Origin of the sequence: Citrobacter sp. Cb023, assembly GCF_030336805.1 — a bacterium.
In the GTDB taxonomy this organism is placed as follows: domain Bacteria; phylum Pseudomonadota; class Gammaproteobacteria; order Enterobacterales; family Enterobacteriaceae; genus Citrobacter; species Citrobacter braakii.
Genome location: NZ_JAOWCV010000038.1, coordinates 679,226 through 794,568, shown reverse-complemented (window position 1 = coordinate 794,568; position 115,343 = coordinate 679,226). Strand labels below are relative to the sequence as shown.

Annotated in this window: 102 protein-coding genes, 7 tRNA genes and 1 pseudogene (1 of these 110 cut by a window edge); 32 read left to right on the top strand and 78 right to left on the bottom strand. The window is 52.9% G+C overall.

The window, feature by feature from the left end; genetic code table 11:
- Window positions 1-46 precede the first annotated feature (46 nt).
- The 8 genes from ybeD to OGW44_RS17595 form a co-directional block, all read right to left on the bottom strand.
- Window positions 47-310 (bottom strand): DUF493 family protein YbeD, encoded by a 264-nt coding sequence (gene ybeD / locus OGW44_RS17630; RefSeq protein ID WP_003022706.1) that lies wholly within the window; start codon window positions 308-310, stop codon window positions 47-49.
- 106 nt (window positions 311-416) lie between these two features.
- A complete protein-coding gene (gene dacA, locus OGW44_RS17625) occupies window positions 417-1,628 on the bottom strand; it encodes a D-alanyl-D-alanine carboxypeptidase DacA (protein WP_003022711.1) in 1,212 nt (403 codons plus the stop codon).
- Between the two features lie 142 nt (window positions 1,629-1,770).
- Window positions 1,771-2,874: an endolytic peptidoglycan transglycosylase RlpA gene (gene rlpA / locus OGW44_RS17620; RefSeq protein ID WP_181598462.1), complete on the bottom strand. Its 1,104-nt coding sequence runs from the start codon at window positions 2,872-2,874 to the stop codon at window positions 1,771-1,773.
- Window positions 2,875-2,884: 10 nt separating this feature from the next.
- Window positions 2,885-3,997: a peptidoglycan glycosyltransferase MrdB gene (mrdB, locus tag OGW44_RS17615; RefSeq protein ID WP_006685529.1), complete on the bottom strand. Its 1,113-nt coding sequence runs from the start codon at window positions 3,995-3,997 to the stop codon at window positions 2,885-2,887.
- 2 nt (window positions 3,998-3,999) lie between these two features.
- Complete coding sequence (mrdA, locus tag OGW44_RS17610) at window positions 4,000-5,901, bottom strand: peptidoglycan DD-transpeptidase MrdA (RefSeq protein WP_016152233.1); 1,902 nt, start codon at window positions 5,899-5,901, stop codon at window positions 4,000-4,002.
- Window positions 5,902-5,931: 30 nt separating this feature from the next.
- Window positions 5,932-6,399 carry a 23S rRNA (pseudouridine(1915)-N(3))-methyltransferase RlmH gene (gene rlmH, locus OGW44_RS17605; protein WP_003022725.1) on the bottom strand — a complete coding sequence of 156 codons (468 nt, stop codon included), beginning with the start codon at window positions 6,397-6,399 and terminating at the stop codon, window positions 5,932-5,934.
- A gap of 3 nt (window positions 6,400-6,402) precedes the next feature.
- Window positions 6,403-6,720 (bottom strand): ribosome silencing factor, encoded by a 318-nt coding sequence (gene rsfS / locus OGW44_RS17600; protein WP_003022728.1) that lies wholly within the window; start codon window positions 6,718-6,720, stop codon window positions 6,403-6,405.
- A 254-nt stretch (window positions 6,721-6,974) separates the two neighbouring features.
- Window positions 6,975-7,586 (bottom strand): adenosylcobalamin/alpha-ribazole phosphatase, encoded by a 612-nt coding sequence (locus tag OGW44_RS17595; protein WP_131380904.1) that lies wholly within the window; start codon window positions 7,584-7,586, stop codon window positions 6,975-6,977.
- A 96-nt stretch (window positions 7,587-7,682) separates the two neighbouring features.
- Between OGW44_RS17595 and cobD the strand changes: the two genes are divergently transcribed.
- On the top strand, window positions 7,683-8,777 hold the full coding sequence (gene cobD, locus OGW44_RS17590; protein WP_286454241.1) for a threonine-phosphate decarboxylase CobD: 1,095 nt from the start codon (window positions 7,683-7,685) through the stop codon (window positions 8,775-8,777).
- Here cobD and nadD read toward each other — a convergent pair.
- The 4 genes from nadD to leuS are packed head-to-tail and all read right to left on the bottom strand — an operon-like array spanning window position 8,752 to window position 13,616.
- A complete protein-coding gene (gene nadD / locus OGW44_RS17585) occupies window positions 8,752-9,393 on the bottom strand; it encodes a nicotinate-nucleotide adenylyltransferase (protein ID WP_049259746.1) in 642 nt (213 codons plus the stop codon). The genes cobD and nadD overlap by 26 nt on opposite strands.
- Before the next feature lies 1 nt (window position 9,394).
- Entirely contained in the window at window positions 9,395-10,426 is a 1,032-nt protein-coding gene (gene holA / locus OGW44_RS17580; protein ID WP_046274591.1) for a DNA polymerase III subunit delta, read from the bottom strand.
- Window positions 10,426-11,019, bottom strand: a complete 594-nt coding sequence (gene lptE, locus OGW44_RS17575; protein ID WP_016152238.1) for an LPS assembly lipoprotein LptE — start codon at window positions 11,017-11,019, stop codon at window positions 10,426-10,428. The genes holA and lptE overlap by 1 nt, the downstream gene beginning before the upstream one ends.
- A gap of 14 nt (window positions 11,020-11,033) precedes the next feature.
- On the bottom strand, window positions 11,034-13,616 hold the full coding sequence (gene leuS, locus OGW44_RS17570; RefSeq protein ID WP_049040670.1) for a leucine--tRNA ligase: 2,583 nt from the start codon (window positions 13,614-13,616) through the stop codon (window positions 11,034-11,036).
- Window positions 13,617-13,851: 235 nt separating this feature from the next.
- On the opposite strand from leuS, the gene OGW44_RS17565 reads away from it, so the two are divergent.
- Window positions 13,852-14,334 (top strand): zinc ribbon-containing protein, encoded by a 483-nt coding sequence (locus OGW44_RS17565; protein WP_003022748.1) that lies wholly within the window; start codon window positions 13,852-13,854, stop codon window positions 14,332-14,334.
- 49 nt (window positions 14,335-14,383) lie between these two features.
- Here the strand turns inward: OGW44_RS17565 and OGW44_RS17560 are convergent, their stop codons facing one another.
- The 12 genes from OGW44_RS17560 to miaB all read right to left on the bottom strand — a co-directional run bounded on the left by OGW44_RS17560 (window position 14,384) and on the right by miaB (window position 26,454).
- Entirely contained in the window at window positions 14,384-14,863 is a 480-nt protein-coding gene (locus tag OGW44_RS17560; RefSeq protein ID WP_019076262.1) for an Hcp family type VI secretion system effector, read from the bottom strand.
- A gap of 318 nt (window positions 14,864-15,181) precedes the next feature.
- On the bottom strand, window positions 15,182-15,799 hold the full coding sequence (locus tag OGW44_RS17555; RefSeq protein ID WP_260490169.1) for a hypothetical protein: 618 nt from the start codon (window positions 15,797-15,799) through the stop codon (window positions 15,182-15,184).
- Between the two features lie 172 nt (window positions 15,800-15,971).
- Entirely contained in the window at window positions 15,972-16,907 is a 936-nt protein-coding gene (rihA, locus tag OGW44_RS17550; protein WP_185654270.1) for a pyrimidine-specific ribonucleoside hydrolase RihA, read from the bottom strand.
- A 116-nt stretch (window positions 16,908-17,023) separates the two neighbouring features.
- Window positions 17,024-17,749 (bottom strand): glutamate/aspartate ABC transporter ATP-binding protein GltL, encoded by a 726-nt coding sequence (gltL, locus tag OGW44_RS17545; protein WP_003022754.1) that lies wholly within the window; start codon window positions 17,747-17,749, stop codon window positions 17,024-17,026.
- On the bottom strand, window positions 17,749-18,423 hold the full coding sequence (gene gltK / locus OGW44_RS17540; RefSeq protein WP_185654271.1) for a glutamate/aspartate ABC transporter permease GltK: 675 nt from the start codon (window positions 18,421-18,423) through the stop codon (window positions 17,749-17,751). The genes gltL and gltK overlap by 1 nt, the downstream gene beginning before the upstream one ends.
- The gene (gene gltJ, locus OGW44_RS17535; protein WP_016152241.1) at window positions 18,423-19,163 is read right to left on the bottom strand and encodes a glutamate/aspartate ABC transporter permease GltJ; all 741 of its coding nucleotides are present in this window, start codon (window positions 19,161-19,163) and stop codon (window positions 18,423-18,425) included. The genes gltK and gltJ overlap by 1 nt, the downstream gene beginning before the upstream one ends.
- A gap of 288 nt (window positions 19,164-19,451) precedes the next feature.
- On the bottom strand, window positions 19,452-20,360 hold the full coding sequence (gene gltI, locus OGW44_RS17530) for a glutamate/aspartate ABC transporter substrate-binding protein GltI (RefSeq protein ID WP_185654272.1): 909 nt from the start codon (window positions 20,358-20,360) through the stop codon (window positions 19,452-19,454).
- A gap of 357 nt (window positions 20,361-20,717) precedes the next feature.
- Window positions 20,718-22,256 (bottom strand): apolipoprotein N-acyltransferase, encoded by a 1,539-nt coding sequence (lnt, locus tag OGW44_RS17525; protein WP_185654273.1) that lies wholly within the window; start codon window positions 22,254-22,256, stop codon window positions 20,718-20,720.
- A 24-nt stretch (window positions 22,257-22,280) separates the two neighbouring features.
- Window positions 22,281-23,159, bottom strand: coding sequence for a CNNM family magnesium/cobalt transport protein CorC (gene corC / locus OGW44_RS17520; protein WP_005121418.1), 879 nt, complete (start codon window positions 23,157-23,159; stop codon window positions 22,281-22,283).
- 162 nt (window positions 23,160-23,321) lie between these two features.
- The gene (ybeY, locus tag OGW44_RS17515; RefSeq protein ID WP_003835559.1) at window positions 23,322-23,789 is read right to left on the bottom strand and encodes an rRNA maturation RNase YbeY; all 468 of its coding nucleotides are present in this window, start codon (window positions 23,787-23,789) and stop codon (window positions 23,322-23,324) included.
- Complete coding sequence (locus OGW44_RS17510; RefSeq protein ID WP_019076268.1) at window positions 23,786-24,832, bottom strand: PhoH family protein; 1,047 nt, start codon at window positions 24,830-24,832, stop codon at window positions 23,786-23,788. Before OGW44_RS17510 ends, ybeY begins: the two co-directional genes overlap by 4 nt.
- 191 nt (window positions 24,833-25,023) lie before the next feature.
- Window positions 25,024-26,454 carry a tRNA (N6-isopentenyl adenosine(37)-C2)-methylthiotransferase MiaB gene (gene miaB / locus OGW44_RS17505; protein ID WP_185654274.1) on the bottom strand — a complete coding sequence of 477 codons (1,431 nt, stop codon included), beginning with the start codon at window positions 26,452-26,454 and terminating at the stop codon, window positions 25,024-25,026.
- Between the two features lie 145 nt (window positions 26,455-26,599).
- On the opposite strand from miaB, the gene ubiF reads away from it, so the two are divergent.
- Entirely contained in the window at window positions 26,600-27,775 is a 1,176-nt protein-coding gene (gene ubiF, locus OGW44_RS17500) for a 3-demethoxyubiquinol 3-hydroxylase (protein WP_053388592.1), read from the top strand.
- 103 nt (window positions 27,776-27,878) lie between these two features.
- Here ubiF and OGW44_RS17495 read toward each other — a convergent pair.
- The 12 genes from OGW44_RS17495 to nagB form a co-directional block, all read right to left on the bottom strand.
- A tRNA-Gln gene (locus OGW44_RS17495) sits at window positions 27,879-27,953 on the bottom strand.
- A gap of 36 nt (window positions 27,954-27,989) precedes the next feature.
- Window positions 27,990-28,064: transfer RNA gene (locus tag OGW44_RS17490), tRNA-Gln, on the bottom strand.
- Between the two features lie 43 nt (window positions 28,065-28,107).
- Window positions 28,108-28,184 (bottom strand) — tRNA-Met (locus OGW44_RS17485).
- A 21-nt stretch (window positions 28,185-28,205) separates the two neighbouring features.
- Window positions 28,206-28,280 (bottom strand) — tRNA-Gln (locus OGW44_RS17480).
- A 37-nt stretch (window positions 28,281-28,317) separates the two neighbouring features.
- Window positions 28,318-28,392, bottom strand: a tRNA-Gln gene (locus tag OGW44_RS17475).
- A gap of 23 nt (window positions 28,393-28,415) precedes the next feature.
- A tRNA-Leu gene (locus tag OGW44_RS17470) sits at window positions 28,416-28,500 on the bottom strand.
- Window positions 28,501-28,508: 8 nt separating this feature from the next.
- A tRNA-Met gene (locus OGW44_RS17465) sits at window positions 28,509-28,585 on the bottom strand.
- 222 nt (window positions 28,586-28,807) lie between these two features.
- Window positions 28,808-30,472, bottom strand: a complete 1,665-nt coding sequence (gene asnB / locus OGW44_RS17460; RefSeq protein ID WP_003835552.1) for an asparagine synthase B — start codon at window positions 30,470-30,472, stop codon at window positions 28,808-28,810.
- Between the two features lie 252 nt (window positions 30,473-30,724).
- Window positions 30,725-31,477 (bottom strand): ribonucleotide monophosphatase NagD, encoded by a 753-nt coding sequence (gene nagD, locus OGW44_RS17455; RefSeq protein ID WP_005121413.1) that lies wholly within the window; start codon window positions 31,475-31,477, stop codon window positions 30,725-30,727.
- Between the two features lie 157 nt (window positions 31,478-31,634).
- A complete protein-coding gene (gene nagC, locus OGW44_RS17450; protein ID WP_016152247.1) occupies window positions 31,635-32,855 on the bottom strand; it encodes a DNA-binding transcriptional regulator NagC in 1,221 nt (406 codons plus the stop codon).
- Between the two features lie 8 nt (window positions 32,856-32,863).
- Entirely contained in the window at window positions 32,864-34,012 is a 1,149-nt protein-coding gene (nagA, locus tag OGW44_RS17445) for an N-acetylglucosamine-6-phosphate deacetylase (RefSeq protein WP_032931096.1), read from the bottom strand.
- Between the two features lie 60 nt (window positions 34,013-34,072).
- Window positions 34,073-34,873, bottom strand: a complete 801-nt coding sequence (nagB, locus tag OGW44_RS17440) for a glucosamine-6-phosphate deaminase (protein ID WP_003022803.1) — start codon at window positions 34,871-34,873, stop codon at window positions 34,073-34,075.
- 342 nt (window positions 34,874-35,215) lie between these two features.
- Between nagB and nagE the strand changes: the two genes are divergently transcribed.
- Together nagE and glnS are read left to right on the top strand one after the other, a co-directional pair.
- A complete protein-coding gene (nagE, locus tag OGW44_RS17435) occupies window positions 35,216-37,165 on the top strand; it encodes a PTS N-acetyl glucosamine transporter subunit IIABC (RefSeq protein ID WP_016152249.1) in 1,950 nt (649 codons plus the stop codon).
- Between the two features lie 187 nt (window positions 37,166-37,352).
- Window positions 37,353-39,020, top strand: coding sequence for a glutamine--tRNA ligase (gene glnS / locus OGW44_RS17430; RefSeq protein ID WP_016152250.1), 1,668 nt, complete (start codon window positions 37,353-37,355; stop codon window positions 39,018-39,020).
- Window positions 39,021-39,078: 58 nt separating this feature from the next.
- Here the strand turns inward: glnS and OGW44_RS17425 are convergent, their stop codons facing one another.
- Genes OGW44_RS17425 through OGW44_RS17415 form a run of 3 tightly spaced genes read right to left on the bottom strand, consistent with a single transcriptional unit; the run spans window position 39,079 to window position 43,540 of the window.
- On the bottom strand, window positions 39,079-40,362 hold the full coding sequence (locus OGW44_RS17425) for an ABC transporter substrate-binding protein (protein WP_185654275.1): 1,284 nt from the start codon (window positions 40,360-40,362) through the stop codon (window positions 39,079-39,081).
- Between the two features lie 33 nt (window positions 40,363-40,395).
- A complete protein-coding gene (locus OGW44_RS17420; RefSeq protein WP_185654276.1) occupies window positions 40,396-42,504 on the bottom strand; it encodes an ADP-ribosylglycohydrolase family protein in 2,109 nt (702 codons plus the stop codon).
- A 34-nt stretch (window positions 42,505-42,538) separates the two neighbouring features.
- Window positions 42,539-43,540: a LacI family DNA-binding transcriptional regulator gene (locus OGW44_RS17415; RefSeq protein WP_185654277.1), complete on the bottom strand. Its 1,002-nt coding sequence runs from the start codon at window positions 43,538-43,540 to the stop codon at window positions 42,539-42,541.
- 636 nt (window positions 43,541-44,176) lie between these two features.
- Here OGW44_RS17415 and chiP point away from each other — a divergent pair.
- Window positions 44,177-45,583 carry a chitoporin ChiP gene (gene chiP / locus OGW44_RS17410; protein WP_101699817.1) on the top strand — a complete coding sequence of 469 codons (1,407 nt, stop codon included), beginning with the start codon at window positions 44,177-44,179 and terminating at the stop codon, window positions 45,581-45,583.
- A gap of 49 nt (window positions 45,584-45,632) precedes the next feature.
- Window positions 45,633-45,965, top strand: coding sequence for a ChiQ/YbfN family lipoprotein (locus OGW44_RS17405; RefSeq protein ID WP_185654278.1), 333 nt, complete (start codon window positions 45,633-45,635; stop codon window positions 45,963-45,965).
- 51 nt (window positions 45,966-46,016) lie between these two features.
- Here the strand turns inward: OGW44_RS17405 and OGW44_RS17400 are convergent, their stop codons facing one another.
- The 9 genes from OGW44_RS17400 to ybfF form a co-directional block, all read right to left on the bottom strand.
- The gene (locus tag OGW44_RS17400; RefSeq protein WP_016152256.1) at window positions 46,017-47,312 is read right to left on the bottom strand and encodes an MFS transporter; all 1,296 of its coding nucleotides are present in this window, start codon (window positions 47,310-47,312) and stop codon (window positions 46,017-46,019) included.
- 53 nt (window positions 47,313-47,365) lie between these two features.
- Window positions 47,366-48,505 carry a tricarballylate utilization 4Fe-4S protein TcuB gene (gene tcuB / locus OGW44_RS17395; protein ID WP_016155982.1) on the bottom strand — a complete coding sequence of 380 codons (1,140 nt, stop codon included), beginning with the start codon at window positions 48,503-48,505 and terminating at the stop codon, window positions 47,366-47,368.
- A complete protein-coding gene (gene tcuA / locus OGW44_RS17390; RefSeq protein ID WP_049269237.1) occupies window positions 48,492-49,895 on the bottom strand; it encodes an FAD-dependent tricarballylate dehydrogenase TcuA in 1,404 nt (467 codons plus the stop codon). Before tcuA ends, tcuB begins: the two co-directional genes overlap by 14 nt.
- Before the next feature lie 97 nt (window positions 49,896-49,992).
- Window positions 49,993-50,919, bottom strand: coding sequence for a tricarballylate utilization LysR family transcriptional regulator TcuR (gene tcuR, locus OGW44_RS17385; RefSeq protein ID WP_185654279.1), 927 nt, complete (start codon window positions 50,917-50,919; stop codon window positions 49,993-49,995).
- Window positions 50,920-51,048: 129 nt separating this feature from the next.
- On the bottom strand, window positions 51,049-51,495 hold the full coding sequence (fur, locus tag OGW44_RS17380; protein WP_003022836.1) for a ferric iron uptake transcriptional regulator: 447 nt from the start codon (window positions 51,493-51,495) through the stop codon (window positions 51,049-51,051).
- Entirely contained in the window at window positions 51,488-51,574 is an 87-nt protein-coding gene (locus OGW44_RS17375) for a ryhB-regulated fur leader peptide (RefSeq protein ID WP_049259739.1), read from the bottom strand. The genes fur and OGW44_RS17375 overlap by 8 nt, the downstream gene beginning before the upstream one ends.
- A gap of 210 nt (window positions 51,575-51,784) precedes the next feature.
- Window positions 51,785-52,315, bottom strand: a complete 531-nt coding sequence (gene fldA / locus OGW44_RS17370) for a flavodoxin FldA (RefSeq protein WP_003022839.1) — start codon at window positions 52,313-52,315, stop codon at window positions 51,785-51,787.
- A 155-nt stretch (window positions 52,316-52,470) separates the two neighbouring features.
- Window positions 52,471-52,758, bottom strand: a complete 288-nt coding sequence (gene ybfE / locus OGW44_RS17365) for a LexA regulated protein (protein ID WP_003022842.1) — start codon at window positions 52,756-52,758, stop codon at window positions 52,471-52,473.
- Between the two features lie 128 nt (window positions 52,759-52,886).
- Window positions 52,887-53,660, bottom strand: coding sequence for an esterase (gene ybfF / locus OGW44_RS17360; RefSeq protein ID WP_185654280.1), 774 nt, complete (start codon window positions 53,658-53,660; stop codon window positions 52,887-52,889).
- Window positions 53,661-53,854: 194 nt separating this feature from the next.
- Here ybfF and seqA point away from each other — a divergent pair, with 194 nt between their 5' ends.
- Both seqA and pgm read left to right on the top strand, forming a co-directional pair.
- Entirely contained in the window at window positions 53,855-54,397 is a 543-nt protein-coding gene (seqA, locus tag OGW44_RS17355) for a replication initiation negative regulator SeqA (protein WP_016152261.1), read from the top strand.
- Window positions 54,398-54,421: 24 nt separating this feature from the next.
- The gene (gene pgm, locus OGW44_RS17350) at window positions 54,422-56,062 is read left to right on the top strand and encodes a phosphoglucomutase (alpha-D-glucose-1,6-bisphosphate-dependent) (protein ID WP_016152262.1); all 1,641 of its coding nucleotides are present in this window, start codon (window positions 54,422-54,424) and stop codon (window positions 56,060-56,062) included.
- A gap of 71 nt (window positions 56,063-56,133) precedes the next feature.
- Here the strand turns inward: pgm and potE are convergent, their stop codons facing one another.
- From potE to kdpF, 9 genes are all read right to left on the bottom strand, one after another.
- On the bottom strand, window positions 56,134-57,453 hold the full coding sequence (gene potE / locus OGW44_RS17345; RefSeq protein ID WP_016155987.1) for a putrescine-ornithine antiporter: 1,320 nt from the start codon (window positions 57,451-57,453) through the stop codon (window positions 56,134-56,136).
- Window positions 57,450-59,648: an ornithine decarboxylase SpeF gene (gene speF, locus OGW44_RS17340; protein WP_185654281.1), complete on the bottom strand. Its 2,199-nt coding sequence runs from the start codon at window positions 59,646-59,648 to the stop codon at window positions 57,450-57,452. Before speF ends, potE begins: the two co-directional genes overlap by 4 nt.
- A 255-nt stretch (window positions 59,649-59,903) precedes the next feature.
- A complete protein-coding gene (gene speFL / locus OGW44_RS17335) occupies window positions 59,904-60,008 on the bottom strand; it encodes a leader peptide SpeFL (RefSeq protein WP_114149115.1) in 105 nt (34 codons plus the stop codon).
- Window positions 60,009-60,286: 278 nt separating this feature from the next.
- Entirely contained in the window at window positions 60,287-60,964 is a 678-nt protein-coding gene (kdpE, locus tag OGW44_RS17330; protein WP_049269245.1) for a two-component system response regulator KdpE, read from the bottom strand.
- Window positions 60,961-63,645: a two-component system sensor histidine kinase KdpD gene (gene kdpD / locus OGW44_RS17325; protein WP_185654282.1), complete on the bottom strand. Its 2,685-nt coding sequence runs from the start codon at window positions 63,643-63,645 to the stop codon at window positions 60,961-60,963. The genes kdpE and kdpD overlap by 4 nt, the downstream gene beginning before the upstream one ends.
- A gap of 10 nt (window positions 63,646-63,655) precedes the next feature.
- Complete coding sequence (gene kdpC / locus OGW44_RS17320; RefSeq protein WP_047497716.1) at window positions 63,656-64,222, bottom strand: potassium-transporting ATPase subunit KdpC; 567 nt, start codon at window positions 64,220-64,222, stop codon at window positions 63,656-63,658.
- 8 nt (window positions 64,223-64,230) lie between these two features.
- Entirely contained in the window at window positions 64,231-66,279 is a 2,049-nt protein-coding gene (gene kdpB / locus OGW44_RS17315) for a potassium-transporting ATPase subunit KdpB (protein WP_101699821.1), read from the bottom strand.
- Window positions 66,280-66,299: 20 nt separating this feature from the next.
- Window positions 66,300-67,979, bottom strand: a complete 1,680-nt coding sequence (gene kdpA, locus OGW44_RS17310; RefSeq protein WP_185654283.1) for a potassium-transporting ATPase subunit KdpA — start codon at window positions 67,977-67,979, stop codon at window positions 66,300-66,302.
- Window positions 67,979-68,068, bottom strand: a complete 90-nt coding sequence (kdpF, locus tag OGW44_RS17305) for a K(+)-transporting ATPase subunit F (protein WP_001670793.1) — start codon at window positions 68,066-68,068, stop codon at window positions 67,979-67,981. Before kdpF ends, kdpA begins: the two co-directional genes overlap by 1 nt.
- A gap of 307 nt (window positions 68,069-68,375) precedes the next feature.
- On the opposite strand from kdpF, the gene OGW44_RS17300 reads away from it, so the two are divergent.
- The 3 genes from OGW44_RS17300 to OGW44_RS17290 all read left to right on the top strand — a co-directional run bounded on the left by OGW44_RS17300 (window position 68,376) and on the right by OGW44_RS17290 (window position 71,217).
- Window positions 68,376-68,582 carry a YbfA family protein gene (locus tag OGW44_RS17300; RefSeq protein ID WP_003022870.1) on the top strand — a complete coding sequence of 69 codons (207 nt, stop codon included), beginning with the start codon at window positions 68,376-68,378 and terminating at the stop codon, window positions 68,580-68,582.
- 124 nt (window positions 68,583-68,706) lie between these two features.
- Window positions 68,707-70,125: a deoxyribodipyrimidine photo-lyase gene (gene phrB / locus OGW44_RS17295; protein WP_185654284.1), complete on the top strand. Its 1,419-nt coding sequence runs from the start codon at window positions 68,707-68,709 to the stop codon at window positions 70,123-70,125.
- A 159-nt stretch (window positions 70,126-70,284) separates the two neighbouring features.
- Window positions 70,285-71,217: an Rpn family recombination-promoting nuclease/putative transposase gene (locus OGW44_RS17290; protein ID WP_185654285.1), complete on the top strand. Its 933-nt coding sequence runs from the start codon at window positions 70,285-70,287 to the stop codon at window positions 71,215-71,217.
- 49 nt (window positions 71,218-71,266) lie between these two features.
- Here the strand turns inward: OGW44_RS17290 and dtpD are convergent, their stop codons facing one another.
- Complete coding sequence (gene dtpD / locus OGW44_RS17285) at window positions 71,267-72,748, bottom strand: dipeptide permease DtpD (RefSeq protein WP_016152272.1); 1,482 nt, start codon at window positions 72,746-72,748, stop codon at window positions 71,267-71,269.
- A gap of 289 nt (window positions 72,749-73,037) precedes the next feature.
- Between dtpD and ybgI the strand changes: the two genes are divergently transcribed.
- Genes ybgI through nei form a run of 8 tightly spaced genes read left to right on the top strand, consistent with a single transcriptional unit; the run spans window position 73,038 to window position 79,333 of the window.
- Entirely contained in the window at window positions 73,038-73,781 is a 744-nt protein-coding gene (gene ybgI, locus OGW44_RS17280; protein WP_016152273.1) for a radiation resistance protein YbgI, read from the top strand.
- 15 nt (window positions 73,782-73,796) lie between these two features.
- Complete coding sequence (gene pxpB / locus OGW44_RS17275; RefSeq protein WP_046274709.1) at window positions 73,797-74,453, top strand: 5-oxoprolinase subunit PxpB; 657 nt, start codon at window positions 73,797-73,799, stop codon at window positions 74,451-74,453.
- Window positions 74,447-75,379: a 5-oxoprolinase subunit PxpC gene (pxpC, locus tag OGW44_RS17270; RefSeq protein ID WP_131348055.1), complete on the top strand. Its 933-nt coding sequence runs from the start codon at window positions 74,447-74,449 to the stop codon at window positions 75,377-75,379. Before pxpB ends, pxpC begins: the two co-directional genes overlap by 7 nt.
- Window positions 75,369-76,103 (top strand): 5-oxoprolinase subunit PxpA, encoded by a 735-nt coding sequence (gene pxpA / locus OGW44_RS17265; protein ID WP_185654286.1) that lies wholly within the window; start codon window positions 75,369-75,371, stop codon window positions 76,101-76,103. Before pxpC ends, pxpA begins: the two co-directional genes overlap by 11 nt.
- Window positions 76,104-76,158: 55 nt before the next feature.
- Window positions 76,159-76,881, top strand: a complete 723-nt coding sequence (locus tag OGW44_RS17260; protein ID WP_019076288.1) for a DUF969 domain-containing protein — start codon at window positions 76,159-76,161, stop codon at window positions 76,879-76,881.
- The gene (locus tag OGW44_RS17255) at window positions 76,878-77,873 is read left to right on the top strand and encodes a DUF979 domain-containing protein (protein WP_016152277.1); all 996 of its coding nucleotides are present in this window, start codon (window positions 76,878-76,880) and stop codon (window positions 77,871-77,873) included. The genes OGW44_RS17260 and OGW44_RS17255 overlap by 4 nt, the downstream gene beginning before the upstream one ends.
- Window positions 77,874-77,882: 9 nt before the next feature.
- Window positions 77,883-78,527 carry a pyroglutamyl-peptidase I gene (pcp, locus tag OGW44_RS17250; RefSeq protein WP_185654287.1) on the top strand — a complete coding sequence of 215 codons (645 nt, stop codon included), beginning with the start codon at window positions 77,883-77,885 and terminating at the stop codon, window positions 78,525-78,527.
- 14 nt (window positions 78,528-78,541) lie between these two features.
- Window positions 78,542-79,333, top strand: coding sequence for an endonuclease VIII (gene nei, locus OGW44_RS17245; RefSeq protein ID WP_185654288.1), 792 nt, complete (start codon window positions 78,542-78,544; stop codon window positions 79,331-79,333).
- Here the strand turns inward: nei and OGW44_RS17240 are convergent.
- The 3 genes from OGW44_RS17240 to OGW44_RS25830 form a co-directional block, all read right to left on the bottom strand.
- The gene (locus tag OGW44_RS17240; RefSeq protein WP_185654289.1) at window positions 79,330-80,376 is read right to left on the bottom strand and encodes an AbrB family transcriptional regulator; all 1,047 of its coding nucleotides are present in this window, start codon (window positions 80,374-80,376) and stop codon (window positions 79,330-79,332) included. The two genes, nei and OGW44_RS17240, sit on opposite strands and share 4 nt — an antisense overlap.
- 174 nt (window positions 80,377-80,550) lie before the next feature.
- A complete protein-coding gene (locus tag OGW44_RS17235) occupies window positions 80,551-81,834 on the bottom strand; it encodes a citrate synthase (RefSeq protein ID WP_016152281.1) in 1,284 nt (427 codons plus the stop codon).
- Between the two features lie 206 nt (window positions 81,835-82,040).
- Window positions 82,041-82,094 carry a hypothetical protein gene (locus OGW44_RS25830; protein ID WP_418135082.1) on the bottom strand — a complete coding sequence of 18 codons (54 nt, stop codon included), beginning with the start codon at window positions 82,092-82,094 and terminating at the stop codon, window positions 82,041-82,043.
- A 437-nt stretch (window positions 82,095-82,531) separates the two neighbouring features.
- Here OGW44_RS25830 and sdhC point away from each other — a divergent pair, with 437 nt between their 5' ends.
- From sdhC to sucD, 8 genes are all read left to right on the top strand, one after another.
- The gene (gene sdhC / locus OGW44_RS17230) at window positions 82,532-82,936 is read left to right on the top strand and encodes a succinate dehydrogenase cytochrome b556 subunit (RefSeq protein ID WP_016152282.1); all 405 of its coding nucleotides are present in this window, start codon (window positions 82,532-82,534) and stop codon (window positions 82,934-82,936) included.
- A complete protein-coding gene (gene sdhD, locus OGW44_RS17225; protein ID WP_005122550.1) occupies window positions 82,930-83,277 on the top strand; it encodes a succinate dehydrogenase membrane anchor subunit in 348 nt (115 codons plus the stop codon). Before sdhC ends, sdhD begins: the two co-directional genes overlap by 7 nt.
- Window positions 83,277-85,043 carry a succinate dehydrogenase flavoprotein subunit gene (gene sdhA, locus OGW44_RS17220; protein WP_003022919.1) on the top strand — a complete coding sequence of 589 codons (1,767 nt, stop codon included), beginning with the start codon at window positions 83,277-83,279 and terminating at the stop codon, window positions 85,041-85,043. Before sdhD ends, sdhA begins: the two co-directional genes overlap by 1 nt.
- A 15-nt stretch (window positions 85,044-85,058) precedes the next feature.
- Window positions 85,059-85,775, top strand: a complete 717-nt coding sequence (sdhB, locus tag OGW44_RS17215) for a succinate dehydrogenase iron-sulfur subunit SdhB (RefSeq protein ID WP_003022921.1) — start codon at window positions 85,059-85,061, stop codon at window positions 85,773-85,775.
- A 235-nt stretch (window positions 85,776-86,010) separates the two neighbouring features.
- Entirely contained in the window at window positions 86,011-88,812 is a 2,802-nt protein-coding gene (gene sucA / locus OGW44_RS17210; protein ID WP_185654290.1) for a 2-oxoglutarate dehydrogenase E1 component, read from the top strand.
- A 14-nt stretch (window positions 88,813-88,826) separates the two neighbouring features.
- Window positions 88,827-90,050 (top strand): 2-oxoglutarate dehydrogenase complex dihydrolipoyllysine-residue succinyltransferase, encoded by a 1,224-nt coding sequence (gene odhB, locus OGW44_RS17205; protein ID WP_016156001.1) that lies wholly within the window; start codon window positions 88,827-88,829, stop codon window positions 90,048-90,050.
- 90 nt (window positions 90,051-90,140) lie between these two features.
- A complete protein-coding gene (sucC, locus tag OGW44_RS17200; protein WP_003022927.1) occupies window positions 90,141-91,307 on the top strand; it encodes an ADP-forming succinate--CoA ligase subunit beta in 1,167 nt (388 codons plus the stop codon).
- Window positions 91,307-92,176 carry a succinate--CoA ligase subunit alpha gene (gene sucD / locus OGW44_RS17195; RefSeq protein ID WP_003022929.1) on the top strand — a complete coding sequence of 290 codons (870 nt, stop codon included), beginning with the start codon at window positions 91,307-91,309 and terminating at the stop codon, window positions 92,174-92,176. Before sucC ends, sucD begins: the two co-directional genes overlap by 1 nt.
- Window positions 92,177-92,257: 81 nt before the next feature.
- Here sucD and OGW44_RS17190 read toward each other — a convergent pair whose 3' ends face one another.
- On the bottom strand, window positions 92,258-92,974 hold the full coding sequence (locus tag OGW44_RS17190) for a GntR family transcriptional regulator (protein ID WP_185654291.1): 717 nt from the start codon (window positions 92,972-92,974) through the stop codon (window positions 92,258-92,260).
- Between the two features lie 184 nt (window positions 92,975-93,158).
- Between OGW44_RS17190 and mngA the strand changes: the two genes are divergently transcribed.
- Together mngA and mngB are read left to right on the top strand one after the other, a co-directional pair.
- Window positions 93,159-95,075 carry a PTS 2-O-a-mannosyl-D-glycerate transporter subunit IIABC gene (mngA, locus tag OGW44_RS17185; RefSeq protein ID WP_047497748.1) on the top strand — a complete coding sequence of 639 codons (1,917 nt, stop codon included), beginning with the start codon at window positions 93,159-93,161 and terminating at the stop codon, window positions 95,073-95,075.
- A 24-nt stretch (window positions 95,076-95,099) separates the two neighbouring features.
- The gene (mngB, locus tag OGW44_RS17180; RefSeq protein ID WP_185654292.1) at window positions 95,100-97,733 is read left to right on the top strand and encodes a mannosylglycerate hydrolase; all 2,634 of its coding nucleotides are present in this window, start codon (window positions 95,100-95,102) and stop codon (window positions 97,731-97,733) included.
- A 53-nt stretch (window positions 97,734-97,786) separates the two neighbouring features.
- Here mngB and OGW44_RS17175 read toward each other — a convergent pair whose 3' ends face one another.
- From OGW44_RS17175 to otnK, 8 genes are read right to left on the bottom strand one after another with little or no spacing between them, the layout of a single operon-like run.
- On the bottom strand, window positions 97,787-98,440 hold the full coding sequence (locus OGW44_RS17175) for an aspartate/glutamate racemase family protein (protein ID WP_016152288.1): 654 nt from the start codon (window positions 98,438-98,440) through the stop codon (window positions 97,787-97,789).
- Window positions 98,437-98,856, bottom strand: a complete 420-nt coding sequence (locus tag OGW44_RS17170; protein WP_016152289.1) for a GlcG/HbpS family heme-binding protein — start codon at window positions 98,854-98,856, stop codon at window positions 98,437-98,439. The genes OGW44_RS17175 and OGW44_RS17170 overlap by 4 nt, the downstream gene beginning before the upstream one ends.
- A 5-nt stretch (window positions 98,857-98,861) precedes the next feature.
- On the bottom strand, window positions 98,862-100,208 hold the full coding sequence (locus OGW44_RS17165) for a bile acid:sodium symporter family protein (RefSeq protein WP_185654293.1): 1,347 nt from the start codon (window positions 100,206-100,208) through the stop codon (window positions 98,862-98,864).
- Window positions 100,209-100,229: 21 nt separating this feature from the next.
- Window positions 100,230-101,042, bottom strand: coding sequence for a beta-keto acid cleavage family enzyme (locus OGW44_RS17160; protein ID WP_185654294.1), 813 nt, complete (start codon window positions 101,040-101,042; stop codon window positions 100,230-100,232).
- A gap of 28 nt (window positions 101,043-101,070) precedes the next feature.
- The gene (locus tag OGW44_RS17155) at window positions 101,071-101,847 is read right to left on the bottom strand and encodes a hydroxypyruvate isomerase family protein (protein WP_142417705.1); all 777 of its coding nucleotides are present in this window, start codon (window positions 101,845-101,847) and stop codon (window positions 101,071-101,073) included.
- Window positions 101,828-102,634, bottom strand: coding sequence for a DeoR/GlpR family DNA-binding transcription regulator (locus OGW44_RS17150; protein WP_046274719.1), 807 nt, complete (start codon window positions 102,632-102,634; stop codon window positions 101,828-101,830). Before OGW44_RS17150 ends, OGW44_RS17155 begins: the two co-directional genes overlap by 20 nt.
- Before the next feature lie 9 nt (window positions 102,635-102,643).
- On the bottom strand, window positions 102,644-103,288 hold the full coding sequence (gene otnC, locus OGW44_RS17145; protein WP_185654295.1) for a 3-oxo-tetronate 4-phosphate decarboxylase: 645 nt from the start codon (window positions 103,286-103,288) through the stop codon (window positions 102,644-102,646).
- Window positions 103,285-104,541: a 3-oxo-tetronate kinase gene (gene otnK, locus OGW44_RS17140; protein ID WP_131405734.1), complete on the bottom strand. Its 1,257-nt coding sequence runs from the start codon at window positions 104,539-104,541 to the stop codon at window positions 103,285-103,287. The genes otnC and otnK overlap by 4 nt, the downstream gene beginning before the upstream one ends.
- A 371-nt stretch (window positions 104,542-104,912) precedes the next feature.
- Between otnK and OGW44_RS17135 the strand changes: the two genes are divergently transcribed.
- A complete protein-coding gene (locus OGW44_RS17135) occupies window positions 104,913-105,806 on the top strand; it encodes a PocR ligand-binding domain-containing protein (RefSeq protein ID WP_185654296.1) in 894 nt (297 codons plus the stop codon).
- Here OGW44_RS17135 and cobA read toward each other — a convergent pair.
- On the bottom strand, window positions 105,785-106,573 hold the full coding sequence (gene cobA, locus OGW44_RS17130; RefSeq protein ID WP_185654297.1) for a uroporphyrinogen-III C-methyltransferase: 789 nt from the start codon (window positions 106,571-106,573) through the stop codon (window positions 105,785-105,787). The two genes, OGW44_RS17135 and cobA, sit on opposite strands and share 22 nt — an antisense overlap.
- A 405-nt stretch (window positions 106,574-106,978) precedes the next feature.
- On the opposite strand from cobA, the gene OGW44_RS17125 reads away from it, so the two are divergent.
- A complete protein-coding gene (locus OGW44_RS17125; RefSeq protein ID WP_016152298.1) occupies window positions 106,979-107,881 on the top strand; it encodes a LysR substrate-binding domain-containing protein in 903 nt (300 codons plus the stop codon).
- A gap of 82 nt (window positions 107,882-107,963) precedes the next feature.
- Here OGW44_RS17125 and cobO read toward each other — a convergent pair whose 3' ends face one another.
- The 7 genes and pseudogenes from cobO to OGW44_RS17090 all read right to left on the bottom strand — a co-directional run.
- Window positions 107,964-108,566 (bottom strand): cob(I)yrinic acid a,c-diamide adenosyltransferase, encoded by a 603-nt coding sequence (gene cobO, locus OGW44_RS17120; RefSeq protein WP_016156012.1) that lies wholly within the window; start codon window positions 108,564-108,566, stop codon window positions 107,964-107,966.
- 9 nt (window positions 108,567-108,575) lie between these two features.
- Complete coding sequence (locus OGW44_RS17115; RefSeq protein ID WP_016152300.1) at window positions 108,576-110,228, bottom strand: class I fumarate hydratase; 1,653 nt, start codon at window positions 110,226-110,228, stop codon at window positions 108,576-108,578.
- A gap of 58 nt (window positions 110,229-110,286) precedes the next feature.
- A complete protein-coding gene (gene glsA / locus OGW44_RS17110; RefSeq protein WP_047359470.1) occupies window positions 110,287-111,288 on the bottom strand; it encodes a glutaminase A in 1,002 nt (333 codons plus the stop codon).
- Between the two features lie 148 nt (window positions 111,289-111,436).
- Window positions 111,437-112,718 (bottom strand): annotated as a pseudogene (locus tag OGW44_RS17105) (dicarboxylate/amino acid:cation symporter); the annotation flags it as partial.
- A gap of 168 nt (window positions 112,719-112,886) precedes the next feature.
- Complete coding sequence (locus OGW44_RS17100; protein ID WP_016152303.1) at window positions 112,887-113,204, bottom strand: DUF4387 domain-containing protein; 318 nt, start codon at window positions 113,202-113,204, stop codon at window positions 112,887-112,889.
- The gene (locus OGW44_RS17095) at window positions 113,201-114,571 is read right to left on the bottom strand and encodes an acyclic terpene utilization AtuA family protein (RefSeq protein WP_016156013.1); all 1,371 of its coding nucleotides are present in this window, start codon (window positions 114,569-114,571) and stop codon (window positions 113,201-113,203) included. The genes OGW44_RS17100 and OGW44_RS17095 overlap by 4 nt, the downstream gene beginning before the upstream one ends.
- A gap of 3 nt (window positions 114,572-114,574) precedes the next feature.
- On the bottom strand, window positions 114,575-115,343 hold the 3' portion of the coding sequence (locus OGW44_RS17090) for a methylaspartate ammonia-lyase (RefSeq protein ID WP_016152305.1). The gene runs 473 nt beyond the window's last position; the window shows 769 of its 1,242 coding nt (coding positions 474-1,242); its start codon lies off the right edge, out of view; it ends in the stop codon at window positions 114,575-114,577.

The window sequence follows — 115,343 nt, the reverse complement described above, 5'->3', positions numbered from 1 at the left end:
GGGAGGGGTTACCCGAGCGGGGATGCAGCGGGTAACCGACAGGTTTTTACAGCACCATGCGTACGATATCGATATTGCCTAATTCTTCGTACAGCGTTTCAACCTGCTCAATGTGTGTAGCAGTGATGGTGATTGAGACCGAGTGGTAGTTGCCTTTGCTGCTCGGTTTTACCGTCGGAGAGTAATCACCTGGCGCATGGCGCTGTACCACTTCAACCACCTGATCAACCAGCTCAGGCAACGCCTGCCCCATTACTTTGTAAGTAAATGGAGTAGGGAATTCAAGCAGTTCGTTAAGTTTGGTTTTCATGTCAGCTCCGGCGTTACATCAAAAAATAATAACTCCCACTGCGCGTGGGAGTTATCTGGATACCTAGTATATGGGGACGTAAATCACACTTTCAAGTGTTCGATTTTTAGCCAAACCAGTGATGGAACATTAATTTAATGTAATCAATGATTTTCCCAAAGAAGTTGCCTTCAGGGATTTCCTGCAGCACCACCAGCGGGCGCTGTTCAATGGTTTTGCCATCCAACTGGAAGTTGATAGTGCCGACAACCTGGTTTTTCTGCAGCGGGGCGTGCAGTTCAGTGGTGTTCAACACATAGCTGGCTTTCAGGTCTTTCATGCGGCCGCGCGGAATGGTCAGGTAGACGTCTTTATCAACGCCTAACGACGCACGATCGGTGTTACCAAACCAGGCGGGTTCTGAGGCAAATTCTTTACCCACTTTCAACGGGTTCACGGTTTCGAAGAAACGGAAGCCCCAGGTCAGCAGTTTTTTACTTTCGGTTTCTCGGCCTTTATAGGTGCGACCACCCATAACGGCGGAGATCAGACGCATCTGGCCTTCGGTTGCGGATGCAACGAGGTTATAGCCAGCCTTATCGGTGTGACCGGTTTTGATACCGTCGACATTCAGGCTGTTATCCCACAGCAGGCCGTTGCGGTTTAACTGACGAATGCCGTTAAAGGTGAACTCTTTTTCTTTATAGATAGAGTATTCGTTAGGCACGTCGCGAATCAGAGCCTGACCAATCATCGCCATGTCGCGAGCCGAGCTGTACTGACCGTCAGCATCGAGACCATGAACGGTCTGGAAGTGGGTGTTTTTCAGGCCCAGCGCATTCACATAGCTGTTCATCAGGCCGACGAAAGCATCCTGGCTACCGGCTGCGAAGTCTGCCATCGCCACGCACGCGTCGTTTCCGGATTGCAGGTTAATACCACGGATCAGCTGAGAAACAGGAACCTGCATGCCTGGCTTGAGGAACATCAGCGATGAACCTTTGAAGACCGGGTTGCCCGTAGCCCATGCGTCATTGCCGACGGTGACCAGATCGGTTTCTTTGAATTTCCCGGCTTTCATCGCCTGGCCGATGACGTAGCTGGTCATCATTTTGGTCAGACTGGCGGGGTCGCGGCGAGTGTCTGCGTTCTGTTCTGCCAGAACTTTACCTGAATTGTAATCAATCAGGATATACGACTCCGCATCGATCTGCGGAACACCCGGGATCATGGTTTTAATATTCAGGTCATCGGCATGGGCAGCAGAGAGAGAGGCTGCGCAGAGAGCCGCGGTGAGCGCCATACGCTGCACGAAACGAGCGGAAAAAGTGGTCTTCATGGTCTGAACTACGACGTCCGTGATGAAATTTAAAAAAGTGCCCTACTATAGCAAATGCATAACTGGCAGGCATCTGACTTTCCGCGTGACTTTGTTAATGTCATTTACAGAAACTGACAGTTCAGATACCTGATTTACGTTATTACACGCCGGTGATGAAGGACTGTAATTGCGCCTCGGATTGAAGACGCTGCTGCAATGTGGAGGCTTCAGCTTTGCTGGCAAACGGCCCCATCTGGATACGCCAGACTGCGCCGTTTTGTACCACCCGGCCAGGAACGCCAAACTGCTGGCTTAAACGCTTTTGATACTGCTGCGCGCGCGACTGCTCGCTGACTGCGCCAACCTGAACCACATAGCGTCCGTTGGCAGTTGCCGCGGGCGCTGTGACGGCTGCTGGGGTTGCTGCCGGCGCGGTTGACGTGACCGGTGCGGTGGTTGTCGATTGCGGCGCCGGAGTCGGCTCGCTGCTTTCCAGCACGCCTGATGCGAGCGTGGTTGGCGCACCGAGGAATCCACTGCTGTTTACTGGCGCACCGGTTGGGTCATCGCTTTTCAGCGTGGAATTACTGATCGGACGAATATCGCCTTGCGGCTGACCTGCATCTGATGGCGAAGGCATGCTTCCCATATTGCCGCCACCGCTTAAATCAGGACGCGCAGGCAAGGCATAAGTTTGTTTCGCGACCGTGGTACAAGCCATACCCGGTCCGGACAATGAACCATCCTGGGCGACGATGATTGGGTCGATACGCACTTTAGTGTTGTTGGAGGTGTTCAGACGATCGGCTGCGGCGCGCGAAAGTGAAATCACGCGATCGTTACCATAAGGCCCGCGATCGTTAATGCGCACGACGATCATCCTGCCGTTCGCCAGATTGGTAATTCTGGCATAGCTGGGGACTGGCAGCGTCGGATGCGCAGCGGTCAGCTGCATCGGATCGAACGCTTCGCCAGACGCGGTTAAGTTGCTTCCTGGTTCCGCATCATAGATAGCGGCAAGTCCGGCCTGGCTAAAGCGGGAGGGATCCTGCACGATTTTGTAGCTTTTACCATCACGCTGGTAGTCCTGATTCGCCGTTGGGTTCAGGGGTTCAAAGCGCGGATCGGCCCCGCTGATTTCAACAATCGGACCATTACACACCGCAGGCTGCGGCGCGACAGCAACCTGTTGCTGACCATCATCACTCGAACACGCCGCGAGCATTCCTGCTGCGATGCAGATACCAAGCCACTGCTTACGCATTGCGTACCCCTTACACGCTTTTCGACAACATTTTTCTATGGGTGTGGATCGACATAACAATCCCGAACCCGGCCATCAGCACGATAAGTGCCGAGCCTCCGTAACTGACCAGTGGGAGTGGAACCCCAACCACGGGCAGAATACCGCTCACCATACCAATATTTACGAAGACATAAACGAATAATATCAACATTAAGCCACCCGCCATGACGCGACCAAAGGTGGTTTGCGCGCGGGCAGCGATCCATAATCCGCGCATAATCAGCAAAATGTAGAGCGTCAACAGAATCAAGATCCCCACCAGACCCAGCTCTTCCGCTAAGACAGCAAAGATAAAGTCGGTGTGGCGTTCGGGTAAAAACTCAAGCTGCGACTGCGTACCATGCAGCCAGCCTTTACCGCGTAACCCACCGGAGCCAATAGCTATTTTAGACTGAATTATGTGATAACCCGCGCCCAGCGGATCGGTTTCCGGGTCGAGCAGCATCATGACGCGCTGACGCTGGTAATCATGCATCAAGAAGAACCACAGTATCGGGATAAACGCCGCGACCAGAACCACCGCAACGCCGATTAAGCGCCAGCTCAAACCAGAAAGGAACAAGACAAACAGACCGGAAAGTGCGACCAGAATTGAAGTGCCGAGGTCAGGTTGGGCGGCGACCAGCAGCGTGGGCATAAAAATCAGCACCAGCGCAATGGCGGTATTTTTTAGCGATGGTGGGCAAACGTCACGGTTAATAAAGCGCGCAACCATCAGCGGCACGGCGATTTTGGCAATTTCAGAAGGCTGAAAACGCACGATACCCAAATCCAGCCAGCGCTGCGCACCTTTGGAAATGGCGCCGAAGGCGTCTACCGCCACCAACAGAATGATGCAAAAGATATAGAGATAGGGCGCCCAGCCCTCATACACCCGGGGGGGAATTTGCGCCATCACTACCATGATGACCAGGCCCATTGCGATCTGGCCGACTTTGCGCTCCATCATGCCAATATCCTGGCCGCTGGCGCTCCAGATGACCAGTGAGCTGTAAACCAGCAGAGCCAGCAAAATAAGCAACATTGTGGGATCGATGTGGATTTTGTCCCAGAATGTTTTTTTGTTCGGATTATCCGTCACGATTATTGGTCCTCCGCTGCTGCAACCGCTGGGTTTTCCGCAGGCAGATTGGTGTTGTTGTCGCCCAACATAATATGGTCAAGGATCTGGCGCATAATGGTACCCACCGCCGGACCCGCACCGCCGTTTTCAAGGATCATGGCGACAGCGACCTGGGGTTTATCATAGGGGGCGAAGGCCGTCATCAGCTTGTGGTCACGTAAACGCTCGGCGATCTTATGTGCGTTATAGGTTTCATTAGCTTTCAGGCCAAAGACCTGCGCGGTACCGGATTTCGCCGCAATTTTGTAAGGCGCGCCAGCAAAATACTTATGCGCAGTTCCGTTAGGGCGGTTCGCAACACCGTACATACCGTCTTTCGCGATTTCCCAGTAACCAGAATGAATATCGCCAACGGGCGGTTCGTGCGGCTGTACCCACGGCACCTGCTTGCCGTTTTCTGCCGTGCTCATCAACAGATGCGGGACTTTTATCAAACCGTCGTTGATAAGGATCATCAGCGCTTTACTCATCTGGATTGGGGTTGCTGTCCAATAACCCTGGCCGATGCCGACGGGAATGGTATCACCCTGATACCATGGCTTTTTAAACCGTTTTTGCTTCCACTCGCGGGTTGGCATATTGCCGGAGCGCTCTTCGGCAAGATCGATGCCCGTATATTTGCCGTAGCCAAATTTGCTCATCCACTCTGAAAGCCGGTCAATCCCCATATCATAGGCGATTTGATAGAAAAACGTATCCGCGGACTCTTCCAGAGAGCGGGTGATATTCAGATGACCATGCCCCCACTTTTTCCAGTCGCGGTAACGTTTTTCAGAGCCCGGTAGCTGCCACCAGCCCGGATCGAACAGGCCGGTATTGCGGGTGATGACGCCTGCGCTTAACGCAGAAACCGCAACGTAAGGTTTAACCGTCGAAGCAGGGGGGTAAACACCCTGTGTGGCGCGGTTAACCAAGGGGGTGTTCGGGTCATTGAGCAACCCGGAGTAATCTTTACTGGAGATACCATCCACGAACAGATTCGGGTCATAGCTCGGCATAGATACCAGCGCCAGAACGCCACCGGTACGCGGGTCGGTAACCACCACGGCGGCACGACTGCCCGCCAGCAGCGTTTCAATATACTGCTGGAGTTTCAAATCAAGGGTGAGATAGATATCGTGCCCGGCCTGCGGCGCTACTTCTTTCAGCTGGCGAATGACGCGGCCGCGGTTGTTCACTTCAACTTCTTCATACCCGGTTTGGCCGTGAAGCACGTCCTCATAATAACGTTCAATACCCAGCTTGCCGATGTCATGCGTTGCCGCGTAGTTAGCCAGTTTGCCGTCTTTGTCCAGGCGGTCTACGTCTTTATCGTTGATCTTCGATACGTAGCCAATTACGTGGGTCAGCGCAGAGCCGTATGGGTAATAGCGGCGTTTATAGCCTTTAACTTCGACCCCAGGAAAGCGATATTGATTCACGGCAAAGCGTGCGACCTGAACTTCAGTCAGGTTGGTTTTTACCGGAATTGAGGTGAAACGGTGTGAACGGGCGCGCTCTTTTTTAAAGGCAGCAATATCGTCGTCCGTCAGGTCTACGACGTTACGCAGCGCGTCGAGGGTATCCTGAATGTTGTCTACCTTTTCCGGCATCATTTCTATCTGATAAATGGTGCGGTTAAGGGCGAGAGGAATTCCGTTGCGGTCATAAATGATGCCGCGACTCGGCGCGATAGGCACCAGTTTGATGCGGTTTTCGTTCGAACGGGTCTGATAATCAGTGAAGCGAACGATTTGCAGATTATAAAGGTTGGCGATCAGCACGCCGGTTAGCAGCAAAATCCCCAAAAAAGCGACCAGCGCCCGGCGCACAAACAGCGCGGACTCAGCCGAATAGTCGCGAAAAGAATTCTGTAGTTTCATCCGCTGCTTAATCTACTCAAGAATCAATGATCACTCACGGTGATAAGGATGGTTGGTGGTAATGCTCCACGCCCTGTACAGACTCTCCGCAACCAGAACCCGAACAAGAGGGTGTGGAAGGGTTAATGCAGAGAGTGACCAGCTTTGTTCCGCTGCGGCTTTACAGGCAGGAGAGAGACCTTCCGGCCCGCCAATTAACAGACTGACGTCACGACCGTCCAGTTTCCAGCGCTCCAGTTCGGTCGCCAGCTGCGGCGTGTCCCAGGGTTTACCCGGGATATCAAGGGTGACTATGCGGTTTTTGCCTGCGGCAGCCAGCATCTGCTCACCCTCTTTGTCGAGAATGCGTTTAATGTCCGCGTTCTTGCCGCGCTTTCCTGCCGGGATTTCGATCAGCTCAAAGGGCATATCTTTCGGAAACCGACGGAGATACTCGGTAAATCCGGTTTGTACCCAGTCAGGCATTTTCGTACCCACAGCGACAAGTTGCAGCTTCACGCATTAACTCCAGAGTTTTTCCAGTTCATACAGGCGACGACTCTCTTCCTGCATCACGTGGACAATCACATCGCCGAGGTCAACGACGATCCAGTCAGCGACATTCTCGCCTTCCACGCCGAGCGGCAGCAGGCCAGCAGTGCGGGACTCCTGAACCACGTGGTCTGCAATAGACATAACGTGACGGCTGGATGTACCGGTGCAGATAATCATGCAATCAGTGATGCTGGATTTGCCCTGAACGTCTAAGGCGATGATGTCTTGACCTTTCAGGTCATCAATTTTGTCGATTACAAAATCCTGGAGTGCTTTACCCTGCAAGTGTTCCCCCTGGGTGAAAAGAGTTAAAAACGTCTGTTAGTATACCTGAACCAGAGGCGATATCGGGACAAATGTCTCCGAATGCGCTTGTGAAGTGCGCTATCATCCCACCCCACGCCACAGAATGCATCGCCATTTTTGTAAAACAATTTCTGCAAAGCTCTGAAGGGCGGGAAAAGTCAGGCTGCGGAGAATAACAGCCTGTCATGGGGTGTCAATGGGAGAGAGGCCCTTCGGCATAAAAAACAGCGCTTTCACTCCCCGTCGCGCCACACGGCCCGGCTGTTAAGCACTTTCAGAACCGCAAAATCGTCACAAAAATCAATTGCGCTCCAGCAGCCTTGTTCGACGCGGAAATGCCACATTGCCGCAGCGGGCATGGACAGCAGACGGGCGATCAACACGCTCAGCACGCCTTGATGACTCACCACCAGCAGGTTTTGGCACGCTTTATAATCAGCAAGCTGGGCAATGAAACGTTCCACTCGCCGGGAAAACGCCTGAAAACCTTCGCCATTGGTGGGCGTCGCATTCTGCCAGTCGTTACACCACACGGCGTAATTTTCGGCGTCTTCGCGCGCCAGATCGCGATGGTGACGCATTTCCCAGTCACCAAAAAACATCTCATTAAGCTCAGGCATGTTGCGCACAGGAACTTCACGTTCTGCCAGAATCAACTGCGTTGTATGGCGGGCGCGTTCCAGTTCGCTGCACAGAACGTTGTCGACAGGGACATTGCGTAACAGCGTACCCAGCGTTTGTGCCTGAGCGATCCCCCGTTCCGTTAGCGGTGTGGGGGCGTGGCCGCTATATAAACCAGCGACATTGGCTTCGGTTTCGCCATGACGTACTAACCAGAGTCTCATGTTTTCCTCGTGAGGCTATTCGCACAAAATATGATGTTTGCCCTGATTGCGCAGTGATTTTTCACTAAAATACCCTTTTTTACGTGGAGCGGCACGATGTCTTTATTGAAGAGCGCACATGGCGGTAACACCCGAGAAGCCGCCGAATTGTTGGGCATCTTGCCTGAACAGTTGCTGGATTTTAGCGCGAATATTAACCCGCTGGGTATGCCGGTAAGTTTAAAACGGGCGATTATCGACAATCTGGACTGCACGGAGCGTTACCCGGATGTCGATTACGCGCAACTGCATGCCGCGCTGGCGGAGCATCATCAAATTCCGTCCTCGTGGATCCTGGCCGGGAACGGTGAAACCGAATCCATTTTTACCCTGGTGCATGGCCTGAAGCCACGCCACGCGATGATCGTGACGCCTGGGTTTGCGGAATATCGTCGGGCGCTGCAATGGGAAGACTGTACGATCCATGAGTTTGCGCTGTGCGAAGACGATGGCTGGCAGCTTACCGATGCGATCCTCGATGCGTTAACGCCTGAGCTGGACTGCCTGTTTCTCTGTACGCCCAATAATCCCACCGGGTTGTTGCCCGAAACCCGCCTGCTGCGTGAAATTGCCACGCGTTGTGAGTCGCTGGGGATCGCCCTGATCCTTGATGAAGCGTTTATCGATTTTATTGCCGGGGAGTCGGGGTTTATCCCGTTACTGCACGAGAACCCGCATATTTGGGTGCTGCGTTCGCTCACCAAGTTCTATGCGATCCCGGGACTGCGCCTGGGGTATCTGGTCAACAGTAACGAACAGGCGGTTGCACAGATGCGCAACCAACAAATGCCGTGGTCAATTAATGCGTTTGCTGCCCTGGCAGGCGAGATTATCTTACGCGATAGCGCATATCAGCGGGCGACGTGGAAATGGCTGGAACAAGAGGGGGAGCGGTTTGATCAACAACTGCAAGATCTGCCCGGCCTGACGGCGTATCCCGGCCGGGCAAATTATCGTTTATTACGCTGCGATCGTGCGGATATTGATCTGCAACTTGCGTTGCTGAAACAGCATGTCTTGATTCGCAGTTGCGCCAATTATCCGGGGCTGGATGCGCGCTATTATCGGGTAGCCGTTCGCAGCCAGGAAGAGAATAACCGCCTGCTGACGGCCTTACGCAAGGCGCTTAGCGGTACAGTCCCTGTTGATTGATATAGTCAAGCACCGCGTCTGGCATCAGGTCGTCGCACGGCTCGCCCTTTTCCAGGCGCTCACGGATGAGCGTGGCAGAGATGTTAAACCACGGCGTTTCGGCCAGGTAAATTTTCCCGCAAGGCAGGTTGTGCAGGTCATCTGCTGAATGGGTCAGATGATCCTCCAGCCATTGCTGGTGTTTTTCCTGTGCCATTTCGAGTGGATAGCCCGGACGTCGGCACACGATGAGGTGGGTATTACCCAGAATCGTGTGGTAGTCATGCCAGGAAGGGAAGGTAAGCAGCGAATCCTGACCAATGATAAACGCTAATGGCACGTTCGGGCCTTGCTCCTCGCGCCACTCTTTTAGCGTTTGCGCGGTGTAGGAGGCGGTATCGCGTTTCAGCTCGCGTTCATCCAGGGAAAACAGCGGCTTATCAGCAATGGCCAGTTCAACCATACGCTTACGTTGCTCAGCGGACGCTTCGGGCTGCGCACGATGTGGCGGCACGTTATTGGGCATGATGATGACCCGGGAAAGGCCAATCAGATTCGCCAGAATTTCAACCGGTTTAAGATGACCGTAATGCACCGGATCAAAGGTGCCACCGAACAGAGCCTGCAATGATTTCATATCAACCATCAATAAAAACATCGGCCAGCGATTTATGACAGAGCAAAAGGGAAAGCCCCTCAAGTTCCGCCCACACTGACTGACCATAGTCTTGTTTAAGCGTAATTTCCGTACGCGTTAAAAGCGTAACAGCCTGACGCAGTTGCGCCGGGTTCAGCCGGTTTAACGCATCTCCCATCATGCCCCGGCGATTTTGCCACACCCGGTGTTTATCAAACAACGTGCGCAAAGGCGTATGGGCCGACTGCCGTTTTAAGTTAACCAGCAACAGCAACTCACGCTGGATCGTACGCAGCAAAATAACCGGCTCGCTACCTTCCAGGCGTAGCTGCTGCAGAATGTGCAGCGCGCGTTTGCTTTTGCCCATCAGCAGCGCGTCTACCCAGTGGAATGGGGTAAAGTGCGCGGCATCGTTAACCGCTTTCTCTACGCGAGGCAGCGTTAGTTTGCCGTCAGGCCAAAGCAACGCTAATCGTTCCAGCGCTTGCGCCAGTGCTAACAAATTACCTTCATAGCAATAGCACAAAAGCTGATTGGCCGCGTCATCCAGTTGCAGGTTGTTAAGTTTCGCCCTGGCGGCAACCCAGCGAGGAAGCTGTGCTTGTTCCGGTGTCTGACAGCTTACCTGCACCGCGTTATTCGCAAGCCCCGTATACCATGCGGCGTTTTCCTGTGCCCTGGTGAGTTTGTTGCCGCGAACCATCAGCAGCAGATCGTCATGTAACAGAGTGACGAGTGACGCGAGCTGTTCATTAATGGCGGCATTAGGGCCATTTTCAGGCAATTGCAGAAGCAGGGTTTGACGGCTGGCAAACAGGCTCATCGCCTGGCAGAGTGAAAATATCTCTCCCCAGTCGGTGCTGTTGTCCAGAGTGAAGGCGTGGTGTTCTTCGAATCCTTGCGTTGCGGCAGCCTGACGGATGGCATCCTGGCTTTCCTGCAATAAGAGGGGATCGTTGCCCAAGAGTAAATACGCCGCGCGCAGCCCTTCATTGAGCTGTGCGCGGAGTTGTTCAGGGTACAACTTGAGCATCAGTTACCCAGCGTGGTGGAGACACGCGCCGGAGATGACGCAGGCGCTGCGGTTTTATTCACCGCAGGCTCAGCATCAGCATTGGATGACTGAGTATCGGCCAGATGTACGCTTGGCAGCTTACGAATCAACTGTTCAGCCGCTTTGTCATACATCTCTTTTATGATCATGTCCTGCTCGTTATCCTTCGCCAGTGCAGCCTGTGGGTTGTCAAAGAACGAACGATAAACTTTGGCGCTGATTGGGTAAATATCATGACCTGGAATCAGCACAGTAGCACTTACGGACATCACCATCTGGTATTCAGCCGTTTGACCGTTCTGGAATACCGATGCCGTATCTTGCGAAAGGCTGACCGCACCCAGACGTAAGGACGTCACATCTTTACGCATGGTACCGTCTTCAAGCAGCGTAACGCCGTTCAGACGCAGCTGATTACGCACCGCGCGGCTTAACGGGCCGTTCGGATCGCCAGAGTTCAGGATCATGGTTTTCATTGAGGGTGGAACCTGCGTAGTACTACGCAGATGCCAGCCACACCCGGCGGTGACAAGCACCGCCAGCGATAACAACAATGTTGTCAGAAGTCGCACGCTTCCTCCCGCGCTTAGCCAACGACCAGATTGAGGAGTTTACCCGGTACATAAATCACTTTACGTACGGTAACGCCATCAAGATATTTTGCCACCAGATGCTCCTGGCCAGCACGTTCACGAACCTGCTCTTCAGTGGCGTTTACCGGAACGGTGATTTTGCCACGTACTTTGCCGTTTACCTGAACCACAACCAGCGTTGAGTCTTCAACCATTGCTGCTTCGTCCGCCACCGGCCACGGCGCGTTGTCGATATCGCCTTCGCCTTTCAGCGCCTGCCACAGGGTGAAGCAAACGTGTGGGGTGAACGGGTTGAGCATGCGTACAACAGCCAGCAATGCTTCCTGCATCAGGGCTCTGTCCTGCTCGTCTGCCTGCGGTGCTTTCGCCAGCTTGTTCATCAGCTCCATAATCGCCGCAATCGCGGTGTTAAAAGTCTGACGACGACCGATATCATCGGTGACTTTAGCAATGGTTTTATGCACGTCGCGACGCAGCGCTTTTTGATCTTCGCTCAACACATCAACGTTCAGGGCAGCAACATCTCCCTGGGACGTATGTTCGTAAACCAGTTTCCAGACACGTTTCAGGAAGCGGTTCGCCCCTTCAACGCCGGACTCCTGCCATTCCAGCGTCATATCAGCCGGAGAAGCGAACATCATGAACAGACGTACGGTGTCGGCGCCGTAGCGTTCAACCATGACCTGCGGGTCGATACCGTTATTTTTCGACTTGGACATCTTGCTCATGCCGGTATACACCAGTTCATGGCCTTCTGCGTCCTTAGCCTTGACGATACGACCTTTTTCGTCACGCTCAACGATGGCATCAACCGGAGAAACCCAGTTACGTTCGCCGTTGGCGCCAACGTAGTAGAACGCATCGGCCAGAACCATCCCCTGACACAGTAGCTGTTTAGCTGGTTCATCAGAGTTGACCATGCCTGCGTCGCGCATCAGTTTGTGGAAGAAGCGGAAGTAGAGCAGGTGCATGATGGCGTGTTCAATACCGCCAATGTAGATATCAACCGGCAGCCAGTAGTTCGCCGCGTCGGAATCCAGCATACCTTCCTGATACTGCGGGCAGGTGTAGCGCGCGTAGTACCAGGACGACTCCATAAAGGTATCGAAGGTATCAGTTTCACGCAGCGCAGGCATACCGTTAACGGTGGTTTTCGCCCACTCCGGATCGGCTTTGATTGGGCTGGTAATGCCGTCCATGACTACGTCTTCCGGCAGAATAACCGGCAGTTGGTCTTCTGGCGTTGGCAGGACGGTACCGTCTTCCAGCGTCACCATCGGAATCGGCGCGCCCCAGTAACGCTGACGGGAAACACCCCAGTCACGCAGACGATAGTTAACTTTACGCTCACCCACGCCTTTAGCTACCAGCTTGTCAGCAATAGCGTTGAAGGCCGCTTCGAAGTCGAGGCCGTCAAACTCACCGGAGTTAAACAGCACGCCTTTTTCAGTCAGCGCTTGTTCAGACAGATCCGGCTCTGCGCCTTCAGCGGTCAGAATTACCGGCTTGATGGTCAGGCCATATTTAGTCGCAAATTCGTAATCGCGCTGATCGTGACCCGGAACGGCCATAACTGCGCCTGTACCGTATTCCATCAGCACGAAGTTTGCCGCCCAAACCGGGATCTCTTCGCCAGTCAGCGGGTGAACGGCTTTGAAACCAGTGTCGACGCCTTTCTTCTCCATGGTCGCCATTTCGGCTTCAGCAACCTTGGTGTTGCGGCATTCGTCAATGAAGGCAGCCAGTTCTGGGTTATTTTCAGCGGCTTTCTGCGCCAGCGGATGACCTGCAGCAACGGCCAGGTAGGTCGCACCCATAAAGGTGTCCGGGCGTGTGGTGTAGACGGTCAGCGTGTTGTCGTAATCGTTCACATCGAAGGTGATTTCCACGCCTTCAGAACGGCCAATCCAGTTGCGCTGCATCGTTTTCACGGTGTCAGGCCAGTGATCCAGATTATCCAGATCGCGCAACAGTTCGTCAGCGTAAGCGGTGATTTTGATGAACCACTGCGGGATCTCTTTACGCTCAACTTTGGTGTCGCAACGCCAGCAGCAGCCGTCGATAACCTGTTCGTTCGCCAGTACGGTCTGGTCGTTCGGGCACCAGTTAACGGCAGACGTTTTCTTGTACACCAGCCCTTTTTTGTACAGCTCGGTGAAGAACTTCTGTTCCCAGCGGTAGTATTCCGGGGTGCAGGTCGCCAGCTCGCGGCTCCAGTCGTAACCGAAACCCAGCATTTTGAGCTGGTTTTTCATGTATGCAATGTTGTCATACGTCCACGGTGCCGGGGCGGTGTTGTTTTTAACCGCAGCGCCTTCGGCAGGCAGGCCGAACGCATCCCAGCCAATTGGCTGAAGTACGTTTTTGCCCAGCATACGCTGATAGCGAGCGATCACGTCACCGATGGTGTAGTTACGTACGTGGCCCATGTGTAGTCGACCAGAAGGATAGGGAAGCATAGACAGGCAGTAATACTTCTCTTTGCTCTCGTCTTCGGTAACTTCAAATGTGCGCTTCTCATCCCAGTGAAGCTGTACTTTGGATTCTATCTCTTCCGGGCGGTATTGCTCTTGCATGGCAGCCAGTGGTCCTGTTTTCAATACAGCTACAAACGTAGCTCTAGATGTGGTGTTTTAGATCCGCATAGCATAGCCCAAACGCCCGCGCCAAAACAGCCTTTCGCGCATTCAACGTTGAATTCCCGTAAGGATAATTCTTGCACGAATTTACACACTCTGTGGACAGTCTTGCAAAGCGTAGCGTAAATAACGTCTATTATTATAGACAGTTAACGACCCAGGAGGCGAAGCGATGAACAAGGTTGCTCAATATTACCGTGAACTGGTGGCTTCACTGAGTGAACGCCTGCGTAATGGCGAACGCGATATTGATGCGTTGGTGGAACAGGCGCGTCAGCGCGTTATGCAGACCGGGGAGTTAACGCGCACCGAGGTGGAAGAGCTCACCCGGGCCGTCAGACGCGATCTGGAAGAGTTTGCTCTGAGCTATGAAGAAAGCCTCGATGAGGAGACCGACAGCGTCTTTATGCGGGTTATCAAAGAGAGTATCTGGCAGGAACTGGCCGATATTACCGATAAAACGCAGCTCGAATGGCGCGAAGTGTTCCAGGACCTCAGCCATCACGGGGTTTATCACAGCGGCGAGGTGGTCGGGTTGGGCAATCTGGTCTGCGAGAAGTGCCACTTCCATTTAGCGGTGTACACTCCTGATGTGCTGCCGCTATGCCCGAAATGCGGACACGATCAGTTCCAGCGTCGACCGTTTGAGCCGTGATTTTCACCTGAGAGCCGCTAACGCGGCTCTGTGAGGGATTGCGAATGTGTTACGCCACAACGCGTTGATTCCAGGCATCCGTATAGATGATATTTCCATCGCAATGCTTCCATGTGATGCTTTCATAGCGTAGTAGAATGGTTTCAAGATGTGTCCCGGTTGAAGCTCCAGGATAAAGATCTGCGGTAATGGATGTGATTTTCACATTGTTTAGAATGATATTAAAATACTCCTTTTCCATTCCAGCTTCGGTGAGCGTGTACATTTTTATCGTTGCGCATTTAAGTGTCGCTCCTTCGCTTTGAGCCTTATATAGCAGGGGAGTTACACGATCAAATTCTTTCTGAAATTGGATTGGAGCATGAATGCGCGTACCTGTTAGCCGCCCTGTATTACCATCTGTTGGAATATTTACATTATGGGTAAGGGATTTTATTTCTATAGCACCTACTCGATCAGAGACCAGAGACGAACCTACAAGCGGGGAACCATTAGTATCAACTAACCAAAGGTAAGCTGGATTAGACATTATAAATTCCTTTTATGTATTGGCTTAATAAATATATAATATTGGGTTATTTGAATTTTTCGAATTTTTCTGTAATGAACGGATAAAACCAAAAAATAACAATAATACTGATTAGCATTAGCTCCCACCAGTATTCAGGAAATAAATATAACCAGAGTACGGCAAAAAAAATCAAGATTGCTGGGAGTACAAGATTATAGAGTACAACTGATATTAGACTCTTAAACATCGAATCTTTCCATGATTTCGTCGGCAAGCTGATCGAGGTTAGAATAGATACCAGCATGAACTTTCTGTATTATTTCTGAAAGAGCTGGCTCAACGAAGTAATAGAGCATCTCCAGCTTTGCTTGGTAAAGAATCCAATAATAACTTGGATCTATTGCTTTCAGTGCCCGGGCTGCCATAGCTGCTTTTTTGCTGAAACCCATAGACCTGCAGAAGATAAACGCCAACTGGCATTTTACCAGCCAGTTTTTGCGCAACGGCTTTTGACAGAAACTCTGACTGTGCAATAGCTTCCGCCATAGCTGAGGCTACAGCAAACCGCGTACCACTTGCCACTGTTATACGAGCAGCAAGGTTTGCTGCGTTGCGAACCATCTTTTGGGCAGATCCTTCTTTGTTACCTTCTTTAACATCTTTGCTCACGGTCAGGAAATATAAATACAGCATATATGTAATAACATCACGGTATCTGAATATAGACATGATGGAATAAACAGTCCTTATCTCTTCAGATTTCAATTCCTGACATACATCATTATATCTGGGGATTAAACAGCTCGAATACCAGCTAGCTCTTTCTATTCCTGAATAAATATCAGAGGCGATACCTTTTGCGGCCTGTATCGTATTTGTGAATCCATTCTCAATATATATAGATAACTGCCTGTCATTCTGAAACCTTACCCTGAGATAATCTGAAGCATTCATTCAGTGTTCCTCTGATTTGTTGTGCCGGATGTTGCATGATACATTAATCTGCTGGGGGGATTTATTCGGTATTACCTGACAAATTAATGAAGTAACGCAGTATTCACGTTCGCTATTAGCTAACAGTAAGATCGCTATGATTCAACATAGCGATCTTACTCAATGATAAATTTCAGGCGTAAAATTTCAAACGCTCCGCTAGCAGATCGACAAAACCTTCGCGATCCACGTCCACCATTACGGTGGCGTTTGGCTTATTGCCGCTCAGGAAGTAGTAGTCAACCACGGTCATTCCCTGGGTGTATTTGCCCTGAGTTTCCACACCAACCCAGCGTTCAACGGTGGTAAACAGTTCAGGTTTCAGCAGCCAGGCAATGGTGCATGGATCGTGCAGCGGCGCGCCAATAAATCCCCATTTTTCATCTTTGTGATATTCAAAGAAGAAGTCGAGTAGCTCTGCAACGATTGTCGAAATGGGATTGCCGATAGCGCGGAACCGTTCGGTATCTTCACGATGTATTTGCGCTTTATGCGTGACATCCAGTCCAGCCATCACCACCGGAATGCCCGACTGGAACACGATCTCAGCGGCTTCTGGATCCACGAAGATGTTGAACTCAGCGGCGGGCGTCCAGTTTCCGAGGCCCATTGTCCCACCCATGATCACGATACGGGCGATTTTGGGGTGCAGTTCAGGATGGCTATTCAGTAGCAATGCCACGTTAGTTTGCGGCCCGGTGGAGACAATCGTCACCGGTTCCTGACTGTTACGCAGGGTTTTCGCCATCAATTCCACGGCGGTACAGTCCTGTGGAACAAAAGCGGGTTCAGGCAGCGCCGGGCCATCAAGCCCGCTCTCACCGTGGACGTTATCGGCAATTATCAGGTCGCGCATCAGCGGTTTGACTGCGCCACCGGCCACTGGGATATCCGTGCGGTTGAGCAACGTTAACATACGCAATACGTTACGCAGTGTTTTGTCGGGGGTCTGGTTACCGGCAGAGGAGGTTATCGCTTTCACATCCAGTTCAGGTGAAGCGAGGGCGAGAACAATTGCGATAGCGTCGTCATGACCTGGATCGCAATCAAACAGGATAGGAAGTGCCATTGTTGCTCCTTGTAAGTGGGACTTTGTGACAAGGTTAACGCTGGGCTGTGCCTGTTTCGAGAAGTGAAGAGATAAATCGTGAGGTGGCGCGCACATGGAGGTGCGCGCCAGCAAGATTAGTGCAGGATTTTCGCGAGGAAGTCTTTGGCACGGTCTGATTTTGGATTAGCGAAGAACTCTTCTTTCGGTGAGTCTTCAACAATCTTCCCTTCATCCATGAAGATCACCCGGTTCGCCACTTTACGCGCAAATCCCATTTCGTGGGTAACTACCATCATGGTCATCCCTTCATTGGCCAGTTCAACCATGACGTCCAGTACTTCGTTGATCATTTCTGGGTCGAGTGCTGACGTCGGTTCGTCAAACAGCATAGCGATAGGATCCATGCACAGCGCCCGGGCGATGGCGACACGCTGTTGCTGGCCCCCGGAGAGCTGAGCTGGAAACTTCTCGGCATGCGCTGACAGACCAACGCGTTCCAGTAACTTTTGCGCTTTATCGCGGGCCGGCTTTTTATCGCGTTTAAGCACTTTTACCTGCGCCAGAGTCAGGTTCTCAATAATCGACAGATGCGGGAACAGTTCAAAGTGCTGGAACACCATGCCAACGCGAGAGCGCAGTTTGGCCAGATCGGTCTTTTTATCATTCACCACGGTACCATCAACGGTGATGACGCCCTGTTGTACCGGCTCCAGCCCGTTCACCGTTTTGATAAGCGTTGATTTACCTGAACCTGACGGGCCGCAGACCACCACCACTTCACCTTTTTTCACTTCCGTGGAGCAGTCGGTCAGCACCTGAAAGTGACCATACCATTTAGAAACATTTTTCAGGGTAATCATTAAACTGTCCTTTTCTTCAAATAGCTGACCAACAACGATGCGCTCAGACTGAATACAAAATAAACGGCGCCAGCAAACAGGATCATTTCAACCTGCGTGCCGTCACGCTCGCCAATGGTGGAGGCGGTACGGAAGAAGTCTGCCAGACTCAATACATAGACCAGCGAGGTATCCTGGAAGAGTACGATGCCCTGGGTAAGCAGCAGCGGCACCATCGCGCGAAATGCCTGCGGCAGAATGATGAGCTTCATCGACTGCCAATGGGTCATCCCCAGCGCCAGCGCGGCACTAGACTGCCCGCGAGAAATACTCTGGATACCGGCGCGGATAATCTCGGAATAGTACGCGGCTTCAAACATCGAAAATGCGACCATCGCTGAGATCAGGCGAATATCGGTTTTTGGCGACAGACCCAGCACGTTTTGCAGGAAGCCGGGCACAATCAGGTAGAACCACAGCAGCACCATCACCAGCGGAATGGAGCGGAATACGTTGACGTAGCCCTTCGCAAACCAGGCAATCGGCGTGAAGCTGGACAGACGCATTACTGCAAGGATGGTCCCCCAGACGATACCAATGACGACTGCCGTGACGGTGATTTTCAACGTGATGATCAGCCCATCCAGCAGATACGGCAGGGAAGGGACGATAGAACTCCAGTCAAATTCGTACATTATTTGCCTCCCAAATTGCCAGGCAGGCGGATTTTGCGTTCGACGAGATTCATCACCAGCATGATGACGGCGTTAATCAGTACGTAGGCCAGAGTGATGGCCGTAAACGATTCCCATGCGTGGGCGGAGTAATCCAGTAGTTTACCCGCTTGCGCAGCCATATCGACCAGGCCGATAGTGGAGGCGATCGCGGAGTTCTTTACCAGGTTCATCATCTCTGAGGTCATTGGCGGAACAATCACGCGGTAAGCGTTTGGCAGCAGAACATAGCGGTAGGCCTGCGGCAACGTCAGTCCCATCGCCAGCGCGGCATTTTTCTGTCCGCGAGGCAAAGACTGAATAGCGGCACGAACCTGTTCGCAGACGCGCGCAGCGGTAAACAGCCCCAGACAAAGCATGGATGAGAGGAAGAACTGAATGTTGGGATCCAGTTCTGACTTAAACCACATCCCGATGTTTTCCGGCAGCAGTTCAGGAATGACCAGATACCAGGTAAAAAACTGGACGATGAGCGGAACGTTACGAAACAGCTCGACGTACAGCGTGCCGATCCCGGAAAGGAAACGATTTGGTACGGTACGTAAGATGCCGAATAAAGAGCCGATGAGGAAAGCGATAACCCAGGCGGTGATAGATAACGCGACAGTGACCTGGAAACCACTCCAGAGCCAGCCGAGATAGGTGGTGTTGCCGAACGGGGCTTGTTGTAAAAAAATACCCCAGTTCCAGTCTATAGACATAAATCTACTCCAGAAAAAAAAGGGTAGCAGCGCTACCCCCGAAGATTGTTATTCAGCGTTTTGCGGTTTTCAGGCCTGATGGGGAACGACCATCAGGCTTATAGTCTGTCCGTGCTGAGTAGCAATCGAGAGGGAGGGGAAGCCTCCCTGATTACACTTCATCCTTCAAGATATCTCGTTGTTGGCTGCCTTTATTCATCCCGGTTACTTACTCATGTAAGCGCCCGGGAATTCGCTCAGTTGCCGCCTCGATATAACTTGAAAGGTTTTGTGTACTCTTCTAATTAATTAGTTAAGCGCTTTATCATTCGGTTCTTTGAACAGGGCTTTCATCTCGTCTGACAGTTCGAAATTCATGTTCAGGTTCTTCGGTGGAATTGGATTTTTAAACCACTTATCAAACCATTTCTCAGCTTCGCCTGAGGTCTGCGCCTTGGCGATAGTGTCATCCATCAGCTTTTTGAACTGAGGGTCATCTTTACGCAGCATGCAGCCGTAAGCTTCCTGAGACTGTGGCTTGCCGACGATCTCCCAGTTGTCTGGTTTCTTCGCCTTCGCGCGCTCGCCAGCCAGCAGGGCGTCATCCATCATAAAGGCAACGGCGCGGCCGCTTTCCAGAGTACGGAAAGAGTCACCGTGGTCTTTCGCGCTGATGATGCGCATATCCATTTTTTGCTCTTCATTCAGCTTGTGCAGCAGCACCTCTGAGGTGGTACCCGAAGTCACGACTACGGCTTTACCTTTCAGATCGGTGAAATCTTTGACGTCGCCGCCTTTTTTCGCCAGCAGACGAGTACCAACAACGAAAATGGTGTCAGAGAAAGCCGCTTGTTTTTGGCGCTCGACGTTGTTGGTGGTGGAGCCACATTCAAAGTCGAAGGTGCCGTTTTGCAGCAGCGGGATACGGTTTTGTGAAGTAATCGGGATCAGTTTCACCTGCAGGTCAGGCTTGTTCAGCTTTTTCTTCACGGCTTCAACGATCGCGTTGGAGTAATCCTGTGAATAACCGACCACTTTTTGCTGGTTATCGTAGTAAGAAAACGGTACCGATGATTCACGGTGGCCGACCACAATCACGCCGTTTTTGGCGATCTTGTCCAGCGTGCTGCCTGCCGCTGGTGCTGCGTCTTCTGCGTGCGCCAGACCGGCGGACATTCCCATGACCAGCATGGCAGTGGCGAGCTTACGTAATTGCATATCCAACTCCTTTATCGTCTGCGCCAGGGACGCATTGATACCCATTGTGATGTTGTTATTGTTTGCTACTAAAACGTGCAGTCTTGTATATGTTTGTTAACATTTAGTTTGGATGAATGTAAAGAATTTGCTGTTTTATTGTTTATTTTTGCGAGGTGCGCCGCACCATTTGGGGGCAAAAATATCTTGTTGCACTTTTCAGGTGCTACCGGCGCTCAACGTTGGTGCGACCAGGTTGCACATTCAGCCAAAACTGCATTTGTCTTGTAGAACAAAGCAATAGACGTGCCAGAATGGGGAGCGGGAAATGTTTTGTGGGCCGGATAAGCGAAACGTTATCCGGCCGGGAATGGAAGGTTACTTACGACGTTGGCGCAGGCTCATTACCACCGCACCAAAGCCAAACAGCGCGGTAAGCAGCCAGAGCGGCCAGTTACCGGTACGGGCATAAGGGGTTAAGCCCGTCGTTGGCGTCACGCTGGTGGTCAGGACCTGGCGGGTAAACTGCGGGATCATCGCCTGAATCTCACCCTGTGGACCAATCACCGCCGTAATACCGTTGTTGGTGCTACGCAGCAGAGGGCGCGCCAGCTCGAGGGAACGCATACGCGCCATCTGGAAGTGCTGCCACGGGCCGATGGATTTACCAAACCATGCATCGTTGGAAATCGTCAGCAGGTAGTCCGTATCCGGGCGGAAATTATCCCGTACCTGTTCGCCAAGAATGATTTCATAGCAGATGGCAGCCGTCAGCTTAAAGCCGTGCGCATGCAGCTGTGGCTGCACATAAGGCCCACGGCTGAAAGACGACATTGGCAGGTCAAAGAACGGCGCTAACGGGCGCAGGATCGATTCCAGCGGGACGAACTCGCCAAACGGTACCAGATGGTTTTTGTTGTAGCGGTTGCTGGAGTCGTAACTGTACGGGCTGTCTTTACCCAGCGTGATGATGGTGTTGTAGGTGTCGTAACGATTCTGCTTGTTCAGACGTGCGTCAACGATACCGGTAATCAGCGTGCTGTTTTTCGATCTCAGCAGGTCATCCATCATGCCCAGAAAACGCTGCTGATTAATTTCCAGGTCCGGGATAGCGGATTCTGGCCAGATGATCAGCTGTGATTTGCCCATCTCAGGCTGGGTGGCGTCGAGATAAATCTTCAGGGTGTTGAGTAACTGACCTTCATCCCATTTGAGCGACTGCGCAATGTCACCTTGCACCATCGAGACCTGAGTGGTTTTTTCCGGCTCAAGCGTGTACCACTGGATATAGCGCAGCGGAAAGGGCAGAGCAAAGAGCACTAGCGCGGCAATCAGCGGCTTCCAGTTACGCGTCACCAGCGACAGCGCCAGCAGGCCGCTAACCACCATCAGCAGGAAGTTAATCGCCTCAACGCCCATTACCGGAGCCAGCCCTTTTAACGGACCGTCGATCTGGCTGTAGCCGAACTGTAGCCACGGGAAGCCGGTCAGTACCCAGCCGCGCAGGAATTCGGTTATTTGCCAGACGACCGGCGCGGCAATCGCCACGCGTATCCAGGTGGTTTTCGGCCACAGACGCGCCAACACGCCGGCAAACAGGCCGTTGTAGAGGGAAAGGTATGCGGCAAGCAGAACCACGAGGAACACATTAATGGGGCCCGGCATACCGCCAAACTGCGCGATGCTGACGTAAACCCAGTTGATGCCGGAGCCAAACAGCCCCAATCCCCAGAAGTAGCCGATTGCGGCAGACTGGAGCGGACGGCGATTGAAGGTAAGAGCCTGCAGGCCCATCAGCGAAACGATCGCAGCGGGCCAGATGTCATACGGAGAGAAAGCCAGCGTCCCGCAGGCACCGAATAATAACGCCAGCAGCAGGCGAATGCGCTGGCGTTCAATTAATGGGGCAAATGCCATGTAGTCTTAGATCCAGTTTCGGGTTTATTCGTCCAGTTTGGGCTGGGGTGAGTCGTCCGGAATTCTGACATGAACCTGAATAATACGACGGCTGTCGGCCATTGCCACTTTGAACTGGTAACCATCAATGTCGATAGTCTCCCCGCGCGCGGGCAGATGACCAAAGGCCTGCATGACCAGCCCGCCGATGGTATCTACTTCTTCGTCGCTAAAATGGGTACCGAAAGCGTCGTTGAAGTCTTCAATCGGCGCCAGAGCGCGAATGGTCCAGGTGTGGCGACTGAGCTGACGGAAATCGATATCGTCTTCTTCGTCGTACTCATCTTCAATTTCACCCACGATCAGTTCAAGGATGTCCTCAATGGTCACCAGACCTGAGACACCGCCGAATTCGTCGATGACGATAGCCATATGATAACGCTGGGAGCGGAACTCTTTCAGCATGCGGTCAACTCGCTTGCTTTCAGGTACGACAACCGCCTGGCGCAACACTTTCTCCATGCTGAAGGCTTCGGCATCGCTGCGCATAAACGGCAGCAGATCTTTGGCCATCAGAATCCCTTCAATGTGATCTTTGTCTTCGCTGATCACCGGGAAACGCGAGTGGGCAGACTCGATAATGACATCGAGACATTCGTCCAGGGTCTGGTTGCGTTTCAGGGTAATCATCTGAGAGCGAGGGATCATGATGTCGCGCACGCGTTGGTCCGCAATATCCATCACCCCTTCGAGCATATCGCGCGTATCTTCATCGATAAGGTCGTTTTGCCCGGAATCACGGATCAGCTCCAACAGTTCGTCGCGGTTTTTTGGTTCACCGTGGAAAAGTTGGCTCAGTAACAGGGAGAAAAATCCCTTTTTGCTGTTTAAGGTGTCACTACTGTGTGAGTTGTCGTCGCTCATGGCGTCGTATGGGTTCTCATGTTAGTTAATACAAAGCTCGTCATGCGTATATTCAGCTGTTGACGGCATGTCTCTTCATCGTACTTCAAACCAGGTAAGCCGGATAAGGCGCAATACCTGATGGCGGCTGCGCCTTATCAGGCTTACAAGATTTCGAAATGCTTATTCTTTCTCGGCAATGTACGGATCCTCATAGCCCAGAGCAAGCATAATCTCTGTTTCGAGGGATTCCATCTCTTCCGCTTCATCGTCTTCGATGTGGTCGTAACCGAGTAAATGCAGGCTACCGTGCACCACCATGTGCGCCCAGTGGGCCTCAAGCGGTTTGCCTTGTTCCTGCGCTTCTTTCTCGACTACCTGACGGCAGATGATCAAATCGCCCAGCAGCGGCATTTCAATGCCCGGCGGGGCTTCAAACGGGAAAGAGAGTACGTTGGTTGATTTATCTTTCCCGCGATAGGTCAGGTTCAGCTCGTGGCTTTCCGCGTCATCGACCAGACGAATGGTAACTTCAGACTCTTCCTGAAACTGTGGGATCACCGCATCCAGCCAACCCTGAAACTGACTTTCTGTTGGTAAACCGGATTCGTCTTCACATGCCAGCTGTAAATCGAGAATAACCTGACTCATTTTTGTTCCTGCTCCTGAGCTTCGCGCTTGCGTTCTGCAGCCAGCTCGGCTTTGCGTTTCTGTTCTGCTTCTTCCCAGGCTTCATACGCCGTGACGATACGGGCGACCACCGGGTGGCGAACCACGTCTTCGCTATGGAAGAAATTAAAACTAATTTCGTCGACTTCAGCCAGTACTTCAATGGCATGACGCAGACCGGATTTGGTGCTTCGCGGCAGGTCAATCTGGGTGATATCGCCGGTGATAACCGCTTTGGAGTTAAAGCCGATACGGGTCAGGAACATTTTCATCTGTTCGATGGTGGTGTTCTGGCTCTCATCAAGAATGATGAACGCATCGTTTAATGTACGACCACGCATGTAGGCCAGCGGCGCAACTTCAATGACGTTACGCTCAATCAGCTTTTCGACCTTCTCAAACCCGAGCATTTCGAACAGTGCGTCATACAGCGGTCGTAAGTAGGGATCGACTTTCTGGCTGAGGTCACCCGGCAGGAACCCGAGTTTTTCGCCCGCTTCCACTGCCGGGCGGGTCAGCAGAATTCGACGGATCTCCTGACGCTCAAGCGCATCAACCGCAGCGGCAACCGCAAGATATGTTTTACCCGTACCCGCAGGGCCAACGCCAAAGGTGATGTCGTGGTCGAGGATATTCGCAATGTATTGTGCCTGGTTCGGCGTACGCGGCTTAATTACCCCGCGCTTGGTTTTGATGTTCACCGCTTTGCCAAATTCCGGCACGCTGTCTGCGCTTTGCTCAAGCACTCGCGCTTCTTTAATTGCCAGATGAATTTGTTCAGGCTCAATGTCCTGCGTCTGACCACGCATTGGGGCAGTATCGACGTACAGGCTACGTAAAATATCTGCCGCCGCGGTGACGCAAATTGGGCGACCGGTCAGCTTAAAGTGGTTATCACGGCGGTTAATTTCGATGCCGAGGCGACGTTCCAGCTGCTTGATGTTGTCATCAAATGGGCCGCAAAGGCTCAACAGGCGGGCATTGTCTGCGGGTTCAAGGGTGATTTCACGAGTGTCTATGTTCAAACTGTTCCTCTTTTGCATGTCTTGCCGGACGCTGAACATTTACCGGCATCTAAGGAAATTATTCACGCCATGGGGGAAAGGCGCAAGCATTGCGATAAATATGGGGATGATGAGGTAGATTACAAGGCCCGCCGGGGCAGCGAGCCCAGAAGAGTAAGCCCGATAAGCGTAGCGCCATCGGGCATTGAAGATTAAGGCTGATAAATACCGACGCCCAGATCGTTTTCTTTGCGGGTACGCGCAATAACCGACTCAGGGGATTCAGCGATGCGCAGGCCCATTTCGTCTTCGGTGCGCACCACTTTACCGCGCAGGGAGTTCGTCCAGACATCGGTAATTTCTACATCCACGAACTTACCGACCATCTCCGGGTTGCCTTCAAAGTTCACCACTCGGTTATTTTCGGTACGGCCAGACAGTTCCATGATGCTTTTACGCGATGTGCCTTCAACCAGAATGCGCTGGATCGTGCCGACCATGCGACGGCTCCAGGCCATAGCTTGCTGGTTAATACGCTCTTGCAGAATATACAGGCGCTGTTTTTTCTCTTCTTCCGGCACGTCGTCAACCATATCGGCGGCAGGGGTGCCTGGACGCGCAGAGAAGATAAAGCTGTAGCTCATGTCAAAATTGACGTCTGCAATCAACTTCATGGTCTGCTCGAAATCCTGCGTGGTTTCGCCTGGGAAGCCAACGATGAAGTCGGAGCTAATCTGGATATCCGGACGCGCTGCGCGCAGTTTGCGGATGATCGCTTTATATTCCAGCGCGGTATGGGTGCGTCCCATCAGGTTCAGTACGCGATCTGAACCGCTCTGTACCGGCAGGTGCAGGAAGCTCACCAGTTCTGGCGTGTCACGATACACTTCAATGATATCATCGGTGAATTCGATCGGATGGCTGGTGGTGAAGCGGATACGGTCAATGCCATCGATCGCCGCGACCAGCCGCAGCAGATCGGCAAAAGATCCGATCGTGCCGTCGTAGTTCTCACCGCGCCAGGCGTTCACGTTTTGTCCCAGCAGGTTCACTTCACGCACGCCTTGCGCCGCAAGCTGGGCGATTTCAAACAGGATATCGTCCGCCGGACGGCTCACTTCCTCACCGCGGGTGTATGGCACCACGCAGTAAGTACAATATTTATTACAACCTTCCATGATTGACACGAAAGCGCTTGGACCTTCAGCACGCGGTTCCGGTAGGCGGTCGAATTTTTCGATCTCCGGGAAACTGATATCAACCACCGGGCTACGGGTGGTACTTCCACGCACTTTGTTAATCATTTCCGGCAGACGATGCAGGGTTTGCGGCCCAAAAATAATATCGACATAGTGCGCGCGTTGGCGAATATGGTCGCCTTCCTGAGACGCAACACAGCCACCGACACCGATGATCAGCTTGGGGTTTTTCTCTTTTAACAGCTTCCAGCGGCCCAACTGATGGAAGACTTTTTCCTGAGCCTTCTCACGGATAGAGCAGGTATTCAGCAGCAGCACATCCGCCTCTTCGGCCACGTCGGTCAGTTGATACCCATGGGTGGCATCCAGCAGATCGGCCATCTTCGATGAATCGTATTCGTTCATCTGACAGCCCCAGGTTTTAATATGGAGTTTTTTGGTCATCGACTTGCTCTTGCGAAATTGTGGCTGAAATGCAGGGCGCATAGTGTACTGCTTTGGCGCGGTTGTGACCAGTATGACGGATGTCAGCCTCAAGGGGTAAAAAATCCTGTAAACTTACACAATACATGTAACAGGATAATTGACCATGACAAATCAACCAACGGAAATTGCCATTGTCGGTGGGGGGATGGTCGGCGGTGCGCTGGCGCTAGGACTGGCGCAGCATGGATTTACGGTAACGGTCATTGAGCATGCCGTTCCCGCGCCGTTTGTGGCTGACGGACAGCCAGATGTCAGAATTTCGGCCATCAGCTCCGCCTCCGTGTCGTTGCTGAAAGGGCTGGGCGTCTGGGATACGGTTCAGGGGATGCGCAGCCATCCTTACCGTCGTCTGGAAACGTGGGAATGGGAAAATGCCCATGTGATGTTTGATGCCGCCGAGCTTAAGCTGCCCTTGCTGGGCTATATGGTGGAAAACACGGTCCTGCAACAGGCGCTCTGGCAGGCTCTGGACGTTCACCCCAAAGTCACGCTGCGCGTGCCTGCGTCGCTGATCTCTCTGCATCAACATAACGATCGGCATGAGCTTGAGCTGGCTGGTGGCGAAAAAATCAGCGCGAAGCTGGTCATCGGCGCCGATGGCGCAAATTCTCAGGTGCGGAAAATGGCCGGGATTGGTATCCATGCCTGGCAATATGCGCAGTCCTGTATGTTGATAACCGTACAATGCGAGAATTCGCCGGGAGACAGCACCTGGCAGCAATTCACCCCTGACGGTCCGCGCGCATTTTTACCGCTGTTTGATAACTGGGCCTCGCTGGTGTGGTACGACTCACCGGCGCGTATCCGTCAGTTGCAAGGTTTGAATATGTCGCAACTGCAGGCGGAGATCGCCAAACATTTCCCATCGCGACTCGGTAAGGTTACGCCTGTGGCAGCGGGGGCATTCCCGCTAACGCGCCGTCACGCGCTGCAATATGTGCAGCCAGGACTGGCGCTGGTGGGTGACGCCGCGCATACCATTCATCCGCTGGCGGGGCAGGGCGTTAATTTGGGGTTCCGTGATGTGGATGCGCTGATTGACGTGTTGGTGAATGCGCGCAGCTACGGTGAGTCCTGGGCAAGTCAGCCGGTGCTGAAGCGCTATCAGAACCGTCGCATGGCTGACAATTTCATCATGCAAAGCGGCATGGATCTTTTCTACGCAGGATTTAGCAACAACCTGCAGCCGCTGCGTATCATGCGTAATCTTGGGCTAATGGCCGCAGAGCGCGCCGGTATGTTGAAACGCCAGGCACTCAAGTACGCGTTAGGATTGTAATTCAGACAGGCCTACAGAGAACGTTGTAGGCCTGGTAAGCGTAGTGCCATCAGATAATAAATGCAGAAAAGCAAAAAGCTCGCCGAAGCGAGCTTTTTTAATATGGCTGGGGTACGAGGATTCGAACCTCGGAATGCTGGTATCAGAAACCAGAGCCTTACCGCTTGGCGATACCCCAACGGGTGCATCCACAGAATGGACGGCTTTTTGAAATTGGCTGGGGTACGAGGATTCGAACCTCGGAATGCTGGTATCAGAAACCAGAGCCTTACCGCTTGGCGATACCCCAACAATTTTTTGGATTTACCGAACGAGTCGATACGTCCTTAATATGGTGGCTACGACGGGATTCGAACCTGTGACCCCATCATTATGAGTGATGTGCTCTAACCAGCTGAGCTACGTAGCCAGATATTATCATATTCTTCGATGGCTGGGGTACCTGGATTCGAACCAGGGAATGCCGGTATCAAAAACCGGTGCCTTACCGCTTGGCGATACCCCAATGACCGTTGCGGTGAACCGCTACATCGAAGAAAAAATGGCTGGGGTACCTGGATTCGAACCAGGGAATGCCGGTATCAAAAACCGGTGCCTTACCGCTTGGCGATACCCCATCCGTGCAACGCTTACGGGTGAATGGTGCGGGAGGCGAGACTTGAACTCGCACACCTTGCGGCGCCAGAACCTAAATCTGGTGCGTCTACCAATTTCGCCACTCCCGCAAAAAAGATGGTGGCTACGACGGGATTCGAACCTGTGACCCCATCATTATGAGTGATGTGCTCTAACCAGCTGAGCTACGTAGCCATCTTTTTTTCGCGTAACCTTATCGGCGTTGCGGGGCGCATTATGCGTATTGAGCCTTGAAGCGTCAACCCCTTTTTCATTGAAAATAGCTGGAATGTGACTGTTTGGTTAGGTTGCGAACAGCATGACGCAATATTCGGCAATTATTAGTTATTAATTGTTTTTTTGCACAGAAAATAGACATAAAAAAGAGCCCCGCAGGGCCCTTTTCTAAGGATTAACTTATTTATAAGCGGACTGATGTACGCCAACCGCACGACCAGAAGGATCGTTCATGGTTTTAAACGCCTCATCCCATTCGATTGCTTTGGCAGAAGAACAGGCAACAGACGGCCCGCCAGGTACACATTCCGCAGCGCTCGCAACCGGGAACAGCTCTTCGAAAATCTCACGGTACAAATACGCTTCTTTAGAAGATGGCGTGTTGTAAGGGAAACGGAAGCTGGCGGTTTCCAGTTGTTGGTCAGAAACTTGCTCAGCGGCCACCTCTTTCAGGGTATCAATCCAGCTGTAACCGACACCATCGGAGAACTGCTCTTTCTGGCGCCATGCAACGCTTGCTGGCAGGTAGGACTCAAAACATTCACGCAGAACATGTTTTTCCATTTTGCCGTTGCCGCACATTTTGTCCTGCGGGTTGATGCGCATCGCCACATCAAGGAATTTCTTATCCAGGAAGGGCACGCGAGCTTCCACTCCCCAGGCCGACATAGCTTTGTTGGCACGGGCACAGTCGAACATATGCAGCGCCTGCAGCTTACGCACGGTCTCTTCGTGCAGCTCTTTTGCATCTGGTGCTTTGTGGAAATAGAGATAGCCGCCAAATACTTCGTCAGAACCTTCGCCCGACAGCACCATTTTAATGCCCATAGCTTTAATTTTACGCGACATTAAGTACATCGGGGTCGAGGCGCGAATCGTCGTAACATCGTAAGTTTCGATGTGATAAATCACGTCGCGGATAGCATCCAAACCTTCCTGCACGGTGAAGTGGATCTCATGGTGTACAGTACCCAGATGGTTCGCCACCTCTTGCGCGGCTTTCAGGTCCGGAGCGCCTTCCAGGCCTACGGCGAAGGAGTGCAACTGCGGCCACCAGGCTTCGCTACGCTCCTGATCTTCAACACGACGCGCGGCGTATTTTTTGGTGATTGCGGAAATGACGGATGAATCCAGACCGCCGGACAGCAATACACCATAAGGAACATCTGACATCAGGTGGCTTTTCACTGCATCTTCCAGTGCCTGACGCAACTCGTTTTTATCGGTAACGTTGTCTTTTACCGCATCGTATTCAAACCAGTCGCGCTGGTAGTACTGACGAATTTCGCCGTCTTTACTCCATAAATAGCTACCGGCTGGGAATTCTTTGATCGTGCGACACACGGGAACCAGAGCTTTCATTTCAGACGCAACGTAGAAGTTACCGTGCTCGTCGTAACCCATATACAGCGGGATGATCCCGATATGATCGCGACCGATCAGATAAGCGTCCTGCTCGCTGTCGTACAGAGCAAAAGCAAACATGCCTTGCAGGTCATCCAGAAACTCTGGGCCTTTTTCCTGATACAGAGCAAGGATAACTTCGCAGTCGGAACCGGTCTGGAACTGATAGCGATCGCCATATTCAGCGCGCAGTGCCTGATGGTTATAAATTTCACCGTTAACCGCCAGGATATGCGTTTTCTTCACGTTGTACAGCGGCTGAGCACCGGCGTTGACGTCGACGATGGACAGACGTTCGTGCGCCAGAATGGCGTTATCACTGGCGTAAATACCCGACCAGTCCGGGCCGCGATGGCGCATCAGACGAGACAATTCCAGGGCTTTTTTACGCAGTTCAACTGCGTCAGTTTTAATATCGAATACGCCAAAAATAGAACACATAACCTTCTCCGTTAACCTGTTGCGTGATGCTTTTTATGTTTGCTTGATAAAGAAAATGCCGCAAACCTGGAGAGGGCGCAAGTGAATTACGGGTCAGAAAATAAAAAACGCAATGGTCATTGTGGATTGGTGAAAAAAGATTACGGAATAGACGGGTTTATTAATGAATCGATAATTTTATGGCGGTTTTATTAAATGGAAGGATTTCTTCTGGCCGGATATGACGCGGGGGCGTCTTATCCGGCTTACGCATCAAATCACATCAATTTCCGCAACGGACGGGTAAATCCAGCTTGGTCTGAACGGCATGCTGTCAATGTCGTCGAGCGTCGAAACGCCAGACAATACCAGGATAGTTTCGAGACCCGCCTGGAAGCCCGCCAGAATATCGGTACGCAGGTTGTCGCCAACGATAACGGTCTCTTCCGAATGCGCCTGCATTTTGTTGAGCGCCGCGCGAATAATCCACGGGCTGGGTTTGCCCACATAAAACGGCTTGCGGCCAGAGATTTTTTCGATACCGGCGCACAGCGCACCACAGGCGGGATAAAAGCCGCGTCCGTGAGTATCCGGGTTTGTGGCGATGAAACGCGCGCCGTTGGCCACAAAATATGCTGCTTTATGCATCATGTCCCAGTTATAGGATCGCGTCTCGCCAACAATCACAAAATCGGGGTTCACGTCAGTAATAGTAAACCCGGCTTTATACAGCTCGTGAATTAACGCACCTTCACCTACCACGTAGGCCTTTTTCCCTTCCTGGCGGCGAAGAAAATCAGCGGTAGCCATGGCGGAAGTATAAAAGACGCTATCAGGGACATTCACACCCGCGGTGGCGAAGCGGTTTGCCAAATCCTGCCCGGTCTGTGAAGGATAGTTAGTCAGCAAAACTAACGGCAGGCCTTTTTCCAGGATCCCAGTCAGAAATTCTGCCGCACCCGGTACGGCAACATTGTCGTGCATCAGCACGCCGTCGATATCACAAATTACATTCTTAATGGCCATGGACAATCCGACATCAAAAAAAGAAGGCATTACTATACACAAAATACACTAAATCATTCGAGTTGCATCAAGGCGGCACAAGTCTGAGAACCCCGGGAGCTTACTGAAGTAAGTGACTGGGGTGAGCAGATGCAGCTAACGCAGAGGCTGCTTGGTATTAGCTTTCCAGCAAACGTTGCAGCAATGTACCGTTGAGCATCGCACGCTTCACCAGCGCAAAGGCGCCAATGGCTGAGCGGTGATCCAGCGTGGAACGAACCACCGGTAAATTGTGGCGAAACGCTTTCAACGCCTGCGTGTTGATACAGCTTTCTATAGCAGGCAGCAGCACTTTATCAGCTTCGGTAATTTCGCCCGCAATGACGATTTTTTGTGGGTTAAACAGGTTGATGGCGATGGCGATGGTTTTACCCAGGTGACGACCAACGTGCTCAATGACTTCTGATGCCAGGTTATCGCCTTTATTAGCCGCCTTACAGATGGCTTTAATGCCGCAATCATCCAGCGTGAGTCGGCTTGGATAACCCTGTTTCAATAAGTTCTGCACGCGGTGTTCAATAGAGGCATTGGCGGCAATTGTTTCCAGACAGCCGAAATTACCGCAGTGACAGCGCTCACCCAGCGGCTCTACCTGAATATGGCCAATCTCACCCACGTTGCCATTGCGACCAATAAAAATTCGGCCATTGGAGATGATTCCCGCCCCGGTTCCGCGGTGAACACGCACCAAAATGGAGTCTTCGCAATCCTGGCTTGCCCCGAAATAGTGCTCGGCCAGCGCCAGACTGCGAATATCGTGACCGACAAAGCAGGTGACCTTAAAGCGTTTTTCGAGTGCTTCGACCAGCCCCCAGTTTTCGACCTGAATGTGCGGCATATAGCGGATGACGCCGCTTTCAGGATCAACCAGGCCTGGCAGAATGACGGAAATCGCAACCAGCTCGCGGATTTTCCGCTGGCAGTTCTCAATAAAGGTGGCAATGGTGTTGAGCAGCGCATACTCCAGCGTTTCCTGGGTGCGCTCCGGGAGGGGATAATGCTCTTCAGCGACCACTTTACTGCTCATATCATAGAGCGTGAGCGTAGTATCGTGGCGGCCTAAGCGAACGCCAATCGCGTGGAAATTGCGGGTTTCGGTGACGATAGAGATAGCGCGGCGGCCCCCGGTGGAGGCCTGCTGGTCGACTTCTTTGATCAGCCCGCGTTCGATCAATTGACGCGTAATTTTCGTTACGCTGGCGGGGGCAAGCTGGCTTTGCTCGGCAATTTGAATTCGCGAGATTGGCCCATGCTGGTCAATCAGGCGATAAACCGCCGCGCTGTTAAGCTGTTTTACGAGATCAACATTACCTATTTGAGCTTGTCCGCCTGGTGTCATTCTTTCTCTTACTCAGTAACGACCTCGTTGCCATTAACGATGGTCTTGATAATTTTAAAGTCGTGCGTGAACGCAGTCAGGTTGGCTACTTTGCCTGGCGCGATGCTGCCGAGTTGTTTGTCGACGCCAATGGCGCGAGCAGGGTAGAGCGTTGCCATACGTAAGACTTCGTCGAGAGCGATATTCGCATGTTCGACCAGATTGCGTACGCCTTCAATCATGGTTAATGATGAGCCGCTCAGTGTACCGTTCTCATCAACGCACAATCCATTACGGTAGTATATTGTTTTGCCAGCGAAAATGAACTGTTCAATGTTTGCACCTGCTGGTGCGGTTGCGTCGGTGACCAGGCACAGCTTGTCGCCTTTCAGGCGTTTGGCATTACGAATGTTAACGTAATCAACGTGGAGGCCATCAGCGATGATACCGCAATAGATATCGGCTTCATCAAGAATAGCGCCCGCCAGACCAGGTTCGCGGCCGGTAATGTACGGCATCGCGTTGAACAGATGCGTCGCAAAGGTGATACCTGCGCGGAACCCGATTTTTGCTTCTTTTACCGTTGCATTTGAGTGACCCGCAGAAACCACAATACCCGCATTCACCAGTTTGGTAATGACCTCTACCGGGACCATTTCTGGCGCCAGCGTTACTTTGGTGATTACATCGGCATTATTGCACAGGAAATCAACCAGCGCAGCGTCCGGTTGACGGACAAATCCCGGATTATGGGTGCCTTTTTTCACCAGATTCAGCCACGGGCCTTCCAGATGAAGCCCTAGTGCCTGATTCGGGTGTTTCGCCAGGTATTCACGCATGACGCGAACGCCTTGTTTCATCAGGTCATCGCTGGTGGTGATAAGCGTTGGCAGGTAGCTGGTGCAGCCAGATTTTTCATTGGCTTTCTGCATGATTTCCAGCGTTTCAACGGTCACGGCTTCTGCCGTATCGTTAAACTGTACGCCGCCGCAGCCGTTTAGCTGTACATCGATAAAACCGGGGGAAACAATGGCCCCATTCAGTGAGCGCTGTTCAATTCCTGACGGTAACTCAGCCAGTGGGCAAACGCTGTCAATCAGGCCATTGGCGACAACAATCGCATGGTCATCAAGAATTTCGTGACCGGTAAAAATCCGGCCCTGGGTTAAAGCATACATTCCGACCCCCGATTTCAAAAAATGCCGCCCTGCAACTTATCGACAGGGCGGAGACATCAATTACAGACCTTTAATATTTTCCGCTTCTAACTCGTTAAAGTATTTCAGCGTCTTCACTTTCAGTTCCATGGTGGAAGGCTCATCGCAGACCACAACGGCTTTCGGATGCAGCTGCAGACAGCTGATGGTCCACATATGGTTAACGTTGCCTTCAACGGCGGCTTGCAGCGCCTGCGCTTTCTGGTGGCCCAGTACCAGGATCATCACTTCTTCGGCATCCAGCAGGGTGCCCACGCCAACGGTCAGCGCATATTTAGGTACCTGGCTTACGTCGCCGTCAAAGAAGCGTGAGTTCGCAACACGCGTGTCGTGAGTCAGCGTTTTGATGCGGGTACGGGAAGCCAAAGAAGAGGCTGGTTCGTTGAACGCGATGTGACCATCGTTGCCTACGCCGCCCATAAACAGGTGGATTTTACCGTAAGAACGGATTTTCTCTTCATACTGACGGCATTCTGCATCAATATCCGGTGCGTTACCATTGAGGAGGTTGATGTTTTCTGCTGGAATATCAACGTGATCAAAGAAGTTGCGATGCATGAAGCTATGGTAGCTTTCCGGATGCTCTTTCGGCAGGCCAACATATTCGTCCATATTGAACGTCACAACATGCTTGAAGCTTACCTGGCCCGCTTTGTGCATTTCAACCAATGCTTTGTAGGCTGTCAGCGGAGTACCGCCAGTCGGCAGGCCCAAAACGAACGGACGATCAGCCGTTGGTTTGAACGCGTTAATACGGTTAACGATATGGCGAGCAGCCCATTTGCCGACTTGTTCAGCGGTATTCAGGGGGATCAGTCTCATTCTTCACCTCAAAAGTAAATGTAAGCAATTGGCGGATTGAGTCTCTGTGCAGTATTAAGCGTAACCTGGTTTTGCATCGGTAAGGATCAATCCGTTTCGATTTTTTGAATGATAAAATAAGTTTTCGTAGTTAGCCAGTGGAAGGGAGGGTTAATAACGATATTTGGTGACTGGAATCACAAAAAACACGCATTTAATTTGCGATACGAATTAAATTTTCACACACTCTGAATGTAGATGAATGGTTAATATTGTTGTTCCAGAATCTTGCTGTCAGGAATGGTCGCACAATAAAAATATGGCTTCAAAGAAGCCTAATCGGGGTCTCGTAGGGGGAATAAAATGAATATTTTAGGTTTTTTCCAGCGGCTGGGTAGGGCGTTACAGCTCCCCATCGCTGTGCTGCCAGTCGCGGCACTGCTGCTGCGATTCGGCCAACCAGATTTACTTAACGTACCCTTCATCGCGCAAGCGGGTGGGGCTATCTTTGATAACCTGGCGTTAATTTTCGCTATCGGTGTGGCTTCCAGCTGGTCAAAAGACAGCGCGGGTGCTGCAGCGCTGGCGGGTGCGGTCGGTTATTTCATATTGACCAAAGCAATGGTTACCATTAACCCGGCCATCAACATGGGCGTGCTGGCAGGTATCATCACTGGTCTGGTCGGCGGTGCAGTGTATAACCGTTGGTCTGGTATCAAACTACCTGACTTCCTGAGCTTCTTTGGCGGCAAACGCTTCGTGCCGATCGCCACTGGCTTCTTCTGTCTGGTGCTGGCTGCTATCTTCGGCTACGTGTGGCCGCCGGTGCAGAACGCCATCCATGCGGGAGGTGAGTGGATCGTAGGCGCTGGCGCGCTGGGTTCCGGTATCTTTGGTTTCATCAACCGTCTGCTGATCCCAACCGGTCTGCATCAGGTGCTGAACACCATCGCCTGGTTCCAGATTGGTGAATTCACTAACGCTGCAGGTACCGTATTCCACGGTGACATCAACCGCTTCTACGCGGGTGACGGCACTGCGGGTATGTTCATGTCTGGCTTCTTCCCGATCATGATGTTTGGTCTGCCGGGTGCGGCGCTGGCAATGTACTTCGCCGCTCCGAAAGCACGTCGTCCGATGGTTGGCGGTATGCTGTTGTCCGTTGCGATCACCGCGTTCCTGACCGGTGTTACCGAGCCGCTGGAATTCCTGTTCATGTTCCTGGCGCCATTGCTGTACCTCCTGCACGCACTGTTAACGGGTATCAGCCTGTTCGTTGCAACACTGCTGGGGATCCACGCGGGCTTCTCCTTCTCCGCAGGGGCTATCGACTACGTGTTGATGTACAACCTGCCGGCGGCGAGTCAGAACGTCTGGATGCTGGTCGTGATGGGCCTGGTGTTCTTCGTCATTTACTTTGTGTTGTTCAGCGCGGTTATTCGTATGTTTAACCTGAAAACGCCGGGCCGTGAAGATAAAGAAGACGATATCGTTACTGAAGAAGCGAACAGCAATACTGAAGAAGGTCTGGCTCAACTGGCAACCAACTACATTGCAGCAGTTGGCGGTACCGATAACCTGAAAGCGATTGATGCCTGTATCACTCGTCTGCGTCTGACCGTTGCCGACTCCGGTCGCGTAAATGATGCGATGTGTAAACGTTTAGGCGCATCTGGAGTGGTTAAGCTGAACAAGCAAACTATCCAGGTCATCGTGGGTGCGAAGGCCGAATCTATCGGCGACGAAATGAAGAAAGTTGTCGCGCGTGGCCCGGTGGCTGCAGCGTCTGGTGAAAGTGCGCCAGCAGCAGCGGCTCCGGTTGCTAAACCGCAAGCTGTAGCGAACGCTGTAACCGTTGAAACTTTAGTTTCTCCGATTACCGGTGACGTGGTTGCGCTGGAGCAGGTGCCTGATGAAGCCTTCGCCAGCAAAGCTGTAGGCGACGGTGTGGCGGTGAAGCCAACGGATAAAATCGTGGTTGCTCCGGCTGCCGGCACCATCGTGAAAATCTTCAACACTAACCATGCGTTCTGTCTGGAAACCGTTAAAGGCGCGGAAATCGTGGTCCACATGGGCATCGATACAGTAGCGCTGGAAGGTAAAGGCTTTAAGCGTCTGGTTGAAGAAGGTGCGGAAGTGACTGCAGGTCAACCGATTCTGGAAATGGATCTGGAGTTCCTGAACGCTAACGCACGTTCCATGATTAGCCCGGTTGTGTGCAGCAACAGCGATGATTTCGGTGCTCTGGTCATTAAAGCCGAAGGTCATGTGGTTGCTGGTCAAACACCACTGTATGAGATTAAAGGTAAATAACTGCTCCTGAGTAAAGTGAGTTAAGTGCCTTAAGCGGCGGGGGATATTCCTCCGCCGCTTTTTTTTGCAGCAAATACCCTCATATATCCTGTTGAAACACCTTTTTTGTGCAACTAATAGTTGTCTCCTGACGTCGCTTATAAGATCATGTTCCGTTATACGTTGTTTACGCTTTGAGGAATCCACGATGAGTGAGGCTGAAGCCCGCCCGAGTAACTTTATTCGTCAGATCATCGATGAAGATCTGGCCAGTGGTAAGCACACCACTATCCATACACGTTTTCCGCCGGAGCCAAATGGCTATCTGCACATTGGCCACGCGAAATCCATTTGTCTGAACTTTGGCATTGCGCAAGATTACCAGGGCCAGTGCAACCTGCGTTTTGATGATACGAACCCGGTTAAAGAAGATATCGAGTACGTTGAGTCGATTAAAAACGACGTTGAATGGTTAGGTTTCCACTGGACTGGCGATATTCGCTACTCTTCGGATTACTTCGATCAGCTTCACGCCTATGCGGTAGAGCTTATTAATAAAGGCCTGGCGTACGTTGATGAACTGTCAGCGGAGGAGATCCGCGAATACCGCGGCACTCTGACGCAGCCAGGTAAAAACAGCCCGTTCCGCGATCGTAGCGTCGAAGAGAACCTGGCACTGTTCGAAAAAATGCGTACCGGTGGTTTTGAAGAAGGTAAAGCCTGCCTGCGCGCGAAAATCGATATGGCTTCGCCGTTTATCGTGATGCGTGATCCGGTGCTGTACCGTATTAAGTTCGCCGAACACCACCAGACCGGCAACAAGTGGTGCATCTACCCGATGTACGATTTTACCCACTGCATCAGCGATGCGCTGGAAGGCATTACGCATTCACTGTGTACGCTGGAGTTCCAGGATAACCGTCGTTTGTACGACTGGGTGCTGGACAACATCACCATTCCGGTTCACCCGCGCCAGTACGAATTCTCGCGCCTGAATCTGGAATACACCGTGATGTCCAAACGCAAGCTGAACCTGCTGGTGACCGACAAGCACGTTGAAGGCTGGGACGATCCGCGTATGCCGACGATTTCTGGCCTGCGTCGTCGTGGTTATACTGCTGCCGCTATTCGTGAGTTCTGCAAACGCATTGGCGTGACCAAGCAGGATAACACCATTGAGATCGCTTCTCTGGAGTCCTGCATTCGCGAAGATCTGAACGAAAACGCCCCGCGCGCGATGGCAGTTATCGATCCGGTGAAACTGGTTATCGAAAACTACCCGCAGGGCGAAAGTGAGTTGGTTACCATGCCTAACCATCCGAACAAACCGGAAATGGGCAGCCGTGAAGTGCCGTTTAGCGGTGAAATTTGGATCGATCGCGCAGACTTCCGCGAAGAAGCGAACAAGCAGTACAAGCGTCTGGTGATGGGCAAAGAAGTACGTCTGCGTAATGCTTACGTGATCAAGGCTGAACGTGTAGAGAAAGATGCAGAAGGGAATATCACCACCATTTTCTGCACCTACGATGCCGACACCCTGAGCAAAGATCCGGCTGATGGCCGTAAAGTAAAAGGTGTTATTCACTGGGTGAGCGCGTCCCATGCGCTGCCGATTGAAATCCGTTTGTACGATCGTCTGTTTAGCGTGCCAAACCCAGGTGCGGCGGAAGACTTCCTGTCCGTTATCAACCCGGAATCGCTGGTCATTAAGCAGGGCTACGGTGAGCCGTCACTGCAGGCTGCGATTGCAGGTAAAGCGTTCCAGTTTGAGCGTGAAGGCTATTTCTGCCTGGACAGCCGCTATGCAACGGCTGACAAGCTGGTATTTAACCGCACTGTAGGTCTGCGCGATACGTGGGCTAAAGTCGGCGAGTAATTCCTGTCACACTGCCTCAAACGCCGCCAACGCGACGTTTGAGGCGGATTTTTCTGTTTTACTTATGCTGCATTAACGCCTGAACCCGCTGCTGGCTGCGTGCCAGCACCACCGATGTCTCCTGCTTACCCACCGTCGCCTGATTGACCATTTCACTGAGGATCATGGAGCCGGTAATATCCCCCATCCGCGTAAAGTTCTTCTCGCCGACCGATCCAAAGACCTGCATATTCGGGTACTGGGCAATCAGCTGTTCAGGGAGAGTTCCAAAGACTTTGACGGCAGGGTTGTCCTTCCAACTGACGTTTTGCGCGGCGGCCTTCGTCACCGGCAGCATCGCCCCCGGAGACATCAATACCCAGTCAGCCGCGTTCTGCGCCTGTCCCATAAAGCTGACAAATTTTTCGGCGGCTTTCGTCTCTGCCTCAGTCTGACCGGTCGTGAGCGTTAATGATGTGATAACGCCAAATACGGCAGGTGATTTTTCGCTCGGCACGACAAAGCCTAAATCCGCCAGTGAACCATCCTGATAAATCGCTGGCAGGATGTAGGTCGAATAGACCGCCATCGGCGCGGTGCCGTTCATAAAGGCGTCTTTGATCTCTGTTACGTTGTTCGAGCCAGGCATGGTATAGCGGGCCAGTTCGCGATAATAGTTCAGCGAGGCCTGCATTTCCGCTGAGTTAACCGTGATGTCGCCGTTTGCGTTGAACACATTGGCACCGTTTGAAAGTGCGAACTGGGAGAAGGTTTGTTCGCTCATGACGCTTTCAGCCGTCGGCAGCGCGATGCCATATTTTTTACTGGTGCTGTCGGTCAGCCTGCGTGCCGCTTCCAGCAGTTGCGTCCAGTTTTTGGGTTCGTCGATTCCTGCTTTAGCCAGTACCGATTTCCGATACCAGACTCCCTGTAGCCAGGCGCTGATCGGCACGCCGGTATAGGCCGTTCCGTCTTCGGTACGAACAATGCGCAGCACGCCGTCGTAGAAGGCGCTTTCGCCTTGCCTGTCGATCAGCGTTTTCACCGCTTTGTGGTCGATAAGCTGCTCTTTATCCATGACTTTGGCATAGTCATGGCTGACCTCGACGACCTCCGGCAGTGAGCCTGAGCGGGCAAGGGTAATGATTTTGGTATTATAGGCATCCTCTTCGACGGGAACCTGCTTCACAATAATATCCGGATTCTCTTGCTGAAAGCGGTTGATGATCCCGGCAATGACGGTCTGGCGCTCCTGCTCAACGGCGGAGTGCATAAATTCGATGGTCACCTGCTGAGGTTTATCCTCACAGCCTGAAAGCAAAACGGCGGTTACCAGCGCCAGCATTGTTTTTGGTATGTTCATTTTTAATCCCTTGTTGTCGTCCATTTCCGTTAATTAACAACTGGCGCTGATATGGATAGCGTCCGTCGACAGCGCACCCGCACAAATCAGTAAACCGATCCCGCCATCCATCAAGGCTTCGTGTTCAGCGTCCTCCACGTGCAGCGTTTTACCGTCAACGGTCGCGGAGATAATCTGCCCGTTGACGCTGATATCGAACGACACAGGGCGCTCGTACACGTCGGACAACGCCGCTTCTGCCAGAACTTTGGTGCTGGTGTCGCGCACGCGGACGATCTGTAATTTTCCGTCGCGCATGATGCGTGCGGCGTAATAGCGCCTCATCCCCTGTACCCGAAAAGCCAGACCGCCGTACTCCCCTGAATGCAGCGTAATGTCACTCTGAACGCGGTAGTTATCCCACTGCCGCGTTCCGTGAATAATCAATCCCTCGTCGTACTCTTTGGAGATGCGAAAGCTGGTGGGATAGTGGCGTGAAAAGAGATCCACGCCGTTTACCCAGGCTCGCCACCAAAAATTAGTTTCCCCTGTGGGTTTACGCAGGGTCAGCTCAGGTGCGCCGTCCCAGCGCATACTGTCGATGAGCAGGCGACCGCGGGCAACGCGGGCATCGGTGCTGATTGTTACGCCAATCTCGCCGATCGGTTGGCCCTGGCAGTCCGGGAGATCCAACGCCAGCGTTAGCGATTCACCCGGGGCTATGCTCTGCGCGTCGCCGTACTGGGGTGTCAACTGATTGTTGTCATCATAAACCCGGTAGCAGAGCCGCACGTTTAACGCGGATGTGTTATCCGGTGGCGCAATCAGGGTGGCCTGAAGACGCTGACCTGGGTAGATAAGTGGGGTAGCCATTAAATCGTAGCTGCGCATTTCCACGATTTCAGGCGGGGTAAAGGTTTGCGTGGTCACGCTGGCATGAAGTCCGGGCGCAAGATGGCGATAGTGCAGACTCAACATCTGCCGCCCCAGGTGCGCCTCATTCTTAACCTCAACCGCGGCCGCATTTTCTTCATTAAGCCAGCGGAAACCCTGCACGCTGCCCGGTAGTGAGAAATGGTACTGCGCGCCGGATTTTTTGGCTGCAGGGCGCGGCAGACCGGCAATCTGGTGTCCCAGACCGACCAGGTAATCGGTGATCCGCACGGCGTTGTTTATGGAGAACCCCCCGTCGGCTGAGGAGATCAGCATTCTGTCCGCCAGCGGCCCGCGCCAGTCCGGGCCTGCGTCAATACCCTGGAGTCCCAGCATAATGCCGGACAGACAGCCGACATTCCCCGCATTGCAGTCGGTGTCCCATCCTGACGTATTGACAATGCACTGGGCCTGCTGGAAGTCGTCCGGCGCGTAAAGGATCGCCATAATCATCAGCGCATGATTAGGAATGATGTGGCAATTGCTGGGATATTTGTGATAGCCATAGTTGTCGTCGATTCGCTGGCGGGTCGTCTGCCAGTCGTTATCTTCCCGTCGCCAGCGACGGATATCGCCAACCAGCTGGGCTATTTGCGACTCTGCCGGGATCACGGATAGTCCGACGTCAATAAGCTGTTCGATCTCCTGGCAAATAAAGGCCTGTGATTCCATCGCCGCCCAGAGCATAGCGGCATACACCGCTTCACCGTCATGGCTCACGCTGGCGGCATTTTTGGCAAGTTCTGCCGCCAGACGGGGTTGTCCCGGTGCGACAAGCGCCCAGCTATCAATAAAGATTTGTGCGCCAATCTGTTCGGCAATCGTTTTCCCGTTGGTCGCAATGGCTCCGCTTAGCGGAGCCGGAATGCCTTTTTTGAGATTCAGCCAGGCGGTGTGTTCCGTCGAATTACCGTTGCCGCCCCACCAGAGGATGGTGCGCTTATCAATGATGTAATTAAGCCAGCAGTGCCCCATCTGTTCCGCGCTCAGATCCGGCGGCAGGGCATAATCTTCCAGTGCGCGGATAAAGGTAAAGGTTCCGGCGACATCATCGTCGGTGACAACCAGCGGACGCTTAAATTTTTCGTGGACGTAATACTGGATTGGCCCCAGCTCCTGCATAATTTTTTCGTAGGTCCACCCTTCAAAAGGGCGGCCAAGGTAGACGCCGATTAATTTCCCTAACACCCCTGCATAAACGCGCGACTCATAATCTGAAGGCAATTCCATCTGTTTGATCCTTGTATGGTGTTTTATCAGCCGTTCAGGCGGATTCTCTTTTTACCAGGCCCCAGGGCATTTCAGTGGTGCTGCCCTGGAGCTGTGCGGTGATATCAGTTTGCGCCAGGAGGAGGGCGGCCGCTTTTTGCCCAAGCTGCTCCGGGTACTGGGCGATAGTAGTCAGGGAAGGGGTCACCAGCCCGGCGGCGGGAATATCATCGAAACCCATCACCGCAAGCTGCTCCGGGATAGTGATGCCTTTCTCCCTTGCGGCACGCATCACGCCGATAGCCATTAAATCGTTGGCGGCGAAAATCGCATCCGGGAGCGTGCCGTCATTAATCAGCTGCATCGCGATCTGATAGCCGCTTTGTTCGTTAAAACCTGGCAGAATTTTGATGCGCGGAAGGCGGCCGGCCTGGGTCATCGCCTGGCGATATCCTTCCACTCTGGCAGGCTCAGGACCGCCAGCGCTGGCGATCATCGTGATATTTCGGTGCCCCTGTGCCAGCAGATATTCGACGGCGCTGCGCGCGGCAGCGGCGTTGTCGATATAAACATTATGCAGCGGCAGCGGGCCGCTTTTTTTCATCCTGGCTTCAATACGTGCAATCGGGATCCCTGCCTGAAGATACGGGGCAAAATCTTTCATCCCGACGTTAAAAAATGTCCCCACCACGGCGTCGACCCGCCCCTGCGCTGACCAGCGCAAAAAATGCAGCTCTCTTTCCCGTAATCCATCGGTGCTGGCCACGATCGCATCGTAGTGATACCTATCCGTCACCGACTGAACGCCACGGACGAGTGAGGCATAAAAAGGGTTGGCGATATCCGGCACGATGCAGGCGATCGACATGGTTTTATTGGTTTTCAGCGCTTGTGCAAAACGGTTCGGTATATATCCCAGCTGATTAGCCGCTTGCTCAACCCGGCTCACTGTCTCCTGTGGATAGGTGTGATTTCCTTTGGTGAGTACCACGGATACCACCGCCTGTGAAACGCCAGCCAGGGCCGCGACGTCTTTCTGTGTGATGCGTTTTGTCATTTATTTATCAACTTATACGTATAACCTGCATCTTTGAATAATGGGACACCCGGTAGCTGTCAATAAAAACCTTATAAAGTGAGTGTATTTGTGTGGAAAATCCGAGGACGGTCACATCAACGACGGAGAGTGAATTCAGGAGCTCGAACGTTCTGTTTGCAGAGCGAATTAATGACGTTCGAGAATTAATTTGTTTTGCGAATGCAAAGACAATTATTAAGGGTTGAATTATATATATAATAATAAAATTGAAGATATCTATATGTATATAAAGTGTTTTTTCTTGTTTTTGTGACTTTTTTTACTCCCAAAGCAAAATGTAACAGAAAACAAGAAAATATGTGCGGTTGCTCATACTATTACATACTCGTTACAGAAAGAGATTGATAATTCGCGTCGCGAAAAATAGTCTATTCATTGTAGTCACTGAGGTTTTCTCAGCGCTACTTTTTTAATTTTTGTTTTTTCGCTGTCCGCTTTTGTCGGCAGCATTTTATACCCAATGGATTTCGAGTTGCATCAAGGCGGAGACGCAGCGTGTGCGCTGTCCCCGATGGGGCGAGGCCAAAGGCCGAGTAAAGCCAACACCGATGCAGCTTGAAAAACGAAGGGTTATACGTCAAAGAGGATTAACATATGCGTACGTTTAGTGGCAAACGTAGTACGCTGGCGCTGGCTATCGCCGGTATCACAGCAATCTCGGGTTTCGTTGTCGCTCCCCAGGTACACGCCGAAGGATTTATTGATGACTCAACCTTAACCGGCGGCATCTATTACTGGCAGCGTGAGCGTGACCGTAAAGATGTGACCGATCACGACAAATACAAAACCAACCTTTCTCACTCCACCTGGAACGCTAACCTCGACTTCCAGTCCGGTTATGCGGCTGATATGTTTGGTATTGATATCGCAGCATTTACCGCTATTGAAATGAACGAAAGTAGCGAAAGCGGCCATCCAAACGAAATTGCATTCTCGTCAAAAAATAAAGGCTATGATGAAGATTACTCCGGCGATAAGAGCGGAATTAGCCTTTATAAAGCAGCAGCCAAATTTAAATTCGGCCCAACCTGGGCGCGCGCTGGTTACATTCAACCAACCGGACAGACTCTGTTGGCTCCGCACTGGAGCTTTATGCCAGGTACCTATCAGGGTGCTGAAGCCGGAGCCAACTTCGACTATGGTGATGCTGGTGCACTGAGCTTCTCCTATATGTGGGCCAACGAATATAAAGCACCATGGCACACTGAAGTCGATAAATTCTATCAGGCTGATAAAAAGACCAGCGTAGATTATCTGCACTCAATCGGCGCGAAATATGACTTCAAAAATAACCTGTTGCTGGAAGCCGCATTTGGTCAGTCTGAAGGCTACGTCGATCAGTACTTCGCAAAAGCCAGCTATAAATTCGATTTAGGCGGTAACCCGTTTACCACCAGCTATCAGTTCTACGGCGCGCGCGACAAAGTTGACGATCGCACCGTGAACGATATTTATGATGGTACGGCCTGGCTGCAGGCGCTGACCTTTGGCTACAAAGTGGCGGAAGTGGTTGACCTGCGTCTGGAAGGGACCTGGGTTAAAGCGGACGGGCAGCAGGGGTACTTCCTGCAGCGTATGACCCCGACCTACGCCTCATCAAACGGTCGCCTGGATATCTGGTGGGATAACCGTTCCGACTTCAACGCCAACGGCGAAAAGGCTGTCTTCTTCGGCGCAATGTATGACCTGAAGAACTGGAATTTGCCGGGCTGGGCAGTGGGCGCGTCCTACGTTTACGCATGGGATGCCAAGCCATCAACCTGGCAGATCAATCCGGATGCGTACTACGACAAAAACCGGACTATCGAAGAATCTTCTTACAGCCTGGATGCGGTCTATACCCTGCAAGAGGGGCGTGCGAAGGGCACCATGTTTAAACTGCACTTCACCCAGTACGACAACCATTCAGACATTCCGAGCTGGGGCGGTGGTTACGGCAACATCTTCCAGGATGAGCGCGACGTGAAATTCATCGTTATTGCTCCGTTCACCATCTTCTAATGCCAACAGCGGCAGGCCGGGCGCCTGCCGCATCGTTGAGGAAAGTGCTATGAAAAAACTGATACTCATCGCTGTTATGGCATTCGGGCTGGTGGCTTGCGCGCAATCCCCGGCACCAAAAGAAGACAGTCGTCTGAAAGAAGCCTACAGCGCGTGCATTACTACCGCGCAAGGATCGCCGGAGAAAATCGAAGCCTGCCAAAGCGTGTTGAATGTGCTGAAGAAAGAAAAGCAGCATCAGCAGTTTGCCAATGAAGAAAGCGTACGCGTACTGGATTATCAGCAATGCATCCAGGCCACGCGCACGGGTAATGGTCAGTCCGTTAATGCTGATTGCGACAAGGTCTGGCAGGAAATTCGTAGCAAGAATACTGCGCAGTAAATCGAAAAATGAAACAGACAACGGGCGGAGAGTTTTCCGCCCGTTTGCATTTCAGGGTTTATATTCCACCGGTTGATAACTCCGACTCAGCCGGACAAACAGCATTGCCGTGGCGGCGAGCCCGCAAAGTGCCGCACACATCAGCCACCACCCCGGTGAGCTTTTATCCCCGGTTAGCTGGACCAGCGCTGTGGAGATGACTGGCGTAAGGCCGCCAAAAATCGCCGTGGCAAGACTGAATGCCAGTGAAAAACCCACCGTACGCACATAGACAGGCATCACTTCGGTGAGTGCGGCGACCATTGCCCCGTTGTACATACCAAAAAAGAACGAGAACCAAAGCAGAACCAGCGTCATGCGCGTGAAATCTGGCGCGGCGGTGAGCCAGTGCATAACCGGCCAGGTGGTGATTAGTGCAAGGATGGTAATCCCCATCAACACCGGACGACGACCAATTCGGTCAGAAATCGCCCCGCCAATCGGCAGCCAGATAAAATTAGAAATACCGACCAGCATGGTGACGATCAGGCTGTCGCGAGCGCTCAGGTGAAGTACAGCTCTACCATAGGTCGGTGTGTAAACGGTAATAAAGTAGAACGTCGTTGTGGTCATCGCCACCAGCAGCGTACCCGCAGCGATGAGACGCCAGTTTTTGATGATGGTAGTAAAAATTTCCCTGGTGTCGGGACGGTGCGTACGTTGTAAAAAGGCGTCTGTTTCCTGAAGCGAGCGGCGGAGCACGAAGATCAAAGGAATAATCATGCAACCAATAAAGAATGGAATACGCCAGCCCCATTCAGAGATCTCATCGTGTCCCAGGGTGGCGTTCAGGCCGTAACCAATCAGAGCTGCCACCACAATGGCGACCTGTTGACTGGCTGACTGCCAGCTAGTGTAGAAGCCTTTATTGCCAGGGGTGGCGATTTCAGAAAGATAAACCGAGACGCCGCCCAGTTCCACCCCTGCAGAAAAGCCCTGTAATAATCGGCCGAGTAATACCAGGACAGGGGCCAGCAGACCAATACTGTGATAACCAGGTACCAGGGCAATCAGCAGGGTACCGCAGCCCATAATCGCCAGCGTCACCATCAGTCCTTTACGGCGACCAATTCTGTCGATGTAAGCACCCAGCACAATTGCGCCAACAGGCCGCATTAAGAAACCTGAACCAAACACGGCGAAAGTTAACATTAGCCCGGCAAATTCACTCTCTGCAGGAAAGAAGGTCTTTGCGATATAGGTGGCGTAAAAACCGAACAGAAAAAAGTCAAACTGTTCGAGGAAATTACCGCTGGTTACCCGCAGTATTGCGCCGAAAGTTCCGGCGCGCGATGGTTGTTGTGTCATTGGGTTTGCTCCACTGTCTTATCATAATATTTATAGAGGTAAGAGTTTGCGGGTTAGTCGCCTGCGACCCCCGCCTGTTTGCCGCGCCGTTTCTCAATCGCCCACTTGAGTAAGGCTGCGCAGCGGTAAAATCCGTGGGCAAATTTTCCATAAGGAATGGTCAGAAAGAGCGCCATGACCACGCCGAGGTGAATGGCGAGCAAAATAGCCATCCAGGAGGTGTCTCTTCCCGCCAGCAGCGCTAAACCGGTCAGACTGGTCAGGAGCAGCAGCAAAATAAAACCGCGATCCATCGGTTTTTGCCGTGCGTCGCCATGCAGCGGTGAGCGCTTAAAATTGAGCCATAGCAAGCCAGCCGGGCCGACAACCAGGCCAATGCCGCCCAACGTGCCCAGCATTACCGGAACGCTGAAGAACGGATAGGGCGCTTCTATACCTGCAAAGTAGTGATAGCCCGTTGCCACCACGGTGGCGGCAAAGCAGAGCATAAAACCGTAGAAGGTGAAGTGATGGAAACGGCGGCGCATCAGGGTGAAGGCATCATCTGCTTCGTTACAACCTTTGCCATGCCCACCATCGAGATACTTCAGCGTCAGCGCATTGTGTGAGGCTTCAGCAATTTCAGCGGAACGCGGCACACCCGGAGAGATTTCGCGCCAGAAGCGCAGAACGCCCGCCATCAGCAGACCTATCGCCAGAATAAATACCGAACCAAACATCCATGCGAGCAGGTTATGCGGGAAAATCTGATAAAAATCCCCGGCTAACGGAGGATGGAATAACGAGCCCTTTAAACTCATGGCGAGGAGTAAAAACAGGATCAGACCGAAAACCAGCGCCAGCGTCACAGTGATGCCTGCGCGACGATAAAGCGCGCCAAAGGCGGCGGGTTGCGCGTAGTGCTGATAGGTTTCGAGCCGCACTTCCGCCATCGCCTTCGGTACGTTGATGGCAAATTCATGGGGTGGGGCATACTGACACGCGTGCAGGCAGGCGCCGCAGTTATGGCACAAGTTAGCCAGATAATTGATATCCGCTTTACCGAATTCCAGGCGCTGAGTCATTGCCGGGAACACGGCGCAAAAACCTTCACAATAGCGGCAGGCGTTACAGACCTGCATCACACGTTCAACTTCTGCTTCCGGCTCGGTGATAATTTGTGCTTCGATGATCAGTTTCTCAAGCTGCTTCATGACGTGCCTCCTTACGTGCTGCCAGCGCGGCTTCTTTTCCGGCAATGCGGCCAAAGGTTGTCCCGATCGACATGCCCACGCCAGCGGTGTAACCCTTGCCCAACACGTTGCCCGCCATCATCTCTCCGGCGACGAACAGGTTGCGGCTTGGCTGCCCGGCAAAGTGCACGGCAGCGCGTTCGTTCACTTTTAACCCAAGATAGGTGAAGGTGATCCCTGGCCGCAGGGCATAGCCGTAGTAAGGTGGCTGGTCCAGCGGTCGCGCCCAGTGTGTTTTCGCGGGGGTTAACTTCTTCGTCGTGCAGTTGTCCAGGACGGTATGGTCGAACTGACCTGGCTGGCAGGCGTTGTTGTACGCCGTCACGGTGTGGGTAAAGCGTTCGGCATCCAACCCCAACTGATGCGCCAACTCCGCCAGCGTATTCGCCTGTGCGCCGGGGAATACCGGTGGCATAAAGTGGCCGATGGCTTTACTGTCGATAATGGAATAGCCAATCTGTCCTGGCTGTTGGGCGACCAGGCGTCCCCAAATGGCGTAGCGTTTGGGCCAGAAATCTTCGCCTTCATCATAAAAACGTTCTGCGTCACGGTTGACTACAATGCCGAGTGAAACGCAGTCCACGCGGGTGCAAATCCCGCCGTCATATAATGGCGCTCTGGCATCAATGGCGACGCAGTGTGACTGGGAGGGGTCGCCGATGATGTCCGCCCCGGCATCCATCATAAATTTAAGCAGTACGCCCTGATTAAAGCGCGTGCCGCGAATCAGGAAGTTATCCGCAGGCCACTCGCCGCGGGCGTTCTCTCCCCAGGCTTCGCGCAGCCATTCTCGATTTGACTCAAATCCGCCAGCGGCAAGCACGCAGGACTTAGCGGTTATGCGCTCTTCGCCTGCCAGCGCTGCCACAAACTCACCGTTATGCAGTTCAAGCGCCTGCACCGGTGTGTTGTAGCGGATTTGCACGCCTAACTTTTCTGCGCTGCGATAATAGGCATTCACGAGGGCTTTCCCGCCCCCCATAAAAAAGGCGTTGGTTCGCGCTACGTGTAAAGCACCGGAGAGAGGAGGTTGAAAATTAACGCCGTGTTGTCGCATCCAGTCGCGGCATTGTGAAGAGGTGCGGATCACCAGACGCGCCAGGGCTTCGTTAGTATTTCCCTCGGTGACGCGCCGCAGATCCTGCCAGAACTCCTCTTCAGGATAGCTTTCCACCAGCACATCCTGCGGCGCGTCATGCATACAGCGCAGATTACGCGTGTGTTGAGAATTTCCCCCGCGCCATTCCCGTGGAGCCGCTTCGAGCAGGAGTACCGAAGCTCCTTGCTCCCGGGCGGTTAGGGCAGCACATAACGCGGCATTGCCACCGCCAATCACCAGAACATCAACCATCGTATACTCCATTACCATTGAACTAATTGTTAAATTTGTAATTGAAATGTATACGCGCAGCTTGTACGGGCGCTATGACGAAGTGCTAAAGAGGGCTTTAGTTATTGTAAAGGATGGCGCCTGGCCAGCTTCCTGCTTCCACCAGTTGATGCATCACTTTCGTTAGCACCACGCGGGCGGCGAGGCCCGCGGGGGGGAGCTCATCATCAGAAAGGCTGACCAGAAAGTTGGGGCGACTCAGTATTGGATTATGGACGCCGATCACTCTTAGCGTCTCTTTATCGAGATGGGAAATCGCCGCGCCGGGCTGGAGAGTAGCGCCGATTCCACTGCGAACGGCGCGCATTAGCAGCGCCAGACCATCAATTTCTGTGGCGATCTCAATGCGCAGCGCGTGTTCCTGACAAATTGCTTCCAGCCTGCCGCGCAGACCGTGGCCTGGGCTGGGCATTATCAATGGGATACTTGCCAACTGGGCTGGCGCAATATTGTCATCGGCAATATCGGCCAGTAAGGCATGAGTCCCAATCAAAAACAGGCGCTCTTCGAGAATCGGTCTGGCGCTCCAGCGCAGGAGCTTTTCTTTTTGAAATACCACGGCCAGATCAATCTGGCGGGTATTAATCATCCGTTCCAGGTTGCCAGAGAGGCTTTCCACCACATGCAGGCGGACATCACTATAGCTTTCCCGCATGGCGTTAATAAAAGGCATGCCGAGAACGGAAGCGGTACTGGGGGCCATACCGACGCTGACGTGCCCGGAAAGCCGGGACTCTCGCGCGGCGAGGATTGCATCGTCTGCGTGGCGGAGCGCCAACTGCGCCTGGGAGTAAAAAGCCAGTCCGGCGCTGGTGGGCGTCACGCCACGCGAGGTGCGCTGCAGCAGTCGAATAGCGAGTTCGTTTTCCAGGCGGGACATTTGCTGGCTGAGTGCCGAAACCCCAATATTGAGATCGAGCGCCGCGCTACCCATGCTGCCGGTTTCTACAATGCGAACAAAATAGCGTAGCTGGCGAAGTTCCATTTCGACTCTCCGGGAAGGGACAATTGATTTTACATTAAAGCAACACAGGAGTGGAGGGAAGGGGAAAAGGGGTGATAGTCGCCCATAAAAAAAGCCAACCGAATGGTTGGCTTTTCAGAAAGCATTACATTATTTACCGTCGTGAGCATGCTCATCTTCGCGGCAATCGCCTTCGGCGCAGTGACCGTAAAGATAGAGGCTATGGTTGGTTAAACGAATACCATGTTTAGCCGCAATCTCACGCTGGCGCGCCTCGATGGAATCATCGCTGAACTCGACCACTTTGCCGCAGTCGAGGCAGATGAGGTGATCGTGATGATGCTGTTGAGTCAGTTCGAAGACGGATTTACCACCTTCAAAATTATGGCGGGTCACGATACCGGCATCATCAAACTGGTTCAGCACGCGATACACGGTCGCCAGACCAATTTCTTCACCCATATCGATCAGACGTTTGTATAAGTCTTCCGCACTGACGTGATGGTTATCCGGTTCCTGAAGAACTTCCAGAATTTTTAAACGAGGAAGCGTTACTTTCAGGCCAGCCTTCTTTAATGCGGTATTGTTGTCAGTCATGCGGAATCTGTCCTGTAGCTAAACGATTCACTTCATTAACAGAAGTGACAGAAATTGCACTTGAGATAATGCGATTCATTATAGAACTGCCATGGCTAAATGAAAACTGCAAGTCTCTGGCATATATTGTTAATCAAAACGTGGTATCGCCGACAAACACACTGTGCAATACCCGATTGGCATCCGGCCATTGTACAGGGTCAGACGAAAAAGTTACAAATTTGTAGCAATTATTTTGATTGGTTTTATCTATTGATGTGGCGCAGATGGAAATCTGCGCCACACAAAATCAGGCATTGATGATTTCGTCGAGGTGCAGCTCCTCAGAGATCTGCTTAACCCATTTTTCTACGCGTTCGGCGGTCAATTCAGGCTGGCGATCTTCATCAATGGCCAGACCCACAAAGTGGTCGTCGTCAGCCAGGCCTTTGGACGCTTCAAAGTGATAACCCGCCGTTGGCCAGTGACCGACGATGGTTGCGCCGCGTGGTTCGATGATGTCGCGAATTGTACCCAACGCATCGCAGAAATATTCTGCGTAATCTTCCTGGTCGCCGCAGCCGAACAATGCAACCAGTTTGCCGTTAAAATCAATGTCTTCGAGGGTAGGGAAGAAATCGTCCCAGTCACACTGCGCTTCACCGTAGTACCAGGTTGGAATGCCGAGCAGCAAAATGTCATACCCTTCGAGGTCTTCTTTGCTGCTTTTTGCAATGTCATGTACATCGGCAACGTCTTTACCAAGCTGTTTTTGAATCATTTTTGCGATGTTTTCGGTGTTACCGGTGTCGCTGCCGAAAAAGATGCCAGTGATTGCCATGAGTAAAATAACCTCTTGAAACTTATTGAAATGGTGGTGGCGCATTGCCCACGGATAAGGGCAATCATAGCAGAACAGTCAGGCATGCGGAAACAGCAAACACACAGGACTGCACTCTGTGCTACACGATTTATGATTTAGAGCAGAAATTCAGACTAAGCCTGACCGCGCAATGCGCTGAGTTGGTTCATCAGCATCTCTTCGATGAGTTCACTGCGACTCATGTTGCGCGCCTCGGCCAGCTCGTTCAGAGCGTCAACAGCATCAGCGTTCAGTTTCAGTTCGACACGCTTAAGCCCGCGAACTTTATCGCGTTTAAGCTGATTACGTTTGTTAATACGTAACTGTTCATCACGCGAGAGCGGATTAGTTTTGGGTCGTCCCGGGCGACGCTCCTGCGCGAACAGATCTAATGTCGTACGGTCCGTTTGTTCTTTGGCCATGATCTTGGTGACTTCGGGGAAACAATCAGCCAGGCGTCTGCCCGGATGGATAGCCCGCCATAATACATCAGCAGGGGAGACACGCCAACGCCCACGCGCGTAATCACGCGCAGACGCTGAGTTTTTAATCAGTTAGCCTGTTCGCTCAGATAACGACGGATGGCGCGCAGTACCGCCTCCGGTTTTTCCGCATGCACCCAATGGCCCGCGCCTGCAATAACGTGCGCCCGAGCCTGCGGGAATTGCGTCAGCAGCTGTTCGCGATACGCTTCGGTTACATAAGGTGAGTTGCCTCCGGGGATAAACAGCGCCGGGTGTTCCCACGCCGGGATGGTCTCCCAGCCGACAATATGAGGATATTGCTCCCACAGCACGGGAACATTAAAGCGCCATTCGCCGTCCACGAAGGATTTGAGCAGAAACTGGATCACGCCTTCCTCTTGCAGATGCTGGCGCATGACGCTCGCCGCCTGCTGACGCGAAGAGGACTGCGCGTCAGTTACTGCGTTAATGGCAGCAAAAATCTCATCGTGACGGCGAACATGATAGTCAACGGGAGCAATGTCGATGGCTACCAACCGTTCGACACGTTCCGGGGCCAACGCGGTTAACGCCATGACGGCTTTGCCCCCCATCGAGTGACCAATAAAGATCGCTTTTTCGATCTGTTGATCGTCCAGCGTATCCAGCAGATCTTGCGCCATGGCCGGATAATTCATCACAGGTGAACGCGGGGAGAGGCCATGATTTCGCATATCAACCTGGATGATATCGTGATCGGCCACCAGATCGCGCGCCAGGATCCCCAGGTTATCCAGACTGCCAAACAGGCCGTGCACCAGGACGATGGGAGAATTATTGTGCAGGTTTTGCGCAGATTGCGCTCGGATATTCAATTTCATGGCAAAGTTCTTTTTTTCACACTCACGGGTTAGGGTATCATGTTGACCATTCTGCCACATGGCTGCAACAACTACGGTTACTCTGAGTTTTGCCAGCCACCAGGCTTGACGCTATCCGCTGTTGGGATTTGCCTTTACACTACGCGTGTTGACCCCAACAACTTGTATTCAGCTAAACACTGCACTGGATTAAGATGAAAACGATTGAAGTTGATGATGAACTCTATAGCTATATTGCCAGCCACACCAAGCATATCGGCGAGAGCGCATCCGACATTTTACGGCGTATGTTGAAGTTTTCCGCCGCATCACAGCCTGTCACTCCGGTAGTAAAAGAAGTCCGCGCTGTGCAAGCTGTCGTGGAAGCGAAGCCGGTTAACCCCGTAAAAGATAAAGTGCGCGCGATGCGTGAACTGCTGCTGTCCGACGAATATGCGGAGCAGAAGAAAGCAGTAAATCGCTTTATGCTGGTGCTGTCTACACTCTATTCACTGGATCAAAACGCGTTCGCCGAAGCAACGGAATCGTTGCATGGTCGTACGCGCGTTTATTTTGCAGCAGATGAACAGACGCTGCTGAAAAATGGTAATCAAACCAAACCGAAACACGTGCCAGGCACGCCGTACTGGGTGATCACCAATACCAATACCGGCCGTAAATGCAGCATGGTTGAGCACATCATGCAGTCAATGCAATTCCCTGCGGAATTGATTGAAAAGGTTTGCGGAACAATTTAATCCTTGCATTAGAAGGACCAGGCAATGGCAATCCACAACCGTGCAGGTCAACCTGCGCAACAGAGTGATTTGATTAACGTCGCCCAACTGACGGCACAGTACTATGTACTGAAACCAACGGCAGGGAACGCTGAGCACGCCGTCAAGTTCGGTACGTCCGGACATCGCGGCAGTGCAGGTCGTCATAGTTTTAACGAGCCGCATATTCTGGCTATCGCTCAGGCGATTGCTGAAGAACGTGCGAAAAACGGGATCACTGGCCCGTGCTACGTGGGCAAGGATACCCACGCGCTGTCTGAACCGGCTTTTATCTCTGTACTGGAAGTGCTGGCAGCGAACGGCGTGGACGTCATCGTGCAGGAAAATAACGGCTTTACGCCAACCCCTGCCGTGTCGAATGCTATCCTGGTCCACAACAAAAAAGGCGGCCCGCTGGCTGACGGCATTGTGATCACGCCATCCCACAACCCGCCGGAAGATGGTGGCATTAAATACAACCCGCCAAACGGTGGTCCGGCAGATACTAACGTCACCAAAGTGGTGGAAGACAGGGCTAACGCTCTGCTGGCTGACGGTCTGCAAGGCGTGAAGCGTATGTCGCTGGATGCTGCGCTGGCATCTGGTCATGTAAAAGAGCAGGACCTGGTTCAGCCGTTTGTTGAAGGACTGGCCGACATCGTCGACATGGCGGCGATCCAGAAAGCGGGCCTGACGCTGGGCGTCGATCCGCTTGGCGGTTCCGGTATCGAATACTGGAAGCGTATTGCCAAGCACTACAACCTGAACCTGACTATCGTTAACGATCACGTTGATCAGACTTTCCGCTTTATGCATCTCGACAAAGATGGCGCAATCCGTATGGACTGCTCCTCCGAGTGCGCGATGGCGGGACTGTTGGCGCTGCGTGACAAGTTCGATCTGGCCTTTGCCAACGATCCGGACTATGACCGTCACGGTATCGTCACCCCGGCGGGTCTGATGAACCCGAACCACTACCTGGCGGTGGCGATCAACTACCTGTTCCAGCATCGTCCGCAGTGGGGCAAAGACGTTGCCGTTGGTAAGACGCTGGTCTCTTCGGCGATGATTGACCGCGTAGTGAATGATTTAGGGCGTAAACTGGTCGAAGTTCCGGTTGGCTTTAAGTGGTTCGTTGACGGTCTGTTTGACGGCAGCTTTGGCTTTGGTGGTGAAGAGAGCGCGGGCGCTTCTTTCCTGCGTTTTGACGGTACACCGTGGTCGACCGACAAAGACGGCATCATCATGTGCCTGCTGGCGGCAGAAATTACCGCAGTGACCGGTAAGAATCCGCAAGAGCACTACAACGAACTGGCTGCCCGCTTCGGCGCGCCAAGCTACAACCGACTGCAGGCAAGCGCGACCTCCGCGCAGAAAGCGGCGCTGTCTAAGCTGTCTCCGGAAATGGTGAGTGCCAGCACGCTGGCGGGCGACCCGATCACGGCACGTCTGACGGCGGCACCGGGTAACGGTGCTTCTATCGGCGGTCTGAAGGTGATGACTGATAACGGCTGGTTTGCTGCGCGTCCGTCAGGTACTGAAGACGCCTATAAAATCTACTGCGAGAGCTTCCTTGGTGAAGAACATCGCAAGCAGATCGAAAAAGAAGCCGTTGAGATTGTCAGCGAAGTGCTGAAAAACGCGTAAGTATTGTTTGTACTGACGCGTTTTGTAGGCCCGGTAAGCGTTAGCGCTACCGGGCTTTTTTATGCCAGGATTTAACTATGCTTATTTTTCAGTTCAAAACGCGGTGATACCAGGCCATACAGCGTCCAGCCGAGGAAGGTCACGATAGAACCATAAAGCATTGCTTCTTCGCCAGAGGAGTAGAGCGCATAGAAGCTGTACAATGCGCCAACAAACGCCACGAAGTTTGCCGGTTTTGCTTTCGACGACGGAACATTCGCCATTTTTTGAATAATTACCAGCGCGGCCATCGACAGAATATACGGAATGATGTTCGTTACCACCGCCAGGTTGACCAGCACGTTGAACTGACTGTTCAGTGACGGGCTGATAGTCATCAGCGATAAACCACTCTGGATGATCACGATAGCCAGCATCCCCTGTACCGGCGCGTCTACTTTGGTCACGCGAGAGAAGATTTTAGGGAAGTAACCCCCATCAGCCGACGATTTGAATACCTGAGCGATAGTGAACTGCCAGCCCAGCAGTGAACCGCAGCAGGACATCACCATCAGCGCCATGATCACCTTACCGACTTCCGGGGTGAACATTTGTGCGAAGGCTAAACCGAACGGTGCTGTAGAGTTAGCCAGATCCATATTCGGCACAATCCCGGCTATCACGTTGGTGGAGATGATGTAAATCACCGCCGCGCCCAGCGTACCGCCCAATACGGCGATGGGCACGTTGCGTTCCGGGTTGTCTACCACTTCAGCGTTGGCGCAGGCCGATTCCAGACCCAGAAAAGCCCACAAGGTCATCGCAATGGAAGAGCCGACAGCCGTGAAGAACGGGACGTGGTGTGGATTCCAGGAGTTAGCGTACAGCGTCGGACTGAACCAGAACCAGCCGATGATACACAGACCGACAACCGGAATAATGACGCCCCAAACGGTGATGCTGCTGATCTGCCCGGTAATGCGCGCCCCGCCAAAGTTAGCCACGGTACAGATCCACAGTACACCAATGGTTGCCAGGCCAATCTGCACCGGTGTCAGTGTGGCACCAAACAGCTCGGTACCGTAGCCAACGGCGGAGATGGCGATAGCCACGTTGGCGATTAACAGCGAAACGCCATAAGTGTAGTTCGCCATAAAGTTACCGGATTTGCCAAAGGCGTATTCAGCGTAACCACCCATACCACCGGATTTACGGCTGAACATACCGCATTTTGCGAAGGCCCAGGCCAGCGCCATTGAACCGACAGCAGTCACCAGCCACGAGATGATCGAGATAGTACCGACTTCCGCAAGCTTGGTGGGCAACATGATGATTCCGGATCCCATCATATTAACCATGGTCAGGATAGTGAGCTGGACGACGCCCATTTTGTTGGATTTGGCTTTGCTCATAACATTTCCCCTTTCAACAGAGCGTGTTGCGCGCTTTGTTGCTTAATCACGTAGCACCACACCTGTTTACGACCGTCGTGTTCTTCGATGTAGACACCCTGGAGTTCAGGCGCAAAACCCGGTAGCAAATTGATTCCTTCTTCCAGTGCGCTGAAGTAACGTAATACTGAACCGCCCCAGATTTCACCCGGAACCACACACAGCACGCCCGGAGGATAAGGCAGCGCGCCTTCTGCCGCGATGCGACCTTCAGCGTCCGGCAGACGCACCAGTTCAACTTCACCACGCAGATATGCATAGTTGGCATCCTGGGGATTCATGCTGACGCGCGGGAAATGTGCCTTACGGAACATCTCTTTCTGTAGCAGCTTCACGTTGTGACGCGCATACAAATCGTGCATCTCCTGGCACAGCTGGCGCAGGGTGTAACCGGCGTAACGGGCTTCATGCTGCTTGTAGATCGAGGGCAGAACCTCGGCTAGCGGGGCATCGGCTTCCAGCAGTTTTTCGAAACGTACCAGCAGGGCGACAAGCTGCTGCAACTTCGCCATATCTTCTGCGGGGGTCAGCAGGAACAGGATGGAGTTGAGGTCGCATTTTTCGGGCACCACACCATTTTCGCGCAGGAAGTTAGCCAGAATGGTAGCCGGAACGCCGAAGGTATCGTATTCGCCGTTACGTGCATTAATACCCGGAGTGGTGAGCAGCAATTTGCATGGATCCACAAAGTACTGGTGTTCGGCATACCCTTCAAAAGCATGCCAGTGTTCACCGGGGACAAAATGGAAGAAACGCAGGTCGCTGGCGATTTCAGCGGTGGGATAATCCTGCCACGGTTTACCTTCTACTATCTCCGGCACGAACGGGCGGATATGGTGGCAGTTTTCCAGGATCAACTTACGAGTATCAATTCCGTTGACGACGCAGTCCATCCACATGTTGCGCCCGCTGACGCCTTCATGCATTTTGGCGTTGATGTCCAGTGCGGCAAAGAGCGGATAGAACGGGCTGGTGGAGGCGTGCATCATGAACGCGTTATTCATTCGTTTATGAGGCACGTAGCGAGACTGGCCTTTAATATGGCTGTCTTTTTTGTGGATCTGCGAAGTCTGAGAGAAGCCTGCCTGTTGTTTGTGCACTGACTGGGTGACCAGAATGCCGGGGTCATTTTCGTTAAGATCCAGCAACAGCGGAGAGCAATCGGCCATCATCGGAATAAACTGCTCATAGCCAACCCACGCGGAGTCAAACAGGATGTAGTCGCACAGATGACCGATCTTATCCACCACCTGACGGGCGTTATAGATTGTGCCGTCGTAGGTACCTAACTGAATCACGGCCAGACGGAACGGACGCTCATCTTTCGAACGTTGTGGCGCAACTTCACTCACCTGTTCACGTAGATAGCCTTCTTCAAAGCAGTGCGCGTCGATCCCGCCGATAAAGCCGTACGGGTTACGCGCGGTTTCCAGATATACCGGCGTTGCCCCGGCCTGCAATAACGCGCCGTGGTGGTTTGACTTGTGGTTGTTGCGGTCGAATAACACCAGATCGCCTGGGGTGAGCAATGCGTTAAGCACCACTTTGTTCGATGAGGAGGTCCCGTTCAGTACAAAGTAGGTCTTATCCGCGTTGAAAACTTTAGCTGCGTGCTGCTGTGCGATGCAGGGAGCGCCTTCGTGAATCAGCAGATCACCCATTGCGACATCGGCATTACACAAATCGGAGCGGAAAAGTGTTTCGCCGAAATATTCGACAAACTGATTACCCGCAGGATGGCGACGGAAAAACTCGCCCCCCTGATGACCAGGACAATCAAAGGCGCTGTTACCCTGATTGACATAGTCGACAAGCGCACGGAAGAACGGCGGACGTAACTGCGTTTCATAATGGCTGGCGGCGGTTTCTAACTGCCGGCCATAAAAGGCGGTACGGGCTTCATTACATTCGAATACACCTGAGATCCGCGGCAGATGTTCAGATGGAACACGTTCTTCATTTTCGGTGGCGATAAAAACAGGAATCCCATAGCCGGTGGCGTCAATTTCATCGAGTTTTCCACGTTCAATATCATTGATGGATAACACGATAGCAGCAACATCAATAAAATTACTTTCATCGATATTTACACAAGAACGCTGCGTAGAAAAACAATCAGGACAGGAACGGCTTACGGCAATTTTTAATTCTGACATTTTCATCTCTTTATTTTTAGGTAATAGCAGGTCCTCAATTTCTCAAATGAGAAATTGATAACTCCGGAAAAAAAGCAAAGTCATACCGCTGATAAATAAATCAGTAAATTGCTTTTTTGAAGATGCAATAAACCCTAACCGGTCCGGTCACAGGTAATACAGGGTTATGCAGGGAGAGCACTGCGGATACAGGCGTTAGCCTGCGATACAGAGAGTCAGGAAGACCTGTATACTTGAGTGCCCTTAGTCGGAAGACTAACGGGCATTAAAGAAATGAAAGTCGAAACTGTTGCGGTGGGCAAACATCATAATATGCGTTGTTCGCCTTATATGTGGCATTGTACGGCTATTATTTTCCATTTTAGTTACCTTTACTGGATAAGTGGAAGGTGCGGGTATTTTATCCAGGAAATGGCTATGAACTGTGAAGAAGATCAATAAAAAAAGATCGTTTATAAAATATTTAGTCGCCATTTATGCATAGTGCGGGACAAGATGCTGTTTTGTTGTTTATATGTTATTTATTTGTATTTTATTATTTTTTTACAATATTCTACTGGCTGCATAATAAGTATTATGCAGTGGAGTGAGTAATGAAAAATATATTTATTAATTAATCAGAAAAAATGAATAAGAATTCACGGCATAAACCGATAGCCAATTCCGGTTTCGGTCAGAAAATGACGCGGACGGGCCGGGTCCTGTTCCAGCTTCTGGCGCAGGTGTCCCATATAAATACGTAGATAGTGACTATGTTCGACGGCGTTTGGTCCCCAAACCTGATTTAACAACTGGCGTTGCGTCAGTACCTTCCCGGCATTATTTAGCAGAACCGCTAACAGACGAAACTCAATCGGCGTCAAATGAATTTCCTCGTCACCACGGTGAACGAGGCGCGCGGCAATATCCACTTTGACGTTGGAAAAATGTACCACCGGTTCGGGAGACGCGCCGCTGGCGTGGCGACGCAATGCTACGCGCAATCTCGCCTGTAGCTCGCCAATACCAAAAGGTTTACTGAGATAGTCATCGGCACCGGCATCCAGCGCAGCAATTTTATCGCTTTCCTCACTGCGGGCTGAAAGCACAATCACCGGAATCGCGCTCCATTGTCGCAGGTCGCGAATAAAATCAATGCCGTCGCCGTCCGGCAGGCCGAGATCGAGAATGATGAGATCGGGTTTTCGCGTGGCGGCTTCCAACAGACCACGTTGCAGCGTTTCCGCTTCATATACACGCAGGCCATCGGCTTCCAGAGCAGTGCGCAGAAAGCGGCGAATGGCATGTTCATCTTCAACAATCAGTACGTTCGTCACATATCCTCATGAAAATCTTCAAGTTCAGGGGGGATTTCCTGGGGCAGTGTAACACGAAAACAGGCTCCTCCTTGCGCGCGATTGTGGACCGAAATAGTACCGCCGTGCACGTCCACAATAGCCTGACAAATTGCCAGCCCCAGCCCAACGCCGGGCACCGATGACTCTTTGTTTCCCCGGGAAAATTTGTCAAAAACGCGCTGTTCCATACCCGACGGAATACCCGGCCCATTATCCCAGACGTCCAGTTGCAGATGTGCGCCATCGACGCTGGCATTAATACCGATTTGCGCCTGTGGCCCCGCGTATTTGACGGCGTTTTCCAGCAGGTTAATCAGCACCCGTTCAAAGAGCGGACCATCGACGTGAATCAATGTTAACGGTTCAGGTAACGACAGATTTATTGGAGCAGAGAGACCGGGCTCCAGCATCTGCAGGGCGCTGCCGACCACCTCTTCCAGCGTTAACCACTCCTTCTTAAGATTAAAGCCGCCAGACTGAATTCGCGCCATATCCAGCAGGTTATTAACCAGTCGGGTAGTATTCAGAACGTGCTGGCGAATCTCACTGGCCTGGCGCGCGTGCGGCGATCCCTCGCTGGCCAGATCCAGCGTTAAGATTTCCGCCTGACCGAACAACACCGTCAACGGCGTGCGTAAATCGTGGGACAGAGCAGCGAGCAGGGCGTTGCGAATGCTTTCGCGCTCGCTGGCAAACCGCGCCTGCTCTTCGCTGGCGGTCAGCGTCAGGCGCTCCAGCGCACTGGCTACCAGTAGAGTGAAGGTTTCCAGCAGGCGTTGCTGTTCGGGGATCATAAGCTGGCGTAAATTTCCCGGTTCGACCACCAGCAGCCCATGCGTTTTATCGGCGCTTTTTAACGGTAAAATCTGATACGGCACGCCCGGTAACGTGTCGGTGCCTGCACCGGCCGGTTGCCCTTTGTCAAAGCTCCATTGGGCAATGGCGTCATCCCACGGTGTCATGCCCTGTTGATGGGTGAGCGGGGCCAGCTTACCGTTCTCACCGGGCAGTAAAACCTGGCTGCGGGCCTGAAACGTTGAAGCGATAAACTGTTCACTGGTGGCGGCGATATCCGTCTGACTCCGACCGACGGCCAGCGCTTTCGACATCTCATACAAATGACGCGTACGCTGTTCACGATAACGCGCAACCCGCGCCTGATAACGCACCCCGGCGGTCAGATTACCAATAACCAGCCCTACCGTTAGCATTACGGCAAAGGTGAGCAGGTACTGAACGTCTGAAACGGCCAGCGTCCCGCGTGGGGCAATAAAGAAGAGATCGAAGCTGGCGACGTTAATAAAGGTTGCCAGCACTGATGGCCAGCGTCCGTAAAAGAGTGCGATAACCACCACACCCAATAAATAGATCATCACCAGGTTGGCGGCGTCAAAGGCCATTAGCCACTGCATGGCGATTAGCGTAATGATGGCGCACAGCGCAACGGCAACCACACAACCCTGAATTTGTACCCGCCATTTATCCTTAAAGGTGCGGCTATCAGCCGTTTGCAGCACAGGGCGTGAAGGGGGCTCATCGAGCGCAACAATCATCAGGTCGAGATCCGGTGCGCGATGAGCGAGTTTGTCGGCAAAGGAATCGCTACGCCACCAGCGACGCGAAGTCGGACGCCCGAGCACAATTTTTCCCAGATTATGCTCACGGGCATAGTGGATGACCGCTTTGTCTTCGGCGGGGTCGGAAAGGGTAGCTGTTTCTGCGCCTAACTCCTGAGCCAGCCGCAGAGCGCTTAAAATTGCGCGGCGTTGTTTTTCGGGCAGTCGGTGCAGCGCTGGCGTTTCGACATACACCGCATGCCAGACGCTGCCGAGACGCGCTGCCAGACGTGCGGCGGCGCGTACCAGTTTTTCGCTGCCGGTATTGTGCCCAATGCACAGTAAAATAGCGTCGCGGGTATGCCAGACTTTCTCTTCTCCCGGACGTCCTCGCCAGGCACGCATCTGATCGTCTACCCGATCAGCCGTGCGGCGCAGGGCCAGTTCACGTAGCGCGATCAGATTACCTTTGCGAAAGAAATGCTCAATTGCTCTTTCTGCCTGACCGGCGATATAAACCTTGCCTTCGTTCAGGCGCTGGCGCAAATCGTCGGGGGGGAGATCGACCAGCACCACATCGTCGGCGGCATCGAAAAAAGGGTCGGGTACGGTTTCACGAACCTGAATGCCGGTAACGCCGCTGACCACGTCATTGAGACTTTCCAGGTGCTGCACGTTAACGGTAGTAAAGACATCAATCCCGGCTTCTAGCAGCTCTTCAATGTCCTGCCAGCGCTTAGGATGCCGTGAGCCTGGCGCATTACTGTGCGCCAGTTCATCCATCAAAATGAGCGCCGGACGGCGAGCCAGCGCCGCGTCGAGATCGAACTCATTGATATGGCGGCCGTGACGCGCTTGTCGCTTTAGCGGCAGGATGCTGAGGCCGTCCAACAGCGCGGCGGTCTCTTTGCGTCCATGGGTTTCCACCACGCCAATCAGCACATCTAACCCTTGCGCCCGCAGTCGCTGGGCCTCTGCCAGCATGGCCCAGGTTTTGCCGACGCCAGCACAGGCACCGAAGAAAATTTTCAGTTTTCCCCGGTGCGGGGCCGTGGTCTGCTCCAGCAGGCGATCGGGGTCGGGGCGTAAGGGTTCGTTATGCATGTCCTTTTTCTCAGTGCTTATCCAGCGCTAAATTAAGTTCCACCAGGTTCACCACCGGCTGACCAATAAAACTGACCAACGGCTTGTGCGTATATTGTGCAACCAACCGCGTAACCTCTTCAACGCTGAGGTTGCGAGCCTGCGCCACGCGGGGAATTTGCCAGGCCACCGCGGCTGGCGTCAGGTTGTTATCCAGCCCGCTGGAAGAAGCCGTTACCAGCTCTACCGGGACGGCAGGATTGGCCTGCGGGTTGGCGGCACGCAGCGCGGCAATCCGGCTTTGCAGCTGTTTATCCAGTTCCGGGTTGCTGGCTGCCAGATTACTGCCGCCTGAAGCCATTGGATTATAGGGCATTTCAGCTGTGGCAGACGGACGCCCCTGAAAATAACCGGCAGCGGTAAAATGTTGCCCGATGAGCTCTGAGCCGCGAACAACCTGACCTTCGCTAAGAAGCGAACCGTTAGCCTGGTGGGGAAACCACCACTGCCCCAGCGCGGTCGTCAGCAACGGGTAAGCCCCGCCGGTGATAAGCATCAGGAAAATCAATGTTGATAATGCAGGACGTAATCCACTCATCTGAAACCTCACACCAGACCCAGCAGGGTCAGCAGTAAATCAATCGCTTTGATACCGATAAACGGCACAACCAAACCGCCCAGACCATAGATCCACAAATTGCGGCGCAACATCGCGGATGCGGACAAAGGTTTGTAGCTCACGCCTTTTAGCGCCAGCGGGATCAGAAAGACGATAACCAGCGCGTTAAAGATAACCGCGCTGAGGATCGCCGAGTCTGGCGAATGCAGTCCCATCACGTTCAGCGCATTGAGCTGCGGATAGGTGGCGGCGAATGCGGCCGGGATAATAGCGAAATACTTCGCGACGTCGTTGGCAATACTGAAAGTGGTCAGCGAACCGCGCGTCATCAGCATTTGTTTACCAATGTGCACTACTTCAATCAGCTTGGTGGGGTTGGAGTCGAGATCCACCATGTTACCTGCTTCTTTCGCTGCCTGGGTTCCAGAGTTCATGGCGACCGCAACATCGGCCTGCGCCAGGGCAGGAGCGTCATTGGTTCCGTCGCCGGTCATTGCCACCAGACGACCTTCCGCTTGATACTGACGAATCAGCGCCAGCTTGGCTTCCGGCGTGGCTTCAGCTAAGAAGTCATCCACTCCGGCCTCAGCGGCGATCGCGGCAGCGGTCAGGCGGTTATCTCCGGTGATCATCACCGTTTTAATCCCCATTTTGCGCAGTTGGGCAAAACGTTCTTTGATCCCGCCTTTCACAATATCTTTCAGCGCAATCACGCCCAGTACGCGGGAGCCTTCGGCAACCACCAGCGGCGTTGCGCCAAGGCGAGCGACGCTTTCGACCTTCTGCTCCACATCGGCGGGAAAGTGGCCGCCGTTGGCTTCAACGTGCCGACGAATGGCATCGACCGACCCTTTGCGGATCATTCGGTTGTCGATGTTGATGCCGCTCATCCGGCTTTGGGCGGTAAACGGCACAAAGGTAGCGTGCAGCGATTGCACGTCGCGAATACGCAGATTAAAGCGCTGTTTTGCCAGGATCACGATGCTGCGGCCTTCCGGCGTTTCATCGGCCAGCGATGAAAGCTGTGCGGCGTCGGCCAGCGTTTTTTCGTCCACGCCGTGGGCGGGCAGAAAATCCGAAGCCTGACGGTTACCCAGCGTAATGGTGCCTGTTTTATCCAGCAGCAGTACGTCTACGTCACCTGCCGCCTCTACTGCACGTCCGCTGGTAGCGATGACATTCGCGCCCAGCATGCGGCTCATCCCGGCGACGCCAATCGCTGAGAGCAGTCCGCCTATCGTTGTAGGGATCAAACACACAAGCAAGGCAACCAGCACTGTGATGCTGACCGCACTACCACCCCAGGCGGAAAACGGCCATAGCGTGGCGGTCGCCAGCAAAAAGATAATGGTCAGGGCAATCAGCAGGATCGTCAGGGCGATTTCATTGGGCGTTTTACGCCGCTGCGCGCCTTCAACCATGGCGATCATCCGGTCGAGGAACGTTTCACCGGGGTTTACGCTGCATTCGATAACCAGCCAGTCGGAGAGGATGCGGGTCCCGCCGGTGACGGAGGCGAAATCGCCACCGGATTCACGAATCACAGGCGCGGATTCACCGGTAATGGCACTTTCATCTACTGATGCGCCACCTTCAATGACCTCGCCGTCACACGGGATAATATCGCCAGCTTCCACCAGCACGATATCCCCTTTCCGTAAATCATCGGCAGGAACGTGATCCATTGCCGCGCCGTATTTGGGTTCGCGAAGTTTACGGGCAAAGGCGGTTTTTTTGACTCCCTTTAGGCTGTTAGCCTGAGCTTTACTGCGACCTTCTGCCAGCGCCTCAGCGAAGTTGGCGAACAGAACGGTAATCCACAGCCACAGACTTATCGCGCCGGTAAACCACGGGCTGCCCTGCATATGACCTGTTGCCATCGCCACCGTTAACAGGGTTGTTAACAAACTGCCCAGCCAGACGATAAACATCACCGGGTTACGCCACTGGGTATGTGGGCTTAATTTTTTCACGGCGTCCATCAGCGCCTGTGCGACCAGAGAGGGTTCGAACAGCGCCAGTTGCTTGCGACTCATAGTAATGTGCTCCGCATCACTCAGTGTAATGACAGGTATTCTGCGACCGGGCCAAGCGCCAGGGCAGGAACAAAGGTGAGAGCGCCAACCAGTAACACCGTACCGATTAACAACCCGACAAACAGCGCGCCGTGGGTAGGTAGCGTGCCTGGGCTTGCTGGCTGGATCTTTTTACTGACCAGCGACCCGGCAATAGCCATCACGGGGATGATCACGCCGAAGCGACCGAAGAACATGCACAGGGCCAGCAGGCAGTTCCAGAACGGGCTATTGGCGCTTAATCCGGCAAAGGCGCTACCGTTGTTGTTCGAGGCAGACGACACGGCATACAGGACTTCACTAAAGCCGTGAGGACCTGGATTAAGCATGGCGCTGCGCCCGGCATCGCTCATCATGGCGATCGCTGTACCGAGCAGGACCAGCGTAGGGGTGACCAGAATCGCCAGCGCGGTCATTTTCATTTCGCGCACGTCGATTTTCTTACCCAGATACTCCGGCGTACGGCCAATCATTAACCCGGCGATAAATACCGCCAGCAGCACGAACAGCAGCATGCCGTACAGACCTGAACCCACACCGCCGAAGACCACTTCACCAATCTGCATCAGCCACATAGGTACCATGCCGCCCAGTGCGGTAAAGGAGTCATGCATCGCATCGACAGCCCCGCAGGATGCTGCTGTGGTGACGACGGAAAAGAGACTCGTGGCCAGCACGCCAAAGCGGCTCTCCTTGCCTTCCATGTTGATATTGCTGTCGGCACCGAATGCCATCAGGTGCGGGTTGCCCTGAACTTCGGCCCACATCACGACGGCAACGCAGACTGCAAAAATCAGTGACATGGCCCACAGTAAGGTCCGCCCCTGACGACGATCGCCCACTACATCACCAAAGGCAAAACACAGCGCGGTGGGAATTAAGAAAATAGCCAGCATCTGTACCAGATTGGTCAGTGCGGTTGGGTTTTCAAACGGATGCGATGAGTTAGCGTTAAAGAATCCCCCTCCGTTAGTGCCGAGCATCTTAATCGCTTCCTGTGAGGCGACTGGCCCCATTGGCAGCAGCTGTTTCACCCCTTCAAGGGTGGTGATGGGCTGATAAGGCAATATGTTTTGCAACGTACCTTGCTGAATGAAGAACAGGGCAATGAGCAACGCAATAGGGACGAGGATCCACAGCGTAATGCGAACCAGATCGACCCAGGCGTTGCCCAGCGTGTTCATACTCTGGCGTGTGAAAGCGCGGGTCAGGGCAAAAATCACCGCAATTCCGGTCGCCGCAGACAGGAAATTCTGCACGGTCAACCCGGCCATCTGGCTGAAATAGCTTAAGGTGGTTTCGCCAGCATAGGATTGCCAGTTGGTATTAGTGACAAAACTCACCGCCGTGTTGAGCGCCAGATCCCACGAAAGCCCTGGCAGTTGCTGGGGATTTAGCGGCAGCAGGTTTTGCGCCATCAGCATCGAAAACAGGACCAGCAGGCCCAGCACATTGAGAGCGAGGATAGCCAGCAGATACTGCCGCCAGTTCATCTCCTGCTGCGAGATGCCCAGGCTGCGCCAGAGTAGATGCTCCGCGCCAACCAGACCCGGCAGGGGCGTATTGTTGATCAGTCGAGCCAGCCCAAATCCCAACGGTCTGGCGATGACAAATAGCACCAGCAAGAAACTGGCAATGAGTAAAAATACTTGGGCCGCCATCAGAACGCCTCCGCATTGATCAGGGCATAGACCAGGTAACCTAATAATAAAAAGACCAGCACAATGCCGGTTATCACGCCTGCACTCACAGTGCACCTCCAGTGGCATAAATGTGATAACCAGAGCGTAGGTTTTTGTTTGCAAAGATTTCGCAAAAATCAGCGGGTGGGGTGTAAAAAAAGTATAAAAATGGCAAAAACCATTATTTAACTAATGGTTAGTATTAATTTAACCTTTATGTAACTTAATTACGGTTTTATGCTAAACGGAGCATCAATAGATAAAAATAAGTGGTCGGATGAGTAGCAAAATTACACACAAGGCGGTATTATTTTCATCAGTTAACCAAGTTTATTTTCCGGTGCTATTCACCGAACAGATATATGGGAGAGGATTATGGACTTTTATAAAGAATATCCAGCACACATTGTTTTCTTGCGCCGTACCTTTGCCGTAGTGGCGGGCGTGCTGGCGCTACCGGTCATGCTGTTCTGGAAAGACCGCGCTCGTTTTTACAGCTACCTGCACCGCGTCTGGTCTAAAACCAGTGATAAACCGGTGTGGATGGAGCAGGCTGAAAAAGCCACCTGCGATTTCTACTAAGTTATCGTTCTTGCTCAAGAAAACCGCTCACAGTAATGTGGCGGTTTTTTTTATGCGCCGACGTCTACACTTGTCGGTGTAATAGATAACGAGTGGCAATGATTAATTTATATCCGGGAGTATTATGACCACCCATCTGGTCTGGTTTCGACGTGATTTACGTCTGCATGACAACCTCGCGCTGGCGGCGGCTTGTCGGGATCGTACTGCGCAGGTCATCGCGCTATATATCTCTACTCCTGAGCAGTGGAAGGCGCACGAAATGGCCCCACGTCAGGCGGCATTTGTGAGTGCGCAGTTGAATGCGTTGCAGGCGGCGCTGGCGGAAAAAGGCATCCCGCTTCTGTTTGATGAAGTCGCAGATTTTGCGGCCAGCGTGGAAACCGTTAAAAACGTCTGCGCACAGCATAGCGTCAGCCGATTGTTTTATAACTATCAATACGAAATAAACGAACGTCAGCGTGATGTCGCCGTTGAGAAGGCATTACCCCATGTGGTGTGTGAAGGGTTTGACGACAGCGTGATCTTGCCTCCGGGGGCGGTCATGACCGGCAATCACGAAATGTATAAAGTCTTTACACCGTTTAAAAATGCCTGGCTGAAGCGGATTAAAGAGGGTGTTCCAGAATGCGTTAGCGCGCCGAAGGTGAGAGAAAGCGGCGCTCTTGACGCTCCGTTAACATCAATAACGCTGAGCTATCCGCAGCAAGATTTTGATGCGCAGCGGTTTGTGGCAGAAGAAAAACTGGCTATCGCGCAATTACGCCAGTTTTGCCAGCAGGCCGCGAGAGAATATGAGCAACAGCGTGATTTCCCTGCGGTTGACGGTACCAGTCGATTATCCGCGAGCCTGGCGACAGGGGGATTGTCGCCGCGCCAGTGCCTGAATCGACTGCTCGCGGAGCAGCCGCAGGCGCTTGAAGGAGGGGAAGGCAGCGTCTGGCTGAACGAACTTATCTGGCGTGAATTTTATCGTCATCTGATGACTTACCATCCGGCGTTGTGTCGGCATCAACCGTTTATCCGTTGGACCGATCGCGTGCAATGGCAGAATAATCCTGCACATTTGAAAGCCTGGCAAACAGGGAACACGGGATACCCGATTGTTGATGCGGCGATGCGTCAGCTCAACGCCACGGGCTGGATGCATAATCGATTACGCATGATTACGGCCAGCTTTTTAGTGAAAGATCTGCTGATCGACTGGCGTAAAGGCGAGCAATATTTTATGTCGCAACTGATCGATGGCGATCTGGCGGCCAATAACGGCGGCTGGCAGTGGGCGGCCTCAACCGGGACCGACGCCGCACCGTATTTCCGTATCTTTAACCCCACGACTCAGGGCGAAAAATTTGACCGCGACGGCGAGTTTATCCGCCAGTGGCTGCCGGAACTGCGCGATGTGCCGGGTAAAGCCATTCATGACCCGTGGACATGGGCTGAAAAAGCGCAGGTTACGCTTAACTATCCTCGTCCGATTGTCGATCATAAACAGGCAAGACTGGCGACGCTGGCGGCCTATGAGGCGGCGCGTAAAGAGTAGGCATGGTGGATTTCAGCGTAATGCTTTCCAGCAGAATGAACATGTTGCAGTCGGGAGCTTTTAGCGCTGAAGCGTGCTCTCAGTACAGTGAATACCCTGCTGCATAAGTTTTCCCTCAGCAGTAAATTTCCGTCATCTTCATTCAGATGACGGAAATTAATGACAACGCCAACGCCAACGACATCAACACCGCACGATGCGGTGTTTAAAACGTTTTTACATCATCCCGAAACTGCGCGGGATTTTCTCGACATTCACCTGCCAACTGAACTGCGGACGCTTTGCGATTTGAATTCGCTGAAGCTGGAGTCAGAAAGCTTTATTGAAGCGGATTTACGTTCGCGCTACTCCGACGTGCTCTGGTCTTTGCACACTCGCGACGGCGACGGTTATGTCTATGTGGTTTTAGAGCATCAAAGTTCAGCCGAGCCGCATATGGCTTTTCGTCTGTTGCGTTATGCGATGGCGGCGATGCAGCGCCATCTGGACGCAGGGCATAAGGAACTGCCGCTGGTGATACCGATGCTGTTTTATCATGGCTGCCGAAGCCCTTATCCGTACTCGTTGTGCTGGCTGGATGCCTTTGCCGACTCCGTGGTGGCAAGACAACTTTATTCCAGCGCATTTCCGTTGGTGGACATAACGGTGGTACCCGATGATGAGATCATGGCTCACAGGCGAATGGCGCTGCTGGAATTAATGCAAAAACATATCCGTCGGCGGGATTTGATGGGGCTGGTAGAGCAACTGACCACGCTGCTACTTACTGGATGCGCTAATGACACGCAATTACAAGCGATGTTTAATTACATTCTACAATCTGGCGATGAATCTCGCTTTAATGAGTTTATGCAAGAGATGACACAACGGATCCCCCAACACAAGGAGAGGCTGATGACTATTGCAGAGCGGTTACGGTTAGATGGATTACAGGAAGGTCTACAACAAGGACTACAACAAGGACTACAACAAGGAAAACAAGAAGCGGCATTGCGTATAGCGCAAACCATGTTGGAGCAGGGAATAGAACGCGAAATGGTAAAACTGGTGACCGGTGTTTCAGAAGCAGATTTGGCTGTAAACCATGCATAATCTCCAGAAAAACAGGCCCGAATCTTATTACATCATCGGGCCTGTAAACTCAGGACTCTACCGCTAGCGGACGATTTCTGAACTTCAACGACTGGTACAGCCAAATCAGCAGCACCAGCACCACACAGGCCAGCGCGCCCCAGGTTATTTCGCTAAAGACATCAATATATGCATTGATGGAATAGTTGATAGCGCCCGCTGAATCAAACGAGCCTTGTGAGGTCTGATCGGCGATAACGCCGGCCAGGTAGTTGGCGATGGCCCCGGAAAGCAGCATGTAAATACCCGTTAATACGCCGGTCACTCCTGGGATCTCAATACGTGTAATCTGAGACATAGCCACCGGATCGATAAACAGCTCGGCAAAGCCCATGACCGCCAGCCCCAATACCATCAGCGGCATGGAAGAGTGACCGTAAGCCGCGGACCAGCGGGCGCTCAAGGTCAGAATACAAAATCCGGCGCTCATTAAACCGAGGCCAAGGGCAAATTTACCCCAGATACGTACGGTACGATTACCGCTAACGCTTTCTTTGACCACCCAGGCCAGCACGATACCGCACAGCATAACGGCAAAGGCGTTAACCGACTGGAACATCGCGGTAGGGACGGAATATCCCAGAATATCGCGATTAACGAAGCGGTCGATATACAGGCTAATCGAACTGCCGCCCTGTTGAGCAAAGGCCCAGAACAACAGACTGAAGAAGGTCAGCGTAACGATAAGCCCCAGTTCTTTACGCTGTTTCTGGGTCTGCGCCTGGCGGTAAATCTTCGCCAGAACCGCCAGACCAATAACAGTAGCAACGATCAGTGCGTAAACGGACCACTCTTTCCAGAACAGAACGGTAATCAGCAGCGGTGCTGCAACCAGCAGAACTAATAACCAGGCCCAGTTTGGCAGCATATATTTTTTCGCACACAAGACGGCCTTGTTGACGCCGGTGGTATGGGCGAAATGGCGATTACCGCATACGAAAATCACCAGCCCCGCCAGCATGCCAATCGCCGCCAGCGCAAAGCCCATCGCCCAGCTGTACTCTTCCTGCACGTAGCCGCAGGCAATAGGCGCGATGATTGAACCAATATTACCGGCAGCGTAGAGCAGAGAGAACCCACCGTCACGGCGAGGGTCTTCAGGCTGATACAACTCGCCTAACAGGCAACTGATGTTGGATTTAAACAGACCGTAGCCACAGACAATAATCGCCAGCGATAAATAAAGGAACGCTGGGGCCATTTCGCTGGCGCCCAATACCAGATGCCCCACCGCCATTAAAAATGCGCCGATCATCACCGCCATTCGATTGCCGAGCACTTTATCGGCCAGGTATCCCCCAAGAATGGGCGTGACGTAGACCAGCGAGCAGTAGGCGCTGAACAGTTCATATGCGTGATTATCGTCGTACTTAAGCTGGTTAGTGAGATACAGGATCAGCAATGCACGCATGCCGTAAAAACTGAAGTATTCCCAAATTTGTAGCGCAACGACGTAATAAATCGCCCGTGGTTGAGATGCTTGTTTATTCATTCTTTTCTCGAAGTAAATGCCTCGCGACAGGCTGAATGTGCTGCGCAAGTGTGTTTCCTTAAAGTTTTAACTTTGATACAGATCTGATTATTTTTGCAATATGCTGTCTGATTGCATAAATATACATGAATTAGATCGCGTGGGGGTAAGCAAATTGCGTTCAAATCGGGTGTGATTGTTTCTTGATGTGTCAGTGAAATGTCTATCGACGAACGCAAGCGGGGACGCTATTTTAACCTAAGCTGTGTTGCTGATTGGGCAGGCAGAATTTATGACTACGAGGACGATGATGAAAAACACCGAACTGGAACAACTGATCAACGACAAACTGAACAGCGCCGCCATTAGCGACTATGCGCCGAATGGTTTGCAGGTTGAGGGCAAAGAGACGGTGCATAAGATCGTGACCGGCGTGACCGCAAGTCAGGCGTTACTGGACGAGGCGGTACGTCTGCAGGCGGATGCGGTCATCGTTCATCACGGTTATTTCTGGAAAGGCGAATCTCCGGTTATTCGCGGTATGAAGCGCCATCGTCTGAAAACGCTGTTGGAAAATGATATCAACCTGTATGGCTGGCACCTGCCGCTGGATGCTCACCCGGAACTGGGTAATAACGCGCAGCTGGCAGCGCTGTTGGGGATCACCGTCATGGGTGAAATCGAGCCGCTGGTGCCATGGGGAGAACTCTCCATGCCGGTTCCGGGGCTGGAGCTGGCATCGTGGATTGAAGCGCGTTTAGGCCGTAAACCGTTATGGTGTGGTGATACCGGGCCGGAAAAAGTTCAGCGCGTCGCCTGGTGTACAGGGGGCGGTCAGAGTTTTATTGATAGCGCAGCCCGGTTTGGTGTCGATGCCTTTATCACCGGTGAAGTTTCAGAGCAAACCATTCACTCAGCCCGCGAGCAAGGGTTGCATTTTTATGCTGCTGGTCACCATGCGACCGAACGCGGCGGCATTCGCGCATTAAGCGAATGGCTGAATGAAAATACCGATCTGGACGTAACCTTTATCGATATTCCTAATCCAGCGTAATAAAGAGGGACGAAAGTGCAGCGAGCGCGTTGTTATCTGTTAGGTGAAAGTGCGGTGGTTCTTGAGCTGGAACCTCCCATTACGCTGGCGACTCAGAAACGCATCTGGCGTCTGGCCCAGCGTCTGGTTGATGCCCCGAATGTGCTGGAAGCTATTCCGGGAATGAACAATATCACGGTTACCCTGCGCGACCCGAAAACGCTGGCGCTGGATGCGATTGAACGCCTGCAGCGCTGGTGGGAAGAGAGTGAGGCGCTGGAGCCGGACTCGCGCTTTATTGAAATTCCCGTGACCTATGGCGGTGAGTTCGGCCCCGATCTGGCAGAGGTCGCCCGGCACAGTGGATTAAGCGACAAGCAGGTCGTCGAACTTCATGCGTCGGTTGATTATGTGGTGTGGTTTATCGGTTTTCAGCCGGGATTTCCCTATCTCGGGAGCTTACCTGAACCGCTCCATACTCCGAGGCGTGCGGAACCGCGTCTGCTTGTTCCGGCAGGTTCTGTAGGTATTGGCGGATCCCAAACGGGGGTCTATCCGCTTTCCACGCCAGGTGGATGGCAATTGATTGGCCGTACCTCCGTTGCGTTATTTGATCCAAAACGGCAGGAGCCGATTCTGTTACGGGCTGGCGATACCGTGCGTTTTGTCCCGCAGAAGGAGGGGATATGTTAAACATCATTCGCGCTGGCATGTACACCTCAGTACAGGACGGGGGACGCCATAGTTTTCGTCAATCCGGAATCAGTCACTGTGGCGCGCTGGATAAACCGGCGCTGAACGTTGCTAACCTGCTGGTGGGTAATGATGCGAATGCCGCTGCGCTGGAAATCACACTGGGGCAGTTGGTGGTGGAATTTGAAACCGATGGCTGGTTTGCCCTGACCGGTGCGGGATGTGAAGCGCACCTGGATCGTACTCCCGTATGGAGCGGATGGCGGCTGCCGGTGAAAGCCGGGCAACGTCTGACGCTAAAACGTCCACATCACGGCATGCGCAGCTATCTGGCGGTAGCGGGCGGTTTTGATGTACCCGAAGTAATGGGCTCGCGCAGTACCGATCTCAAAGTCGGAATTGGCGGGCTGGAAGGGCGTCTGCTGCGTGATGGCGATCGGCTGGCAATTGGCGCATCGACCCGGCAATTCAGCGGGCCGCAGGGCGTAAAACAGCTGATGTGGGGCAACCACATTCGTGCGCTCCCCGGGCCTGAATACCAGGAGTTTGACGAAGTATCGCAGGCTTCTTTCTGGCGCTCCCCGTGGCAACTGAGTCCGCAAAGCAACCGTATGGGGTATCGCCTGCAGGGGCAGTCGCTGACGCGCACGACCGATCGCGAGTTATTGTCGCATGGTTTGCTCCCTGGCGTAGTGCAAGTTCCGCATAATGGTCAGCCCATCGTGCTGATGAACGATGCTCAGACGACGGGCGGCTATCCGCGTATCGCCTGTATCATCGAAGCGGATATGTATCATCTGGCGCAGATCCCGCTCGGCCAGCCGATTCATTTTGTGCAGTGTTCGCTGGAGGAAGCGCTTAAGGCGCGCCAGGATCGGCAGCGTTATCTGGAACAGTTAACATGGCGACTTAACAATGAAAATTGATCTCAACGCAGACCTCGGTGAGGGATGCCCTAACGATGCAGCTCTGCTGCAACTGGTGTCATCAGCCAACATCGCCTGTGGGTTTCACGCCGGTGATGCGCAGACGATGCTTTTAAGCGTGCGCGAAGCGCTAAAAAATGGCGTAGCGATAGGCGCGCATCCGAGTTTTCCGGATCGGGAAAATTTTGGCCGTAGCGCCATGACCCTGCCTGTGGAAACGGTGTATGCGCAGACGCTGTATCAAATTGGTGCGCTGGCTGCCATCACGCGTGCGCAGGGCGGCGTAATGCGTCATGTTAAACCGCACGGTATGCTTTATAACCAGGCGGCGAAAGATCCTCAGTTGGCGGATGCTATTGCTAAAGCGGTGTATGCCTGCGATCCGTCGCTGGCTCTGGTAGGGCTGGCGGGAAGCGAACTGATTCGTGCCGGAGAACGCTATGGTCTGGTAACACGTCAGGAGGTTTTTGCCGATCGGGGTTATCAGGCGGATGGCAGTCTGGTGCCGCGCAGCCAGCCGGGCGCATTGATTGAGGATGAAGAGCAGGCGCTGGCGCAAACGCTAGAAATGGTGCAATCCGGCAGAGTAAAAAGCCAGAGTGGAACGTGGGCGAGCGTGACAGCCCAGACGGTATGCATTCACGGGGATGGTGAGCACGCACTCGCTTTTGCCCGTCGCTTGCGAGCCGCATTCAATGCATGCAATATTCAAATTAGCGCATAAATTTATTCATACAAAACAATAATATATTACACAACAACATATACAGGACTGAATTATGGGAGAGGTAATTTCTCTCTGGCCATTGACGGGGATCGCCGTCATCGTGGTCGGATTTCTTTTACGTTTTAACCCGGTATTGGTGGTCATTATTGCCGGGATCGTCACGGGGCTGGCGGCGCATATGCCGGTAGCCACTATCCTTGAGAAGCTGGGTGAAGGTTTTCTTAACACCCGCAACCTGCCATTTATCCTGCTGATCCCGCTGGCGGTTATTGGCCTGCTGGAACGCCACGGACTCAAAGAGCGTGCTCAGGCGTGGATTGCAAAAATCCGCAGCGCCACCAGTGGCCGTCTGCTTATTGTCTATCTGTTCATTCGCGAAGCGACCGCTGCGTTAGGGCTGACCAGTCTGGGGGGGCATCCGCAGATGGTGCGTCCGCTGCTGGCGCCGATGGCGGAAGGGGCCGCAGAGAAAAATCACGGCGAGATACCTGGGGCGGTACGCTATCGTCTGCGCGCCATGTCAGCTGCGACCGATAACGTCGGACTGTTCTTCGGTGAAGATATCTTTGTTGCCTTCGGCGCCATCATTTTTATGCACAACTTTATGCTGGAGTCTGGTGGGATCCAAACCGAACCGCTGCATATTGCCTTGTGGGGGATCCCAACGGCAATTTGTGCATTCCTGATCCACGGTACGCGTCTGTGGCGTCTGGATAGCTATTTGCAACGTGAGGTGGCGAAAGCGAATGCCGCAGCGAAAGGGGAAGCGAAATGAATTTTCAACAAAGCTATCTCTACTGGCTGGCGGGAGCGGTATTACTGATTGTGGCGCTGATGTCCTGGCAGGACAAAGCGAACCCGCGTCGCTTCACCACCGGCCTGTTTTGGGGCATATATGGCGTACTGTTTCTGCTTGGCGACTGGACATACTCGCTGTTTGGCGACAAACGCACGGTGCATATTGCCGTTGGCGTTGCGGTGGTCGTGCTGGCCCTGATCGCCGGTTTTGGCGGCGTGAAGCTGGGAAGCTACCATCAACGAACGCAGCAACAGCGCGAAGAAAGCGCCAGTCGTCTGGGTAACCGCCTGTTTTTCCCGGCGCTGGCAATTCCGGTGGTAACGGTTATTGGCGTGCTGATGTTCAACCATATTCCGGGCTTACAGGATGCGCTGTTTGGGCCGGGTAATCACGCCACGCTGGTGACGCTCTTTTCCATGACCGCAGGCTCGTTGATTGGTCTGGCGATGGCGATAAAAATGACCCATGAGCGGGTTCATCAACCGATTCAGGAGGCGCGTCGTCTGCTGGACTCCATCGGCTGGGCGTTCATCCTGCCGCAGATTTTGGCCACGCTCGGGCTGTTGTTTACGGCAGCGGGCGTAGGCAGCGGTATTTCCTGGCTGACGCAAGAATACCTGGCGGTGGATAGCCGCTTTATCGCAGTGGCGGTGTACACCCTCGGCATGGCATTGCTGACGATGGTCATGGGCAATGCGTTTGCCGCTTTCCCGATCGTGACCGCTGGAATTGGGATTCCGATCCTCGTGCTGCAGCACGGCGGCAATCCGGCAGTAATGGCGGCAATTGGCATGTTCTCTGGCTATTGCGGGACGTTAATGACGCCGATGGCGGCAAACTTTAACATTGTTCCTGCAGCGCTGCTGGAGCTGCCGGATAAAAACGCGGTGATTAAAGCGCAGGTGCCAACCGGCATACTGCTGCTGCTGGTCAACGTGTTCCTGATGTATTTCCTGATGTTCTTGTAAGGAGACAGGATGAAAACAGTACTCATCACGGGATTTGAACCCTTTGGCGGCGAGTCAGTTAACCCTTCCTGGGAAGTGGTCTCGGGCCTCGACAATGCTATCATCGGCGGATGCCGCGTCGTTGCCCGCCAACTGCCGTGCGTCTTTGGCGAGTCTCTTGCCGTACTCAATGGTGCGATTGACGCGCTGTCGCCATCACTGGTGCTGGCGGTGGGGCAGGCGGGTGGACGCACGGATATCACCGTAGAGCGCGTGGCGATCAACGTTGACGATGCGCGTATTGCGGATAATCAGGGTCAACAGCCGGTAGATGTGCCGATTGTGGCCGATGGTCCGGCGGCGTGGTTTAGTTCGTTGCCGATCAAAGCGATGGTTGTTGCCATGCGCAACGCGGGAATTCCGGCTTCGGTTTCCCAGACCGCGGGCACTTTCGTGTGTAACCACGTGATGTATGGCCTGCTGCATAAACTACATGACGTTCCGGCGGTGAAGGGTGGATTTATTCATATCCCTTATTTGCCGCAACAGGCTGCACAGCACCCCGGGGCGCCAAGTATGGCTGCGGACACGGTGCGCCGGGCGCTGGAAGTCGCGATTGCCACCGCGTTGCAGGTGGAGAGTGATATCGCAGTGACGGGCGGTGCAACACATTAAAAAAGGACAGTCTTATGCCTGAAGGCCCGGAGATCCGCCGCGCGGCGGATAACCTGGAGGCGGCAGTCAAAGGCAAACCCCTGACCGATGTCTGGTTTGCCTTTGAGCAGCTAAAACCGTATCAATCTCAACTGATTGGGCAGAGTGTTACCCAGCTTGAAACGCGGGGTAAAGCATTGCTGACCCATTTTTCTAATGGATTGACGCTGTACAGCCACAATCAGCTCTATGGCGTGTGGCGAGTAGTGGATACCGGAAAAATACCGCAGACTTCGCGGGTTCTGCGTGTCAGGTTGCAAACATACGACAAAACTATTCTGCTCTATAGCGCCTCTGATATCGACATGCTGACGCCGGAACAGCTCGCTACCCACCCGTTCCTGCAACGGGTTGGGTCGGACGTCCTGGATTTACGTTTAACGCCCGATGACGTGAAAGCGCGTCTGTTATCCCCGCGTTTTCGCAATCGCCAGTTTTCTGGCCTGCTGTTGGACCAGGCGTTTCTGGCGGGATTAGGTAACTACCTGCGGGTAGAGATTCTCTGGCAGGTAGGGCTGACCGGGCAGCATAAAGCGTCGATGCTCGGAGATGAGCAGTTGGATGCGCTGGTGCATGCGCTGCTTGATATTCCTCGTTTGTCCTATAACACCCGCGGGCTGGTGGATGAGAACAAACATCACGGCGCGCTGTTTCGCTTTAAGGTCTTTCACCGGGATGGTGAAGCCTGTGAGCGCTGTGGCGGAATCATCGAAAAAACGACGCTCTCTTCACGACCCTTTTACTGGTGTCCAGGATGTCAGCACTAAGCGGGATGCTTTGGCGCGTGTACTGAAATAAACCGCGCCACCGCCGGGCCAGTCAATAAAATACTGAATAGCCGCAGGGTTTGCATCGCCATGATCAGCGCCATATCGGCGTGACTCCCTGCGGCAATCACCGCAACAGAATCCACGCCGCCTGGACTGGTCGCCAGATAGGCGGTAAGAAAATCTATCTGCATGTAATGCGCCAGTCCCCAGGCCATAGCGGCACAGATCGCCATCAGTGAAAAAATGGACAAGAGGATTTGCGGTAAGGGGCGCAACGCCATTAAAAAGATCTGCTTGTCAAAGCCCAGGCCGATTTGCCAGCCGATGGCCATATAGGCAATCGCCAGCAACCATTCCGGTAGTTCGATCACCATCACGCCTCCGGCATTCAGCAATGCGCCTGCCAGCATCGGTAGCAACATGACGCCAGAGGGGATACGCAATACACGTCCGGCCGTACCGGCAACGGCGGCCAGCGCCAGGGTACTGAACAGATTGCTGCTCAGCGGCGGAAACCAGACAATTTGCTCACTGACCGTTTGGGCCTGGTCGCCCATCATCACTCGGGTGACCAGTGCCGCCGCACCAACCACCAACAATACGCGCAGATACTGCATAAACGCCACCAGCCGGATGTCGGCACCATATTCCTGCGCCATCGCCACCATTGCCGCCGCACCGCCAGGTGATGAGCCCCATGCACCGGTGTTTCCCGGTAGGTTACTGTAGCGAACCAGCAGCCAGCCGATTAGCGCGCTGCTGATAAGGGTCGCCAGCAGGATGATAATCACCATCGGCCAGTGGGCCGTAAGGGTCGTTAAGATTGAGCCCGTCAGGTTTTGGGCAATCATGCAGCCGAGAATCGCCTGCGCGCCAAGAAATGTGCAGCGGGGAGGGTGCAGTGAGATGCCGCGCATACTGAATATGATGCCGACGATCATCGAACCGAGCAGCAGCGGTCCTGGAAGGTGTATAAACAAAAAGAACAGGGAAAGAAGGAGCGATAGCAGAAACAACAGGCTCCACTGCAAAACAGGCATCCCATGCTCCTGAGTGAAATGACGGAAATCTCAGTAAATCATAGAGAAAGCATGATGAGAATAAAATAATATGCATCAAAAAAAACAGGTCGGATTCTGGCTTCAATGCCTTGTCCGACCCGGGAGAATTAATGGCTGTAAGCCGGACAGGCGCTGGCACCATCCGGCAGACAATTAACGCTTAATATCAGACTTAAAATCGCGCTTGTCGTAGCCGGTGTACAGCTGACGCGGACGAGCGATTTTCATGCCGTCGGTGTGCATTTCGTTCCAGTGTGCAATCCAGCCCACGGTACGCGCCATGGCGAAGATAACGGTGAACATGGAGGACGGAATACCCATCGCCTTCAGGATGATGCCGGAGTAGAAATCTACGTTCGGGTAGAGTTTCTTCTCGATGAAGTACGGGTCGTTGAGCGCAATGTGTTCAAGTTCCATCGCCACTTCCAGCAGATCATCTTTGGTGCCCAGTTCTTTCAGTACTTCATGGCAGGTTTCACGCATGACGGTGGCGCGCGGGTCATAGTTTTTATAAACACGGTGACCAAAGCCCATCAGGCGGAAGGAATCATTCTTGTCTTTCGCGCGGCGAACAAATTCCGGAATGTGTTTAACAGAGCTGATTTCTTCCAGCATTTTCAGCGCAGCTTCGTTTGCGCCGCCGTGTGCCGGTCCCCACAGGGAAGCAATACCGGCCGCGATGCAGGCAAACGGGTTAGCGCCAGAAGAACCGGCGGTACGAACGGTAGAGGTTGAGGCGTTCTGTTCGTGGTCAGCGTGCAGGATCAGGATACGGTCCATTGCGCGTTCCAGAATCGGATTCACTTCGTATTTTTCGCACGGCGTGGAGAACATCATGTTCAGGAAGTTACCGGCGTAGGAGAGGTCATTACGCGGGTACACGAACGGCTGTCCGATGGAATATTTGTAGCACATCGCTGCCATGGTCGGCATTTTGGATAGCAGACGGAAGGCGGCGATTTCACGGTGACGCGGATTATTCACATCCAGCGAGTCGTGGTAGAACGCAGCCAGCGCCCCGGTAACACCACACATAACGGCCATCGGGTGAGAGTCGCGGCGGAAACCGTGGAACAGGCGGGTGATCTGTTCGTGGATCATGGTATGGCGAGTGACTGTGGTTTTGAACTCGTCGTACTCCTCCTGCGTCGGTTTTTCGCCGTACAGCAGGATATAACACACTTCCAGATAGTTTGACTCGGTCGCCAACTGATCAATCGGGAAGCCGCGATGCAGCAAAATACCTTCGTCACCGTCGATGAAAGTAATTTTGGATTCGCAGGATGCGGTAGAGGTGAAACCTGGGTCAAAAGTAAACATCCCTTTTGAGCCAAGACTACGAATATCAATAACATCTTGACCGAGCGTACCTTTCAGCACATCCAGTTCAATAGCAGAGTCACCATTTAGAGTGATTTTTGCTTTAGTATCAGCCATTTACGGTCTCCTTAGCGCCTTATTGCTTAAGACTGCTGGAACTCACATTTGCCTTCGTACATCAATGAACCGTTACCAGTTTGTTATTTGGCTCGCCGCTCTGCGAAAGAGGGGATAACCTGGGTACAGAGCTATGGGCGCTTGCAGGTAAAACGGTCTTTTCATGGCGAATAAACTGCAAATCAAGAACTTAGCAATCCGAATTATTAAACCTGTCTATCACTAATAACTGTCCTGACTGTATTGGTCAATACTTCCACACTGTTACATAACTAAATGTCCGGTGAAAGAGTGACCCCATAACTTTTACGCATTATATGCTTTTTCTGGTGTCGTTTGTAACAACTTTGTTTAATGATTGTCAAATTAGATGGTTAAAAATTAAAATAATGTTGTTATCGTGACCTATGTCACTGTTCGGGATAAAACCCGACAAACTATATGTAGGTTAATTGTAATGATTTTGTGAACGTCCTATACTGCCGCCAGGTCTCCGGAATACCCTGCAATCCCGAGCCAACCAGCGTTGTAACGTGTCGTTTTAGCATCTGGAAGCAGTGTTTTATATGACGCGTAGTTATAGTAAGGACGCTGTCTGACCCGCACGCAGACCGGAGGAAGGAAATCCCGTCGTCTTTCAGGCTACAGGTGTCTTCATCTTCTGTACCCGAAGTCCAAAGGGAATAATAAGAACAGCATGTGGGCGTTATTCATGATAAGAAATGTGAAAAAACAAAGACCTGTCAATCTGGATCTACAAACGATCCGGTTCCCAATCACGGCGATAGCGTCCATTCTCCATCGCGTATCCGGAGTGATCACCTTCGTGGCGGTCGGGATTCTGTTGTGGTTATTGGGTACCAGCCTTTCCTCCCCTGAAGGTTTCCTCGCCGCGTCATCCATTATGAATAACTTCTTTGTGGAGTTAATTCTGTGGGGGATCCTGATTGCGCTGGCATATCACGCCGTAATGGGCATTCGCCATCTGTTGATGGATTTTGGCTATATCGAAGAAACCCTCGAAGCAGGGACACGTTCCGCCAAAATTTGTTTCGTTATCATTGTCGTGCTTTCACTTCTCGCAGGAGTCCTCGTATGGTAAGCAACGCCTCCGCATTAGGACGCAACGGCGTACATGACTTCATTCTGGTCCGTGCTACCGCTATCGTTCTGACGTTATACATCATCTATATGGTCGGCTTCTTCGCCACCAGCGGCGAACTGACGTTTGAAGTCTGGACCGGTTTCTTCTCATCGGCATTCACCAAAGTCTTCACCTTGCTGGCTCTTTTCTCCATCTTGATTCATGCCTGGATCGGCATGTGGCAGGTGTTGACCGACTACGTTAAACCGCTGGCCGTGCGCCTGATTCTGCAACTGGCTATCGTCGTTGCGCTGGTGGTTTACGTCATTTATGGATTTGTTGTGGTGTGGGGTGTGTAATGAAACTGCCAGTCAGAGAATTTGATGCTGTTGTGATTGGTGCCGGCGGCGCAGGTATGCGCGCGGCGCTGCAAATTTCCCAGAGCGGTCAGACCTGTGCGCTGCTCTCCAAAGTGTTCCCAACCCGTTCCCATACCGTATCTGCGCAAGGTGGCATCACCGTTGCGCTCGGTAATACCCATGAAGATAACTGGGAATGGCACATGTACGACACCGTCAAAGGGTCGGACTACATTGGTGACCAGGACGCTATTGAATATATGTGTAAAACCGGTCCGGAAGCGATTCTGGAGCTGGACCACATGGGGCTGCCGTTCTCTCGCCTCGATAATGGCACAATTTATCAACGTCCGTTTGGCGGCCAGTCGAAGAATTTCGGCGGCGAGCAGGCGGCACGTACCGCGGCAGCGGCAGACCGTACCGGCCATGCGCTGTTGCACACGCTGTATCAGCAGAACCTGAAAAACCACACCACCATCTTCTCCGAATGGTATGCGCTGGATCTGGTGAAAAATGCCGATGGCGCGATTGTTGGTTGTACCGCGCTGTGTATTGAAACCGGTGAAGTGGTTTACTTCAAAGCCCGCGCAACCGTGCTGGCGACCGGCGGTGCTGGCCGTATTTATCAGTCCACCACCAACGCCCACATCAACACCGGTGACGGCGTCGGTATGGCTATCCGCGCTGGCGTGCCGGTGCAGGATATGGAGATGTGGCAGTTCCACCCAACCGGTATCGCTGGCGCGGGTGTTCTGGTAACAGAAGGCTGTCGTGGTGAAGGTGGCTACCTGCTGAACAAACACGGTGAGCGCTTCATGGAGCGTTATGCCCCGAATGCGAAAGACCTGGCGGGTCGTGACGTGGTGGCGCGTTCCATCATGATCGAAATCCGCGAAGGTCGCGGTTGCGACGGTCCGTGGGGGCCGCACGCCAAACTGAAACTCGACCACCTGGGTAAAGAAGTGCTGGAGTCCCGTCTGCCGGGTATTCTCGAACTGTCCCGTACCTTTGCTCACGTTGACCCGGTGAAAGAGCCGATCCCGGTTATCCCAACCTGCCACTATATGATGGGCGGTATTCCGACCAAAGTCACCGGCCAGGCGCTGACCGTGAATGAGCAGGGCGAAGATGTGGTGATCCCAGGGCTGTTTGCCGTCGGTGAAATCGCCTGCGTATCGGTTCACGGTGCTAACCGTTTGGGCGGCAACTCACTGCTTGACCTGGTGGTATTTGGTCGTGCTGTGGGTCTGCATCTGCAGGAATCTATCGCAGAGCAGGGTGACCTGCTGGATGCAACCGAAGATGAAATCGACGCTTCTCTGGCGCGTCTGAATCGCTGGAACGGTAACCGTAACGGTGAAGATCCGGTGGCAATTCGTAAAGCGCTGCAAGAATGTATGCAGCATAACTTCTCGGTATTCCGCGAAGGCGATGCGATGGCGAAGGGCCTGGAAGAGCTGAAAGCGATTCGCGAACGCTTGAAAAATGCCCGTCTGGACGATACCTCCAGTGAGTTCAACACCCAGCGCGTTGAGTGTCTGGAGTTGGATAACCTGATGGAGACCGCGTACGCCACTGCAGTATCTGCAAACTTCCGTACCGAAAGCCGTGGCGCGCATAGCCGCTTCGACTTCCCGGAACGTGATGACGAAAACTGGCTGTGCCATTCCCTGTACCTGCCAGAGTCGGAATCCATGACGCGACGTCAAGTCAATATGGAACCGAAGCTGCGCCCGGCATTCCCGCCGAAGATTCGTACTTATTAATGCGGAGACAGGACAATGAAACTCGAGTTTTCAGTTTATCGCTATAACCCGGATGTTGACGACGCTCCGCGCATGCAGGATTACACCCTGGAGGCGGAAGAAGGGCGCGACATGATGCTGCTGGATGCGTTGATGCAGCTGAAAGAAAAAGATCCGTCGCTGTCGTTTCGTCGCTCATGCCGTGAAGGGGTTTGCGGCTCCGACGGTCTGAACATGAACGGCAAAAATGGACTGGCCTGTATCACACCTATTTCTGCGCTGAATCAGCCGGGCAAGAAAATTGTCATTCGCCCGCTGCCAGGTTTACCGGTTGTGCGCGATTTGGTGGTAGACATGGGGCAATTCTACGCACAGTATGAGAAGATTAAGCCTTACTTGTTGAATAATGGGAAAAATCCTCCGGCTCGTGAGCATTTACAAATGCCAGAGCAGCGTGAGAAGCTCGATGGGCTGTATGAATGTATTTTGTGTGCATGCTGCTCAACGTCCTGCCCATCATTCTGGTGGAACCCGGACAAGTTTATTGGCCCGGCAGGCCTGTTGGCCGCGTATCGCTTCTTAATTGATAGCCGCGATACCGAGACCGACAGCCGTCTGGAAGGTTTAAGTGACGCTTTCAGCGTATTCCGTTGTCATAGCATCATGAACTGCGTCAGCGTATGTCCTAAAGGGCTGAACCCGACGCGCGCCATCGGTCATATTAAGTCGATGCTGCTCAAACGTAGTGCATAAGTAGTTGTAGTTGCCGGGGAAGAGATTCCCCGGCCGTGCAGGGAAACCTCTAAAAACTGCCACATTGATAGCAATAATCGCAGCCTGAACGACGACGATTATTAGACAGTTTTTAAAGGTTCCTTAGCGGACGCAGATGACACGACAGTCCGCAACAAGTGAACCCCGGCACGCACATCGGTGTGCGTGGTAGTATCCACGGCGAAATAAGCATACAAATGCTTAAGGGATCACGATGCAGAACAGCGCTTTGAAAGCCTGGTTGGACTCTTCTTACCTCTCTGGTTCTAACCAGAGCTGGATAGAACAGCTCTATGAAGACTTCTTAACCGACCCTGACTCGGTAGATGCTAACTGGCGTTCGACGTTCCAGCAGTTACCTGGTACCGGAGTCAAACCGGATCAACTCCACTCAAAAACACGTGATTATTTCCGTCGACAGGCGTTGATTACCCCACGTTACTCTTCTTCTATTTCCGACCCTGATGCCAATGTGAAGCAGGTTAAAGTCCTGCAGCTCATTAACGCCTATCGTTTCCGCGGTCATCAGCATGCGAATCTCGATCCGCTGGGACTGTGGCAGCAAGAAACTGTGGCCGATCTGGATCCCTCCTTCCACGATCTGACCGATGCGGATTTCCAGGAAAGCTTTAACGTGGGTTCTTTTGCCGGTGGCAAAGACACGATGAAGCTGAGCGACCTGGTTGTCGCGCTGAAACAAACCTACTGCGGCCCGATTGGCGCCGAGTATATGCACATCACCAGCACCGAAGAAAAACGCTGGCTTCAGCAGCGTATCGAGTCTGGTCGTACTGCGTTCAGTAGTGAAGAGAAGAAACGCTTCCTCAGCGAACTGACCGCAGCGGAAGGTCTGGAACGCTACCTGGGCGCGAAATTCCCGGGCGCGAAACGCTTCTCGCTGGAAGGCGGTGATGCGTTAATCCCAATGCTCAAAGAGATGATCCGCCACGCCGGTAACAGCGGTACCCGTGAAGTGGTACTGGGTATGGCGCACCGTGGTCGTCTGAACGTCCTGGTTAACGTGCTGGGTAAAAAGCCGCAGGATCTATTCGACGAATTTGCGGGCAAACATAAAGAACACCTCGGCACCGGTGACGTGAAGTACCACATGGGCTTCTCATCAGATATCGAAACCGAAGGCGGTCTGGTGCATCTGGCGCTGGCGTTTAACCCGTCGCACCTGGAAATCGTTAGCCCGGTGGTTATCGGTTCCGTACGTGCACGCTTGGATCGTCTGGACGAGCCGAGCAGCAATAAAGTGCTGCCAATCACTATTCATGGTGATGCGGCAGTAACCGGGCAAGGCGTGGTTCAGGAAACCCTGAACATGTCGAAAGCGCGTGGTTACGAAGTGGGCGGTACCGTTCGCATCGTTATCAACAACCAGGTGGGCTTCACCACCTCTAACCCGCTAGATGCACGTTCTACACCGTACTGCACCGACATCGGTAAGATGGTTCAGGCGCCGATTTTCCACGTGAACGCGGATGACCCGGAAGCGGTCGCTTTCGTAACGCGTCTGGCACTGGATTTCCGTAATACCTTTAAACGCGATGTCTTCATCGATCTGGTGTGCTACCGCCGTCACGGCCACAACGAAGCCGACGAGCCAAGCGCAACCCAGCCGCTGATGTATCAGAAAATCAAAAAGCATCCGACTCCGCGCAAAATCTACGCTGACAAGCTGGAAGCGGACAACGTCGCTACGCTGGAAGATGCGACCGAAATGGTCAATCTGTATCGTGACGCGCTGGACGCAGGCGAATGCGTGGTGAAAGAGTGGCGTCCAATGAATATGCACTCCTTCACCTGGTCGCCGTACCTCAACCACGAATGGGATGAAAACTACCCGAACAAAGTTGAGATGAAGCGTCTGCAGGAGCTGGCAAAACGCATCAGCACCGTGCCTGAAGCGGTGGAAATGCAGTCGCGTGTTGCCAAAATTTACGGCGACCGTCAGGCCATGGCCGCAGGCGAGAAGCTGTTCGACTGGGGTGGCGCAGAGAATCTGGCTTACGCCACGCTGGTTGATGAAGGCATTCCGGTACGTCTGTCGGGTGAAGACTCTGGCCGCGGAACCTTCTTCCACCGTCATGCGGTGATTCATAACCAGGCGAATGGTTCAACGTACACTCCGCTGCAGCATGTGCATAACGGCCAGGGCACGTTCCGCGTATGGGACTCCGTGCTGTCTGAAGAAGCGGTGCTGGCATTCGAGTACGGTTATGCCACGGCAGAACCGCGCACCCTGACTATCTGGGAAGCGCAGTTCGGTGACTTCGCCAACGGTGCGCAGGTGGTTATCGACCAGTTCATATCTTCCGGCGAGCAGAAATGGGGCCGTATGTGCGGTCTGGTTATGCTGCTGCCACACGGCTATGAAGGTCAGGGCCCGGAGCACTCCTCCGCGCGTCTGGAACGTTATCTGCAACTTTGCGCTGAGCAAAACATGCAGGTTTGCGTCCCGTCTACCCCGGCACAGGTTTACCACATGCTGCGTCGTCAGGCGCTGCGCGGAATGCGTCGTCCGCTGGTAGTGATGTCACCGAAGTCGCTGCTGCGTCATCCGCTGGCGGTGTCCACGCTGGACGAACTGGCAAATGGCACCTTCCTGCCAGCCATTGGCGAAGTAGATGAACTTGATCCTAAAGGCGTGAAGCGTGTCGTGATGTGTTCTGGTAAGGTTTATTACGACCTGCTGGAGCAACGCCGTAAGAACGACCAAAAAGATGTCGCCATTGTGCGTATCGAACAGCTCTATCCGTTCCCGCATAAAGCGGTGCAGGAAGCGCTGAAACCGTTTGCTCATGTACATGATTTTGTCTGGTGCCAGGAAGAGCCGCTCAACCAGGGCGCATGGTACTGCAGCCAGCATCATTTCCGTGAAGTAATTCCATTTGGGTCAGCTCTGCGTTATGCAGGTCGCCCGGCCTCTGCCTCTCCGGCAGTAGGATATATGTCCGTTCACCAGAAGCAGCAACAAGATCTGGTTAATGACGCGCTGAACGTCGATTAAATAAAGGATAAATAATGAGTAGCGTAGATATTCTTGTTCCCGACCTGCCTGAATCCGTAGCGGATGCAACGGTTGCAACCTGGCACAAAAAACCGGGCGATGCAGTACGTCGTGATGAAGTACTGGTAGAAATCGAAACTGACAAAGTGGTACTGGAAGTACCGGCATCAGCGGACGGTATTCTTGATGCGGTTCTGGAAGATGAAGGGACAACCGTCACTTCTCGCCAGATCCTCGGTCGCCTGCGTGAAGGCAACAGCTCTGGCAAAGAGACCAGCGCCAAGTCTGAAGAGAAAGATTCTACTCCGGCACAACGCCAGCAGGCGTCTCTTGCTGAACAGAACAACGATGCCCTGAGCCCGGCGATCCGTCGCCTGCTGGGTGAGCATAATCTCGAAGCCAGCGCCATCAATGGCACCGGCGTCGGTGGTCGTATCACGCGTGAAGATGTTGAAAAGCATCTGGCCAAAGCACCGGCTGCGAAAGCAGAAGCCAAAGCGCCGGCAGCCGCGCCTGCACCACAGGCTCAACTGGGCGCTCGTGGCGAAAAACGTGTTCCGATGACCCGTCTGCGCAAACGCGTAGCTGAGCGTCTGCTGGAAGCGAAAAACTCCACCGCCATGCTGACCACGTTCAACGAAGTCAACATGAAGCCAATCATGGATCTGCGTAAGCAGTACGGTGACGCGTTCGAGAAACGTCACGGTATCCGTCTGGGCTTTATGTCTTTCTACGTGAAAGCGGTTGTTGAAGCGCTGAAACGCTATCCGGAAGTGAACGCGTCCATCGACGGTGATGACGTGGTTTACCACAACTACTTTGATGTCAGCATGGCGGTCTCCACGCCGCGTGGCCTGGTCACGCCGGTCCTGCGTGATGTGGATCTGCTGGGTATGGCTGACATAGAGAAAAATATTAAAGAACTGGCAGTTAAAGGTCGCGACGGCAAGCTGACGGTCGACGATCTGACGGGCGGTAACTTCACCATCACTAACGGTGGCGTGTTCGGTTCCCTGATGTCTACCCCGATCATCAACCCACCGCAGAGCGCCATCCTGGGTATGCATGCCATCAAAGATCGTCCGATGGCCGTAGACGGCAAGGTTGAAATCCTGCCGATGATGTATCTGGCGCTGTCTTATGACCACCGTTTGATCGATGGTCGTGAGTCAGTAGGCTTCCTGGTAACCATTAAAGAGTTGCTGGAAGATCCGACGCGTCTGCTGCTGGACGTGTAGTAAATAAGAGTATCACCTGCCCCGTAGGTCTGGAGGCTTATCAGGCCTACGGGTAAAAGATAACGATTACCTGAAGGATGGACAGAACACATGAACTTACATGAATATCAGGCAAAACAACTTTTTGCCCGCTATGGCTTACCGGCACCGGTGGGTTATGCCTGTACTACTCCGCGTGAAGCTGAAGAAGCTGCATCTAAAATCGGCGCAGGCCCGTGGGTAGTGAAATGTCAGGTTCACGCTGGTGGCCGTGGTAAAGCGGGCGGTGTGAAGGTTGTGAACAGCAAAGAAGACATTCGCGCTTTTGCTGAACACTGGCTGGGTAAACGTCTGGTCACTTACCAGACAGACGCCCATGGTCAACCGGTAAATCAGATTCTGGTTGAAGCAGCGACCGACATTGGTAAAGAACTTTACCTCGGCGCAGTTGTTGACCGTAGTTCCCGTCGCGTGGTCTTCATGGCCTCTACCGAAGGCGGCGTGGAAATTGAAAAAGTGGCGGAAGAAACGCCGCACCTGATCCACAAAGTAGCACTCGATCCGCTGGCCGGTCCGATGCCTTATCAGGGTCGTGAACTGGCGTTCAAACTGGGTCTGGAAGGTAAACAGGTCCAGCAGTTCACCAAGATCTTCATGGGTCTGGCGACTATCTTCCTTGAGCGCGATCTGGCGCTGATCGAAATCAACCCGCTGGTGGTGACCAAGCAGGGTGATCTGATCTGCCTCGACGGCAAACTGGGCGCTGACGGCAACGCGCTGTTCCGCCAGGCTGACCTGCGTGAAATGCGCGACCAGTCTCAGGAAGATCCGCGTGAAGCACAGGCTGCACAGTGGGAACTGAACTACGTCGCTCTGGACGGCAACATCGGTTGTATGGTTAACGGCGCGGGCCTGGCAATGGGCACCATGGACATCGTTAAACTGCACGGCGGCGAACCGGCTAACTTCCTCGACGTTGGCGGCGGTGCGACCAAAGAACGTGTAACCGAAGCGTTCAAAATTATCCTCTCTGACGACAATGTTAAAGCCGTACTGGTTAACATCTTCGGCGGTATCGTACGCTGCGACCTGATCGCGGACGGTATCATCGGCGCGGTAGCAGAAGTGGGCGTTAACGTTCCGGTCGTGGTACGTCTTGAAGGTAACAACGCTGAACTCGGCGCGAAAAAATTGGCTGATAGCGGCCTGAATATTATTGCAGCGAAAAGTCTGACGGATGCAGCTCAGCAGGTTGTTGCCGCAGTGGAGGGGAAATAATGTCAGTTTTAATTAATAAAGATACCAAGGTTATCTGCCAGGGCTTCACCGGTAGCCAGGGGACATTCCACTCTGAACAAGCGATTGCTTACGGTACGCAAATGGTCGGCGGCGTTACGCCGGGCAAAGGCGGCACCACGCATCTGGGTCTGCCGGTGTTCAACACCGTACGTGAAGCGGTAGAAGCGACCGGCGCAACCGCCACCGTTATCTACGTTCCGGCTCCGTTCTGCAAAGACTCCATCCTGGAAGCTATCGATGCAGGCATCAAGCTTATCATCACCATCACCGAAGGTATCCCAACGCTGGATATGCTGACTGTGAAAGTGAAGCTGGATGAAGCTGGCGTACGCATGATCGGCCCGAACTGCCCAGGTGTTATCACCCCTGGCGAATGCAAAATCGGCATCATGCCGGGCCATATTCACAAGCCTGGTAAAGTCGGTATCGTTTCTCGTTCCGGTACGCTGACCTATGAAGCGGTTAAGCAGACCACCGACTACGGTTTTGGTCAGTCTACCTGTGTGGGTATCGGCGGCGACCCGATCCCAGGCTCTAACTTCATCGATATCCTGAAGCTGTTCCAGGAAGATCCGCAGACCGAAGCGATCGTCATGATCGGTGAGATCGGCGGTAGCGCGGAAGAAGAAGCGGCGGCGTACATTAAAGATCATGTGACCAAGCCGGTTGTGGGTTACATCGCGGGTGTGACGGCGCCGAAAGGTAAACGTATGGGTCATGCTGGTGCGATCATCGCAGGTGGTAAAGGTACGGCGGATGAGAAATTCGCTGCGCTGGAAGCCGCTGGCGTGAAAACCGTTCGTAGCCTGGCCGATATCGGCGAAGCGCTGAAAACAGTGATTAAGTAAGAAAAAAAACAGCCCTGACTCTCTGCATAGTCAAGGGCTGGTCCCGTTTCGACATGGTTGGCCATCTGATGATGGCCTTTTTTAATGGCGTCGTTTTGCCACCAGCGTAAATTTATAATCGTCGCTTTTGAAGGTGTTGCGGCTGTATTCAAAAACACGACCATCGAGCAGAAACCCGCGAGAGATTTTCTCCAGCACTGGTTTCCCCTGCGGCATGCCCAGCATTTCTACAGTATCCTCATCCGGAATAATCGGGATCAGTTCCTGCTCGCTGCGATCGATAACCATCTTTTTGATCTGTTCTATATAGTGATATTTAGAATTTTCCATCACCTCCCAGGTGAGATCGGGAAAGAGGGCGAGCGGCATCCATGTCTCTTCGAGGGTAACGGCTTTCTGCTTAATAAAACGAACCCGTTTTACATGCCAGACTTTATCTTCAGCCGCCAGCTGTAGCCACTCGGCCAGCATCTCTCCTGCTGGAATGACCTCAAAGACCTTCACTTCGCTGTGCGTTTCAACCTGACGGTCGGCAAGCTTCTCATAAAAACTGGTGAGCTGATAAATGTCGTAATTAACGCGCTCCTCTTTCACATACCAACCGCTGCCCTGAATGCTCTCGATAATATTCTGTTCCGTTAGCAGCTTGAGTGCTTGCCTGATGGTCACGCGGCTGACCTCGAAACGGCTCTGTAGCGTAGATTCTGTGGGAAGTGCATCACCTGGTTTTAATTCACCTTTTGCAACTTGTTCGCGCAGAACGTCGGCTATCTGGCGGTACATCGGTTTTTTGCTCATCTCTTTTCGCTTTTGTCGGCAATAAAGTCAGATATTCAAGACAAATTATGCGTACATTTTATCAATAGTAAATAATACAAATTAAATACAAATATTGTCTTGTTAGTGAAATTGATCACGTAAAGGTATTGTTTTGTCTGCGACAATCGCGGCACATAATAATGACAATCCTCTGAGGACCATGATGAATTTGACAATACTGTCCCACCCTCGCGCAGTCTGTGTGCAGGCGAGATTTACCGATCGTGACGATGCCATTCGCCAACTTACGCAGCGGCTGACCGAATTAGGCAAAATCACCGATGCCGACGCTTATCTGGCGGAAGTTTTTCACCGCGAATCGCTGGGACCTACGGCGCTTGGCGAAGGATTGGCGGTACCGCACGGTAAATCGTCGGCCGTGAAAGAGGCGGCTTTCGCGGTGGCGACGCTGAGTGAACCGATGGACTGGGAAGGTATTGATGGCCCGGAGTCTGTTGAACTTATTTTTTTGCTGGCGATCCCACCAGATGAAGCCGGTTCAACTCATATCCAAATCCTGACCGAACTGACCACCTGCCTTGCGGATGAGGATCTGCGTGCTCGCGTGATGGCGGCGACCAGCGCCGAAGCGGTGCTGGCGGCGTTAGTGGTCGAAACAGCGCCGCAGGCCGCAGTGGCGACGGCGGATGCGCCAACGATTGTTTGCGTTACCGCATGTCCGGCGGGCATTGCGCATACCTATATGGCGGCTGAGTATCTGGAGAAAGCCGGCCGACAAATGGGCGTTAACGTGGTGGTGGAAAAACAGGGTGCCAATGGCATTGAAGACCGCTTAACGGCTCAACAACTGAATGATGCGCGCGCCTGCATTTTCGCCGCAGAGGTCGCCATTAAAGAAAGTGAACGTTTCAACGGTATCCCGGCGATCTCCGTTCCGGTTGCCGAACCGTTGCGCCACGCAAAGGCGCTGATTGAACAAGCGTTAGCGCTGGAGCCCCTGCAAAGCCAGCGTGTTTCTCAGCCACAGACAGAGGTGAAAAAGGGGCTGAAAACCGACCTGAAACAAGCACTGCTGAGCGGAATTTCGTTTGCCGTGCCGTTAATCGTCGCCGGAGGGACGGTACTGGCGGTGGCGGTATTGATTGCACAGATTTTCGGCCTACAGGATGTGTACAGCTTAGAGAAATCCTGGCTGTGGATGTATCGCCAACTCGGCGGCGGGATGCTGGGCACGCTGATGGTTCCGGTACTGTCGGCCTATACCGCTTATTCGCTGGCGGATAAACCAGCGCTGGCTCCAGGCTTTGCGGCGGGTCTGGCGGCGAACTTAATCGGCTCGGGTTTTCTTGGCGGTGTTGCCGGTGGCCTGATTGCCGGTTATCTCATGCGTTGGGTGAAACAGCATCTGCGTTTAAGCAGCAAATTCAATGGCTTTTTAACGTTCTACCTCTATCCGGTGATTGGCACGTTGGGCGCGGGTAGCCTGATGTTGTTTGTGATTGGCGAGCCTGTCGCCTGGATCAATACCTCGCTGACGGCTTGGCTAAATGGGTTATCAGGCACCAACGCGCTACTGCTCGGTATGATCCTGGGCTTTATGTGTTCGTTTGATCTTGGCGGTCCGGTCAATAAAGCGGCATATGCATTTTGTCTGGGCGCGATGGCCAACGGCGTATTCGGCCCCTACGCCATTTTCGCTTCGGTAAAAATGGTTTCTGCTTTTACCGTCACCGCCTCAACCATGCTGGCGCCACGCCTGTTCAAACAGTTTGAGATTGAGACCGGTAAATCCACCTGGCTGCTCGGCCTTGCCGGGATTACCGAAGGCGCGATTCCGCTGGCGATTGAGGACCCGATTCGGGTGATTGGCTCTTTAGTGATGGGGTCGATGGCGACCGGAGCCATCGTTGGGGCCATGGGGATTGGGCTTTCGACCCCAGGTGCCGGGATTTTCTCGCTCTTTTTACTTATCCCCGCAGACCTAAGCGCGGTGATGGCCGCCGCGGGCTGGTTTGGCGCTGCGCTGATTGGAACGATTATCTCCACGGCGATTTTACTGCTCTGGCGGCGTCAAGCGGTTAAACAGGGGAAATACGTCACCGATAGCGTGATGCCGTAAGCACTTACTCAACAGGAAATGACGATGAAAGCAGTATCTCGCGTTCACATTACGCCGCATATGCACTGGGACCGTGAGTGGTACTTCACCACCGAAGAGTCGCGTATTTTGCTGGTTAACAATATGGAAGAGATCCTGACTCGCCTTGAGCAGGATGCAGAGTACAAATATTACGTGCTGGATGGTCAAACGGCGGTGCTGGAAGACTATTTTGCGGTGAAACCTGAAAACCGGCAGCGGGTTAAAGCGCTGGTGCAGGCCGGGAAGCTTATTATCGGCCCCTGGTACACGCAAACGGATACGACCCTCGTTTCCGGTGAGTCAATTGTCCGCAATCTGATGTACGGCATCCGCGATTGTATGGCCTTTGGAGAACCGATGAAGATAGGTTATCTACCTGATTCATTTGGGATGTCCGGGCAGATGCCGCATATTTATAATGGTTTTGGTATCAACCGTGCTCTGTTCTGGCGTGGGTGCTCTGAACGTCATGGCACCGATAAAACCGAATTTTTATGGCAAAGCGCTGACGGTAGCCAGGTCACGACACAGGTGTTGCCGCTGGGCTATGCGATTGGTAAGTACTTACCCGAGGATGAGGCCGGGCTGCGTAAGCGACTTGACGGCTACTTCGAGGTGCTGGAGAACGCCTCGGTGACTAAAGAAATCCTATTACCCAACGGGCATGACCAGATGCCGTTACAACAAAACATCTTTGCGGTGATGGATAAACTGCGTGAAATCTACCCGCAGCGAAAATTTGTCATGAGCCGCTTCGAGGAGGTTTTTGCTCATATCGAAGCGCATCGGGAGACGTTGGCTACCCTGCACGGCGAGTTTATCGACGGTAAATATATGCGCGTGCATCGTACGATTGGCTCCACACGAATGGATATCAAAATTACCCATGCGCGTATTGAGAATAAAATCGTTAACCTGCTGGAACCGCTCGCCACGCTGGCCTGGAGTTTAGGTTTTGAATATCACCACGGTCTGCTGGAGAAAATGTGGAAAGAGATTTTAAAGAATCATGCCCACGACAGCATCGGCTGTTGCTGTAGCGATAAAGTGCATCGTGAAATCGTTTCACGCTTCGTGCTGGCCGAAGATATGGCCGACAATTTGATTCGTTTTTACCTGCGTAAAATCACTGACAACATGGCGCACAGTGAAGAAGACAAGCTGGTGATGTTCAACCTGATGCCCTGGCCGCGTGAGGCGGTGATCAATACGACCGTACGTCTTCGCGCCAGCCAGTTCCGCCTGCTTGATGGCAGTGGAAATGAAATCCCTTATTTTATTCGTGGCGTGCGCGAGCTTGATCCTGGTCTTATCGACCGGCAAATCGTCCATTACGGAAACTACGAGCCGTTTATGGAGTTTGATATTCAGCTCAACCAGATTCTACCTTCGATGGGGTACTGCACGCTGTATATCGAACCGCATGTTGCTGGCCGTCAGGCGATACCCGCTCCGGCGACCCAGGCACTGTTGGAGAACGCGTTCTGGCTGATCGATCTCAATGACGATGGAACGCTACAGCTACGCGATAAGGACTCAGGGATTGTTTATCAACGCGTACTGGAGATTGAAGAAAGCGCCGACGACGGGGATGAGTACGATTACTCCCCCTCGCGCGAGGATTGGCGCCTCACGTCTGCGGGCGTTGCGTTTGAGCATGAAATTATCCGCGAGGGATGGCAAGACCGGGCAATCATTCGCTACCGGATGGCGGTTCCGGCGGATCTGGAGGCGCGCGCGTCACGTCAGCGCAATGGTGAAGTTAGCATCGAAATAGGTGTTACGCTGAGCCATAACAGCCGGCGGATTGAGGTTGATATTCGCATTAACAATCAGGCTGACGATCACCGAGTTCGGGTGCTTATCCCCACGCCATTTCACACTAATGACGTGTTGGCTGATACCCAGTTTGGTTCGCTGCTGCGGCCTGTTCACGATGAAGCGATGGCCAACTGGCAGGCTGAGGGATGGAAAGAAGCGCCGGTGCCGGTCTGGAATCTGCTCAACTACGCCGCGCTGCAGGAGGGGCGTCATGGACTCGCGGTGTTTAGCGAAGGATTGCGCGAATTTGAGGTAGTGGGCGAGGAGAGAAAAACGTTTGCTCTGACGCTGCTCCGTGGCGTCGGCTTACTCGGCAAAGAGGATCTCTTATTGCGTCCCGGCAGGCCGTCAGGCATAAAAATGGCGGTACCGGATTCCCAGATGCGGGGTGTGCTGCACGGGCGCTTTTGCCTGTTTAGTTATAGCGGGACGCCGCTTAACGTTGGCCTGGCTCAGCAGGCGCGTGCCTGGCTGACGCCCGTCCAGTGTTATAACAAAATCCCGTGGGATGCGATGAAGCTCAACAAAGCAGCGTTTACTGTTCCCGATAGCTACAGCCTGTTGAGTATGTCACCGGTCGGCTGTCAGCTTAGCGCGTTAAAAAAAGCAGAGGACAGAGATGAAATCATCCTGCGTTTATTTAATCCCTCTGACAGCGTCACCTGCGATGCCGCCGTGTCGTTTAGCCAAAGCGTAATGCATTGCCGCGAAACCGGTATGGATGAGATACCCGCTGGCGAGCAGAGCGATGCGAAGGGGATTAACGGCGAGTTTCGGCCAGGGCAGTCGCGGACGTTTAGTCTGAAACTGGCCTGAAAGAAGTGATGAGTCAGCGCCAGCAATCTTATGCTGGCGCTGACCGGCCGCTATCAGGATGATGCCAGTGTTTTCAACCAGCGAATTCCGCTTTCCGGCGAGGTCATTACCGGCACCGGCGGGGAAGGGAGCTGCTGTAAAACGCGCGCCATTGAGGCCTGCGCCAGCATCACAACATCTGCCTGGGTAAAGGCGCTCTGTAACCCTTCACTGACGATACGGTCATGGGTATCCATGTCTCCCGCCAGCAGCGCGTGGAATGCCTCTTCCATTAATATAGGCGTGATGGTGCGCGATTTACCGCTCTGCTGCACTTTGCGCTGTACGTAATCCAGCGTTGGCTTCAGCGTGGTTGCCACGGTCGCCAGTACGGCGATCCGCTCACCTTTTTCAATCGCCTCTTCCACCATTGCGCAGTCAATGCGCGCGAGCTGCAGTGGGGTCATAAACTGGCATTGCTCCACCGCAGTACCAATTGAGGAGCAGGCGGTAATAAAGATATCGCAGTCCGCCTTTTCGGCAATATGCACATAGTCGGCGATGCGGGCGGCAATATTGGGCGTCACGCCCTGGGCCTTCATTACCTGCTTGATCATGGATTCTTCTACCAGGTGCATGACTTCCACATCCGGCATGATGTCGGCAATCAGCTGTTGCATCATCGTAAGCGTGGCGGCACTGGTATGCAGCATGGCGACCTTTTTCATTGGGCAATCTCCTTAAGTAACGTTTCCGCGACGGCCAGCGCCGCATCATGATCTTCCTGCGCGGATAAACCGCCTACCGCGACGGCCCCAAGGCATTTTCCTTGGTGCAGAATCGGGATCCCGCCCGGCAGTGCCGTAAACAGCGGGTCGGCAAAATAACCAATATCCAGTTGCTCTTTCTGCAGTCGCTGTAAAAATGCCTGCGTGGTACAGCCCAGGCGGCTACTGGTGCGTGCTTTGCGCTGGGTTAACTCGATGGTTAACAGTTTGGCGTTATCCATCCGCGCAAAGCTGAGTAGTTCGCCATTGGCATCGCATACGGCCACGCTTAACGGGCGTTTTGCATAACATGTTTCGGCGAGGTCGAGCGCAGAGGCCACGGCGCGCAGGGCATGCCCCAGAGTGAGAGTTGTCATCGTGATTATCCTTTTGACAGATTTTCGCAAGCGGGTTGAACGGGATCTTTGGCTGCGGCGGCCTGCGCCTGTCTGGCGTCTTTCTTGCGCCAGTAGTTCGCGAGCAGCGAGCCGCTGACGTTGCCAAGTGGAGTCATCACCGCCGAGGCCAGGCCAACCGTTGCCAGTTTGCCCATCGCTGCGGCAAGACCGGACGCCATGCCGCCGTTTTGCAGGCCGACTTCAAAGGCTACGGTGCGGGCAGACTGTACGTCCATGCGGAAGATCCAGCGGCTCATCAGATAGCCAATCAGGAAGCCGCCGAGGTTATGCATCAACATGGCGAAGCAGAGCAGGAAGCCGACCTGCACCAGGTTCTCGCGCCCGGCTGCGGCTGCGGTGGTCGTAAAGAAAATGATCCCCATCATTGAGATGGTCGGCATGATTTTCTTCACGCCCGCCACGCGGCCATACAGCCAGTTGTAGAACAATGCCCAGGCGAGACCGCCTGCCACGAAGTTGAGCACCACCGCGTACATTTGCGCGTCGGCGCTGGCGTGACCAAACAGCGCGTCCCAGCCGCCAGCAATCATATACAGCAGCCAAAGAGCGCCGATCCCGGCCAGCATCTGGACGACACGGCGTCCGCGCACGCCCGCATAGGTTTTCAGATAGTCATGCAGAATTGCCGCGCCGATGGGGATCAATACGATTTTCACCACATCCATTACCATTGCGGTGAGCTGGATATCGATCATCGACCCCGCCAGCAGATTAACCCACAGCGGCGTCATCACCGTCGCCGCCAGCGTTGAGACTGCGGCGATCGAGACCGCCAGCGCCAGGTTGGCGTTCGCGATATAGACCATGACGGTAGAGGAGAGTCCGCTTGGGCAGGCGCCAATCAGCAGAATCCCGACCGCCACCTCAGGCGGAAAGTTAAAAATAAGCGTAATGCTCAGGCCGAGCAGAGGCATGATGACGAAGTGGCAGAAGGTGCCAATAAACACCGCCCACGGCATTTTGGCGACGTCAATAAAATCCTGGATCGTTAGCTTAGTGCCCATGCTAAACATGGTGGCCTGAATGACGAGGAATACGATCCATTTATGGGTGATATTGAAACCGCCCCAGACGATCAGATCCGTAGACCAGGTCATGGCGGCGACAAACCCGGCGATGATCCATAGCGTAAACTGATAGCTGCGTAGACCCGGCCAGTAGCCTGCACCGGCGGCGAATCCGGCGGTGAACATCACCAGCCCGGGCTGCCAGAGCGCCGCGGACTGGATTAGCGCACCGATAATCGCCAGCGCCGCGCCCGCAACGCTGACGCCGAGTCCGGTTTTGTGAATAACAGTGGTCATAGTCATGTTGAAATGTCCTTGCTGTTGTTATTGCTGCCGGGATGGAATAGATAACATGTGCCGCGCAATTTCTGGCGTGGCGACTTTTTTATCCATGCTGCGAATGAGCGTGGCGAGTTTGGCAACCTGCTGGTAATTATGCTGTGCTTTTTCTTCAGCGCTTAAATAATAGCTATCCTCAAAGCCGATTCGCACTTCACTGGCCCCCATGCCGACGGCAGCGGCAATAATATCGAAATTCTTTCTGCCAAAATGAGTAATACCCCATAAGGCATCGCGCGGGATCATGCTACGCAGAGCAATTAAAGCGTCAATGGTTGCTGGCGTACTGCCGCGATGGCCGAGGACGATATTAAAGAGCATGGGTTTTTGGAATTTTATTTTATCTTCAAGGTTCAGGATGTTATTAATCATGCCAATTTCAAAAACTTCAAACTCGGGAATAATATCGCGCTCGACAATTTGCCGGGAGCAATATTCCACGTCCGGACCGGGATTAAAGTACACCGCATCTCCGAGGTTGACGGAACCGACGTTCAGCGAAGCCATCTCTACGCCGGGGCAGGAGAGTGGCGCGCAGCGTTCGGCGATGGACATTGAAGAGACGCCGCCGGTAGATGCCTGAATAATAAGGTCTGAATGGTGCATGACGCTATCAATGGTCGCCTGAAAATCGGTGGTGTCCGGCGTCAGGCGACCCTGTTTATCGCGAACGTGTAAATGCACGATGGACGCGCCATGCTCTACGCTGGCGAGTATTTCCTGCGCCAGTTCTGCGGGTATAACTCTGGGGCAATCCGCGGCAACGGGTGCCAGCGAAATAATAACAGTATCCGACATATTTTCCTCCGGTACAGAGATATTTAAATTATAGGTAAGGCGTTATCCAGTTTAATGAGTCGGGCCCTGATGTTGATGGTTGATATTCACAGCCAATCCAGCCCTGGTAATTCATTTTTCTAATAAAATCGAATAGCCATGTTTCATTTAATTCACCTGTTCCCGGTTCATGGCGATAGGGGACAGAAGCAATTTGAAAATGTTTAATTAAGGTGAAGTAGCGTTCAATATTTTTTGCCACATTGCCATGAATTTTCTGACAGTGGTAAATATCAAACTGTAAACCGATATTTTTCTTGCCAACCTCTTGAATAATAGATTCGGCCAACGGAAAGCTGTCAATAAAATAACCGGGCATATCCTGCGAATTTAACGGTTCAATCAGCACATCGATTTCCGCTTCAGCCATCATATCGCAGGCGATACGCAGCCGGTTGGTCAGGAGAGTGCGCTGAGCGTGAAGCGTCAGATCGTCGCAGCGCGAACCGGCCATAACGTGAACCCGACGACAGCCCAGCGCCGTGGCGTAATCACGCGCCACGTTCAGGCTATGGTGAAATTCCTGGTCTCGACCGGGCTGCGCGGCCAGTCCCCGCTCACCTTGTGCCCAGTTACCCGCCGGTGCGTTCATCAGCACCACCGGCAGGGATGTTTCCCGCTGTGCAGCGTGCAAATGCGCCAGCGGGTGCTGCCAGAGAAATAGCCCTTCAACGCCGCGAAAACCAGCCGCCTGCGCCGCCGCAAATCGCGCTGCTATCGGTAAATCTGTAAACAACCAGTCGAGGTTAGCCGCTAACTTCAGCATGGCGCGCACCCTCCCGGTTATCAACCAGATGCAGCTTAACGCCCTGGCTGGCAAGAGTTTGCTGGGCGTTTTCCGGTAACCGGTTATCAGAAATAATGTCGGTTAACTGTTCCAGCCCACAGATATGGAACATGCCGTATTTGCCAAACTTACTGCTGTCGCAGACCAGCACCCGACGCCGGGAAACGGTGAGTACCGCTTCTTTAACCGAGGCTTTCCCTTCGCTCGGCGTCGACATGCCGCGTTCGGTATCCCACGATGAGGAGCTCAGAAACGCCACGTCAATATTAATGGTGCGCAGAAAACTGGCGGCGCTTTTTCCAAGGCATGAGCGGTTACGCTGATCCACCAGACCACCGGTGTGATAGAGCGTTATGTGCGGCATATCCATCAGATAGTGGCTGATGGAAAAATCGTTGGTTACTACCGTCAGATTGAAACAGTGGCTGGCGGCGACCGCTTTCGCCACTTCAAACAACGACGTACCGGCATCCAGATACAGCGTTTGTCCGGGCTCAATGAGCATGGCGGCGAGCTGGCCCATTTTACGTTTCACGTCATGATTCAACTCGGCTTTTTCCCGCCATGGTAGCTCGGATTTCAGCAGGTTATTGAGCTTCACTCCGCCGTTAATGGCGATAACTTTGCCTTCTTCTTCCAGCAACTGGATGTCGCGACGCACGGTCATATGCGACACGCTCATCAAATCTGCCAGTTCATTAAATGAGGCGGCATTTTTTTCGTGCACGTAGCGGTAGATAAAATCACGTCGTTGCTCGGGGATCATTATGTCACCTCACGCTTGCCGGGAATGTTCAAGTTCGGCCACCGCTTCTTCTGAGAGCGGAACATAGCCAAGCGGTTTTAACGTCAGCCAGATGCGGGCGCTGTCTTCCAGTTCTTCAGCGTTAAACACCGCCTCACGCAGCGAGCGACCGCTTACTACCGGCCCGTGATTGGCCAGCAGCGCGGCCGTATGGTCTGCCGCGATTTCACTCAGTGCGCTGGCAATGCCTTCATGGCCAGGCTTGAAATAGGGCAGCAGCGGTAACTGCCCGACGCGCATCACATAGTACGGTGTTAACGGCGGCAGGCAGTTTTTCGGCGTGGTGCACGGCAGGCAGGAGAGCGCGGTCAGCCATGGAGAATGCAGGTGCACGACCGCGCCGCAGGACGGCCGATGTCGATACCACGCCAGATGCATGGGCACCTCTTTTGAGGGTTTGTCGCCGCTAAGATGAACGCCGTTGGCATCCAGCCGACTTAGCGTGGCAGGCTCAAGCTCGCCCAGACAAGAGTTGGTCGGGGTCACCAGATAGCCGCCATCCGGCATTTTGACGCTAAGATTGCCGGAACCGCCGCTGCTGTAACCGCGCATAAACAGGGAACGGCCATAGTGGACGAGTAGTTCGCGCAGTTGGTGTTCACTCACCGAATTCATAATGCGTACTCCTGGGCAGTAAAAAAGAAATCATCGTCACCAAAGTTGCCTGACTTCAGCGCCAGCGCCAGACCGGAGGAAAATACCCACGGTACGCCTGGCGCAATGGCTTTGCCGACGGACAGACGCTTCACCTGCAAGGCTTCCACAACGGTGCCGGAGGTTTCTCCGCCCGCGACGATAAAGGTGTTTACACCCGCAGTTCGTAGCTTTGAACTCAGCCGGGCAAAAGCGTGTTCGATTGCCTGGCTGGCGACCTGTTCGCCGTGCTCCTGTTGAATACGTTTGAGTACGTCTGGCGGCTGGGTGGCGTATATCAGTGGCGCTAATGGGTCGCTGATATGCGTCATCGCCCAGGCGCTCAGTTCATCGGTGTAGCGTTCGGCATCAGACAGGCAGCGGGACACATCAAGCAAACGAGACGCTGCCGCGGCCTTGTAGCGATTAACCTGACGATTGCTCATTGCCGAACAGCTACCGGAGAACACCACCGTTTTGGCAGGCAGTGGAAAAGAGTCCGGCGGCATGGATTGCTGGCCTCCGCTGCAGGCGGCCAGCGCGCCGCCGAGCCCGGAGCCCCCGGCTAACAGAGGGCTGGCATGGAGAGCTTGCGCCAGCGTGTTGAGATCTGCTTCATCCAGCGTATCGACGATAACGTGACGCGTACCTTCAGCCTGAAGTTGGGCCAGGGCGTAAGTGACCGCTTCCACACCTTGACGCAGGGTCGTGAGGTTGATGCAACCAACCGCGCCTGGCGTTTGCGCGCTCAGCAGGCGCGGCAGGCTGGCATCGTTCATTGGATTGAGCGGATGCTTTTCCATCCCGGATTCGTTAAGCAGTACACCGTGTACAAAAAGATGACCATGCACCACCGTGCGTCCGTTTTGCGGCAGAGCGGGGCAGTGGACGATCAGCGGAACCTGCAGGTCGTTCATCAATGCATCGCTGACCGGGCCAATATTGCCTGTTGGCGTGGAGTCAAACGTCGAACAATATTTAAAATAAATCTGGCGGACACCTGCATTTTGTTTCAGCCAGCGGGCACAGGACAGGGATTGGGCGACGGCCTGTTCTGCGGGTAATGAGCGGCTTTTCAGCGAGATGACGATAGCGTCAACCTCTTCATTCCAGCATTGCGCGGTATCGGGCATACCGGGCAGAAGCGCGACGCGCCACCCCTGCTGTGCCATAAAGCTTGCAATGTCCGTTGCGCCGGTAAAATCGTCGGCGATAACGCCTGTGGTGACGGCCATGGATCAACTCCGTTCAGATTGTTTGCTAATTGAACATATTATTCAGGAGGGCCTTTCACATTCACATGATGATTATCACAAATAAGCACATCATCGATTCAGATTAAAAACGGGTAATTTATTGAAAATAATGAAGTTAGGTGTTGAGTGTTGCGAAAAGAGTTTCACAAGAGAGTGTGAAGATTCGTTAATCTTTGAGAAAGCGAAGTTGCGGTGTGCTGCAGAGTATTATCGTGGTCGCTATAATTTTCTTGCCAATTGATCATAATCATCTGCACAAATGAGATTATTTTTTGCGGTGAGCATCATTCTTTCCTGAGGCTAATTTTTGCATATTAGCGGCCTTAATATTATTAATGCCGGAGGATAACGTGCCGCTGAAAATCCAGGATGACTATTTACACCGTTTTTTCTCTATCGCAGAACTCTTCTCCCGAGCCACTGGGTTAGCCACAGTCGTCGTTGATATTAACGGTATAGCGTTGTCTAAATGTCATAATTTTAATTCGTTTTGCACATTAATGCGTGCGGATGAGCGCTATCGAGCAGGTTGCCAAAAGTGCGACAAGTACTGTGCTTTTGAGGCATTAAAACAGCTTAAACCCAGAATACTCACCTGTCATGCAGGGCTAAGCCTGTTCTCGATGCCATTAATTCATGAGGGACACCTTTACGGTTTTATTATCTGCGGGCAGGTGCGGGTAAAATATCAGGAATATAAAACTATCGCTATTGATAACAAAAACTCATGGATTAATAACCCCGAAATTAAAGCAGAGTGGGGCCAGTCTGCGGTGGTGGATAATAATGTGCTGGTGGCGTCGGCAAATTTGTTAAGTTTTATTGTTGATAATTTTGAGAAAGAACAATTGATCTCTGAGAAGATTGTAGTTCCGGCAATCCGTTACGCTCATCATTATTTTACTGAGCCTTCACGTCACGAGAAAAAACTTATGGCGGCGCTGCGTTATATTGACGAGAATTTGTATGGTGAATTGTCTTTGGAATCTGTCGCGGCTCATGTGTGCTTAAGCGCGAACTATTTCAGCCGTTTTTTCAAGAAACGCCAGGGTGTTAATTTTAAAACCTGGGTGAGTCAGAAGAAAATGCAAAAAGCAGGGGAGTTATTACACGATCCGGATCATTCCATAGACAGTATTGCCAGGAAACTGCAATACGCGCAAACCAGTTACTTTTGCCGCGTTTTCCGGGCGGCGCATCAAACGTCGCCCCAGTCTTTTCGTCACGCCAGACTTTCGCAGTAAAGATTGTCTGGCAGCGTGATGGCTTCAGGTATAAAAGAGAGCCGATCGCTCAGGGTCACCACATCTCCGATTACAATCAACGCCGGTGGAACAATATTAGCTTCCTGCGCCTTGCTCAATAATGAACCGAGCGTGCAGGTCAGGCGGCGTTGATTTTCCCGGGTCGCAGACATAATTAGCGCGGCGGGCGTGTCTGCTGATTTTCCGCCCATCAACAGCTCTTCACAGATAAACGCCAGATTGGCGATACCCATGACGATGACCAACGTGCCGTTAAGTTTCGCCAGTTGACGCCAGTTCTGCTGCTGATTGCCTTCACGCGTGTGGCCTGTCACCACGTGAAAACCGGAGGCAAAATCGCGATGCGTCACCGGGATACCGGCATAGGTCAGGCCGCCAATCGTAGAACTAATACCCGGTACAACTTCAAAAGGGATGCCCATTTCAACCAGATCCTCCACTTCTTCAGCCCCACGGCCAAATACATACGGATCGCCACCTTTGAGGCGCACAATGTTGTGGTGTGTTTGGGCATACTGGACCAGCAGTGCGTTGATTTCATCCTGGGGAACGCAATGGAAGCCTGGATTTTTGCCGACATTGATAAGCAGGCAGTCAGGTAATGCCCATTCCAAAATTTTAGGATTGACCAGCCGATCGTAAATAATGACGTCGGCCTGTTTAATGCACATCATTGCTTTGAGGGTCAGTAATGAAATATCACCAGGACCTGCTCCAACGAGCCAGACCTTTCCGAAAGTTTTCACAATGTGTCCTTTATCACGTCTGTCAAAAAATGGCACAAACGACATCAATAAATGATTAAAAGCAGTCGTTTGCCCGTAAGTTATAACGTGAAATTATCCAGGATTAGCGCATGGATAATATTGATTAATCTCGCAAAGTTTTTTCTGCAATAAACAAGAAGACTTGAAAAATTATTAAGAACTTATTGGCACTATTTACTTAGGTTTAACCTTATTTAAATTGTGTTTATTGTTGTGCTTGAGTATTATTGGTTAATATTTATCCGCCATCAGTGTGAGCAAATCATGGATTGGATCAATGACATCAATGGAGAAAATAAAATATAACTCTCGGTGCTTATCTGGGTGCCTTGAATTATTTTTTATAAATTAAACTATTTTTGTACGCTGCATATGGAAGAGGTTATGAGAGGAAAAATACCCAAGACGGAGTTGCTGGTAACTTTTGAAGTGGTTGCGCGTCACGAAAGTTATACCCGGGCAGCTGAAGAGTTGGCGTTAACACAAAGTGCTGTTTTCCGCCAGGTGAATGCACTGGAGGATTTTCTTAATACCGCGCTATTTAATCATGCCAAAAAACGTATTTTTTTAAATGCGGCCGGCAAACACTATTTAAGTATCGTTAAAGAAACGTTAAATAAACTCGAGCGCGATACGACCACAATAATGACCTGGCAACCGACCGTACAGGTTATTGAGCTGGCGGTAAATCCGACGTTCAGTACGCATTGGTTGATCCCCAACCTGCGCGAGTTTAACAAACTCAATCCTGATATTATTGTGAACATCCATTCGCTGGCGAATATCGGTGATTTTCTTAATCGTGAGTATGATGCGGCAATTATGCGCGAAGATTTCTACTCACCGTGGTCAGAGGTTGAGTACCTGTTTGAAGAGGAAATTCTGCCAGTTTGCAGCCGCTGTCTGCTGGCCGAACCGGAACGGAAACTGTCAGTCCACGAACTGCTGAACGAATACCCGCTGTTGCACCAGAGTACGCGAATCAAAGGCTGGCAGGAATGGTTTGCGCTGTCCAACGTCAGCAGTCCGCTGGTAAATAAAGGCCCGAGATTTGATCTGTTGTCGATGTTGATTGCGGCGGTTCGTTCTAATCTGGGGGTTGCGCTGCTTCCTCGTTTTGCCATTCAGCACGATCTGGACAATGGAGATATGGTCATTCCTTGCGATGTTCCGATGCGCACCGGGAACCGTTTCATTATGACGTGGCGTGAAGAGAAATCGGAGTCTGCACATTTACAGACATTTCGTAACTGGTTGCTCAGTAAGTCCGTGGTGTCGGCTACCTGACGGTGGTTTGCGCTTTATCAGGCCTACAACGATTGGTAGGCCGGATAAGACGCGTTAGCATCGTTATCCGGCAAAAGAACGGCTACCAGTCGATTCCAATCTGTGCCTGAATCCCGCGGTCAAACGCGTGCTTGACCGGGCGAATTTCACTGACCGTATCGGCCAGTTCCAGTAACAGCGCATGGCATCCGCGCCCGGTAACGATGACGCTTTGCTCCGCAGGGCGATTTTCGATGGCGCTGATAACCTCCTGGGTGTCCAGATAGTGGTAAGCCAGCATGTAGGTGAGCTCATCCAACACCACCAGATCGTACTGCGGATCAGCCAGCATGCGCTTACTTTCCTGCCAGACTACCGTTGCCGCCTCGATATCCGCTTGCCGATTTTGGGTTTCCCAGGTAAATCCGGTGCCCATAATATGAAATTCGACACCGAGCGGTTGCAGCGTGTTGTACTCGCCATTATCCCACTGGCCTTTAATAAACTGCGCGATGCCAACGGTTTTTCCGTGACCAACCGCGCGCGTTGCCGTACCAAAGGCTGCGGTGGATTTTCCTTTACCGTTGCCGGTGAAGACAATCAGGATCCCTTTCTTCTCCGTTGCCGCCGCCACGCGGGTATCAACCTGTTCTTTCAGTTTCTGCTGACGCTGGCGGTGTCTGTCATTATTGGCTCGCGCTTCCATGGTGACTCCTTAATGTCCTGCCGGACAGGTTGCGCAGCGATGCTGCTGCTCAAACTGGCTAAAGAAGTTATTGCCTTTGTCATCCACTAATACGAAGGCCGGCATATTTTTAACTTCCATCATCCACACCGCTTCCATTCCGAGCTCGGGATATTCAAGGCAGTGCAGGCTCTTCACGTACTGCTGCGCCAACAAGGCTGCGGCGCCGCCAATGCTGCCAAGGTTAAAACCACCATGTTTGCGACACGCATCCGTGACTTGCGCGCTGCGGTTGCCTTTCGACAACATGATCAGACTGCCGCCCGCGGCCTGGAAAGCATCGACGTAACCGTCCATGCGCCCGCCGGTTGTAGGACCGAGCGAACCGCAGGCCAGATTACTGGGGGTTTTAGCCGGGCCCGCGTAATAGACGATATGGTTTTTCATGTAATCTGGCATCGGTTCGCCGTTATCCAGGCGCTCTTTGATTTTGGCATGCGCGATATCGCGAGCCACAACAATCGGGCCGTTTAACGATAAACGCGTCCCAATTGGCAGAGTGGTGAGATCCTGCAGGATCTCGCGCAACGGACGATTCAGATCCAGTTGTACGGTCTGGGCGCCATTTTCTACCCGCTGTGAATCGGGAATAAATTTGCCCGGATTATGCTCGAGTTTTTCCAGCCAGATTCCGTGTTTGTTGATTTTGGCCTTAATGTTGCGATCGGCTGAGCAGGAGAGAGCCATGGCGATAGGGCAGGAGCCGCCGTGGCGTGGCAGGCGGATCACCCGGATATCGTGGGCAAAGTATTTGCCGCCAAACTGCGCGCCGATGCCAAACTCGCGGCTGGCGTTAAGCAGCTCGGCTTCCAGCGCCGTATCGCGGAATGCCTGACCCAGTTCGTTCCCGCTGGTGGGCAGGTTATCGTAATATTTAGTTGAAGCCAGTTTAGCAACTTTCAGCGTCTGGTCGGCGGACAAGCCTCCAACGACGAAAGCGATGTGATACGGCGGGCAGGCGGCTGTACCCAGTGATTTCATTTTTTCGATCAGAAACGCGGTGAGCTTTTCCGGCTGCAGAATAGATTTGGTTTCCTGGAACAGCGCCGCTTTGTTAGCAGAGCCGCCGCCTTTGTTGACAAACAGGAAACGGTATTCGTTACCCGGCGTGGCGCTGATGTCGATTTGCGCCGGCAGGTTAGTCTGGGTATTGACCTCGGTATACATGTCCAGCGGGGCATTTTGCGAGTAACGCAGGTTGTTTTCGGTGAAGGTGGTGTACACGCCTTTGCTTAATGCTTCTGCATCATCGCCGCCGGTCCAGACATGCTGTCCTTTGCAGGCCACAATGGTTGCCGTCCCGGTATCCTGGCAGTTGGGCAGGACGCCTTTGGCCGAAACCTCAGCATTGCGCAGCAGTTGCAATGCGACGTACTTATCGTTACTGCTGGCCTGCGGATCGTGCAGAATGCTGGCTATCTGTTTTAAATGTCCGGCGCGCAGGAAAAATGAAGCCTCATAAAATGCCTGCTGGGCTAATAAGGTTAGCGCTTCTGGCGCAACCTTAATCACTTCCTCTCCGTCTAACTCCGTTACCGCAACGTGCTGGTTACTCAGTAATTCATATTCGGTATTATCTTTACTCTGAACAAAGAGTTCCTGCCAGACAAATGGTTTAGACATGTTTACATCTCACCTTTTAGTTAATATGTCGGATGGCGCTCACGCCATCCGTAATTGCTTAATGCGCTAAAAAGACATTGGCTTTTGTCGCTTCGGCGACATATTCGATCGTTTTCTGGGCGCGAACGCTGTTACCGGCTTCATCCAGCGGCGGAGAATAGACGGCAATTGCATATTTGCCCGGGACAACGGCGACCATGCCGCCGCCGACGCCGCTTTTTGCTGGGATGCCCACGGTGTAGAGCCATTTACCGCTGCCGTCGTATAGTCCGGCAATCGCCATTTCTGCCAGCACCTGCGGAACATATTTTTCATTCAGCAACTGCTTGCCGTTGAATGGAGATTTGCCTTTGTTCGCCAGTACCGCCCCCATTTTGGCCAGTTGCTCAACGGTGATATCCACCGAGCACTGACGGGTATAAATTTCGACGGCTTCGTCGGTATTGCCATAGAAGCTGTTATAGGATTCCATCAGCTTCGCCAGCGCCTGATTGTGCTGGTTGGTTTCCATCTCGGATTTAAATACCGGCTCATTAACCGTAAGCGTGGCGTCGGCCCAGACGTTCAGGTTGTCGAGGATTTTGTTCCAGCGATCGGTTTTGTCTTTGGCTTCAATCAGGCTAACGGTGCTCATCGCCCCGGCGTTTACCAGCGGGTTCTCAGGCGCGCCTTTGGTCAGCTCAACCGCTAAACCGGAGTTGAAGGGCATGCCAGTGGCATTGGCCCCGAGTTTGTCCAGCACCACCTGAGGGCCGTGCTGTTCCATGGCGAGCGCCATGGTGAAGACTTTGCTCAGGGATTCCATGGGGAAGGGTTTGTTAACATCGCCAACCTGGTAGATCTTGCCGTCCACCGTGGCAATGGTGATGGCAAAGTTATTCGGGCTGTAGGTCGCCAGGGCAGGGATGTAGTCGGCGACTTTTCCATCGTGGTTACTTTTATATTTTTGATGTGCCTGGTCGATAAGCTTTGCGTAATCCGGCGTGGTTTGCGCGAGAGTCGTTGCGCTAAACAAAACGCTGAAGGAAAAAATACTCACGCCGAGAAGAGTTTTAGTCATGGTGCAATCCTGTTGGTGTGCTCATCATGGTGCCGGATGGCGGCTTACCGCCTTATCCGGCCAACGGATAGTTAAACGTTATGCAGGCCGGATAAGCGCAAGCGTCATCCGGCAATAACGTCGTATCAGGACAACGCGACTTCTGTTTCGGTAACCGGACGTTCTTGTTCCGGGGTCTTCACTGGTGCAGTGCCACGACAACCCTGGCCGAAGTGTTCACCTTCCCAGCGACCTACAATGGCAGCACCCATTGCGTTACTCATGACGTTGGTAGCAGAACGACCCATATCGAGGAACGGATCGACGCCCATCAACAGGATCAGACCGGCTTCAGGAATGTTGAACTGGTTCAGGGTTGCGGCGATAACCACCATTGATGCACGCGGTACGCCCGCCATCCCTTTAGAGGTCAGCATCAGGATTAACAGCATGGTAATTTGCTCGCCCATGCTCAGCTCAATGTTGCACGCCTGAGCAATAAAGACGGTGGCAAATGAGCAGTACGCCATGGAGCCGACCAGGTTAAAGGAGTAACCGATAGGCAGAACGAAGCTGGCGATTTTTGAAGAAACGCCGAATTTTTCCAGCTTGTCCAGGGTGCCAGGGAAGGCGGCTTCTGAGCTGGAGGTAGTAAAGGCCAGCAGTGCAGGCTCGAGGATTGATTTGGTCAAACGCGCGATGCAAGGCCCGACTATCATGGTTGACAGGCCAATCAGGATTGCCCACAGCATACCCAGGGTCAGATAGAATTCACCCATGAAGATCCCGGCGCTGACCATTACACCCAGACCACGTTCGGCAATCAGACCAGAAATAGCGGCAAAAACGGTCAATGGTGCAAACAGCATGACGTAGCCCGTCAGCTTCAGCATCACGTGTACCAGTGAATCCAGAACCTTCACGATAGGCTCGGCTTTTTCACCAATCGCGGCCAGGCTGCAACCGAGGAAAATTGAGAACACCACGATCTGCAGAATTTCGTTACGCGCCATCGCATCGACAATACTGGTCGGTACCGCGTGCGAGATAAACACTTTCAGCGTGAATGGCTCTGACTTAACGGCGGCAACAGCCCCGACGTCATGTGGCACGAAGTTGATCCCCGCGCCTGGCTGGAAGATGTTAACGATAACCAGACCCAGTGCAATTGACACCAGAGAGGCGCAAATAAACAGGAAGAAGGTTTTCGAAAATATACGTCCCAGCGTTTTGGCATCGCCCATTTTGGCAATACCAACAACCAGAGTTGAAATAACCAATGGCGCGATAATCATTTTTACCATGCGTAAGAATATGGTGGTAAAAATAGAAATATCTGCTGCATAGGATTTTGCGGTTTCAGCCGCGGCCATATTATTTATGGCCACCCCGGCAATCATGCCGAGTATCAGGCCTAATATGATCATCTTCGTTAAACTTATTTTCTTCATGTGTACTCCATCGGATAAAGGCTGGTAATTGGAATTGTGTAGGGTGGCGTGCGCCTGAGCCTGGACAGCAGCTCAGACGCACGCCTGTTGTGACCAACCGCATGAATAATTCGAAGCACTGTGATACCGCTGAATTCTGTGCTCCAATGGTTGTTATTGTGTTTTTTGTTACAAGTCGAACTCAATACTTAATAATGGAGCGTGTTGCTGAGCACCATAAACATCATTATCACCGACGTTGCCGGAAATAATATCGCGCGGCATGACGATTTTTACGGCATTCGCCGGATCGAACCACACGATATTGTGAATGAAGTCAGGTTCAACATTATATAAACTGGCAATGAGCTGCGGTGTTAATTGCTCGCAGGCTTTTACCCGCTGATAGTCTTCCCTGGTTTTAAATAAAATATCTAAAACCAGTTCGTACGGTCCGGCGTTTTTGGAGCGAATAACCTGCGCCAGTGAACAAATTGAGTGTTTCATGCCTGAACTCCTTCTGGCGTCACCTGTTCAATGTGGAAATCAAATCGCAGCGCATCGCTCGCTTCAATCAGGTGATAGATCGAGAACTCATACACCGGTCCACTTTGAATATCAGATGGCGAGAACGGGAAGGCGAGGTTGCCCGCAGTCGCAATGCGATTTTCATAGCCGTAGTGCAGCAGGGTAGAGCGTACCAGCGAGCAAACGCTGTTGGCGATATCCTGCGTCGGCGCAACGACATCCAGTAAAATCCCCAGCTCATGACCGGCAGTTTTCATCGGTTCATGGTTGCCCATCACACCGTTCTTACCATACAGGTGGAACGTCATGCGGATACTGTCGTCATTCAGTGAGAGGTTACGCGCCACGCTTGCCTGTACCTCTTCGAGAATGGTGTCAATCCCGGCAATCATAATTGGGTCGCGCGTTCCGGCGATGGTCAGGCAACGGAAGCCAACCTGACGCGCGCCTTCCAGTTTCAACGCATACGGTGTTTCTTCATGACGTGAACCACTGACATACACTTCGCCCTCGTTAACCTGGGTAAAGGTGCACGCTTTCAGGTTCAGCACGCCGCCTGGTCCTGGCAGGAAGTACGGATCGGACTTCTCATACAGGGTGTGCGCCGCAGCGGAAGTTTCAGTGAACTTACGCTTGGGATTGAACGCCTTCAGCGTAAAGCCGTTGTCATCAATGATCCCCATCGCACAATCTGAGCCGGAGCCAGGGGTGGCGGCAATGGCAGCACACTCAAGGATCTTCCCGCAATGGAGTGCCAGACCTTCATCAAAGCCCTGCATTATTGGCAGCGCGGCGAAGCAGGCCGGATCGTAGGCACGTCCGCCCAGAACCACCTGCGCGCCAGCTTCGAGCGCACGCTGAAAAGGCTCGACGCCCATCTGCGCGACAATGTAGGTGCTCTCTTCAATTGCATCGTGAGTCAGTTCAGGCACAAAATCGAGCGCGGTGATTTTGCCGTTATCCAGCGCCTGATGAACGATTTCTTTGTCGACATCAGACGGGATTAACGCCATTGAGAAGGACAGTTTTTCTTCCTGTGCGATCTCATGGATTATCTGGCGACACCACTCCAGATGCGGAGCTGCGCCAGAACCACCGGCCGTGCCGATCACTACCGGGATGTTGTTCTTCACGCCTGCCACGATCATATAGCGCAGATCGCGTTTCACACCGGCCCGGTCGGTAAAGGGTTTACCCGCCCCCAGATAGTGGGGGCCTGGATCGGAGGAACCTGCGTCAACAGCAATAAGATCCGGTGACTCTTCCATGGCTTTACGAAAACTTTCTTCCGGGAAGCCATAACCCAGGATAGCCGTAGGCGATAAGATCTTAAATGTGCGTGCCATCTCTTAATCCTTAGTTTGCAACAGCGCGATGGTGCGGTTCATTTCGTTAAACACGATGTTGAGACCTTCATCGAAACCCATACCCGGCTTGATCAGCATGCGCATTGGACGCGCAGCCAGCGCGACGTGTACGCAGGTACGCGCACTGATTTCCGTTTCGTTACAGGTACCGCCCTGATAGGCTTCCATTCCGTGTTTGTTGCAATACAGCACCGCATCGACGATGTTGTGAATACCGCCCAGATCCGGGGTCTTGATCTGCACCATGTGGCAACTGCCCGCGTCGGTGAAGTCCACGATATCCTGATAGGTGTTACACCATTCATCCGCAACAATTTTCACGCCGGAGCCCAGACGGGTAAGCTCCTGAGTGATCTCGGTGAGCATGCGGATCTGATCCGGCTTGTTACCGGCATCTACCGGGCCTTCAATGTACAGCGGCAGGCCTTGAGCTTCGGCTTCCAGGCTGGCGATGTATTCGGCGCAACGCACCGGATCCATATCGAAGATCAGACCGATGGTGCCGTAGACATCAATATGCAGCGTCGGGTGATAGGTTTCGTTGGTGCGCAGGCTCAGGATGCGGTTTGATAACCAGCGGACGTACTCACGCAGTTTTTCGCCTTTGAAGCCCAGCTTCTCTTCTACGTTATTGATCAGCGCATGCGGCAGGACGTCCACACCTTTGAGGATCATCTTGTCGACGGCGATATAACGGTCGTCGCCGCTCTGGCCAAATAATGGAATGGCTTCCGGGACGCACGGCAGTTGC

What these genes read in the sequence shown, in the direction of transcription:
- ybeD (WP_003022706.1), bottom strand. Translation starts at nt 310, where the DNA reads ATGAAAACCAAACTTAACGAACTGCTTGAATTCCCTACTCCATTTACT.
- dacA (WP_003022711.1), bottom strand. Translation starts at nt 1,628, where the DNA reads ATGAAGACCACTTTTTCCGCTCGTTTCGTGCAGCGTATGGCGCTCACC.
- rlpA (WP_181598462.1), bottom strand. Translation starts at nt 2,874, where the DNA reads ATGCGTAAGCAGTGGCTTGGTATCTGCATCGCAGCAGGAATGCTCGCG.
- mrdA (WP_016152233.1), bottom strand. Translation starts at nt 5,901, where the DNA reads ATGAAACTACAGAATTCTTTTCGCGACTATTCGGCTGAGTCCGCGCTG.
- OGW44_RS17595 (WP_131380904.1), bottom strand. Translation starts at nt 7,586, where the DNA reads ATGAGACTCTGGTTAGTACGTCATGGCGAAACCGAAGCCAATGTCGCT.
- cobD (WP_286454241.1), top strand. Translation starts at nt 7,683, where the DNA reads ATGTCTTTATTGAAGAGCGCACATGGCGGTAACACCCGAGAAGCCGCC.
- nadD (WP_049259746.1), bottom strand. Translation starts at nt 9,393, where the DNA reads ATGAAATCATTGCAGGCTCTGTTCGGTGGCACCTTTGATCCGGTGCAT.
- holA (WP_046274591.1), bottom strand. Translation starts at nt 10,426, where the DNA reads ATGCTCAAGTTGTACCCTGAACAACTCCGCGCACAGCTCAATGAAGGG.
- leuS (WP_049040670.1), bottom strand. Translation starts at nt 13,616, where the DNA reads ATGCAAGAGCAATACCGCCCGGAAGAGATAGAATCCAAAGTACAGCTT.
- OGW44_RS17565 (WP_003022748.1), top strand. Translation starts at nt 13,852, where the DNA reads ATGAACAAGGTTGCTCAATATTACCGTGAACTGGTGGCTTCACTGAGT.
- OGW44_RS17560 (WP_019076262.1), bottom strand. Translation starts at nt 14,863, where the DNA reads ATGTCTAATCCAGCTTACCTTTGGTTAGTTGATACTAATGGTTCCCCG.
- OGW44_RS17555 (WP_260490169.1), bottom strand. Translation starts at nt 15,799, where the DNA reads ATGAATGCTTCAGATTATCTCAGGGTAAGGTTTCAGAATGACAGGCAG.
- rihA (WP_185654270.1), bottom strand. Translation starts at nt 16,907, where the DNA reads ATGGCACTTCCTATCCTGTTTGATTGCGATCCAGGTCATGACGACGCT.
- gltL (WP_003022754.1), bottom strand. Translation starts at nt 17,749, where the DNA reads ATGATTACCCTGAAAAATGTTTCTAAATGGTATGGTCACTTTCAGGTG.
- gltK (WP_185654271.1), bottom strand. Translation starts at nt 18,423, where the DNA reads ATGTACGAATTTGACTGGAGTTCTATCGTCCCTTCCCTGCCGTATCTG.
- gltJ (WP_016152241.1), bottom strand. Translation starts at nt 19,163, where the DNA reads ATGTCTATAGACTGGAACTGGGGTATTTTTTTACAACAAGCCCCGTTC.
- gltI (WP_185654272.1), bottom strand. Translation starts at nt 20,360, where the DNA reads ATGCAATTACGTAAGCTCGCCACTGCCATGCTGGTCATGGGAATGTCC.
- lnt (WP_185654273.1), bottom strand. Translation starts at nt 22,256, where the DNA reads ATGGCATTTGCCCCATTAATTGAACGCCAGCGCATTCGCCTGCTGCTG.
- corC (WP_005121418.1), bottom strand. Translation starts at nt 23,159, where the DNA reads ATGAGCGACGACAACTCACACAGTAGTGACACCTTAAACAGCAAAAAG.
- ybeY (WP_003835559.1), bottom strand. Translation starts at nt 23,789, where the DNA reads ATGAGTCAGGTTATTCTCGATTTACAGCTGGCATGTGAAGACGAATCC.
- miaB (WP_185654274.1), bottom strand. Translation starts at nt 26,454, where the DNA reads ATGACCAAAAAACTCCATATTAAAACCTGGGGCTGTCAGATGAACGAA.
- ubiF (WP_053388592.1), top strand. Translation starts at nt 26,600, where the DNA reads ATGACAAATCAACCAACGGAAATTGCCATTGTCGGTGGGGGGATGGTC.
- asnB (WP_003835552.1), bottom strand. Translation starts at nt 30,472, where the DNA reads ATGTGTTCTATTTTTGGCGTATTCGATATTAAAACTGACGCAGTTGAA.
- nagD (WP_005121413.1), bottom strand. Translation starts at nt 31,477, where the DNA reads ATGGCCATTAAGAATGTAATTTGTGATATCGACGGCGTGCTGATGCAC.
- nagC (WP_016152247.1), bottom strand. Translation starts at nt 32,855, where the DNA reads ATGACACCAGGCGGACAAGCTCAAATAGGTAATGTTGATCTCGTAAAA.
- nagA (WP_032931096.1), bottom strand. Translation starts at nt 34,012, where the DNA reads ATGTATGCTTTAACCCAGGGCCGGATTTTTACCGGTCACGAAATTCTT.
- nagB (WP_003022803.1), bottom strand. Translation starts at nt 34,873, where the DNA reads ATGAGACTGATCCCCCTGAATACCGCTGAACAAGTCGGCAAATGGGCT.
- nagE (WP_016152249.1), top strand. Translation starts at nt 35,216, where the DNA reads ATGAATATTTTAGGTTTTTTCCAGCGGCTGGGTAGGGCGTTACAGCTC.
- glnS (WP_016152250.1), top strand. Translation starts at nt 37,353, where the DNA reads ATGAGTGAGGCTGAAGCCCGCCCGAGTAACTTTATTCGTCAGATCATC.
- OGW44_RS17425 (WP_185654275.1), bottom strand. Translation starts at nt 40,362, where the DNA reads ATGAACATACCAAAAACAATGCTGGCGCTGGTAACCGCCGTTTTGCTT.
- OGW44_RS17420 (WP_185654276.1), bottom strand. Translation starts at nt 42,504, where the DNA reads ATGGAATTGCCTTCAGATTATGAGTCGCGCGTTTATGCAGGGGTGTTA.
- OGW44_RS17415 (WP_185654277.1), bottom strand. Translation starts at nt 43,540, where the DNA reads ATGACAAAACGCATCACACAGAAAGACGTCGCGGCCCTGGCTGGCGTT.
- chiP (WP_101699817.1), top strand. Translation starts at nt 44,177, where the DNA reads ATGCGTACGTTTAGTGGCAAACGTAGTACGCTGGCGCTGGCTATCGCC.
- OGW44_RS17405 (WP_185654278.1), top strand. Translation starts at nt 45,633, where the DNA reads ATGAAAAAACTGATACTCATCGCTGTTATGGCATTCGGGCTGGTGGCT.
- OGW44_RS17400 (WP_016152256.1), bottom strand. Translation starts at nt 47,312, where the DNA reads ATGACACAACAACCATCGCGCGCCGGAACTTTCGGCGCAATACTGCGG.
- tcuB (WP_016155982.1), bottom strand. Translation starts at nt 48,505, where the DNA reads ATGAAGCAGCTTGAGAAACTGATCATCGAAGCACAAATTATCACCGAG.
- tcuA (WP_049269237.1), bottom strand. Translation starts at nt 49,895, where the DNA reads ATGGTTGATGTTCTGGTGATTGGCGGTGGCAATGCCGCGTTATGTGCT.
- tcuR (WP_185654279.1), bottom strand. Translation starts at nt 50,919, where the DNA reads ATGGAACTTCGCCAGCTACGCTATTTTGTTCGCATTGTAGAAACCGGC.
- fur (WP_003022836.1), bottom strand. Translation starts at nt 51,495, where the DNA reads ATGACTGACAACAATACCGCATTAAAGAAGGCTGGCCTGAAAGTAACG.
- OGW44_RS17375 (WP_049259739.1), bottom strand. Translation starts at nt 51,574, where the DNA reads ATGAATCGCATTATCTCAAGTGCAATTTCTGTCACTTCTGTTAATGAA.
- fldA (WP_003022839.1), bottom strand. Translation starts at nt 52,315, where the DNA reads ATGGCAATCACTGGCATCTTTTTCGGCAGCGACACCGGTAACACCGAA.
- ybfE (WP_003022842.1), bottom strand. Translation starts at nt 52,758, where the DNA reads ATGGCCAAAGAACAAACGGACCGTACGACATTAGATCTGTTCGCGCAG.
- ybfF (WP_185654280.1), bottom strand. Translation starts at nt 53,660, where the DNA reads ATGAAATTGAATATCCGAGCGCAATCTGCGCAAAACCTGCACAATAAT.
- seqA (WP_016152261.1), top strand. Translation starts at nt 53,855, where the DNA reads ATGAAAACGATTGAAGTTGATGATGAACTCTATAGCTATATTGCCAGC.
- pgm (WP_016152262.1), top strand. Translation starts at nt 54,422, where the DNA reads ATGGCAATCCACAACCGTGCAGGTCAACCTGCGCAACAGAGTGATTTG.
- potE (WP_016155987.1), bottom strand. Translation starts at nt 57,453, where the DNA reads ATGAGCAAAGCCAAATCCAACAAAATGGGCGTCGTCCAGCTCACTATC.
- speF (WP_185654281.1), bottom strand. Translation starts at nt 59,648, where the DNA reads ATGTCAGAATTAAAAATTGCCGTAAGCCGTTCCTGTCCTGATTGTTTT.
- speFL (WP_114149115.1), bottom strand. Translation starts at nt 60,008, where the DNA reads ATGGAAAATAATAGCCGTACAATGCCACATATAAGGCGAACAACGCAT.
- kdpD (WP_185654282.1), bottom strand. Translation starts at nt 63,645, where the DNA reads ATGCATAACGAACCCTTACGCCCCGACCCCGATCGCCTGCTGGAGCAG.
- kdpC (WP_047497716.1), bottom strand. Translation starts at nt 64,222, where the DNA reads ATGAGTGGATTACGTCCTGCATTATCAACATTGATTTTCCTGATGCTT.
- kdpB (WP_101699821.1), bottom strand. Translation starts at nt 66,279, where the DNA reads ATGAGTCGCAAGCAACTGGCGCTGTTCGAACCCTCTCTGGTCGCACAG.
- kdpA (WP_185654283.1), bottom strand. Translation starts at nt 67,979, where the DNA reads ATGGCGGCCCAAGTATTTTTACTCATTGCCAGTTTCTTGCTGGTGCTA.
- OGW44_RS17300 (WP_003022870.1), top strand. Translation starts at nt 68,376, where the DNA reads ATGGACTTTTATAAAGAATATCCAGCACACATTGTTTTCTTGCGCCGT.
- phrB (WP_185654284.1), top strand. Translation starts at nt 68,707, where the DNA reads ATGACCACCCATCTGGTCTGGTTTCGACGTGATTTACGTCTGCATGAC.
- OGW44_RS17290 (WP_185654285.1), top strand. Translation starts at nt 70,285, where the DNA reads ATGACAACGCCAACGCCAACGACATCAACACCGCACGATGCGGTGTTT.
- dtpD (WP_016152272.1), bottom strand. Translation starts at nt 72,748, where the DNA reads ATGAATAAACAAGCATCTCAACCACGGGCGATTTATTACGTCGTTGCG.
- ybgI (WP_016152273.1), top strand. Translation starts at nt 73,038, where the DNA reads ATGAAAAACACCGAACTGGAACAACTGATCAACGACAAACTGAACAGC.
- pxpC (WP_131348055.1), top strand. Translation starts at nt 74,447, where the DNA reads ATGTTAAACATCATTCGCGCTGGCATGTACACCTCAGTACAGGACGGG.
- pxpA (WP_185654286.1), top strand. Translation starts at nt 75,369, where the DNA reads ATGAAAATTGATCTCAACGCAGACCTCGGTGAGGGATGCCCTAACGAT.
- OGW44_RS17260 (WP_019076288.1), top strand. Translation starts at nt 76,159, where the DNA reads ATGGGAGAGGTAATTTCTCTCTGGCCATTGACGGGGATCGCCGTCATC.
- OGW44_RS17255 (WP_016152277.1), top strand. Translation starts at nt 76,878, where the DNA reads ATGAATTTTCAACAAAGCTATCTCTACTGGCTGGCGGGAGCGGTATTA.
- pcp (WP_185654287.1), top strand. Translation starts at nt 77,883, where the DNA reads ATGAAAACAGTACTCATCACGGGATTTGAACCCTTTGGCGGCGAGTCA.
- nei (WP_185654288.1), top strand. Translation starts at nt 78,542, where the DNA reads ATGCCTGAAGGCCCGGAGATCCGCCGCGCGGCGGATAACCTGGAGGCG.
- OGW44_RS17240 (WP_185654289.1), bottom strand. Translation starts at nt 80,376, where the DNA reads ATGCCTGTTTTGCAGTGGAGCCTGTTGTTTCTGCTATCGCTCCTTCTT.
- OGW44_RS17235 (WP_016152281.1), bottom strand. Translation starts at nt 81,834, where the DNA reads ATGGCTGATACTAAAGCAAAAATCACTCTAAATGGTGACTCTGCTATT.
- sdhC (WP_016152282.1), top strand. Translation starts at nt 82,532, where the DNA reads ATGTGGGCGTTATTCATGATAAGAAATGTGAAAAAACAAAGACCTGTC.
- sdhD (WP_005122550.1), top strand. Translation starts at nt 82,930, where the DNA reads ATGGTAAGCAACGCCTCCGCATTAGGACGCAACGGCGTACATGACTTC.
- sdhA (WP_003022919.1), top strand. Translation starts at nt 83,277, where the DNA reads ATGAAACTGCCAGTCAGAGAATTTGATGCTGTTGTGATTGGTGCCGGC.
- sdhB (WP_003022921.1), top strand. Translation starts at nt 85,059, where the DNA reads ATGAAACTCGAGTTTTCAGTTTATCGCTATAACCCGGATGTTGACGAC.
- sucA (WP_185654290.1), top strand. Translation starts at nt 86,011, where the DNA reads ATGCAGAACAGCGCTTTGAAAGCCTGGTTGGACTCTTCTTACCTCTCT.
- odhB (WP_016156001.1), top strand. Translation starts at nt 88,827, where the DNA reads ATGAGTAGCGTAGATATTCTTGTTCCCGACCTGCCTGAATCCGTAGCG.
- sucC (WP_003022927.1), top strand. Translation starts at nt 90,141, where the DNA reads ATGAACTTACATGAATATCAGGCAAAACAACTTTTTGCCCGCTATGGC.
- sucD (WP_003022929.1), top strand. Translation starts at nt 91,307, where the DNA reads ATGTCAGTTTTAATTAATAAAGATACCAAGGTTATCTGCCAGGGCTTC.
- OGW44_RS17190 (WP_185654291.1), bottom strand. Translation starts at nt 92,974, where the DNA reads ATGAGCAAAAAACCGATGTACCGCCAGATAGCCGACGTTCTGCGCGAA.
- mngA (WP_047497748.1), top strand. Translation starts at nt 93,159, where the DNA reads ATGAATTTGACAATACTGTCCCACCCTCGCGCAGTCTGTGTGCAGGCG.
- mngB (WP_185654292.1), top strand. Translation starts at nt 95,100, where the DNA reads ATGAAAGCAGTATCTCGCGTTCACATTACGCCGCATATGCACTGGGAC.
- OGW44_RS17175 (WP_016152288.1), bottom strand. Translation starts at nt 98,440, where the DNA reads ATGAAAAAGGTCGCCATGCTGCATACCAGTGCCGCCACGCTTACGATG.
- OGW44_RS17170 (WP_016152289.1), bottom strand. Translation starts at nt 98,856, where the DNA reads ATGACAACTCTCACTCTGGGGCATGCCCTGCGCGCCGTGGCCTCTGCG.
- OGW44_RS17165 (WP_185654293.1), bottom strand. Translation starts at nt 100,208, where the DNA reads ATGACTATGACCACTGTTATTCACAAAACCGGACTCGGCGTCAGCGTT.
- OGW44_RS17160 (WP_185654294.1), bottom strand. Translation starts at nt 101,042, where the DNA reads ATGTCGGATACTGTTATTATTTCGCTGGCACCCGTTGCCGCGGATTGC.
- OGW44_RS17155 (WP_142417705.1), bottom strand. Translation starts at nt 101,847, where the DNA reads ATGCTGAAGTTAGCGGCTAACCTCGACTGGTTGTTTACAGATTTACCG.
- OGW44_RS17150 (WP_046274719.1), bottom strand. Translation starts at nt 102,634, where the DNA reads ATGATCCCCGAGCAACGACGTGATTTTATCTACCGCTACGTGCACGAA.
- otnC (WP_185654295.1), bottom strand. Translation starts at nt 103,288, where the DNA reads ATGAATTCGGTGAGTGAACACCAACTGCGCGAACTACTCGTCCACTAT.
- otnK (WP_131405734.1), bottom strand. Translation starts at nt 104,541, where the DNA reads ATGGCCGTCACCACAGGCGTTATCGCCGACGATTTTACCGGCGCAACG.
- OGW44_RS17125 (WP_016152298.1), top strand. Translation starts at nt 106,979, where the DNA reads ATGAGAGGAAAAATACCCAAGACGGAGTTGCTGGTAACTTTTGAAGTG.
- cobO (WP_016156012.1), bottom strand. Translation starts at nt 108,566, where the DNA reads ATGGAAGCGCGAGCCAATAATGACAGACACCGCCAGCGTCAGCAGAAA.
- OGW44_RS17115 (WP_016152300.1), bottom strand. Translation starts at nt 110,228, where the DNA reads ATGTCTAAACCATTTGTCTGGCAGGAACTCTTTGTTCAGAGTAAAGAT.
- glsA (WP_047359470.1), bottom strand. Translation starts at nt 111,288, where the DNA reads ATGACTAAAACTCTTCTCGGCGTGAGTATTTTTTCCTTCAGCGTTTTG.
- OGW44_RS17100 (WP_016152303.1), bottom strand. Translation starts at nt 113,204, where the DNA reads ATGAAACACTCAATTTGTTCACTGGCGCAGGTTATTCGCTCCAAAAAC.
- OGW44_RS17095 (WP_016156013.1), bottom strand. Translation starts at nt 114,571, where the DNA reads ATGGCACGCACATTTAAGATCTTATCGCCTACGGCTATCCTGGGTTAT.